Origin of the sequence: Collinsella sp. WCA1-178-WT-3 (M1), from assembly GCF_009696325.1 — a bacterium.
In the GTDB taxonomy this organism is placed as follows: domain Bacteria; phylum Actinomycetota; class Coriobacteriia; order Coriobacteriales; family Coriobacteriaceae; genus Collinsella.
Map to the genome: position 1 here is coordinate 115343 of NZ_VUME01000003.1, position 115343 is coordinate 230685.

Annotated in this window: 90 protein-coding genes, 2 tRNA genes and 1 CRISPR repeat array (1 of these 93 cut by a window edge); of the genes, 19 read left to right on the forward strand and 73 right to left on the reverse strand. The window is 60.0% G+C overall.

The genetic code is table 11. From position 1 onward, the window contains the following. From FYJ40_RS03105 to FYJ40_RS03120, 4 genes are all read left to right on the forward strand, one after another. Nucleotides 1–43 carry the end of a YjcQ family protein gene (locus tag FYJ40_RS03105; protein ID WP_195838541.1) on the forward strand. The gene continues 299 nt to the left of window position 1, outside the view, so the window shows 43 of its 342 coding nt (coding positions 300–342); its start codon lies off the left edge, out of view; the stop codon is at nt 41–43. 80 nt (nt 44–123) lie between these two features. Further along, the gene (locus FYJ40_RS03110) at nt 124–345 is read left to right on the forward strand and encodes a hypothetical protein (protein WP_154515866.1); all 222 of its coding nucleotides are present in this window, start codon (nt 124–126) and stop codon (nt 343–345) included. Next, nucleotides 345–818 (forward strand): HK97-gp10 family putative phage morphogenesis protein, encoded by a 474-nt coding sequence (locus FYJ40_RS03115; protein WP_154515869.1) that lies wholly within the window; start codon nt 345–347, stop codon nt 816–818. Before FYJ40_RS03110 ends, FYJ40_RS03115 begins: the two co-directional genes overlap by 1 nt. Nucleotides 819–926: 108 nt before the next feature. Beyond that, complete coding sequence (locus FYJ40_RS03120) at nt 927–1082, forward strand: hypothetical protein (RefSeq protein ID WP_154515872.1); 156 nt, start codon at nt 927–929, stop codon at nt 1080–1082. 19 nt (nt 1083–1101) lie between these two features. Further along, nucleotides 1102–6661: direct repeats of the CRISPR family, unit length 36 nt; unit sequence GTTTGATTACCAGTTAGATCGACACTGCTCCAAAAC. A gap of 55 nt (nt 6662–6716) precedes the next feature. Here FYJ40_RS03120 and csn2 read toward each other — a convergent pair. From csn2 to FYJ40_RS03145, 5 genes are all read right to left on the reverse strand, one after another. Then, on the reverse strand, nt 6717–7397 hold the full coding sequence (gene csn2 / locus FYJ40_RS03125) for a type II-A CRISPR-associated protein Csn2 (RefSeq protein ID WP_154515875.1): 681 nt from the start codon (nt 7395–7397) through the stop codon (nt 6717–6719). Beyond that, entirely contained in the window at nt 7394–7702 is a 309-nt protein-coding gene (gene cas2, locus FYJ40_RS03130) for a CRISPR-associated endonuclease Cas2 (RefSeq protein ID WP_154515878.1), read from the reverse strand. Before cas2 ends, csn2 begins: the two co-directional genes overlap by 4 nt. Nucleotides 7703–7725: 23 nt before the next feature. After that, on the reverse strand, nt 7726–8607 hold the full coding sequence (gene cas1, locus FYJ40_RS03135; protein ID WP_370450582.1) for a type II CRISPR-associated endonuclease Cas1: 882 nt from the start codon (nt 8605–8607) through the stop codon (nt 7726–7728). Next, nucleotides 8594–12799 carry a type II CRISPR RNA-guided endonuclease Cas9 gene (gene cas9 / locus FYJ40_RS03140; RefSeq protein WP_154515881.1) on the reverse strand — a complete coding sequence of 1402 codons (4206 nt, stop codon included), beginning with the start codon at nt 12797–12799 and terminating at the stop codon, nt 8594–8596. Before cas9 ends, cas1 begins: the two co-directional genes overlap by 14 nt. 361 nt (nt 12800–13160) lie before the next feature. Beyond that, nucleotides 13161–14498: a hypothetical protein gene (locus FYJ40_RS03145; protein WP_154515884.1), complete on the reverse strand. Its 1338-nt coding sequence runs from the start codon at nt 14496–14498 to the stop codon at nt 13161–13163. A gap of 218 nt (nt 14499–14716) precedes the next feature. Between FYJ40_RS03145 and FYJ40_RS03150 the strand changes: the two genes are divergently transcribed. Further along, the gene (locus tag FYJ40_RS03150) at nt 14717–15898 is read left to right on the forward strand and encodes a cation diffusion facilitator family transporter (protein ID WP_154515887.1); all 1182 of its coding nucleotides are present in this window, start codon (nt 14717–14719) and stop codon (nt 15896–15898) included. Between the two features lie 18 nt (nt 15899–15916). On the opposite strand, the gene FYJ40_RS03155 is transcribed toward FYJ40_RS03150, so the two are convergent. After that, complete coding sequence (locus FYJ40_RS03155; RefSeq protein ID WP_154515890.1) at nt 15917–16873, reverse strand: hypothetical protein; 957 nt, start codon at nt 16871–16873, stop codon at nt 15917–15919. Between the two features lie 138 nt (nt 16874–17011). On the opposite strand from FYJ40_RS03155, the gene FYJ40_RS03160 reads away from it, so the two are divergent. Further along, complete coding sequence (locus tag FYJ40_RS03160; protein ID WP_035137347.1) at nt 17012–17248, forward strand: hypothetical protein; 237 nt, start codon at nt 17012–17014, stop codon at nt 17246–17248. Nucleotides 17249–17742: 494 nt separating this feature from the next. Here the strand turns inward: FYJ40_RS03160 and FYJ40_RS03165 are convergent, their stop codons facing one another. From FYJ40_RS03165 to FYJ40_RS03215, 11 genes are all read right to left on the reverse strand, one after another. After that, nucleotides 17743–19410 (reverse strand): formate--tetrahydrofolate ligase, encoded by a 1668-nt coding sequence (locus FYJ40_RS03165; RefSeq protein ID WP_154515893.1) that lies wholly within the window; start codon nt 19408–19410, stop codon nt 17743–17745. Nucleotides 19411–19556: 146 nt separating this feature from the next. Beyond that, entirely contained in the window at nt 19557–20624 is a 1068-nt protein-coding gene (gene ruvB / locus FYJ40_RS03170) for a Holliday junction branch migration DNA helicase RuvB (RefSeq protein ID WP_152073622.1), read from the reverse strand. Further along, on the reverse strand, nt 20624–21244 hold the full coding sequence (gene ruvA, locus FYJ40_RS03175) for a Holliday junction branch migration protein RuvA (RefSeq protein ID WP_154515896.1): 621 nt from the start codon (nt 21242–21244) through the stop codon (nt 20624–20626). Before ruvA ends, ruvB begins: the two co-directional genes overlap by 1 nt. Further along, a complete protein-coding gene (gene ruvC, locus FYJ40_RS03180; protein WP_035137351.1) occupies nt 21244–21765 on the reverse strand; it encodes a crossover junction endodeoxyribonuclease RuvC in 522 nt (173 codons plus the stop codon). The genes ruvA and ruvC overlap by 1 nt, the downstream gene beginning before the upstream one ends. 137 nt (nt 21766–21902) lie before the next feature. Then, nucleotides 21903–23888, reverse strand: a complete 1986-nt coding sequence (locus tag FYJ40_RS03185) for a hypothetical protein (RefSeq protein WP_195838543.1) — start codon at nt 23886–23888, stop codon at nt 21903–21905. Nucleotides 23889–24005: 117 nt separating this feature from the next. Then, nucleotides 24006–24368: a desulfoferrodoxin family protein gene (locus FYJ40_RS03190; RefSeq protein ID WP_154515902.1), complete on the reverse strand. Its 363-nt coding sequence runs from the start codon at nt 24366–24368 to the stop codon at nt 24006–24008. 165 nt (nt 24369–24533) lie between these two features. Further along, complete coding sequence (locus tag FYJ40_RS03195) at nt 24534–28007, reverse strand: DEAD/DEAH box helicase (protein WP_154515905.1); 3474 nt, start codon at nt 28005–28007, stop codon at nt 24534–24536. Between the two features lie 161 nt (nt 28008–28168). Continuing rightward, nucleotides 28169–31972 carry a DNA polymerase III subunit alpha gene (gene dnaE, locus FYJ40_RS03200; protein ID WP_154515908.1) on the reverse strand — a complete coding sequence of 1268 codons (3804 nt, stop codon included), beginning with the start codon at nt 31970–31972 and terminating at the stop codon, nt 28169–28171. Nucleotides 31973–32235: 263 nt separating this feature from the next. Beyond that, nucleotides 32236–35862 (reverse strand): UvrD-helicase domain-containing protein, encoded by a 3627-nt coding sequence (locus tag FYJ40_RS03205; protein ID WP_154515911.1) that lies wholly within the window; start codon nt 35860–35862, stop codon nt 32236–32238. 3 nt (nt 35863–35865) lie between these two features. Beyond that, nucleotides 35866–38964 carry a PD-(D/E)XK nuclease family protein gene (locus tag FYJ40_RS03210; protein WP_154515914.1) on the reverse strand — a complete coding sequence of 1033 codons (3099 nt, stop codon included), beginning with the start codon at nt 38962–38964 and terminating at the stop codon, nt 35866–35868. Between the two features lie 274 nt (nt 38965–39238). After that, nucleotides 39239–39538 (reverse strand): YerC/YecD family TrpR-related protein, encoded by a 300-nt coding sequence (locus FYJ40_RS03215; RefSeq protein WP_154515917.1) that lies wholly within the window; start codon nt 39536–39538, stop codon nt 39239–39241. Between the two features lie 326 nt (nt 39539–39864). Here FYJ40_RS03215 and FYJ40_RS03220 point away from each other — a divergent pair, with 326 nt between their 5' ends. Continuing rightward, the gene (locus FYJ40_RS03220; protein ID WP_154515920.1) at nt 39865–40230 is read left to right on the forward strand and encodes a phage holin family protein; all 366 of its coding nucleotides are present in this window, start codon (nt 39865–39867) and stop codon (nt 40228–40230) included. Between the two features lie 137 nt (nt 40231–40367). On the opposite strand, the gene FYJ40_RS03225 is transcribed toward FYJ40_RS03220, so the two are convergent. Further along, complete coding sequence (locus tag FYJ40_RS03225; protein ID WP_154515923.1) at nt 40368–40796, reverse strand: Rrf2 family transcriptional regulator; 429 nt, start codon at nt 40794–40796, stop codon at nt 40368–40370. A gap of 252 nt (nt 40797–41048) precedes the next feature. On the opposite strand from FYJ40_RS03225, the gene cysK reads away from it, so the two are divergent. Beyond that, nucleotides 41049–41987 carry a cysteine synthase A gene (cysK, locus tag FYJ40_RS03230; protein WP_154515926.1) on the forward strand — a complete coding sequence of 313 codons (939 nt, stop codon included), beginning with the start codon at nt 41049–41051 and terminating at the stop codon, nt 41985–41987. Between the two features lie 18 nt (nt 41988–42005). Then, nucleotides 42006–43271: a tRNA 2-thiouridine(34) synthase MnmA gene (gene mnmA, locus FYJ40_RS03235; protein ID WP_255481727.1), complete on the forward strand. Its 1266-nt coding sequence runs from the start codon at nt 42006–42008 to the stop codon at nt 43269–43271. A gap of 8 nt (nt 43272–43279) precedes the next feature. On the opposite strand, the gene FYJ40_RS03240 is transcribed toward mnmA, so the two are convergent. The 4 genes from FYJ40_RS03240 to FYJ40_RS03255 all read right to left on the reverse strand — a co-directional run bounded on the left by FYJ40_RS03240 (nt 43280) and on the right by FYJ40_RS03255 (nt 48185). After that, nucleotides 43280–44653 carry a DNA-binding protein gene (locus FYJ40_RS03240; protein ID WP_154515932.1) on the reverse strand — a complete coding sequence of 458 codons (1374 nt, stop codon included), beginning with the start codon at nt 44651–44653 and terminating at the stop codon, nt 43280–43282. Nucleotides 44654–44790: 137 nt separating this feature from the next. Then, on the reverse strand, nt 44791–45810 hold the full coding sequence (locus tag FYJ40_RS03245) for a M42 family metallopeptidase (protein ID WP_154516103.1): 1020 nt from the start codon (nt 45808–45810) through the stop codon (nt 44791–44793). 262 nt (nt 45811–46072) lie between these two features. Then, nucleotides 46073–47239 (reverse strand): lactaldehyde reductase, encoded by a 1167-nt coding sequence (fucO, locus tag FYJ40_RS03250; protein WP_154515935.1) that lies wholly within the window; start codon nt 47237–47239, stop codon nt 46073–46075. Between the two features lie 229 nt (nt 47240–47468). Continuing rightward, on the reverse strand, nt 47469–48185 hold the full coding sequence (locus tag FYJ40_RS03255) for a YoaK family protein (protein ID WP_154515938.1): 717 nt from the start codon (nt 48183–48185) through the stop codon (nt 47469–47471). A gap of 250 nt (nt 48186–48435) precedes the next feature. Here FYJ40_RS03255 and FYJ40_RS03260 point away from each other — a divergent pair, with 250 nt between their 5' ends. Continuing rightward, nucleotides 48436–50580, forward strand: a complete 2145-nt coding sequence (locus FYJ40_RS03260; RefSeq protein ID WP_370450583.1) for a YgiQ family radical SAM protein — start codon at nt 48436–48438, stop codon at nt 50578–50580. Here FYJ40_RS03260 and FYJ40_RS03265 read toward each other — a convergent pair. From FYJ40_RS03265 to FYJ40_RS03275, 3 genes are all read right to left on the reverse strand, one after another. Beyond that, nucleotides 50577–51488, reverse strand: a complete 912-nt coding sequence (locus FYJ40_RS03265; protein WP_154515944.1) for a CPBP family intramembrane glutamic endopeptidase — start codon at nt 51486–51488, stop codon at nt 50577–50579. The two genes, FYJ40_RS03260 and FYJ40_RS03265, sit on opposite strands and share 4 nt — an antisense overlap. An 88-nt stretch (nt 51489–51576) precedes the next feature. Beyond that, nucleotides 51577–51780, reverse strand: coding sequence for a hypothetical protein (locus FYJ40_RS03270; RefSeq protein ID WP_117647680.1), 204 nt, complete (start codon nt 51778–51780; stop codon nt 51577–51579). A 989-nt stretch (nt 51781–52769) separates the two neighbouring features. Continuing rightward, nucleotides 52770–54974 carry a DEAD/DEAH box helicase gene (locus tag FYJ40_RS03275; RefSeq protein ID WP_154515947.1) on the reverse strand — a complete coding sequence of 735 codons (2205 nt, stop codon included), beginning with the start codon at nt 54972–54974 and terminating at the stop codon, nt 52770–52772. Between the two features lie 637 nt (nt 54975–55611). Between FYJ40_RS03275 and FYJ40_RS03280 the strand changes: the two genes are divergently transcribed. The 4 genes from FYJ40_RS03280 (at nt 55612) to FYJ40_RS03295 (ending at nt 59264) form a co-directional block, all read left to right on the forward strand. Then, nucleotides 55612–57954 carry a cation-translocating P-type ATPase gene (locus FYJ40_RS03280; RefSeq protein ID WP_154515950.1) on the forward strand — a complete coding sequence of 781 codons (2343 nt, stop codon included), beginning with the start codon at nt 55612–55614 and terminating at the stop codon, nt 57952–57954. A gap of 147 nt (nt 57955–58101) precedes the next feature. Further along, the gene (locus tag FYJ40_RS03285) at nt 58102–58323 is read left to right on the forward strand and encodes a heavy-metal-associated domain-containing protein (protein ID WP_154515953.1); all 222 of its coding nucleotides are present in this window, start codon (nt 58102–58104) and stop codon (nt 58321–58323) included. A gap of 48 nt (nt 58324–58371) precedes the next feature. Beyond that, the gene (locus FYJ40_RS03290; RefSeq protein ID WP_154515956.1) at nt 58372–58644 is read left to right on the forward strand and encodes a metal-sensing transcriptional repressor; all 273 of its coding nucleotides are present in this window, start codon (nt 58372–58374) and stop codon (nt 58642–58644) included. A 146-nt stretch (nt 58645–58790) separates the two neighbouring features. Then, the gene (locus FYJ40_RS03295; RefSeq protein WP_154515959.1) at nt 58791–59264 is read left to right on the forward strand and encodes a hypothetical protein; all 474 of its coding nucleotides are present in this window, start codon (nt 58791–58793) and stop codon (nt 59262–59264) included. A 90-nt stretch (nt 59265–59354) separates the two neighbouring features. Here FYJ40_RS03295 and FYJ40_RS03300 read toward each other — a convergent pair whose 3' ends face one another. The 5 genes from FYJ40_RS03300 to gltB form a co-directional block, all read right to left on the reverse strand. Beyond that, entirely contained in the window at nt 59355–60725 is a 1371-nt protein-coding gene (locus FYJ40_RS03300; protein ID WP_229770642.1) for an amidohydrolase family protein, read from the reverse strand. 572 nt (nt 60726–61297) lie between these two features. Continuing rightward, the gene (locus tag FYJ40_RS03305; RefSeq protein WP_154515965.1) at nt 61298–62374 is read right to left on the reverse strand and encodes a hypothetical protein; all 1077 of its coding nucleotides are present in this window, start codon (nt 62372–62374) and stop codon (nt 61298–61300) included. Nucleotides 62375–62732: 358 nt separating this feature from the next. After that, nucleotides 62733–63440, reverse strand: a complete 708-nt coding sequence (locus FYJ40_RS03310) for a hypothetical protein (protein WP_154515968.1) — start codon at nt 63438–63440, stop codon at nt 62733–62735. Between the two features lie 424 nt (nt 63441–63864). Then, entirely contained in the window at nt 63865–65346 is a 1482-nt protein-coding gene (locus FYJ40_RS03315; protein WP_154515971.1) for a glutamate synthase subunit beta, read from the reverse strand. Nucleotides 65347–65351: 5 nt separating this feature from the next. Next, nucleotides 65352–70040 (reverse strand): glutamate synthase large subunit, encoded by a 4689-nt coding sequence (gltB, locus tag FYJ40_RS03320; protein WP_154515974.1) that lies wholly within the window; start codon nt 70038–70040, stop codon nt 65352–65354. A gap of 523 nt (nt 70041–70563) precedes the next feature. Here gltB and FYJ40_RS03325 point away from each other — a divergent pair. After that, nucleotides 70564–71820 carry an Nramp family divalent metal transporter gene (locus FYJ40_RS03325; RefSeq protein WP_154515977.1) on the forward strand — a complete coding sequence of 419 codons (1257 nt, stop codon included), beginning with the start codon at nt 70564–70566 and terminating at the stop codon, nt 71818–71820. A gap of 469 nt (nt 71821–72289) precedes the next feature. On the opposite strand, the gene FYJ40_RS03330 is transcribed toward FYJ40_RS03325, so the two are convergent. The 20 genes from FYJ40_RS03330 to rpmE form a co-directional block, all read right to left on the reverse strand. Next, the gene (locus FYJ40_RS03330) at nt 72290–72433 is read right to left on the reverse strand and encodes a rubredoxin-like domain-containing protein (protein WP_035137395.1); all 144 of its coding nucleotides are present in this window, start codon (nt 72431–72433) and stop codon (nt 72290–72292) included. An 89-nt stretch (nt 72434–72522) separates the two neighbouring features. Beyond that, on the reverse strand, nt 72523–73026 hold the full coding sequence (locus FYJ40_RS03335; RefSeq protein WP_117743517.1) for a flavin reductase family protein: 504 nt from the start codon (nt 73024–73026) through the stop codon (nt 72523–72525). A gap of 232 nt (nt 73027–73258) precedes the next feature. Beyond that, on the reverse strand, nt 73259–73729 hold the full coding sequence (gene smpB, locus FYJ40_RS03340; protein WP_154515980.1) for an SsrA-binding protein SmpB: 471 nt from the start codon (nt 73727–73729) through the stop codon (nt 73259–73261). After that, nucleotides 73719–74636 carry a hypothetical protein gene (locus tag FYJ40_RS03345; RefSeq protein WP_154515983.1) on the reverse strand — a complete coding sequence of 306 codons (918 nt, stop codon included), beginning with the start codon at nt 74634–74636 and terminating at the stop codon, nt 73719–73721. Before FYJ40_RS03345 ends, smpB begins: the two co-directional genes overlap by 11 nt. Nucleotides 74637–74731: 95 nt before the next feature. Then, nucleotides 74732–74808 (reverse strand) — tRNA-Glu (locus FYJ40_RS03350). Nucleotides 74809–74825: 17 nt separating this feature from the next. Then, nucleotides 74826–74899 (reverse strand) — tRNA-Gln (locus FYJ40_RS03355). A 734-nt stretch (nt 74900–75633) separates the two neighbouring features. Further along, entirely contained in the window at nt 75634–76101 is a 468-nt protein-coding gene (locus FYJ40_RS03360) for an arsenate reductase family protein (protein ID WP_370450588.1), read from the reverse strand. Between the two features lie 14 nt (nt 76102–76115). Then, nucleotides 76116–76682, reverse strand: a complete 567-nt coding sequence (locus FYJ40_RS03365) for a VanZ family protein (RefSeq protein ID WP_195838545.1) — start codon at nt 76680–76682, stop codon at nt 76116–76118. Between the two features lie 120 nt (nt 76683–76802). Then, complete coding sequence (locus tag FYJ40_RS03370) at nt 76803–77408, reverse strand: recombinase family protein (protein WP_370450589.1); 606 nt, start codon at nt 77406–77408, stop codon at nt 76803–76805. Between the two features lie 174 nt (nt 77409–77582). After that, nucleotides 77583–79718, reverse strand: a complete 2136-nt coding sequence (locus FYJ40_RS03375; RefSeq protein ID WP_154515994.1) for a ribonuclease R family protein — start codon at nt 79716–79718, stop codon at nt 77583–77585. Nucleotides 79719–79985: 267 nt separating this feature from the next. Beyond that, nucleotides 79986–80906 (reverse strand): permease-like cell division protein FtsX, encoded by a 921-nt coding sequence (gene ftsX, locus FYJ40_RS03380; protein WP_154515997.1) that lies wholly within the window; start codon nt 80904–80906, stop codon nt 79986–79988. Continuing rightward, on the reverse strand, nt 80893–82110 hold the full coding sequence (gene ftsE / locus FYJ40_RS03385) for a cell division ATP-binding protein FtsE (protein ID WP_370450584.1): 1218 nt from the start codon (nt 82108–82110) through the stop codon (nt 80893–80895). Before ftsE ends, ftsX begins: the two co-directional genes overlap by 14 nt. Nucleotides 82111–82443: 333 nt before the next feature. Next, nucleotides 82444–83385, reverse strand: a complete 942-nt coding sequence (locus FYJ40_RS03390; protein ID WP_154516000.1) for a transketolase family protein — start codon at nt 83383–83385, stop codon at nt 82444–82446. A 1-nt stretch (nt 83386) separates the two neighbouring features. Next, nucleotides 83387–84217, reverse strand: a complete 831-nt coding sequence (locus FYJ40_RS03395) for a transketolase (protein WP_154516003.1) — start codon at nt 84215–84217, stop codon at nt 83387–83389. A 207-nt stretch (nt 84218–84424) separates the two neighbouring features. Continuing rightward, complete coding sequence (locus FYJ40_RS03400) at nt 84425–85315, reverse strand: YitT family protein (protein WP_154516006.1); 891 nt, start codon at nt 85313–85315, stop codon at nt 84425–84427. Between the two features lie 162 nt (nt 85316–85477). Beyond that, the gene (prfB, locus tag FYJ40_RS03405) at nt 85478–86626 is read right to left on the reverse strand and encodes a peptide chain release factor 2 (protein WP_154516009.1); all 1149 of its coding nucleotides are present in this window, start codon (nt 86624–86626) and stop codon (nt 85478–85480) included. Continuing rightward, nucleotides 86626–89433 carry a preprotein translocase subunit SecA gene (gene secA, locus FYJ40_RS03410; protein ID WP_154516012.1) on the reverse strand — a complete coding sequence of 936 codons (2808 nt, stop codon included), beginning with the start codon at nt 89431–89433 and terminating at the stop codon, nt 86626–86628. The genes prfB and secA overlap by 1 nt, the downstream gene beginning before the upstream one ends. Before the next feature lie 188 nt (nt 89434–89621). Beyond that, nucleotides 89622–89894: a hypothetical protein gene (locus FYJ40_RS03415; protein WP_154516015.1), complete on the reverse strand. Its 273-nt coding sequence runs from the start codon at nt 89892–89894 to the stop codon at nt 89622–89624. Beyond that, on the reverse strand, nt 89881–90984 hold the full coding sequence (locus FYJ40_RS03420; protein WP_370450585.1) for a hypothetical protein: 1104 nt from the start codon (nt 90982–90984) through the stop codon (nt 89881–89883). The genes FYJ40_RS03415 and FYJ40_RS03420 overlap by 14 nt, the downstream gene beginning before the upstream one ends. Nucleotides 90985–91174: 190 nt before the next feature. After that, nucleotides 91175–91600: a 50S ribosomal protein L31 gene (gene rpmE / locus FYJ40_RS03425; RefSeq protein WP_154516018.1), complete on the reverse strand. Its 426-nt coding sequence runs from the start codon at nt 91598–91600 to the stop codon at nt 91175–91177. A gap of 349 nt (nt 91601–91949) precedes the next feature. Between rpmE and FYJ40_RS03430 the strand changes: the two genes are divergently transcribed. The 3 genes from FYJ40_RS03430 to FYJ40_RS03440 all read left to right on the forward strand — a co-directional run bounded on the left by FYJ40_RS03430 (nt 91950) and on the right by FYJ40_RS03440 (nt 94660). Further along, complete coding sequence (locus FYJ40_RS03430; RefSeq protein ID WP_006235289.1) at nt 91950–92237, forward strand: ACT domain-containing protein; 288 nt, start codon at nt 91950–91952, stop codon at nt 92235–92237. Nucleotides 92238–92311: 74 nt separating this feature from the next. Then, the gene (locus tag FYJ40_RS03435) at nt 92312–93730 is read left to right on the forward strand and encodes a citrate synthase (protein WP_154516021.1); all 1419 of its coding nucleotides are present in this window, start codon (nt 92312–92314) and stop codon (nt 93728–93730) included. Between the two features lie 87 nt (nt 93731–93817). Beyond that, a complete protein-coding gene (locus tag FYJ40_RS03440) occupies nt 93818–94660 on the forward strand; it encodes a Cof-type HAD-IIB family hydrolase (protein ID WP_154516024.1) in 843 nt (280 codons plus the stop codon). 118 nt (nt 94661–94778) lie between these two features. Here the strand turns inward: FYJ40_RS03440 and FYJ40_RS03445 are convergent, their stop codons facing one another. The 4 genes from FYJ40_RS03445 to FYJ40_RS03460 all read right to left on the reverse strand — a co-directional run bounded on the left by FYJ40_RS03445 (nt 94779) and on the right by FYJ40_RS03460 (nt 101139). Continuing rightward, nucleotides 94779–95573 (reverse strand): Cof-type HAD-IIB family hydrolase, encoded by a 795-nt coding sequence (locus FYJ40_RS03445; protein WP_154516028.1) that lies wholly within the window; start codon nt 95571–95573, stop codon nt 94779–94781. A 205-nt stretch (nt 95574–95778) separates the two neighbouring features. Then, nucleotides 95779–97599: an adenine deaminase gene (locus FYJ40_RS03450; protein WP_154516031.1), complete on the reverse strand. Its 1821-nt coding sequence runs from the start codon at nt 97597–97599 to the stop codon at nt 95779–95781. A 273-nt stretch (nt 97600–97872) separates the two neighbouring features. Further along, nucleotides 97873–99084, reverse strand: coding sequence for a tyrosine--tRNA ligase (tyrS, locus tag FYJ40_RS03455; RefSeq protein WP_154516034.1), 1212 nt, complete (start codon nt 99082–99084; stop codon nt 97873–97875). A gap of 96 nt (nt 99085–99180) precedes the next feature. Beyond that, entirely contained in the window at nt 99181–101139 is a 1959-nt protein-coding gene (locus tag FYJ40_RS03460) for a U32 family peptidase (RefSeq protein ID WP_154516037.1), read from the reverse strand. A gap of 160 nt (nt 101140–101299) precedes the next feature. Between FYJ40_RS03460 and FYJ40_RS03465 the strand changes: the two genes are divergently transcribed. Then, entirely contained in the window at nt 101300–103498 is a 2199-nt protein-coding gene (locus FYJ40_RS03465) for a transglycosylase domain-containing protein (RefSeq protein WP_154516040.1), read from the forward strand. A gap of 172 nt (nt 103499–103670) precedes the next feature. Here the strand turns inward: FYJ40_RS03465 and FYJ40_RS03470 are convergent, their stop codons facing one another. From FYJ40_RS03470 to rpsH, 19 genes are all read right to left on the reverse strand, one after another. Beyond that, nucleotides 103671–104108 carry an arginine repressor gene (locus tag FYJ40_RS03470; RefSeq protein WP_154516043.1) on the reverse strand — a complete coding sequence of 146 codons (438 nt, stop codon included), beginning with the start codon at nt 104106–104108 and terminating at the stop codon, nt 103671–103673. 132 nt (nt 104109–104240) lie between these two features. Beyond that, complete coding sequence (locus FYJ40_RS03475) at nt 104241–105401, reverse strand: glycosyltransferase (RefSeq protein ID WP_154516046.1); 1161 nt, start codon at nt 105399–105401, stop codon at nt 104241–104243. Nucleotides 105402–105436: 35 nt separating this feature from the next. Then, nucleotides 105437–106261 carry a tRNA pseudouridine(38-40) synthase TruA gene (truA, locus tag FYJ40_RS03480; RefSeq protein ID WP_154516049.1) on the reverse strand — a complete coding sequence of 275 codons (825 nt, stop codon included), beginning with the start codon at nt 106259–106261 and terminating at the stop codon, nt 105437–105439. Nucleotides 106262–106353: 92 nt separating this feature from the next. Continuing rightward, nucleotides 106354–106821, reverse strand: coding sequence for a 50S ribosomal protein L17 (gene rplQ, locus FYJ40_RS03485; RefSeq protein WP_154516052.1), 468 nt, complete (start codon nt 106819–106821; stop codon nt 106354–106356). Nucleotides 106822–106851: 30 nt separating this feature from the next. Next, entirely contained in the window at nt 106852–107793 is a 942-nt protein-coding gene (locus tag FYJ40_RS03490; protein WP_154516055.1) for a DNA-directed RNA polymerase subunit alpha, read from the reverse strand. Between the two features lie 32 nt (nt 107794–107825). Continuing rightward, nucleotides 107826–108422, reverse strand: a complete 597-nt coding sequence (gene rpsD / locus FYJ40_RS03495) for a 30S ribosomal protein S4 (protein WP_006235275.1) — start codon at nt 108420–108422, stop codon at nt 107826–107828. A 19-nt stretch (nt 108423–108441) separates the two neighbouring features. After that, nucleotides 108442–108846 carry a 30S ribosomal protein S11 gene (gene rpsK, locus FYJ40_RS03500; protein WP_006235274.1) on the reverse strand — a complete coding sequence of 135 codons (405 nt, stop codon included), beginning with the start codon at nt 108844–108846 and terminating at the stop codon, nt 108442–108444. Between the two features lie 14 nt (nt 108847–108860). Then, on the reverse strand, nt 108861–109235 hold the full coding sequence (rpsM, locus tag FYJ40_RS03505) for a 30S ribosomal protein S13 (protein WP_154516058.1): 375 nt from the start codon (nt 109233–109235) through the stop codon (nt 108861–108863). Nucleotides 109236–109249: 14 nt separating this feature from the next. Next, the gene (gene rpmJ, locus FYJ40_RS03510) at nt 109250–109363 is read right to left on the reverse strand and encodes a 50S ribosomal protein L36 (RefSeq protein ID WP_006363204.1); all 114 of its coding nucleotides are present in this window, start codon (nt 109361–109363) and stop codon (nt 109250–109252) included. Between the two features lie 150 nt (nt 109364–109513). After that, a complete protein-coding gene (gene infA / locus FYJ40_RS03515) occupies nt 109514–109732 on the reverse strand; it encodes a translation initiation factor IF-1 (protein WP_035137443.1) in 219 nt (72 codons plus the stop codon). Nucleotides 109733–109964: 232 nt separating this feature from the next. Next, nucleotides 109965–110753, reverse strand: a complete 789-nt coding sequence (gene map / locus FYJ40_RS03520) for a type I methionyl aminopeptidase (RefSeq protein ID WP_154516061.1) — start codon at nt 110751–110753, stop codon at nt 109965–109967. After that, nucleotides 110750–111376: an adenylate kinase gene (locus tag FYJ40_RS03525; RefSeq protein WP_154516064.1), complete on the reverse strand. Its 627-nt coding sequence runs from the start codon at nt 111374–111376 to the stop codon at nt 110750–110752. The genes map and FYJ40_RS03525 overlap by 4 nt, the downstream gene beginning before the upstream one ends. A gap of 18 nt (nt 111377–111394) precedes the next feature. Continuing rightward, on the reverse strand, nt 111395–112681 hold the full coding sequence (gene secY / locus FYJ40_RS03530) for a preprotein translocase subunit SecY (RefSeq protein ID WP_370450586.1): 1287 nt from the start codon (nt 112679–112681) through the stop codon (nt 111395–111397). Continuing rightward, entirely contained in the window at nt 112675–113124 is a 450-nt protein-coding gene (rplO, locus tag FYJ40_RS03535) for a 50S ribosomal protein L15 (protein WP_006235267.1), read from the reverse strand. Before rplO ends, secY begins: the two co-directional genes overlap by 7 nt. A 3-nt stretch (nt 113125–113127) precedes the next feature. Further along, nucleotides 113128–113310 carry a 50S ribosomal protein L30 gene (gene rpmD, locus FYJ40_RS03540; RefSeq protein ID WP_154516067.1) on the reverse strand — a complete coding sequence of 61 codons (183 nt, stop codon included), beginning with the start codon at nt 113308–113310 and terminating at the stop codon, nt 113128–113130. Nucleotides 113311–113312: 2 nt separating this feature from the next. Continuing rightward, nucleotides 113313–113837, reverse strand: coding sequence for a 30S ribosomal protein S5 (gene rpsE / locus FYJ40_RS03545; protein WP_154516070.1), 525 nt, complete (start codon nt 113835–113837; stop codon nt 113313–113315). Nucleotides 113838–113851: 14 nt separating this feature from the next. Next, the gene (rplR, locus tag FYJ40_RS03550; RefSeq protein WP_118270231.1) at nt 113852–114220 is read right to left on the reverse strand and encodes a 50S ribosomal protein L18; all 369 of its coding nucleotides are present in this window, start codon (nt 114218–114220) and stop codon (nt 113852–113854) included. 75 nt (nt 114221–114295) lie between these two features. Further along, nucleotides 114296–114832: a 50S ribosomal protein L6 gene (rplF, locus tag FYJ40_RS03555; RefSeq protein ID WP_370450587.1), complete on the reverse strand. Its 537-nt coding sequence runs from the start codon at nt 114830–114832 to the stop codon at nt 114296–114298. A 33-nt stretch (nt 114833–114865) separates the two neighbouring features. Further along, nucleotides 114866–115264 (reverse strand): 30S ribosomal protein S8, encoded by a 399-nt coding sequence (gene rpsH / locus FYJ40_RS03560; protein WP_006235262.1) that lies wholly within the window; start codon nt 115262–115264, stop codon nt 114866–114868. Nucleotides 115265–115343 lie beyond the last annotated feature (79 nt).

Consider the following 115343-nt stretch of genomic DNA (forward strand, 5'->3'; position numbering starts at 1 on the left):
GAAGTTCCTCAAGGATGCAAAGGACATAGCCCCGTTCATCTGACTGTGAGGCCCCGCCACGGCGGGGCTTTTTCATGCCGCGTGACCGCGGCGTGACCATCCTCCCGAACGAGGGAGGACCCCATGAACCCCATAACCGAATGCAAGAGATGCTCCGACTGCGCCATCAGGCTCGGCTTCGGCTTCACCCAGCCCGACGTGCTGATATGCACCGTGCGAGGCGACGAGGTGGGACCGGGCGACGGCTGCACCATGGGCAGCCACGGCGAGCCCGTGCAGGCCGTCGAGGCGTGCGAGGCCGACGTGTCCGGCCGCGTCGGCTACGGGTGCGAGGTGCTTGACTGATGGCCGCACCGCGAAAGGTCGGCAATGAGAAGTGGAGCGCCAAGAACGACACGTGGACCGACCGAAACGGCGCCGTAACGGAGGGCATGGGCGCCAAGGGCTTCACGCGCGGCAGCGCCAAGGGCCTGACCGCCTCCGACATCTCCGGGCTCGTCGAGGTGCGCGAGGACAACCTCGAGGCCATCGCGGAGGCCATCGACCAGGCGCTCGCCACGGCCCTCGAGGAGATAGGCCTCGTCGCCGAGGGCTACGCCAAGCGCTCCTGCCCGGTCGACACCGGCCGCCTGCGCAACAGCATCACGCACGTCACGCTGCCGGACGAGAAGGCCGTGTACATCGGCACGAACGTCGAGTACGCGCCATATGTCGAACTGGGAACGAGGCACCAGAAGCCGCAGCCCTACCTCAAGCCGGCGGCAAAGGACCACGCATCGACATACCGCGCCATCATGCAGAAGCATCTCGGGGGCTAGGGCCGCGTTACGCGCGCCTGACGATGTCGCCGCGGCGACGGACTGCCGCACGGGGAGGCCGCGACGAAATGCTGGCGCCCCCGGTTCATCCGAGGAAAAGGAGAAAGCGTGGCACTGACGCGAAAGATGCTCAAGGCAATGGGCATCGAGGACGAGAAGATCGACCAGATCATCGAGGAGCATGCCGAGAGTGCGAACGCGCTCACGACGCAGAGTGACGAGTTCAAGGAGGCTGCGGGCAAGGCGGACGACCACAAGAAGTAGTTGGACGCATTCAAGGCCAAGTTTGATTACCAGTTAGATCGACACTGCTCCAAAACACCTTTCTCTTCTCGGGTTCCCTTATCGAGTTTGATTACCAGTTAGATCGACACTGCTCCAAAACTCAGTTGACGGGGCATGCCCGCTCGAAGCGGTTTGATTACCAGTTAGATCGACACTGCTCCAAAACGAAGCCGCTGACTGGAGATTCCCCCAGGCAGTTTGATTACCAGTTAGATCGACACTGCTCCAAAACCACTGATACCCCCACGTTTTTATTGCACAGTTTGATTACCAGTTAGATCGACACTGCTCCAAAACAACCGCATCGAAGTTTGCTCCGAGCTTAGGTTTGATTACCAGTTAGATCGACACTGCTCCAAAACCCCTGCTTGCCAGTGGCGCGGGCGTGGGCGTTTGATTACCAGTTAGATCGACACTGCTCCAAAACGCGTGTGCGGCCCTGTAATGGCCCTATAAGGTTTGATTACCAGTTAGATCGACACTGCTCCAAAACGCGCGTATAAGGCGTGGTTTTAGCTTGACCGTTTGATTACCAGTTAGATCGACACTGCTCCAAAACGGTCGATGAATTGCTTGAGCCAATGCCTCGGTTTGATTACCAGTTAGATCGACACTGCTCCAAAACAAACATCAGAATACGGGGAACACCTTCCCGTTTGATTACCAGTTAGATCGGCACTGCTCCAAAACTATCATTGATACAGATACAAAAACTGTTGTGTTTGATTACCAGTTAGATCGACACTGCTCCAAAACAGCTCGATAACGTCGGTAAGTATGTTCTCGGTTTGATTACCAGTTAGATCGACACTGCTCCAAAACGGAGGCCCTTCAGCGTCTCCGCGAGGCCCTGTTTGATTACCAGTTAGATCGACACTGCTCCAAAACACCTTTCTCTTCTCGGGTTCCCTTATCGAGTTTGATTACCAGTTAGATCGACACTGCTCCAAAACTGGTGAGCTGTGTGGGCTTCAACTAAACACGTTTGATTACCAGTTAGATCGACACTGCTCCAAAACGGCAATACTCGAAGAACTCGTCCCATTCCGTTTGATTATCAGTTAGATCGACACTGCTCCAAAACCAAGTAATACGTCCATACCGGGAACCCGGTGTTTGATTACCAGTTAGATCGACACTGCTCCAAAACACCTACCCTTATTACGTTTTGTAATAAGGGGTTTGATTACCAGTTAGATCGACACTGCTCCAAAACCGCTCGCGGTGAGCTTCGAGCGGCGGCGGTGTTTGATTACCAGTTAGATCGACACTGCTCCAAAACTACTTAGCAGCGCAGGTATCCTCATCATCGGTTTGATTACCAGTTAGATCGACACTGCTCCAAAACAGGACAGGGAGACGGCGCTTGCCGTGAGCAGTTTGATTACCAGTTAGATCGACACTGCTCCAAAACTCACTCGGATAATAATCTTGCATTAGTTCAGTTTGATTACCAGTTAGATCGACACTGCTCCAAAACTGCATACGGAAGCGGACCCCAGGTGACTTTGTTTGATTACCAGTTAGATCGACACTGCTCCAAAACTTGTAAATTGCGCTAGTAGCATTTGTGCGCGTTTGATTACCAGTTAGATCGACACTGCTCCAAAACATTCATTCGTCAACTTTGGCCTGTCGGCATGTTTGATTACCAGTTAGATCGACACTGCTCCAAAACCCGTTTGTGCAAATAACGATAGTGAACTTGTTTGATTACCAGTTAGATCGACACTGCTCCAAAACCGTAGGCCATGTAGTATCCGTAGGCAAAGGTTTGATTACCAGTTAGATCGACACTGCTCCAAAACGCGCAACAGCAAAAAGGCGGCAATTTAAAATGTTTGATTACCAGTTAGATCGACACTGCTCCAAAACCGTGAAACATTGTAGTCGATATGCGGTTAGTTTGATTACCAGTTAGATCGACACTGCTCCAAAACGCACTTGTGGACGAGCTGGGATACAAGCTCGTTTGATTACCAGTTAGATCGACACTGCTCCAAAACCGGTGCCGATAAAGTTATCGTGCATCTCGTGTTTGATTACCAGTTAGATCGACACTGCTCCAAAACGTGTGGATACTTACTAGGGTAAGGTGCTTAGTTTGATTACCAGTTAGATCGACACTGCTCCAAAACACCTACCCTTATTACGTTTTGTAATAAGGGGTTTGATTACCAGTTAGATCGACACTGCTCCAAAACAATCCACATCTCGACTTCCTCGTCATCACCGTTTGATTACCAGTTAGATCGACACTGCTCCAAAACTGGTATGCCCTCCTATAGCGTACCGTTGGCGTTTGATTACCAGTTAGATCGACACTGCTCCAAAACGACTTGGGGGGCTTGGTTTGGATGGACGGGTTTGATTACCAGTTAGATCGACACTGCTCCAAAACGACGTTCAATGGCTTTCTCTGGTAAAGCACGTTTGATTACCAGTTAGATCGACACTGCTCCAAAACTGATTTGGTTTGCGATGCTGGACGACAACTGTTTGATTACCAGTTAGATCGACACTGCTCCAAAACATGAACTGAAGGGGAGAGGGTTCAATTGCGTTTGATTACCAGTTAGATCGACACTGCTCCAAAACTAAAGTTCGTGACAATGACCTTAGTCAAGGGTTTGATTACCAGTTAGATCGACACTGCTCCAAAACCGTTCGATTCAACCAAAACAAGAAGGCGGTAGTTTGATTACCAGTTAGATCGACACTGCTCCAAAACGGTTTGTCACGCTCATTATTGTTTTCTCCTGTTTGATTACCAGTTAGATCGACACTGCTCCAAAACAGAACCTGCCGCGCATGTCGTTGCGGGCGTGTTTGATTACCAGTTAGATCGACACTGCTCCAAAACTTCCCTGAGGACGAGGACGAGGACGAAGAGTTTGATTACCAGTTAGATCGACACTGCTCCAAAACATAAGTTTGCAGCCGATACGTTCACTATCGTTTGATTACCAGTTAGATCGACACTGCTCCAAAACCGTTTGCGAATGGCTACAGTCTAACCGTTCGTTTGATTACCAGTTAGATCGACACTGCTCCAAAACCGTGGCCCGTGCCCGGCGTTTTGTGTAGCAGTTTGATTACCAGTTAGATCGACACTGCTCCAAAACGAATCTCTTCAACATCAGAATAGTCAGCAGTTTGATTACCAGTTAGATCGACACTGCTCCAAAACACCCTCGCGGGTATAGTTGTAGGCATATGCGTTTGATTACCAGTTAGATCGACACTGCTCCAAAACGAAAACCTGAAAAACCCTGTCGCGCCGCGTTTGATTACCAGTTAGATCGACACTGCTCCAAAACATACATATGACCATCTGATTGATATTGCAGTTTGATTACCAGTTAGATCGACACTGCTCCAAAACTTAGTACCACAGGCAATAGAGTTGTAGTAAGTTTGATTACCAGTTAGATCGACACTGCTCCAAAACCGTAGACAACCGACAATCTTTCCGTACACAGTTTGATTACCAGTTAGATCGACACTGCTCCAAAACAAGTTGTTAACGTTTAGTATTTTATTACACTGTTTGATTACCAGTTAGATCGACACTGCTCCAAAACAGACAACTGTCTCAGTTGTTTGGATACGAGGTTTGATTACCAGTTAGATCGACACTGCTCCAAAACAGACAACTGTCTCAGTTGTTTGGATACGAGGTTTGATTACCAGTTAGATCGACACTGCTCCAAAACCAAACAATGTACCAGAGGTTGATTTTCACGGTTTGATTACCAGTTAGATCGACACTGCTCCAAAACGGCCACCGTGTCGGTATAGCGGTTGCACGCGTTTGATTACCAGTTAGATCGACACTGCTCCAAAACAGCACTGCATCCTGCGCTTGGGACAGCTCGTTTGATTACCAGTTAGATCGACACTGCTCCAAAACGGGCGTGCCTGGTACACGGCGCACTCCTTGGTTTGATTACCAGTTAGATCGACACTGCTCCAAAACTGGCGTGCTTGTCGGATTCACTGAAACCGCGTTTGATTACCAGTTAGATCGACACTGCTCCAAAACACGCTCACGGCCGTTAGGGATGGTTCTATCGTTTGATTACCAGTTAGATCGACACTGCTCCAAAACTCCTTGCGAATGTTCTCCATTGCCTTGCGGGTTTGATTACCAGTTAGATCGACACTGCTCCAAAACTCTGCCTTGGCTATATAGTAAAACAGTTGGTTTGATTACCAGTTAGATCGACACTGCTCCAAAACCCCCTCCTGTCTGTCTAGAACCTCATATAGGTTTGATTACCAGTTAGATCGACACTGCTCCAAAACCAAGCGCCTTATGGGTCAGGTAGTGGAGTGCGTTTGATTACCAGTTAGATCGACACTGCTCCAAAACTTTCCATGTTGAAGAACAGCCCGCAAGATAGTTTGATTACCAGTTAGATCGACACTGCTCCAAAACGAGCTGCTTGTTCAGCTGCCGAATCTCCGCGTTTGATTACCAGTTAGATCGACACTGCTCCAAAACAGTAAAGTAAAGCCCAAGAGAAGGGATATAGTTTGATTACCAGTTAGATCGACACTGCTCCAAAACATGCGAACGAGACGAACGAGAGACTCGTTGTTTGATTACCAGTTAGATCGACACTGCTCCAAAACCATAGAGCTGTTCTAGATAGACAGAAGAGGGTTTGATTACCAGTTAGATCGACACTGCTCCAAAACGGAATCGTCCTCAAGCTCCACTCCCATTACGTTTGATTACCAGTTAGATCGACACTGCTCCAAAACACGAGCGGGAGCATTGGCCGCGTCGTCAGGGTTTGATTACCAGTTAGATCGACACTGCTCCAAAACACTTAGTCTGCGGCGTGCAGCAGTAGTGCGTTTGATTACCAGTTAGATCGACACTGCTCCAAAACCCGAGGAATACGTAAAGGAGAACAAGAAAGTTTGATTACCAGTTAGATCGACACTGCTCCAAAACCGCTGCCGTGTTGGTCACATAAGAGCGATTGTTTGATTACCAGTTAGATCGACACTGCTCCAAAACAGCTTCGGATTTAATCGTATACGGAAGCTGGTTTGATTACCAGTTAGATCGACACTGCTCCAAAACTCTCAATGACGGTTTTCACGGCATTAAAAAGTTTGATTACCAGTTAGATCGACACTGCTCCAAAACTACAGCATAACTACAAGCTTGTGACAAAAGGTTTGATTACCAGTTAGATCGACACTGCTCCAAAACGTGGTCGCCGGCCCTGTCGGCGTCGTTGAGTTTGATTACCAGTTAGATCGACACTGCTCCAAAACTAACACCTATCGCGGCGCTAGCAGAGGCGCGTTTGATTACCAGTTAGATCGACACTGCTCCAAAACCAGTAGCCATGCTTCCTCCATTAGCCACGGTTTGATTACCAGTTAGATCGACACTGCTCCAAAACCAAATAGTAGCAAACAACCGTAAAACAAAGGTTTGATTACCAGTTAGATCGACACTGCTCCAAAACATCTCTTCCATGCTTCACCTCCTAGAGCCGGTTTGATTACCAGTTAGATCGACACTGCTCCAAAACCATTGGAGCAAATTCCCTACTGCGACGGGACGTTCAATCTAACCGGTCGGTTCTTTCAATGCTCTAAAAACTGCAGGTCAACCGTTAGTTTATGTTCATGTCCGTAAGACATGGTATCTTTTTTATTCTCCAGGAGCAACAGACTCAACTTAAGGAAAAACACGTGGTCATAGAGCGTTTGCAGCTCATTTTCCGTCAAAAAAGTTTTGAGATTTACAAATACGATTGTCTTTCTACAGCCAGCGTCAAGAGCAAATGAAAGGAAATTCAGCAGATTATCAAGGAACGATTTATCTTCTTGAGGCGCTGCGCCAAATCCTAAAAACTTGAGGTAGCGCTTCAAATCCCATTCTAACCCAAACCCCAAATCGGCATTAAAGCCAAGGTTCAATCCGCCTAAACGCAGCTTTATTGCACGCTCGGCCTCTTCCACCTGCATACGCAGATCTTCGTCTTCTAGAAACTCGCGCTCAACCTTCTTGGTGATTGCGGTCATAAACGCACGGTCATCCCATGGAAGATTCAGTGCATCAGGTACCACCATCAGAGCGTTGCCGGGCTTAATCTCCTCATCGTCTTTCCAAAGGGAATAAGGCTCCATTGCCTGTCGTCCCAATCCGTTTTGCAAAGAAGCTACAATCCGCGCGAACAGAGCCGAGTTCTCGACTTGCAAAACCGATGTCTCCCCTGCTGTTAGCTCCAACGAGTTCTCAAGTCCCGCAAATACGAGCCTCATAAAACCAGAAGCTCCTCCATCGTGTCTATCTCCTCATGAGCCTCGCGGTTACCCGTAATGTACTCCATGGTCGAAAACTGAGATTCGGTCACGCGCAAAACCTGTACAAGGCCAGCTGGCGGGCGATGCTTCCTGAGTCTTTGCACTGCGCTTCCCGCCGCCCCATCATTAACAACAAGCTTTGCATACACGGATTCCTGGAGCATAAGATAGCCATCTTTAAGAAGAAACTTGCGGAACACCCGGTAGTCTTTTCTCTGCGCAGGAGTATCGACGGGCAAATCAAAGAAGACAACAAGCCTCATATATCTGATCCTTTCCCCGGCACTCATACGACCTCAAACGACTCGATCTCATCTACCGACAGCTTCCGGTCAAGAGCCTTGAGGCAGTCGGCAATATACAGAGAAATTACGGAGCCCACGCGATATGTGCCGCCTCGATATGCAATTCCCTGATTGAGCATGTCGACCAAAAGCAGCTTTGTCTCCTTAGAGAACTCGCCGTCAAAGTTATCGAACACAATGCGGTCGACAAGAGGCCTAAACGGCTCCATAAAATCGCAGCTCAAGTTGAACTGGTTAAACTCATTTCTGTGACAAATCCCCACTTGCGTAAGGTATCCGCGCGCCGCAATCTCGCGATTGACACTCGACAGCAAAATCGCATACCCGTAATTGAGAGCAGCGTTCAAGGGTATGTCATCATCCCTCGAGAAGGACGAACCAAACAGAGAGCTGAAATACAGCCGGGCTGCATGTCCTTCGCGATTCGTCGTATCACCCGAGCGCACCTCGGCAACAATGCTCTTGAGCGTCTCGCCCTGTTCCTCACGCGCACGGGCGTGGAGCACATCAGACTGATGCTTGATTTTGTCGCGCACGATTCGTTGCCATACGCGCTTTTTGATCGGCTCGCCCCACTCAAGCTGCTCCGCAATACGCTTGCTGGTGTTATGTGCTCCGTATAGTGGTAAATATTGCCCAATAGGGTCGCACTTCTCGTCAGAAACGACAAACGCAACCTTTGCCTTGGCAAGCTCCGAGAGCAGATAAGCGCTTATGAACACCTGGTTGGTCTGGAGGACGACCGACGAAATCTCCGAAAGGTGGACCTTCGCCGTGTCGTCCTCGCGACGGACAACCATGTAGCCGCCCTTGTATTGCAGTTTGCAAGGGCTGGAAATGACGATATTCCTAAAGCCCGACACGGGTCCTTCTCTCGAACATGCCCGTTACAGACTGGTCAACGATAAAGAATGGAATTGCTGGGTCGTTGATTAGTTTTGATATGTCCGTCACCATAGCGCCCGCCTTTGCAGGCCCGCCAATTCCAGAGAGGTCTACAACTCGATCCGTACCGTTTTCGATACGAATTAGGCCAAACGTAAGCTCACGCTGCTGCGATTCATCGAGCACCGACACGGAAGACAGCCGAGAGAGCTTAAGCTGCCTGGACAACTTTCCACAAGTTGCATCAGCAGCGTAACCAATCTTGTTCACCAACCCCTCAAGCAAAGGAAGAATGCTTGGCTTTTCATCCGTTTTCGACATATTTAACAGTAGCATCTCATCCTGCGAAAACGCCAGTTGAGAACCCGATCTGACCTCCTTTGCGCCAGTAATAATCAAACGGTCTCCATCCACCTCAATCAGCTGTTTCTTGTAGATCTTCGACCTCGTGATACCGACGTACTCTAGGCCCTCCTTCTCCGCAAGTCCCCTCGCATACTCGCCAAGCGCTGCCGAGTCGCCCTCGATGCGCGCCGCAAGCCACACGGGAACCTGAGAGAACCGGAACACCGGCTTACCTTTCTTTTTGGCCTCATAGATAAAGAAATACGCAAACTGCTGGCTCGAAAAACCACCGTATTGCTTAGCATCGAGCCCCTGCTTGGTCGACAGCTCAAGCTTTGCGCCCATCTTGGGATCACGCGGTGAGTAAATCGTTGCCTTCCAGAACGCGCCCGTATCCTCCTGCGGCATCCTCGAGATGTAGCACTGGCGGTAGTTGAGCGCACGGCGAATGCCCTCGACCTCTGCCGCTGCGTTCCAGCCGTCCGGAAGATACTTTCCCCTATAACGTTTGACTTCGTCGTCCTCGGTCCAGGCATCGTCAAAGACCTCACCCGTCTCGGGGTCAAAACCCGCAGTCATAAAACTATTGACGACAAATCCGGCAGATCCAGGCATGCGATGGGTTTTCTTAAACAGCTCGGACTGCTCGCGCACGTATTTCTTAATCACATGCGAGTAGCCAATGGGGTTCTCATACATTCCGGGGTGGCGCATCTGAATAAACAGCCCCAAGCGGCATGCCAGATAGGCATCATGAGCATGATGGAAATCGTTGGCTTCGCGGCATTTGACCAAGCCGGCCGCCTCACGGAGGTTGTGTGACACGCTCGCCTTAACGGGAACGATCTTAGTTCCCTCGTCGGCATAACGCGCCTCAAGCAACGCCTGCGCCATCTTAACCATCTGGCTCGTCTCCACGAGCTGACGCGCGACAAAGCCCTTCATAGCGTTCTCGTTTATGGAAGAACGCAGCAGGTTGCGATACTTTTTATCGCCAATGAGCTTCGCTTGGTGCAGCTGCTTCCACGTTTCGCCCATCTTCCAGCGAATGCTCTTATCAATCAAAAGCTGGTCGGTCTTGTGCTGATTTTCCTCGCGATACACCAGCGCCTTGTTTTCGAGACTGTCGTCCTTAATGTAGGCACGCGGAATGATATGGTCGACCTCATACTCGCCCGAGCCCGCCATAAGTTTATTGAGATCGATAGCGCGGCCGGAATACAGGCATTTTCCGTTTTGCATCAGATAGAGGGTCAAGCGCTCGTCAAGGTCCACATTAGCTGCCTTGAGCTCCTTGAAATCGTCCATAACAGCCAGGTCGCCGCCCTCGGCCTTAAACGCCTTGAGCGCGTCCTCGATGACGTCCCAGCGCTTCGTGGTCCGCTTGCCCTTCTTCTTTTCGTCCTCGTCGCGAGTCACCTCAACAAAAACGTTAGCCGGCGCGTGCCCCGCAATCTTTGCGATTTCGTCAACAATGCGAATCGCCTGATTCAAGCTGCGACGAATCGCCGGGGATCCGGGAAGCTCATTTACGCCTAGAGACTTCTCGTGTTCGGCATAGTATTTTCGATTGTGTTCATCCACTTTTTCCTGGAAGCCCAGTGTGTTGTCGTGGAGAATCTCCATCATCACCATAGTCTCGCCCAGGCGACGCTCAGAGCTGGGGTTTCCCTCTCGCAGCACGTCCATGATGCTCATAGAGCGACCGGCTTGCGTATCAATCCTAATGCCCGTCAGGAACTTCTCCGACAGACGCCCCCAACCAGTCAGGCGCTTTTTGCAGATCTTTTTAATCTGCTCGGCATCGAGCATTCCGTTGCCACTGGGGCCAAACTCATCCTGCAGTTTTTCCTTAAGGATCGAGCGGTCCTCGAACAACGTGTTCCAAAGAATGATCTTTTCGATAACCGGATACTCGGCGCGGCTCAACTCGTCCACGCCAAAGATATCCTTGGCAAAGAAGATGTACGAGCCCATCTTTGATTCAAGGCCGCTCTCACCCTGGCCACCGCGGACAACCGGATTTGTCGCGTCGCCCTCTTTTACCAGCCAGTCGGCAATCATCTTGTAGGTAACGCGACGTTTTTTATGGAAAAGCTCATGGACAATGCCTTCGCGCTGCGCGGCATCCAGGCGCTGCCAATCGTCACCATCTTCGGACCAGCGAACACCATTGAGTTCATTCAGAACGCAGAACTCCTCATAGAGCAGAGACTGCTTGGGAAGTACCTTCTCGCCAGCAAGATACGTGCAATCACCAGTCATGCGCATGATAAAGTTCTCGGCGCTCTTGTTCTTATCGATTACGGTATCCCAGTTCCAAGGCGTAATCGTCGCATCTTCCATGCCGGGCTTACGCTCGGACCATTGGAATCGATGGTTGCCGTGTTTGTCCTGGGCAGCATTTTTAGGCGTCAGCGGTCCCACATAGTACGGGATACGGAACGTGACCAGGCTCTCGATCTTCGCTGCATCGTCCTTGAGGAACGGATAGAAGCGGCCCTGGTTTTTGAGAATGGCCTGCAGCTCCTCAAGATGCAGCTGATAGTAGATGGCACCGTTATCACTCGTCTTAAGGCGACGCAAAAAGCGCTGTTTGTCGAATGCGTCCATCATGGCAATATAGCGCTCATCCGTCTCCGCACCCGTTCCCGCAAAGAGCTTCTTTACGGATTTAGCGAAGTCATCATAGGACAGTTTATGCAGGTCATATGCGGTGTAACCCTGTGCCTTAGAGACATCGTAGTCGCGCGAGGGATCATCGCTGTTCGAATCGTGATAGGTTGCGCCGCGGAAGAAAGACTCATATGAGCCGGGAGCATATTCGTGGACCAAAGTCTTGAGTCGATCAAGATCATTCGCGTAACAATTATATTTTTCGATCATGTTGACCGAGATTGTCTGGCCCTCAGCATAGGACAAAAGCCCCTGCAGCACGTAAGCAGAGTAAACACCGCAAACGGACTCAAGAAGCTCGACGCAGTCATCGGGACATGCGGCCTGCAGCGCTTCTAGCTTCTCGTCATCCGAAAGCGCGAGCTTAGTTGCCTCGCACTCAAACTCGCCAAACACATCTTTGAACTCGCATTGGAGACCGACGACAGCGCTCGACAAACCCTTCGCCAGCTTTTTGTTCGCAGCCGCATCCGCAGTATCCATTTTAACAAGCGCCTGAATGTCTTTCGCCTTTTGCGAACGAGAAGATCGCTCATCAGCCAAGATCTTCGCTACAGAGAGTTCATCAAGCTTCGCGAACTCATATTCTCTCGATTCACACCATGCCTTCAGAGCGCCATTGAGATTCTTAAGGGCATCGGATGTCTTTGCCGTCTTTGCCGTCAGCTTCTCCCCCTGGCGCAAGAAGTTACCGCGATGCTTAACGATGTTATGGATTGCGAGATACACCAATCGAAGATCGGCCTGCTCATCGGTGTCCATAAGGTAAGTGCGCAGATGATAGATGGTCGGGAAGCGATCGTAGTAATCGGCCTTCGTGAAGTCCTTGGTAAAGATCGGATCGCCCTCAATGGTCCGCGACTGGTTAAGTCGCATGAAAAAGCCCGGATCGGCCTCGCTCATCGCAGGCTCGAACAGCTTTTGCAGCAAGTCGAGGCGCCAGCGGCGGCGCACGTAACGGCGACGCTGTCCACGATGAACGCGCGCCTCGGACGCCGGCTGCGCGCTATCGAACAAACGACTGCCCCACGTCGGCTGTTTCTTAAAATGCAGAAGCTTGCCCTGGGCATCGGTCACCGCCCAACCAACGGAACCGGTTCCCATGTCGAGGCCGATATTGTAGTCGCCAGAGTAGTTTCTTAAATTCATGTCGACCAGCCCTTCCGCGCTGTGTTACAGTTGCCTTGTCGATTACCAGTTACATCGACACTGCGAGTCAAAATACGGCTTTGCCAAAAATGCCTTCCTTGGAAGGCGTCCCGTAGGGGACAATTTGACTTGCCAGAGGGGTTCCATTCGGGACCCCTCTTTTTTGATGCTACTACCGCGAACGGACATTTTTTAATAGCTATCGGCAAACGTAATGTTGCTCAACGTTCGCGCTATGAGCGTGAGTGTTTAATGGAGTGCCTGCGGGTCCTGTCGCCGCACAAAAACGGAGCGGCCCGCACCCCTGCGAGCCGCCCCGTGCCCCTGGCTATCGCGTCATAAGACTAACCGGCACCGCTCCCTACTTCCCAAATAGCGCACCCAGCAGGCCGCGACGTTTGGGCTTTTCCTCTCGGTAGGAGCCCTCGGCCACCGCTGCCACCTGACGCGGTTGCCCGCCGCCTCCATGGCGCACGATCTGGTACAGAAACGGCGATTTAACGTATTTGACCTCGATGGGCGTGGCGTGCACGGTGCTTTCGCTCGACAGCATCACGTTGGGATTGAGCGGTGCCACCACATGCGTCTCGCGCTTATCGCTAAACACTACCGCGGCCGCGCGGCCCGTTTGGCCGTTTACGGCAATGCGCACCTGCTCGCCATCGCGGCTGTCCGACGAGGGACGGTCGACAAAGTAGACCGGCACCATCACCAGGCCGTCCTTATGCTTGCGGGCCTTGCGCGCCCACGTGCGGATACTCTTTTTATTGAGCCCCAGCACCGCCTCGGCATCGTTGCCGGCAACGTCGAGCGCCAGCTTATCAATGACCACCTGGTCCTTGGTAGATGCATCGACGGAAACAACGCGAAAGTCACCTTCCTGCATGGCAGGATCGAACGGCCCCACCTTGGCAAAGTCCCACGGCTCCAAAATGCCCATAAGACGAACGTCCAGGTAGTTTGCCCGCGGATATGCCCAGTCGAGCACCTCGTAGTACACCAAGGTCTCCTTACTCAGCCCCTTGCCCGGGAAGGACGCCATCATGCGCAAATCCGCGAGCGCCATGGGAAAGTAGAAGAGCATCATGTCGTTTTGGATCGCATCTTCCACGTCGTGACCGGCAAAGGCTTCCGCATACTGGCGCACCAGCTGCAGCGCGTTGGCACGTGCCTGCTGCGGCGAGATTTCGCAAGGAATACCCTGCTCAGGTACATACTCCGCACCAACGCCCATGGTCAGGCGCTTGCTAAAGGTACCGGGCTTGAGTAGGTCTGCAACGCCGATCTTATTGCCGCAGGACGGGCACTCAAACACGCGCTGCGTGGACTCGCCTTCGAAGGATGCGCCACAGAAGGGGCACGGGATGCTCACATGCGTAGCCTCTTGGAACTCCTGCGCCGTGCCGCGGTCCTCCCACAGTAGATGCTCCAGAACCGACTGGTTGCGCCAGTGCGCATGAAAGAAATACCAGTCGGGGTCCACCGGGCGCTCGAGCTGCGACACATGGGTGAGCTTAAGCAGCCCATCGACAACCGTCAGCGGCGCATGGCGAATGCCCAGGGCGCTCCTGGGCTCCCCCGCATCGGCCTGCCACGGAACGACCGTGCCGCAATAGGCGCACTCAAAGCTGCGTTTAACCTGGTGTGAGTACATGGGGCCGCCGCAGTTTTGGCATTTGATGGCAAACATCTCGTCCATGGATACGTCCTCCTTTACGCAGGGGCTGTCGACATTAAGTATGTCGGGCAGGCAGGCACAAGCCCATACCCATGTGGCCCAAAATGGAGCACCCGGTCGGACAAGAAGCCCCGATCGTTAGCTCCAGCAGACCATTGCTGCATTTTCTGAGCATCGGCGCACGGCGTGCCCATGCGAGCTACACTATCCCCTTAAACGAGGATGCGAGGAGGTCCGCCATGCTATTTGTAAATCGGCTGGTACATACACTTGTTCCTGGCAGCGAGGGCGAGCCGGTCGATGCATCTTGTCGCACCAACGCGGGCTTTGCCGCAAGCCTCATCTGCATTGGCCTCAACATTACCCTGTGCCTGGCCAAGGGCATCGCGGGTCTGCTCGCCGGCTCTGTCTCGCTCATCGCCGATGCCTTTAACAACCTCTCCGACGCCTCGAGCAACATTGTGAGCTTGCTCGGGTTCCGCCTTGCCAGCCGCCCGGCAGACGAAGGCCACCCCTATGGCCACGGCCGTTACGAATATCTCGCCGGCTTGTTTGTCGCCGTCCTCGTTTGTGCCGTCGGCATCAACCTGGTGCTCGAGTCCATTACCAAGATCATCAAGCCCTCCCCCACCGCCTACACGCTGGTCTCCCTAGCCGCCCTCGTCTTGTCCATGCTCGTCAAATTATGGATGGCCGCATTCAACCGCGCGCTGGGCGACCGCATCGACTCGGAGACGCTCATCGCCACGGCGCAGGACTCCAAAAACGACGTCATCGCCTCGGGCTCGGTCTTGGCGGCGGCGCTTATTTCGCAGACGACCGGCTTTGACCTCGATGGCTGGGCAGGCCTGGGTGTGGGCATCTTCATCTGCATCAGCGGCATGGGCCTGGTGCGCGACGCCATCAGCCCGCTGTTGGGACAAGCGCCCGACCCCAAGCTCGTCCAGGAAATCCGCGACAGGATCATGTCGTACCCCCAGGTCTTGGGCACACACGACCTCATGGTGCACGACTACGGCCCCGGCCGTCAGTTTGCCAGCGCACACGTGGAAATGCCCGGCGAGGGCGATGCCTTTGAGCACCACGAGATCCTGGACACCATCGAACACGATATTAAACGCCAGATGGGCATCGACATCACGCTGCACTGCGACCCCATCGCCACCACCGGCGACGACCTGCGCAGCTGGGTCAAGCGTGGCGTCATGCAGATCGATCCCGCGCTCTCCATCCATGACCTGCACGAGCACGATGGCTTTGTGTCATTTGACCTGGTGCGTCCCGACGGCTTTCGCATCTCCGACGACGAGCTGTTGGAGCGCGTAACGCATATCGTGCACGAGCGCAGGCCCGATGCATCATGCGTTGTCACGTTTGACTCGGGTTTTAGCTCGCCCGACCGTCCGGCCGAGCAGTTGTAGCCCCGCTCCGCTCGACCGCTAGTTTCCCTGCGCGCCCGAAATGCCATTTTGCAGGGCATCCCAGGCGTTCGTTGCCATATCACCCAGGTTCTGTGCAGTATCACCGAGGTTCTGGGCTGTGTCGCCCAGCTCTTGGGCCTTATCCCCAAGCTCCTGCGCCTTGTTGCTCAGGTCCTCCAGCGTGTTGGAGCTCGAGCTGTCCGTGGTGCCCTGGTCGCCGGACGCGTTGCTCGACGAGCTGTCCTTGCGCGTGAGCTGAATCTCAAGGTTGCCGTCACCGTTGTAGTAGGCAGATGTGACGACCCAGTTGGCATCGACGACGGGCGTCGAGCCGTCGTCGGTCAGAATCACGGCATTCGAAAGATCGGCCCCGCGCGACTTGAGGAGCTTCTTGGCGTTTGACCAGTACTGACCCGGGATATCGCTCAGGTCGACGGTGCCGGACTGGGCAGTCTCGGTCTGCTCGGCCATGGTATCAGTCGTGGCGCCCCGCTTGTTGAGCATGCCCGACACGATGGCAAACACAACCGACAAGGCAAAGAAGATCGCCAGCACGATAAGAATCTTCTTGATCACGCTCGACGAACGCGAAGGCTTCTTCTCCTCGTCCTCGCCATACTGGGGGATGGACTTGGGATACTCACGATACGGCTCGCGCGCGTATCGGTCGTGCGACTCGTAGCGCGGCTGTGCCGTGCGCGGCATATATGTCGTCTGCTGGGGCTGCGGAATGGGATTTTGCAGCAGGTCATCATAAGGGTCTACCGCCGCGTTGCCGTAGGGGTTCTGCGATGAGACACCATGCGGGTCCTGCGCCGCGTTTCCGTAATTCACAACGCGCGTGGGACCGGCCGACACCTGCGTCGTATCGGGGGCAGCGTAGCCGGGATTCGGCACGACGCGGGTCTCATCGGCGCCATTGCCCGTCCGCGGGGAGCCGTAGCCACCCATCACAGTCGTCTTGTCCTGGTCCATGCAACGTTTCCTTTCCGTCGCCCGTAAGCATCAAGTTATCCATGCATTCTACCCGCGCAAAAGCCTATGATGGACAAAGCCCGCCGGTATCTACAAGACATGCGCGGCCGACGGTCACAAGCGAATCGAGGATATGTCATGGCAAAAAGCAAGCTCATCAAGGACACGACGCGTGCCGAGCGTGAGGAGATCATTAAACTGGCGCTCGCTGGCTGCGGCAACGGCAGCTGCGACAACTGCGGCAGCTGCAGCTTGGGAGCAGGCGATCCGTACGGTACCTACCAGCCCTACATTGACGGCGAGATGGAAATCGCCGACATCAACATGATGGTCGCCGAGCGCAACGCCAAACTCTTCGGCCTCCAGCGCGGCTAACGACCTCTTCTTGGGCTGTGAACCATAAAATGCGCCCATCTACTACGTTTAACCCAAGGGTACCAACCATAGCCATATTTGTGTTAACAAAACCGCAGGTAAACGTCTTGCCAGATTGTTAAAAAACGCTCCATGGTCGGTCCAACCCTGGCAAACGTAGTAGATGGGCGCTTTTCGTGGCATGGCTGGCCCAGATAGCTTGTTTCGGAGCCAATTTGCATCAAAAAGTCCCCGGCGGCGCTGTGTTTTGCGCCACCGGGGACTGTTCAGTTCACTCCCTGTTGCTTTGCCCTACTCGTTGGGCACATGCGTGGCGCAAGGATACTCAGGCGTCACATCCTGGCCGTTGGAATAGCTCGAATTTTGTAGTACGCCGACCTCGTCACCTGTTCCGAACGATACGGAGGAATGTAGCTATCGGTATAGGTACGCACAAAGCCCCGCCGGGCCTTGGTAGGCGCGGCGGGGCGGGCTAGCGGCTATGAGCAGCAGGCTTAGAACAGGCCGGTGATGTTGCCGTCGTTGTCGACGTCGATGTTCTCGGCCGCGGGAACCTTGGGCAGGCCCGGCATGGTCAGAACGCTGCCGGTCAGCGCGACCACAAAGTGGGCACCGGCGGAAACCTTGAGCTCGCGCACGGTGATGCGGAAGTTCTCGGGCGCGCCCAGAGCCTTGGCGTTATCGCTAAAGCTGTACTGGGTCTTGGCGACACACACCGGCAGGTTGCCAAAGCCGTTCTCGCGCAGCTCGGCGAGCTGGCGCTTGGCAGCCGGCGTAAAGTCGACGCCATCGGCGCGGTAGACCTTGGTGGCAACGGCCTCCAGGGCGTCGGCCACATCGGCACCGTCCTCGTAGGCAAACTTGAGCTCGCTCGGCTGCTCAATCAGGCGCATGACCTCATCAGCCAGGTCGAGCGCGCCCTCGCCGCCCTTGGCCCAAACCTCGGACAGCTTAACGTTGACGCCGAGCTTCTGGCACTCGGACTCGATGAGCGCAAGTTCGGCCTCGGTGTCCGTCGGGAAGCGGTTGATGGCGACCACGCAGGGAAGACCATAGACGTTCTGGATGTTGTCGACGTGGCGCAGCAGGTTGGGCATGCCGGCCTTAAGGGCCTCGAGGTTCTCCTCGTTGAGGTCGGCCTTGGCAACACCGCCGTTGTACTTAAGCGCGCGGGCAGTGGCGACGACCACGACAGCGCTGGGACGAACGCCCGTCATGCGGCACTTGATGTCCAGAAACTTCTCGGCACCAAGGTCGGCGCCAAAGCCGGCCTCGGTAATCGCGACGTCACCAAAACGCATGGCCATGCGGGTGGCCATGATGGAGTTGCAGCCGTGGGCGATATTGGCGAAGGGACCGCCGTGGACAAACGCGGGCGTGCCCTCGAGCGTCTGCACCAGGTTGGGCTTGAGCGCATCCTTAAGCAGCGCGGCCATGGCGCCCTGGGCCTTAAGGTCGCGGGCGCGGACGGGCTCGCCGGCATAGCTGTAGCCGACAACGATCTCGCCCAAGCGCTCCTTAAGATCGTTGATGCTCGTGGACAGGCACAGGATTGCCATGACCTCGGAGGCAACGGTGATATCGAAGCCGTCCTCGCGCGGCACGCCCTGAGCCTTGCCGCCAATGCCGTCGATAACATGGCGCAGTTGACGGTCGTTCATGTCGACGACGCGCTTCCAGGTGATGCGCTTAACATCGATGCCGAGCTGGTTGCCCTGCTGAATATGGTTGTCGAGCATGGCTGCCAGCAGGTTGTTGGCGGCACCGATAGCGTGGAAGTCACCGGTAAAGTGCAGGTTGATGTCCTCCATGGGGATGACCTGGGCCCAGCCGCCGCCGGCGGCACCGCCCTTGACGCCAAAGACGGGGCCGAGCGAAGGCTCGCGCAGGGCAACGGCGCTCTTGACGCCGCGACGACGCAGACCGTCGGCCAGACCGATGGTCGTGGTGGTCTTGCCCTCGCCTGCAGGCGTGGGATTGATAGCGGTCACGAGGACAAGCTTGGCCTGGTGATCGGTCGGCTCGTTGAGCAGTGAATAGTCGACCTTTGCCTTGTCGAAGCCGTACGGAATCAGGTGCTTAACGTCGACGCCGGCGTTCTTGGCCACCTCGGTAATAGGCAGCGGCGTGACGGAACGTGCGATTTCGATGTCAGTAGGCATGGGCGGTCCTTTCGTTACCGGATGAGAAAAAGACCAATTCAGCATAGCACGGGCGCGCAATAGTAAAACGCCCATAACCGATGAACGGCGATATGTTTATCCAATGCCCAGCGATAGCCTACAGATGCGCTAAAACAAGCCCATTCCTACAGGGTCGGCTCGATACCCAAATGCTCGAATGTGCGCAGGGTTGCCTGACGGCCCTGCGGCGTACGAATCATCAACCCGCACTGCAGCAAATAGGGCTCGTAGACATCTTCGAGCGTACCCGGATCCTCGCCCACCGCGCTGGCAAGGGTCGTCAGGCCCACGGCACGGCCGGAGAACGTCTTGGCGAGCGTCTCCAAGATGCGAATGTCCATCCAGTCCAGACCAAGCTCATCAATCTCAAAGAACTCGAGCGCCTGACGGCAGATATCAAGCTCAATAGGACCGTTGCCGCGCACCTGGGCGTAATCGCGCACGCGCTTGAGCAAGCGGTTGGCAAGACGTGGCGTGCCACGCGAGCGTGAGCCGATCTCGAGCGCGCTCGGATGGTCTATTGTCACGCCCAAAATGGTTGCCGAGCGCGTCACAATCTGGGCAAGCTCCTCGACCGTGTAGTAGTCCAGGCGATACGAAATACCAAAGCGGTCGCGCAGCGGGCCGGTCAGCATACCCGAGCGGGTCGTTGCCGCCACCAGCGTAAACTTGGGGATATCCAGGCGAATCGAGCGCGCCGCCGGACCTTTGCCAATCACGATATCGAGCGCAAAGTCCTCCATCGCGGGATACAGGACTTCCTCGACCGAACGGTTGAGACGGTGGATCTCGTCGATAAACAGCACGTCACCCGGCTGTAAGTTGGTAAGGATGGCCGCCAGGTCGCCGGTGCGCGCGATGGCCGGGCCACTCGTCGTCTTAATCTGAGCGCCCAGCTCGTTAGCGATAACGGTGGCCAGCGTGGTCTTGCCCAGACCCGGAGGGCCCGAGAAGATCACGTGGTCGAGCGTCTCGCCACGGCTCTGCGCCGCCTCAATCAGCACGCGAAGGCTCTGCTTGATATGCTCCTGACCGCAGTAGTCGTCCAGGCGCTGGGGGCGCAGGGTACGGTCGACATCGAGGTCCTCGGGCGTTAGCTCCGAGCCCACCATGCGCTCGCCATGCGCCATGGATGCCGCCGGCGAGTTGCCGGGCGTCGCCCACAGGTCCTGAGAGTCATCGGCTTCCCACATCACGCATCCATTCCGAGTCGCTTAAGCGCCGCGCCGAGCAGATCCTCGACACGCATATCCTGCCCATCATACCCGCTCAGAGCGACATCGGCCTCCTGCGGGCTAAAGCCCATGGAAAGGAGCGCCGCGCGGGCATCATCGATGGCCGAGGGAGCGGCAGCGGGCACGGGCATCGCAACCTGTCCGGGAATCACGTCGACCGGCACAAAGCCCTTATCCTTGGCAAAGGTACTCTTGAGCTCCAGAATGAGGCGCTGAGCTGTCTTTTTACCCACACCGGGTACCTTGGCCATGCCCTTGTCGTCCTCGGCCATCACCAGCGAATACAGCTGCCCCACGGTATAGGTGGAAAGCACGGCGAGCGCCAAGCGCGGGCCAACGCCCGAGACGGACACGAGCCGGTCGAACATTGTGCGCTCGTCCTTTGAGGAAAATCCGAAAAGTGTCATGGCGTCCTCGCGCACCTGCATGCGCGTGTAGAGGCGGACCTCGCCGCCGGGCGTCGGTAACGTGGCCGCAGTGCTGCCCGAGATGCCGAGCTCAAAGCCAACGCCCGACACATCGACGACGGCAGAGCTCATCGTGGCCTCGACAAGCGTTCCGTGGAGCTGGGAGATCATCAGTATCCGGTTCCTCTCTGTTGATAGAACTCGCCGCCGGTAAGCGCTCGGGTGCGGCTGAGGTTAACGTGACAGATGGCGCAGGCCAGGGCATCGGCGGCATGGTCGGGGTGCGGGTCGTGATCGAGCTGCGTAAGCGTACGCACCATGTAGGCGACCTGTCGCTTATCTGCGGCGCCGGTGCCCACAACAGCCTGCTTGATCTGCATAGGCGTGTATTCGCCAATCTCGAGCGCGCACTCCGAAAGCGCCACAAGCGCAGCACCGCGGGCATGCGCCGTGGGGATGGCCGAACGAACGTTAGCGCCAAAGTAGATGCTCTCGATAGCAGCGGTATCGGGACGATAGCGTTCGACAACGCCCTTGAGGTCGCGGGCGATATGCGACAGGCGCACCGCGAGCGGACTTCCAGCACTGGTCTCGATGCAGCCATAGGCACGACAGCGAACCTCGCCACGTCGCTCCTCGATAATCCCCCACCCCGTATGGGCCAAACCAGGGTCGATACCCAAGATAACCAAGCCAACCTCCCCTCGTCACAAGCGCAGCGCAAGGCAAGGCCCCGCGCACTATTCACGAACGTCTGTTCTAGAATAACACAACGGGGACACGATGCTTAGTTGAAGTATCGGGGTTGGGAGCGAATCCTATTCCATAGTTAGTTTTGAGAGAAGAACGGGAACTGACGGGGATCCACCGGCGGATGTGGCATCGGCGTGCCCTGGGGCCCGCCCTGCGGTCCACCCTGGCCGCCCATCATCCTTTCGATAGCGTCCTGGACCTCGCCCTCGAACTTTTTCATTCCCTCGTGCAAACGACGCTGACCGTCCTCAGAGCGCAGCTCCTCCATCTGCTCGGGCGAAATACCCAACAGCTCACCCAACAGACCCATCATCTCACCGCGCATGCGATCGCCCGTATCGCTATCGGCAAAGCGGCGCACTTCGGCGCGCGCCAGTGAATCAACCGTCATGCGCTCCTTGCCGTTGAGCCCCAAATCGGACCACGCAAGCATGTACGGCCAAGCGCGCTCGGCAAACGAACGGGCCGAAACGATCGGCGCCGTCGGCAACATGCGACGGGCAGCCTCACCCTGTCGAACGAGCATCAGCAGCAGCGAGCAGGCCTCAGGCTTGCCAGCGGCCATCGGGATGTCGTCGAAAGATCGATTGCGGTCCACGTGCGCCTCGAGCGCGCCATCGACCTCACCCGGCTCAAGCCCGCCGAGCAGCTGTGCCGCGCGGTCGAGCATATCGACCGGACCGTCGAGCGTCGAGAGCGCCTGCGCCAGCACTCGCTCCATACAATCTTCCACCGCGTTGAGCGTCACAAGCTCTTGGGGCACCACGGCAGACGTGCGGTTGCGCACGCGCGCCACAAACTCAAGCGTCGACAGGTACACATCGCCAAAGGGCGCAAAGTCGCCCTGGTAGCCGCCGGACAGTGCGGGCGCCGCTAGCGCGTACTCGGTCTTGGAGAGTGGGCTCAACGCCATGGCGCCCAGCTCGAGCGCTGTATCCTCGAGCATCAGGCCCAGCGCACGCGAGCGCAGACGCTCGGCATCGCCCGCCGACACGTCGCGATCGAGCACACGCGCCGCATCCGGTGCATCGCGCTCGACGGTGCGAATGTGCAGGCGCTCGGCAATCGCGCGGACGGCGGCACAGCGGGCAGCCTCGGCCTCTTCCTGAGCCGGCGTAAAGATACGGTTGCGCCCCAGCACAAGGCCAATCACATTACGCGGGCCCAGAGCGTCAACGGCAAGTGCCGCCAGCAGGGACGACGGCAAGTCACCCTCGAGTGCCACCACAGCACGCGACGCGCCGCGAGCGCGGGCATTGTCGCGCACGGCGAGCACCAGCGCCTGCCACAGCCACTCCTCGGAACGAAACTCGGGCAGTTCGTGATCTTCCAGGGCATCGAGCATCACGCCGCGCTGAATCTCCTGAACCAGCAGGCTCTCCTCAAAACACGGCGCCTGGGCCACCACGCGACCGCAGTCGTCGAGCACAAACGAACCGCCGGTATACACCGACTCGTCGTACGCACCGACCGGCGCCATGCAGGCAAACCACACGCTGCGCTTAGATGCGATCTTGCGGTAGGCACCGCTGCGAACGGCGGCGATGGCGGCAGTCTCGCGGTCGGTCATATCAAACGCGTTGAATTGGAAATACGCAATGAGGTCAACACCGGTCGGCAACATCTCGAGTTCGCGGTCCAAGTCAAAAATCACGGCGATGCGCACGCCGTCCACGTCGAACACCGGCGGCGCCCAGCGCGTGTCGTTGTTCTCGCCACGCTGCAGGGCAATGCTCGATCGCGCCGGCACCACATGACCGTCCTTGAGCATCATGTAGTCGAGCAGCGGCTGGCCCTCAAACGAAACCGCCGCGGGCACGATGCAGATCATATCGAGCTCTTGGATACGCTCGGCAACACCGGTCAGGCCTGTCAGCATGTCGTGCTCAAAGTCGGCAGTACCCACCAGACCGCCGGGCAGAGCACCCATAAAGAGCGGAGCCGGGACGCACAGCACGCGCGCCCCGCGCTCGTGGGCCAGACGAGCCTGGTCCTCGATGCGACCGCAAATGCCCTCAATATCACCCAGGCGCATATCGATCTGTGCAAGCGCGAGCTTCATGGCCCAGCCCTTTCCGTCGTAAACCATCAAAACCGTAGTAAAAGCGCCGGCCGCATAATGCAGCCGGCGCTTGCATGTGCATATGCTAGCTATGATACCCCGAGCGGGGGCGCGCTCCTAGAACGTCGCGGACCACAGCCCATGCAGGTTGCAGTAGGCATAGACGGTACCGGTCTTGGAGCCGCCAGCGAAAAACGTCGCGGGCTTCATGCCGGGCTCAAGGTAATGGACCTCCAGGCGGCCCTCGGCCTCAAGCGCGATCCACTCGATGTAGTGCTCGGGCAGCATGGGGTGCTCCGTCGAGCCCACGCGCGCACGAATGACGTGGCCGTCGCGCTCGATCTCGACAACAGGCACGTGCTTCTCGTGCGCCGCATCCTCGGTGTTTGCCGTCAGCTCCGTGCAGCCGGCAGGGGTCGCAACGTCGTCGCCAAGAGCGGCAACGAGCTTGCCGTCGGAGTCTTTAAAGAATTTCGCCATGATGTTCTCCTTTGCTGATGTGCCAATGTTCTCGTTTGTTCTTATGCCCAAAGAGCGCCGAACCATCCATGGCATTGCAAATGAACACATAACGGATGGGATAAACGGTCGGGCCAGGACGAACCGGCGACCCGGCCCGACCCGGCGGCCCCATCCCGCGTGCAGCTAGCGACCGTCGCCGCCGAGCAGCGCCAGAACGTCCTCGCGCGTGAACAGCGCCGACGAAATGCCATCGCCGCCGAGCACACTGTTGACCAGATCGCGCTTGGACTCCTGCATCTGCATGATGCGTTCCTCGATCGTGTCCTTGGCGATGAGCTTGTACACGGTCACGGTGTGCTGCTGGCCAATGCGGTGGGCGCGGTCGGTCGCCTGGTCCTGCGCCGCCACGTTCCACCACGGGTCGTAGTGGATGACCACGTCGGCAGCCGTCAAATTAAGGCCCACGCCGCCCGCCTTGAGCGAAATCAAGAACACCGGCACCTCGCCCGCTTGGAACTGCGCAACCATCTTGGCGCGGCTCTCTTTAGACGATGCGCCCGTAAGCTTAAGGAAGGCGATATCCTCCTTGGCCAGGCGCTTGCCGATGATATCGAGCATGCCCGTAAACTGGCTGAACAGCAAGATGCGATGACCGCCGTCGAGCGCGCCGTGGACGAGCTCCATACACGTATCGAGCTTGGCGCTTCCCGCCTTGTAGTCCGCGTAATGCAGATGAGGATCACAGCAGATCTGGCGCAGCTTGGTGAGCTCGGCAAGTACCTTGAGCTTATCTTTTTTGAACTCCCCGGCCTCGCGGTGCTGCACTTGCTGGGCAATGCGGTCCTGGTTGGCCAGGTAGAGCTTACGCTGCTCGCCGGTGAGCTGCGCCATCACCGTGTCCTCGATCTTCTCGGGCAGGTCGGCCACCACGTCTTCCTTGACGCGGCGCAGCACAAACGGCGACACGAGCGCCTGCAGGCGAGCGGCGCTGTCACCCTCGGCGTGCTCGACCGGGCTTTCGAAGCGCTTGGCAAACGACTCGCGCGTGCCGAGCAGGCCCGGCATCAAAAAGTCGAAGATGCTCCAGAGCTCGGACAGGCGGTTTTCGATGGGCGTGCCCGTCAAGGCAAAGCGCACGCCGGCAGGCAGACGCTTGGCGGCGCGAGCCACCTGCGTGAGCGGGTTTTTAATGTACTGGGCTTCGTCCAGCACCACGCGGGCAAAGTCCTGCTCGACGTACTCGTCGATATCGCGGCGCATGAGGTCATACGACGTCACGACCACGTTATGCTCGGCCACGCCGGCTATCTGCACGCGACGCTGGGCCTTGGCGCCCACGATGGCGCACACATCGAGCGACGGGGCAAAGCGCTCCAGCTCGGCGGTCCAGTTGTACACGAGCGATGCGGGACATACCACGAGCGTGGGCTTAGCGTCCCCCGCCTCCACGCGCGCCAGGATATGCGCGATCATCTGGAGCGTTTTGCCCAGGCCCATGTCGTCGGCCAAGATGCCACCAAGGCCCAAGTGTTCGAGCGAACCGAGCCACTGGTAGCCGTCGACCTGGTAGCCACGCAGCGTGGCCTTGAGCGCAGCGGGCACCGTAAAGTCCATCTTGCCGAGCGTATCCAGGCGCTCGACGGTGCGACGGAATGCAGCGTCGCGATCGGCTTCGAGCGCGGGCGTGCGCGCAAGCATGCTGTCGACAAAAAGGGTACTCGACGCGGGAAGCGACACGCCGTCGAGCAGGTCGACAGCATCGACCCCCAGATCCTCGGCAAGGCCAAACGCGGCGCGCGCTCCCTCGTCCAGGCGAATGATGTCGCCCGACGTGAGACGAGCAAACGTTTGGTGACGCTTGTAGGAATCGAGGTAGATGGCAAGGTCTGCCGCCGAAAGGCCGCTCGCGCCCAGTTCGACGTCGAGCAGGTTACTCTTGACGGTGGCGCGCACCGAAAGCTTGGGCGCAGGGCGGACAGAGATCTGGCGCAGACGGTCGCTGAGCATGACCTCGCCCAGCTCGGACAGGGCAGACAGGCCCTCAGTGAGCAAGTGGAACAGGCTCTCGTCATCGCGTTCCTCAAACGCCAGGCCACCCTCGTAAAAGTCGAAATACAGAGCCGCCGTATCCATAACGCGAAACTCTGCCACCTCGTCGCGCGGCGGCACGCCCGGGCGCCGCTCTTCGAAGGGGCTGCCCGGAGCGCCCATGCTAAAGAGGTCTGCCGACCAATCGCCGTAGGTAACCGTAATTTTGCAGGTCACGAGCCCATCGTCGACGCCGATCGACATGGCAAAGCTTGGCTCGGGCGCCACGGTATCGAGCGCAGCGGGCGCGGTAAGGTCGGTGTAGTCGCGCAAGATAGGCAGCGCCATGCGGCAAAACTCACCCACCTGGTCGGCGGCGATATGGACCGGTGTGCGGCAGGGCAACAAGTGCGATAGGAACGGCGCGGCATGTTGGGCAAACGCCGTGTCGGTACGGCGCGCGCGGCGCGTATCGACCAGATAGGCGACGTCGCCCGAGACAAAGCAGTACGTATCGGCCGGAAGGCGCAAGTCGTAGCTACCCCCGGCTGCCGGCACAATCTTGGCAGCAATCAGCGGCGGGCGCTTAGCCGGGACTTCGCCCTCCCCTTCCGGCAACGGCTCGACTGTCACCTCGTAGGCGCGGTGCGTCGTCGTCCCCCGCGACCAAGCAGGTTCAAAGGACATGGTCCTGCCACGCAGCAGGTCCAACACGGACACGATGGAATACTCGGATACCGGCAGCTGACGCTCGGCGACAAAACCGCTGCGGGCAAAGTCGTACGATGCCGAGCGCGAGCTCGTAATATCGCCTAGGTAGGCGACCGTCATTGCAACAAAGTCGAGCAGCTTTGCCGACACATCATCGAAAGCCTCGGGCGCATGAAGGAACGTAAGCTTCTTGCCATAGGAGAACGTACCGCCGCGCGCATAGGCATCGGCCATGCCGTCGATATCCTTAACCACGTAGGACACCGAGCCGCAGCGGATGCGGAACTCGAGCGCCCAGCTAAAGCGATCGGCAAACAGCGGATGGTAGTACGGCACCAGCGAGGGCTCCAGCACTGCTTTGGGCGCATCGGGGTCAATGGTGCCAGCGAGCTTGCGGCGCATGGCCACGAGTTTATCCATGCGCGCGTCCGAAAGATCGGAAAGTGCTGCCACAAGGCTCGGGCTCGTGGGCACGGGCGCCGGGAAGGGAAAGTTGGGGTTGACCGCAGATGCGCTGGGCGCGGGGCGTGTGGGCTGCTTGGACTGTGCGGGCGGCACCGTAAACGTGCGGACCGGCGTGCGCAAACCCTCGACGGGCTCGGCGCCGCTGGCATCCAGATACGCCAACGCCGTGGCGATGGCGTGCTTGCACATGCCGGAATAGCGGAAGGCGGCGGGGCAATCGCAGTCGTAGTCGACAACCTCGTGCTCGTCCATATCGAGCGCCACGTGCGTCTTATACAGGTCGCCGCGCGAGCCACGCACCGTACCCTCGATATTCAAGTTTTTGGAGAAGCGCGAGCCGGAGTCCTCAAACGACAGCACGGCGCCGTTGAGCATGAGCGAACGCCCCTTCATAAAGGTACTGCTGAGCGCCGCCTCCTTACGAAGCGCCTGCACAAACGTCCCCTGCGCCATCGCTTCCTCCAATCTCACCCGGGGTAGCTAATTGGGACGGGGCTATTTTAGCTACCCCCATATGTCGGTTGAGATGTGTTCCGACCCCGACTCATTCGCCGTCAGCCAAAGGGTAGCTAAAAAAGCCCCGTCCCAAATTAGCTACCCCGCCAACGGCGTCCTTAGATCACCGTCACTCTGCCTTGGTTACCCACGATGGCCTTGGCCTCGGCCAACAGCGGAATCGAGCGTGCGTTGACCTTAGCAGGTACCTCGGCACGCAGCACGCGCCCGTCCGCCTGCTCGATAAAGATCTCTACGCGGTCGCCGCCCGGGTTGGTGGTGAGCACCGTGGCAAGACGTGCCATGTTGCTCTGGCTAAAGCGACTGTTGGGCACCATGACCTCAAACACCTTGGGCTTGTTGTTCTCCTCGTTGAGCTCAAGCGGCACGATCTCCTGTGCGATGATCTGGTCGCCGCGGTCCGAGCGCTCGAGCTTGCCCTTAATGCGCACAAACGCGTCGGACAGCTGCGCGCCGGTCTCGGGATCGACCTCGCCGTACAGATACCCCTCGGCCTCCTTGAAGGTCTTGGGGAACACCACGACGGTGGCCTCGCCTTCCATGTCCTCGAGCTGCACGATGCCCATGGGGTCGCCGTTTTTGGTCACGCGCTTGGACACGCTCGAGACCATACCGGCCCACCACAGCGCCTTGCCCTCGGGAATTTCCTGGTTGATGGTGCCGCCCGTGGGGTTTTGCACCTCGTAGCCGGTGTCGATCTGCGAGAACGAGAAGTCGCGCGCTTTGCTGAGTGCATACTCAAACGGGCGCAGCGGGTGGTCCGAGACATAGATGCCCAGAACCTCCTTCTCCTGGCTCAGCTTAAGGTGGCGGTCCCACTCCTGGCCATCCGGATCGGGTACGCTCACCTCAAAGCCCGAGCCCTCAACGTCGCCAAACATGTCGAAGAACGACGTCTGGCCGCTCGCGCGATCCTTCTGGCGCTTTGCCGCGGCATCGATGATGTTCTCGGGGTTGTTCTTGTCCACAAAGTGCATCATCTGACGACGCGGATACCCCGTGGAGTCGAAGGCGCCTGCCTTGATGAGCGATTCGATCACGCGACGGTTGGCCTGGCTCGAGTCCACGCGCTCGACAAAATCATGCAGCGTCTTAAACGGACCGCCCGCCTCGCGCTCGGCGATAATCGCCTGCGCCACGCCGGTGCCCACGCCGCGGATACCGGCCAGACCAAAGCGCACACCTTCCCTGGTAGCCGTGAACTCGGTACCGGACTCGTTGACATCTGGCGAAAGCACGGGGATGCCGTCGTGACGGCATGCCGAGACGTAGTGCACGATCTTGTCGGTCTTGCCCGTATAGGACGTCAGGACGGCCGCCATGTACTCGTGCGGATAGTGCGCCTTGAGCCACGCCGTCTGCATAACCAAGATGGCGTAGCCGGCGGAGTGCGACTTGTTAAAGGCGTAGGACGCGAACTCGAGAACATCGTCCCAAATCTTCTGGGCGACCTCGCGCGTGTAGTTGTTCTTGATGGCGCCGTTCATCCAGTGGTCGTAGGTGGTCTCGTCCGAGCCATCCTCCCAGTGGAGCACCGTCGACGTGAGCAGCTTGATCTTCTTCTTAGCCACGGGTTTACGGATACGCGAGTCCGATTCGCCCTTGGAGAAGCCGCACATCTCGACGGAGATGAGCATAACCTGCTCCTGGTAGACCATGGTGCCGTAGGTTTCGCCCAGGATGTCGTCCAGACGGTCGTCGTAGGAGACGGCCGGCTCCTTGCCGTTCATACGGTTGATGTAGGACGAAACCATGCCGGCGCCCAGCGGGCCCGGGCGGTACAGGGCGATCAATGCCACGACGTGCTTGTACTCGGTGGGCTTCATGTTCTTGATCGTGGCCGTCATGCCGGCGGACTCGACCTGGAAGACGCCGGCGGTGTGGCCGGAGCCCATGAGCTTAAAGATCTCGGGATCGTCAAAGGGAATCTCTTCCTCTTTGATGTCGATGCCGAAGTTCTTTTTGATGTTTGCCTTGGCCTTGGAGATAACCGTCAGCGTACGCAGGCCCAAAAAGTCCATCTTGAGCAGGCCCATGTCGGCAACGGTATGGCCCTCGTACTGGGTAATCTCGACGCCGCCCTTGGTGTCGAGCTTGGTGGGCACGTGCTCGTTGACGGGGTCGCGGCAGATCAGAACGGCGCACGCATGCACGCCCTCGCCACGGGTGAGGCCCTCGATCGAGAGCGCCGTGTCGATGATGCGGCGGGCGTCGTCGTCCTTTTTATAGGCCTCGGCAAAGTCGGGGTTAAACAGATCCTCTTTGCCGGGTTGTTTTTCGAGCACCTGCTTGAGCTTGACCTTGGGGTCGCTCGAGACCATCTTGGACAGGCGCTGGCCCATGTAGACCGGGTAGTCCAGGACGCGCGCGGCGTCGTTGATGGCCTGCTTGGCCTTAATGGTCGAGTAGGTGATGACGTGGGTGACCTTCTCGGGACCGTAGAGCTGGCGAACGTGCTCCACGACCTCGAGACGCCGCTCATCGTCGAAGTCCATATCGATATCGGGCATCTCGGTACGCTGCGGGGACAGGAACCTCTCGAACATCAGACCGTTCTCGAGCGGGTCGAACGCGGTAATGTTCATGGCGTAGGCGACGATAGCGCCGGCGGCCGAGCCACGGCCGGGGCCGACGCCGATGCCGTTGTCCTTGGCCCATTGCACGTACTCGGCGACGATCAAAAAGTAGGCGGCAAAGCCCTTGTCGCAAATGACCTTGTATTCGTACTCAAAGCGCTCTTTGATGTTGACGCCACCGATCTCGCGCGTGGCCCAGTCGTCACCGTAGTGCTGGCGCAGGCCTTTCTCGCACTCGCGGCGGAACTGGCTCTCGTGCGTCTCGCCGGGATCGAGCAGCGGGAAGCGCGGCAGGATGATGGAGTCCCAGTCCAGCTCAACGTAGCACTTGTCGGCGATCTCGAGCGTGTTGTCGCAGGCCTCGGGGCAATACGGGAACATCGCCCGCATCTCCTCCTCGGTCTTCATGTAAAACTCCGAGCCGGTCATGCGCATGCGGTTGGGGTCGTCGACCTTGGCGTTCATGCCGATGCACATGATGACGTCCTGCACGGGCGCGTCCTCGCGGCGCAGGTAGTGGAAGTCGTTGGTGGCGATGACCTTGACGCCCACCTGTTTGGCGATATCAATGAGCGTGCGGTCCATCTGCTCGTCGGTCAGGCCGTTATCGGTGGTGATGCCGTGTTCCTGGATCTCGATGTAGAAGTCGCCGGGGTCAAAAGTATCACGGAAGGTCTCGGCCCACTTGATGGCGCCCTCCATGTCGCCCCGGTCGATGTATTTTGGGATGATGCCCGCGATGCAGGCGCTGGTGCAGATCATGCCCTTGGCGTGGCGGCGCAGGTTGTCGAGCGTCACGCGCGGCTTGTAGTAAAAGCCCTGCACGGCGGCCTCGGAGACCGTTTGCATCAGGTTGACGTAGCCCTCCTGGTCCTTGGCCAGAAGGATCATGTGGTAGAGCTCGGGTTTGTGGTCGCGGGCGAGCGTCTCGTCCGGCGTAAAGTAGACCTCGCAGCCAAAGATGGGCTTGATGACCAGAGGCGGCTTGAGCTCGTCGATATTGCCCTTCTCGTCCCACATGGCCATGTCCTTCACATACTGAGCATGCTCGCGCGGGTTTGCCTCGGGATCGGGCTCCACCAGCTCGTCGCGGCGGTCCTTTTCCAAGAAGGCCTTGTCGTGGCTCCAAGTTTTGTACTCGGGCGTGTTGTGGTTGACGGCGTCGCAGGCCAGCGCCAGATCGGGCACGCCATACATGTAGCCGTGGTCGGTAATGGCCACGGCGGGCATGCCCAGCTCTACGGCACGGTTGACCATATCCTGGATACGGGTTGCGCCGTCGAGCATGGAGAAAACAGTGTGGTTGTGCAGATGGACGAATGCCATGTGATGAGCTCCGATGCGGGTTCGTGTTCTGACTGAACGATTTTACCCCACGGCACGGACAGCGCCCGAACCTAGCCAAACCCACACGGGTAGCTAATTTGGGACGGGGCTTTTTTAGCTACCCTTTGACTGACGGCGAACGAGTCGGGGTCGGAATACATCTCAACCGATGTATGGGGGTAGCTAAAAGAGCCCCGTCCCAAATTAGCTACCCCTGAGCTGCAGTGGAATCGAAAAGGATTCCACCGCAAGTTATCTGAGGGCTAGAGGTTGTAGGTGACCACCTGGGGCTCGGCGAGCTCGACTAAGACAGCTGGGGCCGTCTGCTCCACGCGGACGAACTTGACGGTCACCGTCTTAAAGCCCGCCTTATGCAGAACATCCGAATAGACGCGCGCCTGCAGGGCGTGCTTCTCGAGCAGCTGGTCGGGTGTCTCATCCGGCGTGCCACCCGTCTTGTAATCGATGACCAGTGCGCGTGACGGATCGGCCGGGTCGGTCGCCAGCGCATCGATGGCGCCCTCGGCATATGCACCGTAGCGGGCAATGTCCTTGTCCTCGCAGCCCAGCGAGAAGAACGGCACTTCGGCACGGACGCACGGCCAGGCAAGAAGCTCGGCACGGACCGACGACCTGAGCCAGCGATTCAGGGCAACGTCAAAACGCTCGCGCTGCTCCGGCGTCAGGCACCACAGGCGCGTCAGCGCATCGGCACGCTCAGCGGGCAGCGCATCGGCACCCATCTCGATGAGCCACTGGCAGGCGGCATGGAACGCCGAGCCCAGCGCCATGGGGTTGCCGGAGGACTCGACAGCAGCCACGTCTGCATCGGCCATCTCCGAGCCATCCGACTCGGCATCGTCGCCTGCCTCGTCCATGGGAACACGCGCCTCGGCGGCACGGTCTTCCGTCTCGGCATGGAGCGCCGCGGCGATCGACGAATAGCTGTACGAATCACGCGCCGGGAACGGACACGTGCCCATGCGCACGCCCGCCGCCTGGGGATATACGAGTTCAAACGAATCGGGCTTGGGGTCGGCAGGACCGGGCACGGTTGAGTGCGCAGCATTATCGGCGACATCGGTATCGCCACGAACGAGCCTGCCCTCGGCATCCAGCGAAGCGTTGGCCTCAAACGCCTGCTCGCCAAAGGTAAAGTCCGAAAGCGAAATGAGCTCGTAGTCGCCCGGCTGGGAGTTGTCGAATACCAGGCGACCGGCATCGAGCTGCGGCATGTCCAGAGCGTCGGTCGGCAGAATGCGGCGTAGCACGTCGTAGGTCAGATCGGTCTCGACATCGAAGGTCGGCGCACACAGCTTGCCACGGCTCACGCCGGCATCCATCGCCAAGATCACCAGCTCGCGCGCACGGGTCATGGCAACATAGAGCAAACGGGCCCGCTCCTCGAGCGAAAGCTGCAGGTCGTCGTTGCGCAGGCGAGCAAATGCCTCGGCGGGAGAACCCGTCGCACAGACGTCCTCCATGAGCTCCGGCGGTAGCCACAGCGACGTGCCCTTGCCCTTAAACGCATGCTCAAACTGCTTTTTGACGTCATCGCCCTTTACGAACGTACCGTCCGCGAGTTTAACGCCGTCGAAGCGTGCCGGCAGCGCCACGACCCGCGCTCCGCCCTCGACGCGACCCATCTGTGCCGCACCCGAGGACTTACGCACGCCAAAGCACTCGGCGACCGCCACGACCGGATATTCCAGACCCTTGGAGGCATGAACCGTCATGATGCGCACCGCGCCGTCGCCCTCCTTGTTGAGGGCGCCCGGGGCCTCCTTGCCCGCCAGGAAGCGATCGAAGGCAAGCGCAATGGAGCGCGGCGAGTTACCGAACTCGGCCTCCGCCTCGGCCACGGCATCGAGCGCCTTGAGCACGTTGGCGGCGATGGCCTTGCCCTCGGGGCCGCGCTGCGCCAGGCGCACGAACCAGCCGGAAGCATTGACCGCGTCGCGCGCGATGGCGGCGAACGAATCACGCCCCACGCGACGCAGTGCGTAGCGCAGCACCTCGCGGGCACGCGTCACGAGCGGCAAGCCCTGCAAGCCCGGCACATCGGAATCGTTCATGATGCCCGCATCGATGTTGCGGCGTGACGTCTCGCCCGTCTGATCGTCGAGTTTGGTCGCCAGCGCCAGGAACTCCTGGGCGCCGAGTGCAAACATCGGCGAGGCCAGCAGTGGCATAAGACCCTGCGCCGTATCGGCCGGATTGGCGAGGGCACAAACCAGGGCGCGCACCGTCTGCACCTCGGCAGCTTGGGCAAAGACCGAGCCGCCCGCGATGACGCAGTCGAGCCCCTGGTCACGGAAGGCCTGTGCGTAGACGTCTGCGTTGGTCATGCGGCCCAGCAGCAGCACCATGCCGCCCTGGGGCTGGCCGGCATCGGCAAGCGCGCGGAATCGCTCCGCGATCGCGCGGGCCTTGGCCTGTGTGCGCTCCTGCGTACTGCCGCCGGCAACAAAGAGGGCCTGGCGGCGCGAGGCATCCGCCACCAGCGTGTCCTTGCGGCCGTCGCTCGCCTCAAGATCCAAAAAGCCCTGCATCAGGCCGCCGTCATCGCCGTCGAAGACGCGGGCCACATAGCGCAGCACCTCGTCATGGCTGCGGAAGTTGCGCACGAGCTTGACGAGCTCGCCGGCGGGGTCATCGGACGTGGCAACCGTCTCCGACGCCGCCGTCGATCCCACCTTGCGCTCCTGACGACGGAACACCTCGACCTCGGCGCCGCGGAAGCGATAGATCGACTGCTGCGCATCGCCCACGGTGCACAGCGCGCGCTCCCCCGCACCCGTCAGGTAGCGGATTAGATCGACCTGCATCTGATCGGTATCCTGGAACTCGTCGATCATGACCATCTTAAAGCGGCCCTCGTACGCAGCACGAATGGCAGGGTAATCGCGCAGGGCCTCGTAGGCCATGCGCAGCAGGTCGTTATTATCGAGGGCGGACTGGGCAGCCTTCAGTGCGCGATACTCGGCCTCTACAGAGCGGGCCAAGCCCACCAGTGCATCGAGCGCGGGGGCACCGCAGGCAAGCACGATATTGATAAATGCATCGGCGGCCTCGGCCTTGAGCAGCTCGACCTGCTCCTTGGGGAACGCCTTGCTCGCGCGCGGCATGGTGCACGACATCATGAGTCGCGCCGCATCGACCATGGTCTTGCCGCTCGCCTCGAACGCGTCGATGGCGTCGAGCGCCGTCTGCGCCTTCTCGGTCGCCGCCTTGCTTGCGCCCAGCGCCGATCGATAGGCATCGGCGAGCGCCGAGGTATCGGCCTGGCCGCGCGCCACGCACACGTCGTCCATGCCGCCCGGCAACTGACTCGACAGCTCCAGCAGCTCGCGCACTAGGCCCTTGATGGTCGTGCCGGCGCCAAAGGGGCCGCCCTCGCCCGCCATGGGATACCAGGCGTAGAGGGCCTTGAGCGATGCCGCGAGCTCGGGGGCGGCATCGGGTGCCGTCGCGCGACCCAGCACATGCTCAACAGCCTGGTCCATGAGCTCGTCGGTATCGGTGAGCACCGTGAACTCGGGGTCGATGCCCAACTCCAGCGCGTGTGCGCGCAGGATACGCGAGCACATGCCGTGAATGGTCGAGATCCACGCGTCGTCGACGGTCAGCGCTTCCTCATCCATGCCCTCATCGATAAGCGCACGGCGCACGCGGTCGCGGATCTCGGCCGCGGCATCCTTGGTAAAGGTAATGGCGAGCACCTGGTCCAGATGCTCGACGAACGGACCGGATTCGGGCGAGAGCGCGTAGACGATGCGGCGCGTGAGGGTAAAGGTCTTGCCCGAACCGGCACCCGCCGAGACAAACAGCGGACGGTCGAGCGTCTTGACGATCTGCAGCTGTTGCGGCATCAAGGTCGAAAGATCCATGGTCTACACGTCCCTCCTTACAAACGTTCCTTCGTGGTTATACGAGCAGCGGGCATGCGCGGCCTGCGTCGACGCCGGGTCGACAGCAGTGACGTTGCCCGCCTCGAGTTCGCGCAAGCGCTCGGCGATGCCGGCCTCCACGCGATCGAGCAGGGCGTCGAAGTCCATGCTGCCACCCTCGCCGGGGAAACCTTTCTTAAGGCCCGGGATGCGACCGTCGCCACGCTCCTCCTCGAGCAGCTCGGCGCTCGCGGCACCGCGCAACGCCGGCCTAGCGCCCTTGGTCGAAAAATAGAGCGCCGCACGGGTATCCAAATCCAGCGCCCGGCGCATGGCCTGGGCGTAGATGAGCGTTTGGGTATGTGGCGGCAACCAGCGCGGATCGTCGATGGGCGCCGTGCCCGATTCCTCGTCGCGCACCGTAGGGTCGGCGAGCTTAAACTCCTCAACGCCCGTGCGATGCTTGTAGTCAATCACCACAGCGCGATTCTCGGCATCCACATCCACGCGGTCAATGCGCCCGCCGAGCGGCCAGCCGGCATACTCGACCTGGAGCTCGTTGAACGCAAACTCCAGGTAGCGCGGAGCGAAGGGGGCAAGCGCCTCGGACTCGTAGACAAGCACGCCCTCCAGCTGCGGCAAGATCTCGGCCACCTGACGCTCCTCCACCGGCGAGAGCGGCACCAGCGGGCCCTCGTTGCCACGCTTGCCGGCGTGCTCGGCCAAGGTCTCGGCAAAGACCTCGTGCAGCAGCTCCTGCGCGCGCGGCAGGTTTTCGGGCGTCACACGCTCCATGCCCTCTTGGGGCAAGCGGGCATGCAGATGTTCCAGCACGTCGTGGACAAAGTTGCCTTTCTCCATGTTGCCAAAACCCGCGTCGATAGACTGGGGCTTAACGCGATACGAGACGAACCAGCACAGCGGGCAGGTGGAATAGGCCTCGATCTGCGAGGCAGACGTCAGACGCGGTACAAGCGGCGCGTCCTCGCCCTCGCCGTCCCGACGGCGCAAGACCAGATATGGCACGGCCGCCTCGCTCAAATGCTGAGGAGCCTCGCATGCCACGCGCTCGCGCTTGAGGCCCTTGCCGGCTGCAGGGTCAAAATCACCTACGATATCGCCCTCGCCCACGCATGTCACCTGAGCGGCACCGGTGGCCTCGGCATGCGCCCGCAACTCGGTCCACACGGCAGCCGGATAGCACTCGCGCGCCTGGCGATCGTGCGTCACGCGCGCAAGCGCAACCGGGCCACGTGCCGCCTCCATCGCGTGGCCAAAGCGCACGCGCAACAAGGCCGCAGGCTCAAGCGTCACGCCCTCGCGACCAAGGCTCGCAGCCAACGTGGCCAACGGTCCTTCCTCGTGTGAGAGCGGATAGCTGTCCAGATCGACATCGGCAAACAGCACGGCATCGTAGCTGCCGGGGCGCAGAGCCGCCGCATCGGCAAGCGATGCAAAGCGAACCTGGGCACGTGGCGCACGGTCAACCTCGTAGGTCTCGTAATTGTAGGCGGCGCTACGCTTGTCCACCTTGGTGCGAATGCCATCGAGCACGGGCACGGTCGCGGTCTGTGACACGTCGAGCGCGCGGGCGCCATTCATAAGGATGTCGATGGCGTGGTGCAGCAGGGCCGCCTCCGCTTGGCGACGAGCTTGGCCATCCAAGCTGCCCAGCGAGCGATCGGGCAACGCCTCGGCAACGGCAAGCATGGCCTTGAGCGCCGTCACGGGCTTGTCGCGCCACAGTGCCTGGAACACGTCCGAGACCACACACGGTACGTTCTTAAACCAGTTTTCGTCGCTCGCCGCCTTGCGTGCGCCCCTCACCTGGCCTTGCACGCTCTGCAGCAGGCTCTTAACGCCCGCGGTAGTCTTGCTACGCGAGAGACGCATATTCTTATCGAAGATACGGGCATTGGCGGCATCAGCGCCCGAAAGCGGACTGTAGATCCAGTCGGTAAGCTCCGGCGCGGGCCACCACTCGGTCTTTGACGCCACACCCTCATCGGCCGCCTTCATGCGCTCGATCAAGCTGGCAAGCGCCGCAAACTGCCTGCCCGCAATGGATTGGGAAAACGCCGTGAATTCAGTTGTCTCGGCAGCGATATGACGAGCTGCCAGACGAGAGGCAAGCTCACCGAACAGCTGGGGTGCCCGGGCAGAAACAACGAGCACGCGTACGGGGTCGGCGGAGAGGCCGGCGGTATCGTCGGCCCCGAAACCCTGGCGCGCTTTTACCAGATCATCAATTGCGTCCGCATAAGCATGAGCGCGGGCGTGGGGGCCAGCGACCTCAATAAAGGCAGGCTGAGCGGTAGCTCCACAAGCGGCATCAGACGCGACGGCGTCCTCCCCCAACGGCGCGACCTCAAACAGCACACCGCTGGCATCAAATGCCGCGGCAAGTTCCTCGCGCATCGCCGCCTGCTCGCGAGCAAGCAGCACGACGACCTCTCCCCCACTGTTCGCCACAGCAGACAGCAGCTCGAGCAGACCGTGCGTAAACGACGTGACGCCGCGTACACAGACGGCACGGGCGCACGCCGGCAGATTATCGGCCAGGGCGCTGGCCATAATGTCAGCCGCCTCGCAGGGCTCGACCATATCTCGACGGTCCAGACCGCCCGCGTAGGCACGCAAAAGCTCGAACACACGAGCCTCGGCATCGCTTTTTGGCCCAGGCCGGCAATTGTTGCCACGGCATCGCTCGGCAGCTGTCCCCGCCACACCTGGCAGCACATCGCGGGCCATGCGCGCAAGCATGCGCACCGTGCCCTGGCTGCGCGAAAGCGGCTGCAGGTCGACATCATCGAGACGCGTGACCATGTCCGAAAACAGCATCTGGCGCTGCAGGTTGTCGACGAAACCGCGCCCGTCGCCCAAAAGCTCCCAAAGCGAGCGAAGCCACGACGCGGGCGTCTTGTAATCGATGCCCAGCGAAACGCCGGCTTCCGCCGCATCATGACGGCACAGGTCGAGCTCGGCAAACGTTGGCGCCAGCAGCACGGCACGCCCGTGGCGGGCAATAAGGTCGGCAAGCAGCGCCGACTCGGCATCGCTCAAATCCGTGCCGGCATTAGTGGTATAGATTCGAACAGGCATGGCCCTCCACTCAAACTGTTCGCAATAATCAATGCATCCATCCTACCCGCCCAAGCGGACACATTGCCACCGCGGCTTCATCTTTTGGTGCTTTGGAGACAAGTCGCTTTGCACCACATTGGTGCCAAGGGGGCAGACTCGTCCGTCGGTGCAAGGGGGACAGGTTCGCTTGCGCCACATTGGTGCAAGCGAACCTGGCCCCTTAGCACCAATTATTCGGCATATAAAAACCGCCCCCGGAGGAGCGGTTTTTCACAATTCGTTTTGCCGCGGCCTATTCGCCATCCTCCAGCTTAATGAGGATCTTGCGGTAGCCACCGTACTCGCCGTTGAGCGCCTTGGATACACGGCTCACCGTGGTGGACGAAGCGCCGGTACGGACCTGAACCTCGACATAGGGCTCGCCCTCGTCCAGGTAGCGCGCGACCTGCAGACGCTGCGATAGATCGCAAATCTCGCGCGGTGTGCAGATATCGGTCAAAAACGCTTGGATATCTTTCTCGTCGTCCAAAAGGCTAAATGCGTGGACTAGCTGCTTGACATCAGGCTTGTCAAACATGTTCTCGATATTCATCGATCACCGCCAAACCCGCCAAAAGGCATCGAAGTTGATACTGGCACCGGGCATCGTTCGCCCATTCTATGCAATAGGGCAACGCATGTGGCTTTTGCCCGTAGCAGTTTAGCACACCACCAAACTAAAGTGACAAGACTCTCTGTTAGCGGCGCGTTTTTTAGGACGAACGCCGTTTTGAAACCAAATGCGCACGCAAGCTCCACGAATATCTGAGACAATGGGCGCCCAACGCAGAGGCGCACGCCAAGGCAACCATCCGATTCGCCGCGGCAAACGAGCTTACGCGCCACCAACACGTCACGCGCACCGGAAAGGAACCCACCATGCGCTTCTTGCTCAACTGGCTTTTGACCTCAATCGCTATCGCGATCGCCACGTTCCTCGTCCCCGGCATTCAGCCCTTCGGCATGGCCGACGCCTGGGTCTGCTTTGCCTTTGTGGGACTGTTCCTCAACGTCGTCGACTCGCTCGTCAAGCCGCTCCTGACGGTCATCTCGCTGCCGCTCACCATTATCACGCTGGGTATTTTTCAGCTTGTAGTCAACAGCTTTATGCTCGAGCTTGCCAGCTACCTATCGGTAAATCTGCTGGGCGCGGGCATCTCCATTGCCGGCTTTGGGTCGGCCTTTATGGGTAGCATTTTGGTGTCCATCACTCGAAGCATCTTCGACAGCATCGCCAGGAACTAAAGCAACCGGATACGGACCGCCACAACACGCCAAAACGAAGGCCGTCCATCGCAACGATGGACAGCCTTCGCCTTTGTCAAGCCTCAGAGGACAAGAAAATCTACCATTTCTACCCCGTCCCCAAATGGCTGGTGGGGCTAGATGACGTAGTCGTAGCCCCCGTTGGGGGCGACGAGCGCATCGAGCGTCACACCGTCGAGGTAGTCGTTGATGAGCTTGTCCAGGTTCTTCCACACGTCGAGCGTGGGGCACTCATCAGATCGCGAGCAGCCCTTGCAGTCGCCATCCAGGCAGGCGACCGGCGCCAGGCTGCCCTCGGTCAGGCGCAAGATCTCTCCCACCGTGTACTGCTCGGGCGGGCGCGTGAGCACGTAGCCGCCGCCCTTGCCGCGCATGCCCGAAAGCATGTTGGCGCGCACGAGCGTAGCCAAGATGTTCTCGAGATATTTCTCGGAAATCCCCTGTCGCGCCGCGATCTCTTTGAGCGGGATGCGACCGGCCGCCTGGTGCTCGGCCAGGTCGACCATAACGCGCAGGGCGTACCTGCCCTTAGTAGAAACCAACATATATAGTGCTGCCTTTCGGTCTTTTAATCCGTTGAAATTCTAGCCGAAAAATTGGCTTTGAAAATACCCATTCCAGTCAAGGTGGTTAATCAGCTCGTAATAATCTCCTATTTCCTATTGCATTACTAGGCTTTAGTGTCTACTATGCTTGCCAACAGCTAAACAAACAACCTATAAGGTTTATGGGTTTAGCTACTAGGCCACCGTAAAACCACACGGTATCCAGTCATTTGAACACTTTGGAGGTTCACCATGAGCAAGGTTTATACGTCCATCGATCAGCTTATCGGCCACACCCCGCTTTTGGAGCTCACTCACTTTGAGGCCGATGAGGACCTCAAGGCCCGCGTGCTCGTCAAATTGGAATACTTCAACCCCGCCGGGTCCGTCAAAGACCGCGTCGCCAAGAACATGATTGACGAGGCCGAGAAGGCCGGCAAGCTCGTGCGCGGCGGCGACTATACCATCATCGAGCCCACGAGCGGCAACACCGGCGTCGGCATCGCCTCGGTGGCGGCGGCTCGCGGCTACAAGGTGATCATCACCATGCCCGAAACCATGTCCGTCGAGCGCCGCAAGCTTATGCAGGCATACGGCGCACAGCTCGTGCTCACCGACGGCTCCAAGGGCATGAAGGGCGCCATCGCCAGGGCCGAGGAGCTGCAGAAGGAGACCCCCAACAGCATCATCGCCGGACAGTTCGTGAATCCCGCCAACCCCGCCATCCATAAGGCCACGACCGGCCCCGAGATCTGGGACGACACCGACGGCAAGGTCGACATCTTCGTCGCCGGCGTTGGCACCGGCGGCACCGTGACCGGTGTGGGCGAGTTCCTCAAGGAGCAGAACCCCGAGATTCAGGTTGTCGCCGTCGAGCCCGCCACCTCCCCGGTACTCTCCAAGGGCCAGGCCGGTCCGCACAAGATCCAGGGCATCGGTGCCGGCTTTGTGCCCGACGTCCTCGACACCCAGGTCTATGACGAGATAATCCCCGTCGAGAACGACGACGCCTTTGCCACCGGCCGCGCCGTGGGCCACAAGGAGGGCGTGCTCGTGGGCATTTCGTCCGGTGCCGCCGTGTGGGCCGCGCTGCAGCTAGCCAAGCGCCCCGAGAACGAGGGCAAGACCATCGTCGCACTGCTCGCCGATACCGGTGAGCGCTACCTGTCCACGGCACTGTTCCAGGACTAGAGCCTTTTTTCCCATAGGTTGAGCTCAGGGACGAACCTGCCTCCTCTCTCTCCCGGCGGTCTGAGCCCATCCCGTCAGGGTGTCCCACGAGACGCCCGAACTTGCTACAATGTCTGCGGCGCGGAACCAGCCTCCCGCGCCGCTTTTCTTTTTTGGCCACATGCCACCAAGGAGAACCTCCCCATGCACAACAAGCGCGTGCTCGTCGCCATGAGCGGCGGCGTCGATTCCAGCGTGACTGCCTATCTGCTCAAGTGCCAAGGCTACGAATGCGTCGGAGCCACTATGCGCCTCACCTGCCCTGCGCCCGATCCCGTCACGGGCATGAGCAAGGTCGACCGTGACATCGCCGATGCAAAGGCCGTCGCCGATCGCCTGGGGATACCTCACCATGTGCTCGACCTGCAGCAGGCCTTCGACCGCAACGTTATCGAGCGCTTCGTGACTGCCTATCAGGAGGGGCTGACGCCCAACCCGTGCATCATCTGCAACCGCCATATTAAGTTTGGCGCGCTGCTCGACGCGGCACTCGATATGGGCTGCGACTACATTGCCACGGGTCACTACGCCAAAACGAGCCAAGCGCCCGATGGCACCTGGCAGCTGCACCGCGGCGAAGACTCCAAGAAGGACCAGAGTTACTTTTTGTATTCGCTCACGCAAGAGCGCCTGGCACGCACAATCTTTCCGCTGGCAGGGTTGGACAAAGAGCGCGACGTGCGCCGCATTGCCGCCGAGCAGGGCTTCATCAACGCCAAGAAGGCCGAGAGCGAGGATATCTGTTTTATCGCGGACGGCGACTACGCGGGCTATATCGAGCGCCGCTGCGGGCATGCCGCCGAGCCAGGCGATATTGTATGGCGCGACGGCAGCGTGGTCGGACGCCACAACGGCGCGCTGCGCTATACCGTCGGCCAGCGCAAGGGCCTGGGCGTCGCGATGGCGCGCCCCGTGTATGTAACGGGCGTCGATGCCGCCAACAACATTGTGCATCTGGGCGAGGCTGAGGACCTGACGGCGACAGCACTCACGGCCAATGACTGGATCTGGAGCGCCCCTGCCGACCGCATGGAGGCAGAGCTCACGTCCGGCGACATTCGCGTGGGCACCAAGTACCGTTACCGTCAAAAGGACCAGGCAGCGACCCTTACACGTGGCGCCGACGGACAGATGCTTCTGACCTTTGACGAGCCGCAGCGCGCCGTCGCCCCCGGCCAGGCCGTCGTTATCTATCGCGGCGACGTCGTCCTGGGCGGCGGCACCGTAACCGCCGCCATCAGGTAGCCGCAGGATTATCGCCGCACGTGTCGAAGCACTTCAACAGCAGCATTCACCTCGATAACGCGACGCTCGAGGCCGCGGCAAATGGACTCGAGCCGGCCCTCCGCTGTGGCCCATTCGCTCTGCGAAAGAATCTCGATCGCCTCATCAACAAATCCGTTGAGCCGCGATGAATCGAACCAATCGAGTGAGTCCGCAAGCGCCAGCTGGACGGAAGGGTCGGGCCCAAACGGCTTAGCAGAAAACCCAAACTCCCCAGCTGCGAGCACGGCAGTTGGTACGTTGTACCATAGGCAGTTGCCGCTATCGAACAGCGGAGCAGGCCTTATCTCCAGGGTGTCGACATTGCGGATGATGCCGAAGTTTCGCCAATGGCGATCGCTGTTGGCCAAAAGGGCATCGCAGACAATCATCTGCGACATAGACCTTCTCACGGCAGCCTCGTCTGCTCCATGCTTACCAAGGAAGCGGCAGTACCGGTCGTATGTCGAGTTTCCCCGCTGGCTACCAAGTGCGCCCTTAACGTAAACAGCCGGAACGTATTCCTCGCGGCCGTCAAGAAAGTCGTCGCACAGACACACAGGGCCATCGAACATCCGCCCAACCGTATAAGGAACAAACTCGCCCTCCGACAACAAGCGACGATGTAGAGCCGTTGCAACCGCCTCGTTAAAGGGACGCTGGTCGTCCATGCCGCACCCCTTGACCAGAACGCGAACAGCATTGCGAATCATCCACGATTTAGGGAGCTCGCCCTCGGACGTGTTATCCGGATTTTTAAGACCGATGCCCTCCAGCCAACCCGAACGTCCCTCGGGCGCCGATCGCTCAAAATCATTCTCGAAGTAATTGAGGTTTCGCCATTTGAGCCCGTCGCATTCTGCCGGCCGCAGCCAATAGCAATCCGAAAGCGAGAGGCCCAGGCACTGAACCGGGACCTCGATGCCACTGGCAATTCCCAGTTCACGATAGCGCGAGACGAGTCCGGGGCGGACGTCAGGCACCGACCGATGGCTCCACCACACGTTGAGCTCCCGTTTATTCACCGTAGGAGAAGAGCTCGAGCACGTGCCAAACGGCATTCGTTGTGCATCGAGGACCTCCGCGATTTCGAAGGGATATTCGCGCGACGGATCAAATGAGACATGCGCGACCTCATGGTCGGCCGACATCAGCGTAAACTTGCGCCCCACATCGGCCGCAGGACGGCGTCCACGTTTGCGGACCTTTTGATAAGCGACCGCGGAATTGTACTCGACCATCTTCCGTCCGCCCACAATATCGCACGCGAGCGTTCCCGATGCGGCAAGTTGAGATATGCGGGCTTTCGTAACGCCCAGCAGACGGGCAGCATCACCCATAGACAAGTACTCAGACGTATCCATACACCGCATCACCTCGTTAAGCAATTTACACGTTTAGTTAATAGATTACATATATCATAATACTAAACGACCCAAAGCGAAAAAAGCCCGAGAAATCGGGCTTTAGCGATTGGTCAGCCGAGTCGCAAGCTGCTCCCCTAGCGCTGAACGTAGGCGCGAACCAGCTCGTAGGTGTTGCGCACGCCGTCCATGTGGCTGCGCTCGTAGTTGTGGCTCGCGTACACGCCGGGGCCGATCAGGCCGTGACGGATGTCGTAGCCGGCAGAAAGCGTGGCCTCAACGTCTGAGCCGTAATGCGGGTACACGTCGATGGCGTAATCGAGCTCCAGCTCGCGCGCGATATTGGACAGCGTGGTCACCAGATCGTAGTTGTAGGGGCCGCCCGAATCCTTGGCGCAAATCGAAACCATGCGCTCGGTACAGCCTAGGTCGTCGCCCACGCAACCCATGTCCACGCTGATCATCTCGCGCGTGTCGGCCGGCACGAAAGCGCCACCGTGGCCGACCTCCTCGTACACCGTAAAGAGCAGCGACACCTTGCGCGAAAGCGACACCTCGCCAGCGGCGACGGCACGCGCCAAGCCCAGCAAAATGGAGGCCGACAGCTTGTCGTCCAAGAAGCGGCTCTTAATATAGCCGCTCTCCGTCACCGTGGTGCGCGGATCCATAGCGATGATGTCGCCCGTCTGAATGCCCAGATCAAGCACGTCATCCTTGCTGTCGACATTCTCATCGAGCAGGATTTCCATGTTCTTCTCGATGGTCTTGACCGGCTCGTCGGCCACGTGCGCCGAAGGCTCGGTATTGAGGACCACACCCGTGTACACATTGCCATCGCGCGTGTAGACGGTGCAGTTCTCGCCATCGGCCGTAGACCACTGATGCCCGCCGAGCGTCGTGGGACGCAGGCGACCATTGTCCTTAATGGAGCGCACCATGGCGCCCAGGGTATCGACATGGCTCGCCAACACAAGCGGCTCGCCCTCGCCGCCAAGCTCAACCAGCACGTTGCCCTTATTGGAACGCTCGGGGCCAAAGCCCATATCGCGCAACGTTTCCATTAGATAATCAGTCGCCGCACGGGTATAGCCCGTAGGCGAAGCAATCGAGGTAAGCGCCTTCAACTGGTCAGTAATATAGGAGAGCATAGAATCCATCTTGGACACCAAAGTCACCCTTTCATATCGAATTAAACCCACGGCAACAATACCACCGCGAACCATCTTTTTACCTAGCGAGACAACCCATCGGGCTTCTCAGAGCAGCGCCCACCACGATAACGCCGGCGGGCCCCGCCCGTTGGCCCCAGAATCTTTCCGCAGGACAGAAGGAGGCCCCGCCGCACGTAGTGTGCAGCGGGGCCTCCGACATGTCCGAGGACGATTGTGGGGGTAACGGGCAGGGGCCCGCCGAACCATGTTAGGCAGCCGGGCAGATCTTCTTGAAGAGCTCGATGACGTCGTCGAGCGTCGCCTCACGCGGGTTGCCCGGGAAGCAAGCATCGGCCATGGCGTCCTTGGCCAGGACCTCGATCTCGTCAGCCTTCATGGCCTCGCAGACGTGCGGGATGTTCACGTCAGCGGAGAGCTGCTTAACGGCGGCGATAGCGGCGTCGGCAGCCTCATCGGTGCTCATGCCCGTGGTGTCAACGCCCATGGCGACGGCGACCTTGGCCAGGCGCTCGGCGCAAACCGGCTTGTTGAACTCCATGGCAATCGGCAGCAGCATGGCGCAAGCGACGCCGTGCGGGGTGTCGTAGTGAGCGGACAGGGTGTGAGCCATGGCGTGATCGATGCCCAGGCCAACGTTAGAGAAGCCCATGCCGGCGACATACTGACCAAGAGCCATGCCCTCGCGGCCGGAGCCGGGCTGGCCGGACTTGGCCTCGGCAACGGAGTCGCGCAGGTTCTCGCTGATCAGCTTGATGGCCTCAAAGTGGAACATGTCGGAGAGCTCCCAAGCGCCCTTGGTGGTGTAGCCCTCGATGGCGTGGGTCAGAGCGTCCATGCCGGTGGAAGCGGTCAGGCCGGCGGGCATGGAAGCCATCATGTCGGGGTCGACGACGGCGACCTCGGGGGCGTCGTTGGTGTCGACGCACACGAACTTGCGGACCTTCTCGGGGTCGGTGATGACGTAGTTGATGGTCACCTCAGCAGCGGTACCGGCGGTCGTCGGCACGGCGATGGTGAACACGGCGTGGTTCTTAGTGGGAGCAACGCCCTCGAGGCTGCGGACATCGGCGAACTCGGGGTTGTTGATGATGATGCCGATGGCCTTGGCAGTGTCCATAGAGGAGCCGCCACCGACGGTCACGATAGCATCAGCCTCGGCGGCCTTGAAGGCCTCGACGCCGTCCTTGACGTTCTGGATAGTGGGGTTGGGCTTGATCTCAGAGTAGAGGCTCCAAGCGATGCCGGCGGCGTCGAGCTCGTCGGTCACCTTAGCGGTAACGCCAAACTTGACCAGATCGGGGTCGGAGCAGACGAAAATCTTCTTGTAGCCGCGACGCTGGAGCTCGCCGGGGATCTCCTTGATGGCGCCGGAACCATGATAAGAAATGGTGTTGAGAACGAAACGATTAGCCATTGATATCCTCCCATCGTGTGCGGGGCACCCATTACGCCCCACGCTATGGCTCCCATCCTAACGCTTTTGAAGCGAAAAACGCGTGAGAACATCAGATTATTTAAAGCGTTTCAACAACTGGTATCGTCACCGCCTGACCACTAAACAAAAAAGGGGCGGCCGAGATGACCGCCCCCTCCCCATTATTGATCAGTGTGGCAAGGGGTCAGCCCCTTGCCACATCATGCCGCTATTTTTGGCAGGCCTCTTTCCAATCTTCGCAGGCGCGCTTCCAGCGAAAACGCAGGTCGCGCTCGCGGTCGATAAACATGATGGCAAACGCCACGAACAGCAGCACGCTCGCCACCGCAATAGCGTGCAGCCCCATGCGCTCAATACACCAGTTTCCCAGCACAGCGCCAAACACAAAGGTAAAGATCACGCCAAAGTACAGCAGGCCGTTTTCCAAAAAGCCGCGCTTGTGGGTGATGATGTAGTCGTCCACGTTTTGCAGCGCGTTGCGCAGGTTACCGATGCACATGGTCGTGGCAATGCCGTGACCGTGGATCTTGCGGAAGCTCTCGACCTGCATACCGCAGGCAAACGAGATGAGGCAGTTGGCGAGCAAGTTGTAGCCGCCACCGGGGATAAAGCTCACGCCCAGCAAGATGACGGCTTCAAAGAACACCGTCACCTGGCGCCAGTGAATCACGCTGCCAAACCGTTCGTGTACCAGGTCGGCAAGCATAATGCCCACGGCAAACGACACCACAGGGAAGAAATAGCGCCCCGCGAGCGCCCAATTGCCCTCCGAGATACTCACGCCCACCAGCAAGATGTTGCCCGTCTGCGCGTTGGCGAAAACATGGTCGCGCCCAATGTACGAATAAACGTCCATAAAGCCACCGGCGAGCGCCAAGATGATGCCCAACTCAATAGACTCCGATATCTGTTTGGCACGCTGCATCGTCGTGCGCCCTCCTTGTTGACGACTCTCTCGTGCGTTGGCGGAAACATAGCCGCCGTTCATACTGTAACCCATTGACAACATGGCGCGCCCGCGAGACGGCTTCCCCAACGCGCAGATACACCGTCTGGAAACAAACGGCGGGCGCGGCATCGACACCCGACACCTCGTGTACTCCACCAGTCTTTTTAGCCCCGTCCCAAAAAGACTGGTTACAATTACGTGCAGCATACAAACACCGGGAGGAATCGTGGCAAAAAAGCCCCAGGACGCTCAGCACAACCAGCACGGCAAGCATGCCCAACGCGGCCAGCAGCAAAAGCGTGGAAGCAAAGCCCAGGGCTCGCGCCCCGCGCATGTCCCGGCAGCGCCTGTCCGCCCCTGGCGCCCGGGCCGCGATAAGTTCCTCCCCGTCAGCCGCGCCGACATGGATGCGCGCGGCTGGGACCAGTGCGACTTTGTCTACATCTGCGGCGACGCCTACGTGGACCATCCCAGCTTTGGCATGGCCATCATCAGCCGCGTCCTCGACGCGCACGGCTACAAGGTGGGCATCATCTGCCAACCCGACTGGACCGACCCCGCCAGCATCACCGTGCTCGGCGAGCCGCGCCTGGGCTTTCTCGTCAGCGCCGGCAACATGGACTCCATGGTCAACCACTATTCGGTGACCAAGCACCGCCGCCACACCGACGCCTATACCCCCGGTGGCGAGGAGGGGCACCGCCCCAACCGTGCCGTCACGGTCTACGGCAACCTCATCCGCCAGACATTCAAAGACGCCCCCATCATCATCGGCGGCATCGAGGCAAGCCTGCGTCGCTTGGCCCACTACGACTACTGGCAGGACAAGCTCAAGCGCTCGGTACTGCTCGACTCGGGCGCCGACATCCTCATCTACGGCATGGGCGAGCACGCGATTGTCGAGATCGCCGACGCGCTCGACGCGGGACTGCCCGTCGATCAGATTACCTATATCAACGGCACCGTCTACCGCACGGGTTCGCTCGACGAGGTCTACGACTACGACCTGCTGCCCAGTTGGGACGACCTTACCGCCGACAAGCTCAACTACGCGCGCAGCTTTAACGTGCAGCAGCAGAATATGGACCCCATCACCGGACATCGCCTGGTAGAACCCTACCCCAACAGCGTCTATGTGGTGCAGAACCCGCCGTCGGCGACGCTCACCACCGACGAGATGGACGAGGTGGCCGAGCTCCCCTACGCACGCGATTGGCATCCCGATTACGACGCAGCGGGCGGCGTGCCGGCCTTTGCCGAGATCAAGTTTTCCATTAGCTCCAACCGCGGCTGTTTTGGCGAGTGCTCGTTTTGTGCGCTCACCTTCCACCAGGGCCGCGTGCTGCAGATGCGCAGCCACGACTCGATCATGCGCGAGGCCGAGCTGCTCACGCGCGATCCCGAGTTTAAGGGCTATATCAACGATGTGGGCGGGCCGACGGCCAACTTTAGCCGTCCCGCCTGCGACAAGCAGCTCAAGCACGGCGTATGCAAGAACAAGCGATGCCTGTGGCCGAGCGTGTGCAAGAACATGGTGGTCGACGAGAGCGGCTACACCCAGCTGCTGCGCGACCTGCGCCAGCTGCCGGGCGTCAAGAAGGTCTTTGTCCGCAGCGGCATCCGCTTCGACTACACCATGGCCGATGCCTCGGACGAGTTTTTGCGCGAGCTGCTGGAGCACCACGTCTCGGGCCAGCTACGCGTAGCACCCGAGCACGTAAGCGACGCGGTGCTGTCCGTGATGGGCAAACCGAGCCGAGCCGTCTACGACGCATTCTGCCGTAAATTTGAACGCTTGAACCGCGAGTACGGACTCAAGCAGTACGTGGTGCCGTATCTGATCTCGAGCCACCCCGGATCGACGATGAAGGAAGCCGTGGACCTTGCCGAGGCCGTGCGAGACATGGGCTACATGCCCGAGCAGGTGCAGGACTTCTACCCCACGCCGTCCACCATGTCGACGTGCATGTACTACACCGGCGTGGACCCGCGCACCATGGAGCCGATCTATGTGGCGCGCGACCCGCACGAGAAGGCCATGCAACGCGCGCTCATCCAGTATCGCAAGCCCGAGAACTACAAGCTCGTGCGCGAGGCGCTAGAGAAAGCCGGGCGTCGCGATTTGATCGGCTACACCAAGCATTGCCTGATCCGCCCCGTGCCGCCACGCCCGGGCGAGGCATCTGCCGGCGGCGGACATGGCACCGGTAAGAAGAGCGGCAAGGGCCACGGTGGCGCTGGCGGCGCTGGAGCCAGGGGGCCCAAGGGCGGCAAGGACCACGGCGGCATGTCGCGCGCGCAGAACACCGCCGGGCGCAACCGTGCGGCTCAGGGGCGTCAGGGTGCCAACGGAGGCGGTCGCCGCAACTAAGGCAGCAGTGCGCTCGCTGCGTCCATCCCACACGCGTGGCGCAGCGAGCGCATTGCCTCAACGTGGATGACGCCGGCGATAGCGACCGTAATTGCCACGTCGAGCGGCGTGTTCACAAACCACAGCAGGCCCATGAGATACGACCCGGCATTAAAAGCAAAGTGCAGCAGGATCGTGTAGCGGAGCTTTCCGGTCGTCACGAGCACCCAACCAAAGATGAGGCCGGCGGCACCCGCGTAGCAACCCTGCACCCAATTCATGTGCATAAAACCAAAGATTGCCGCCTGCAGCACAATCGCCGCGGCGACACCCCACGTGCTTAGGGCCGCCCAGGGCACTATGGCGCCGTCTTGCGCACTCGCACGACGCCGGCGCTTCCAGAGCGGACGGCACTGGGGATTAAACGCACGCAGCGAAAACTCAAAGATAACACCGCGCACCAGGAGCTCTTCGCAAAACGGCGCGCCGAGCACCGTGGTCAGGACGGCAAGAGGACTGGTATCGCCCATGCCCGTTTCCTCGACAAGCTCGCTGTAGTCGGCCGCGGCATCGGGCAACAGCGACAGCACGGCGTCGGTCACGTAGCTAACGACCACCTGCAGGGCAAGACCGATCACGATAACGCAGGCGATGCGTTTCCACGCCCCACGCGCTCCCCCGCCGAGCGGATGCTCGCTTTGCGAACGCGCCATAAACGAGCGCGGCCACAGACAACGCCACCACAGCAGCGCCATCAAAAACGACGCCGTCTGAGCGGCGGCCTGAAGCAATTGAATGTCGAGGTCATCGATCGAAAAACCCATGAACACCGATGCGACGCCAAGGGCGGAGAACAAAACGACGCTCAGGGCTATATCGGCAGCGACAACGCCAAAACAGGCGAGCGCCCACGCTATCGCATTGAGCATGCCAGCCTCCTCAAAACCCGGTACTTGGGGACGTTCCTTAACTGCCGGCAGACAAGTAACGTCCCCAAGTACCGGCAGTTTGGGACAGTCATTGTTGATGAGAATCGGGTGCAGTGCCAAAGGCCCCGCTGGGCGAGATGTCGAACGGGAAGGTGCCGCAGCGATTGAACGCGGCGATAAACATGCGGATGGCGTTGGACGGCGTGGTGCCCACGAGCTGGGTTGCCGCCGCGAAGGCCGCCTTTTCCTCGGGCAAGACCTTCGCGACAACCGGGGTCATGTGTTCTGCCATGGCGCTTCCTCTTTGAAACAACGGTAGTGCGGATAGATGCGGGCCACGCGGCTGGGCGACGGGCTGTGAAGGCAACCCGATTGGCCCGCATCTGGAGTTTGTTTCTGCGGCGTTGGTATTACTTGGTATTCCTAAGTTATACCCGGCAGATAGAATACCACACCCGGTCCCATGGGGACGGAGAAAAGACGGATTATTTTGTTGCTGGGTTAGTATTTAGAGCGTGATGATGTCCGAGATATCGAGGGCCTAAGCGTCGGCGTATGGCGCGCCCAGGCTGGGTATCCGGCGCATGGCGCCCTATTGTCTTGCATAATTTTGCTTATGCCATGCATAAAAAGACGGGGGCACCCCTTCTCGTCCCAACGTACCCCCGCTTGGACCGTGCAAAAACCGGAGTTTTCAGCATCGCGGCCCCCGCAGGCGGTGCCGCGAATCGTGGACGCCGCGCGATTGGCGTCGTTTTGGGGCACGGCGCGACGCGAAACGCGCGTTATCGCCGCGCCGGACGCCGTCAGCCAACCCAAATCGCCTGCCGAAGGATCCCGCTGGCTCAAAAAGACGATTCCGGCGCGTATGCAGCCACCCCGGCTTGCTGAAAACTCCCGAAAATGCACGGCGCGCCCCGGGGGACCCGTGCGCGCCACGAAAAACACGCCCGCATCCAAAAGAATGCGAGCGCGAACGCCGGATGGCGGCAAGGGCGCCAGGCAGCGGGCGAAATCCCCGGCGTGTCCGCCCGGGCATCGCGGCCGCGGCGCGTCAGCAGAAAACCTCATGCCCTGCGTTGATGTCGGCCCCCCGCATTGTCGGCCCCCCGCATACGCGAATCTCCAACTAGGTCGATAGCCCGTATCTCTTGCCACGACCGTCTCCGCGCGTTTCCACGAAGAAGACTGGCCCCACCTAATACTGAGCCCGCTAAAAGGGCCCCGAGCATAGTCTGCTCGAGGCCCAAACTCGTGTCGCCTTACCGCGCGACGCGTATGTTACTTGCGCTTGCCGCCGCCGTCACCGGGGCGACGGGAGCTGCCGCCGCGCTTGCCGCCACGGCTGTTGCCATAGCTGCCACGGTTATCGCGACCGCCGGCACGGCCGCCACGGGAGCCGGCCTGGTTGCTGCCACGTCCGCCGCGATAGCCGCCGCGACGATCTTCGCGGGTATCGTCGTAGTTGCGCCAGTCATCGCGACGATCTCGACTGGCACGCGGGTCGCGACGATCGCGCGACTCGCCAGAACGGCCGGCGCCACTGCGGCCGCCATTGCCGCGAGCATCCTCGCGACGCTCACCGCCGCGGCCGCCGCGCTCTTCAAAGCGCTTGCCGCCACGGGACTCGCCGCCGCGGCCGCCGCGCTCGTCATCGCGACCGGAACGACGACGGTCGCCCGCGCCGCGCTTGCCGCCGCGCGAGCCACGGCCCTCGTCCTCGCGCTCAACACGGCGTCGACCGCCGCGATCCTCGTCCTCGCGGCGACGGCGATGTGCCTCGCCCTGGAACTGCTTGGCACGGCGCTCGGCACGGTTGCCGCGCGGGGCCGGCTCGACGGCACCAGCACCGGCACGCTCCTCGGCAGCCACCTCGCGGGCCACGCTCTCCACGGCCTCGTCCACGCGAGCCTGAACGCCCTCGCGCACGCGGGTCTTGCCGCCGCGCTTGGGACGGCTCGGGCGCTCGCTGTCGCCGCGACGCTCATCGCGACCGCGGTTGGAACGACCGGCCACATCGCCGTAATCGTCGCCGTTGCGCTTGCCGTCGCGACGCGCCTGCTCAAGCTTCTTCTTGCTCTTGGACTTACCGCGCTTGGTCTTCTTCTTCACCTTAAAGGCCGCAGGGTCGCGCTCGGGATCAACCGCGGGCGGATTGGGGCCCACGTGCAAGTCGCCGGCCTCGTAGATGTCGGCAGTCTTGTCCATGAGCTTCTCGATCTCGTAGAACTCATCCACGTCCTGCTCGGTCACAAACGTGATGGCCCAGCCCAGCTCGCCGGCGCGGCCCGTACGGCCAATACGGTGGATGTAGTCGGTCGGCTCGGCCGGCACGTCAAAGTTCACGACGTAGCGCACGTCGCTGATGTCGATGCCGCGGGCGAGCACGTCGGTTGCCACCAGCACGTCGACGGTACCGTCGCGGAAGGCCGAAAGTGCGCGCTCGCGCTGGGCCTGGCTGCGGTTGCCATGAATCGCGGCAGCCTTGATGCCCTTGCGCTCCAGACGACGGCAGCAGCTGTCGGCACGGTGCTTGGTGCGCATAAAGACGATGGTGCGCTCCGGGCCTTCCTTTTTGAGGAACTCGGGCAGCAGGTTGTTCTTGGCCTCGATGGACACCGGGAACACAAACTGGTCGACGGTGTCGGCGGTCGACGTGGCGGGCGCGATCTCCACGCGGGCCGGGTCGCTCACTAGGTCGGTGATCTCGCCCACGGCCTCCTCGTCGAGGGTCGCCGAGAACAGCAGCGTCTGGCGCTCGGCTGGCGTCTCGCGCACAATACGGCGAACGGCGGGCAAAAAGCCCATGTCGAGCATGCGGTCGGCTTCGTCGAGCACCAGCACCTTTACCTCGTCCAGGTGGCAAGCGCCCTGCTCGATCAGATCGACCAGACGGCCCGGCGTTGCGACCAGGATGTCGCAGCCGTACTTGAGGGCAGCGGTCTGCGGCTTGTAGCTCACGCCGCCCACAACGGTCACGGCAACATGGCCGGTGACGTCGGCGATCTTGCTCGCGACCTCGTCGATTTGCTGGGCGAGCTCGCGCGTAGGGGTGATGACGAGCATCACGGGGCCGCGGCCGTTGCCCTCGGGCTTTTTAGCACCGCGACGACGGTTACGGCCGCCGCGCTCGCGCACAGGTTTGGGAGGAGCGATGTGCTCCAGGTTGTTCATGGTCGGCAGCAAAAAGGCGGCCGTCTTGCCGGTACCGGTCTGAGCGGCGGCAAGCAGGTCGCGGCCCTCGAGCACCACGGGGATCGAGCCGGCCTGCACGGGCGTCGGCGCCGCGTAACCCAGGTTCTCGATGGCACGAAGTATCTCGTCCGAAAGACCCAGCTCGTCAAAGGCGGGCAGGTTCTCGGTAGCGGACTCGACGGTCTCGGCGGCGCTGGCCTCGTCGGCCGCATCGAAGGCAGCCTGGGCCATGGCCTCGCGGGTCTCGTCCAGGATCTCGGCGTCGGTGACGTCGGATACAGAATTACGCATATGTTGTTGTTCCTTATCTGCACGCGCAAGGGGCACGGCATGCGGCCGCGCGGGCGTGCTTGGTAGTGCGCTAGTACATACAAAAAGGGTGCGCACAGAGAGGACGTTGCTCAGCACGCTGGCGATCGCTTTGGCAGCCATATCACGCGCCGTCCAGACGCAGCAGCTCTAAGCGATGGAGCAGATTCGCCGCCGGTTAGTATACCCGTACTCCGTATGCCCCCACGTAAACCACAGATGACGGGGCGAGAGGAGCGGGTCTGGGCCAATTGTCTCAATCTGTAACAGTTACGAGGCAAAACCAGGTCTACACGTTACGAATCGAGACAAACCAAAACCTCGCAAAACAACATCTCGATCTGTAACAGATAGAGGTCATTTTCCCTGCCAGATGTTACAGATCGAGATGTTAAGCAACCGCCGAATTGTTTGTCTCAATCTGTAACAGCAACTCGGCAAAAACGGAACTAGATGTTACAGATTGAGACGAAGGGCGAGGATGGTGCGCTAACTTGGCAGTCGACCCCCGTATCGGAATGTCATACATTTCAACTTTTGCCATACACCCCCAGGGGGTATGGGTGTATAGTATCGAGAGGTTAACAATTCCAACACCGAACCACAGAAAGGAGAGGCCATGGCTCAAGATAAGTTCGACGTAGGCGGCATGACATGCGCCGCCTGCCAGGCGCACGTGGACCGTGCCGTGAGCAAGCTCGACGGCGTCCAAAGCGTCGCGGTCAACCTACTCGCCGGTTCCATGATGGTCGACTACGACCCCGCGCAGGTCTCCCCCGACGATATCTGCACCGCCGTCGACCGCGCGGGCTACTCGGCCTCACCCGTCAGCACGGGCACCGGTGCCGCCGGCTCAAACGGCAGCGCGCAAGCCAGGTCCGGCGCCGCCCATATGGAGTCGCCCACCAAAAAGCTGGAGGCCGCCGCCTCTGCCATGCGCACCCGCCTCATCGTCTCGATTGTCTTCCTCATCCCACTGTTCTACATAGGCATGGGACACATGCTCGGCTGGCCGCTGCCCGGCATTTTCACCGACCATATCCACAGCATGACGCTCGCCCTCACCGAGCTCGTCCTGCTCATCCCCATCGTCTACGTCAACGACGCATACTTTACCAACGGGTTTAAATCGCTCGCGCACGGCGCACCCACCATGGATGCCCTCATCGCCGTGGGCGCCACCGCTTCCATTGCCTGGTCGCTCTACGCCATGTTCATCATGGCCGACCAGCTGGCCACGGGGCAGGTGCACGAGGCCATGATGACAGGCATGGACAATCTGTATTTTGAGAGCGCGGGCACGATTCTGTCGCTCGTCACCGTGGGCAAATACCTCGAGACGCGCAGCAAGTCCAAGACCGGCGGCGCCATCGAGGCGCTCATCGACCTGGCGCCTAAAACCGCGACCGTCGTTGCCGACGACGGTACCGAAACCACCGTCGACGTCGACAGCATCCTTCCCGGCCAGGTCCTGCGCCTGCGCCCCGGCGAGTCAATCCCCGTCGACGGCGTGGTGCTCGAGGGTAGCTCGGCCGTGGACGAGAGTGCGCTCACCGGCGAGTCAATCCCCGTGGAAAAGACCGCCGGCGACACCGTCAACGCCGCCACCGTCAACCGCGCCGGCTCGTTTACCTTCCGCGCCACGCGGGTTGGTGCCGAGACATCACTCGCCAAGATCATCCAGCTCGTCGAGGACGCCAACGCCACCAAGGCGCCCATCGCCCGCATGGCCGACAAGGTCGCCGGCGTGTTCGTGCCCGTGGTGTTCGTGATCTCGGCCGTGACCTTTGCGGTGTGGATGGCACTGACCGGCAGCATAAACGAGGCGCTCACCTCCGCCGTGGCCGTGCTGGTGATCAGTTGTCCCTGCGCGCTCGGCCTAGCCACGCCCGTCGCCATTATGGTAGGCACCGGCAAGGGCGCCGAGATGGGCATTCTGTTTAAGAGCGCCGAGGCGCTGGAGAACCTGCGCAGCGTGGGTACCGTAGTGCTCGATAAGACGGGTACGGTCACCCGCGGCAAACCTGCCGTGACCGATATCGTGGTAGCAACGCGCGCAGACGGCTCGCCCGCCATGAGTGAAAAGGCGTTACTGAAGCTCGCTGCCGCGCTGGAGCGCTCGAGCGAGCATCCGCTGGCCGAGGCGATTATGACCGAGTGCGAGGCGCGCGGAATCGTGGCGCGCATGGTCGAGGACTTTGCCGCCGTGCCTGGACGAGGCGTTACGGCGCGCGAGGGACAAAACGCCATCGCTGCCGGTAACGTTCGCCTGATGAACGAGCTGGGCGCGGAGGTGCCCGCCGGTCTTGCCGAGCAGTTCGCCGCCGAGGGCAAGACACCGTTGTTCTTTGCCAAGAACGGCGAGCTTGTCGGCACCATTGCCGTAGCTGACGAGGTCAAGGAGACGAGCGCTGAGGCCATCGCTGCGATGCGTTCGCTCGGCGTCGACGTGCACATGCTCACCGGCGACAACCGCGTCACTGCCGAAGCAATCGCCCGCTGCGTAGGACTGAGCAGCAAGCAGGTCATTGCCGACGTGCTTCCCGCCGACAAGGAACGCCACGTGCGCGAACTGCAGGATGCGGGCGGCAAGGTCGCCATGGTGGGCGACGGCATCAACGACTCTCCTGCCCTGGCGCGCGCCGACGTGGGCCTTGCTATCGGCACCGGCGCCGACATCGCCAAGGAAGGGGCAGATGTGGTACTCATGCGCAGCGACCTCATGGACGTCGCCCGCGCTATCGAGCTTTCGCGCGCCACGATTCGCAACATCAAGCAAGACCTGTTCTGGGCGCTGTTCTACAACGGCATCGGCATTCCGCTCGCTGCGGGCGTGTTCTTCCCCCTCACCGGCTGGCAGCTCTCGCCGATGTTTGGCGCCGCAGCGATGAGCCTGTCGAGCGTGTGCGTCGTGTCCAATGCTCTGCGCCTGAAATCCTTTAAGCCTAAAGTGGCAAAATAGGCTCACCATTACGTCCATTTAGAACGGGTTTTCCAGGTGCCCGAGATTGACCTGAAAGAGGAACGACGCGTACTTTGGTACGCGAGCGACGGCTTGAAGGTCAAGGTCGGGTGCCTGGGAAAGCCAACATAACAGAGAGGAATACCCATGCGTTACACAATTAAGACTTCCGGCCTTATGTGTGGCCACTGCGACGCTACCGTCGAGACGGCACTGCTCAACGTTGCCGGCGTGACCGACGCCGATGCCGATCACGAGACTCAGACGGTACAGGTGGAGTGCGCCGACACCGTGGCCGCTGAGCAGCTCGCTGCCGCCGTCGAGAGCGCCGGCGAGAAGTTCCACGCCCTGTCCGTGACCGCAGCCTAGCTGCTACCAGAAGCATTCGACCCCATCGACCAGAAACGAGGACCCGCCATGATGGCAGACCACAAATCGGTGAACCGTATGCTCAAGACGGCGCGCGGCCAGATCGACGGCATCCTGCGGATGGTCGAGGAGGACCGCTACTGCGTCGATATTTCCACGCAGCTCATGGCCACACAGGCACTCCTCGCGCGCATTAACGCCGACGTGCTCAAGGCGCATATCGAGGGCTGCGTGACTTCGGCAATCGAATCGGGCGACGAAGACCTCAAAGCCGCGAAGCTCGCCGAGATCGAACGCGTCGTCGACAAGCTCTCTAAGTAATCGGCGCATTGGGGACAGACCACTTTGCACCGTCTTGATGTTCCGAGGACGGGTATGTTTGCACCACATTGGTGCAGATTAACCTGTCCCCCTTGCTCTAAATCGGGTATAAAGGCGTGCGGCATATCGAATGAAAGGCAATTTGCATGAATGACTTTATGAAGGGCCGCAATGGCGCCGACGAGCTCACCATCGTGATGGGTTTTACCGGCATCGTCATCGCGATGATCGGATCGATGGCCCGCGTCCAGTGGCTCAGTTGGATCGCCATCGCCGTCATCGTGATCGGCGTACTGCGCGGCCTGTCCAAAAACATCGACGCACGTCGCAAGGAGAACGAGGCCTTTGTCGCCGGCTCGGCTAAGGTCCCCGGCTTGGGCAAGTTTGTCGCCAGCTTGGGTGGCGGCGCTGCAGCGGCCAGCACCTCACGCGCGGCCGGCACCAGTAAGGAAGACTTTGAGCGTGCCAAGCGCACGGCCAAGAAGATGTGGAAGGGTCGCAAGACCACGGCATACCTCAAGTGCCCCAACTGCGGCCAGATGCTCTCCGTTCCCAAGGGCAAAGGCAAAATCCGCGTCACCTGCCCCAAGTGCCACGCCAAGATGGAGACGCGCTCGTAGCCGCCATACCGCAGGACAAAATAAAAGCCGAGGTCTCGCACTGGGACCTCGGCTTTTTTGAATGCGACAAAGGGCCCGCCCCCGTCACACCTACGCCACGCCGTCGCGGGCAAGCTCCTCGGCAAGCGCCTCGGCTGGCATGGCCATAATCGTGTCGAGCTCGGCGTCCACCTCGGGAATACGCCTCACCTTGAGTTTGCGCACCAGATCGCCACGACACATCACATGCATCGGCTCGCGCAGAGCACACAGGTCATCGAGCGGGTTCTCGCGCGTCACCAGGATATCGGCAGCCTTGCCGCACTCGATCGCACCGGTCTCGCCGCCCAGCCCCAGCAGCTCAGCATTGACCTGCGTAGCCGTATGCAGCGCAAACGCATTGCTCACGCCCACGTACTTGGCAAAATAGGCCACCTCGCGCCACATGTCGTACTGGGTCACGAACGGGCAGCTCGAATCCGTACCCAAACCTACCTTGATACCGGCTTCCAGCGCCGCACGAGCGCTCTCGATAATGCCCGAGCACACGATATCGCCGTTCTTCTTTTGCGTTTCGGTCGAATGAGTCTTTTCCGGATCGAGCAGCACAAACGGCAGTGCGGGGCTGATCGTGCAGGTCACACTCGGCGCACGCCCCTCGAGCTGAGTTCCCGCGGCGCCGCGGTACAGCTCCAGGATCTCGGGCGTCAACGGAGCGCCGTGCTCGATCGTATCGACGCCGGCCTCGAGCGCGGCCTTCACGCCCTCGATGCTCTCGACATGAGCCATAACCGGAAGGCCCATATCGTGCGCTGCCTTGCACGCCGCCGCGGCAACCTCCACCGGCATACGCAGCACGCCCGGCTCGCCCACCTCGGTCGCATCGAACACACCGCCCGTTACGAACAGTTTAATGACGTCGGCACCGCGCGCATACAGGTCGTGCACCTGTTCGGCCGCCTCGGAGGGACTGTTGGCCACCTGCGCGAACAAGCCCGCGCCGTGGCCACCCGGCACCGTAACGCCCGTTCCCGGCGCCACCAGGCGAGGACCCTGATACTTGCCGGCATCGATGGCATCGCGCACGGCCAGATCGGCAAACAGCGGGTCTCCCGCGCCGCGCACCGTGGTCACGCCGCTTGCCAGCTGCTGTTGGGCGCTGCCCTTAAGAATATGGCGCACGATAGCGCGCCCCACGGGATTATCGAGCTTCTTCATCAGCGCGCCCGCATCGCCCGCCGAAACCGGCTTGCCCGAGCCGCACAGATGCACATGCATATTGATGAGGCCCGGCATGAGATACGCCCCGGCCAGGTCGAGGACCTCGGCACCTGCAGGCGCCTGCGCAACAGCGCTCGGCCCCATCCACGTGATGACACCGCGCTCAACGGCCACGGCCATGTCGGGCTGCGGCTCCATATGCTCCGAACCATCCAGGACGGTCGCATTGATAAACAACGTGGAACGATCGGCAGACGCCATATCGAGCTCCTCCCTCACGATTAACTTGAACATTTGTCCATTATCACCTAATGCAGCAAACTAAAGTCGAATATATCGGTTAACGGAGGGACGAGAGAGATGTGAGGGCAAACGGAGACAGCAGGGCAATGCTCCAGCCGTTCCAGCAAAACGTCTTGATTTGTAACAGGTAGACCAGGTTTTAGCAGCCAGATGTTACAGATCGAGATCTTTCGGCACCGCGGCCAACCTTTGTCTCAATCTGTAACAGTTGGGTCGAATTTTGACCGCTAGATGTTACAGATCGAGATCTTTCGGCACCGCGTCCAGCCTTTGTCTCAATCTGTAACAGTTGGGTCGAATTTTGGCCGTTAGATGTTACAGATCGAGATATTCTCCAGCCCTTTCATCAAACATCTAAATCTGTAACATGTAGACAGGTTTTCGGCCTCTAGATGTTACAGATTTAGATCTTTTAGCGGCAGCCAACCTTCTGTCTCGATCTGTAACAGTTACGAGGCCAAACGGCCCCTTGTTGTTACAGATCGAGACAAACTCGTCCGGAACAACCACATCCGCGTTAGTCGTATCCCTCAGCGCCCATACCACTGACGCTTCCATCCCTCAGCCAAATTGGCCCGCTGCGAAATACCCGCCAGCCTCATCTTTTCAGCCAGCTTCCCCGGGTTCTTGAGCTCATCAAACGTGAACCTCAGCACCTTGTGCCCGAGCAATGTCAGATGAGATTCCCGCTGACGCTCTGCTACGAACGGATCGACCGACTCCCGATCCCCACCATCCTGCAGGGTATACTTTCCTCTTCCGTCGAGCTCGCCAATCACGCACGTCCCGTCATCGAGCCTCCAGAAATAATCGACCCGAAACACCTGGCTCGAATCGAGCGGATCGCGAAACTCCACCTGCAACTCTGGCACCGGAAAACCGTATGCAATAAAGAACGCTCGGAACCGAGACTCGCCACCATTTTCGGACAGCCCGTCCGCATGCGACGCAATTACCTGAGCTCTGCGATACCCGCGTCTGCCCTCGCAATCGGCCTGGAGCCGTTCGCAGAGGTCGTCGCGCGATATGCCCTTCGCCCGCAGCGCAGAATCGGCAATCGCCAGACCATATGAAAACGGCGCACGCAGCAGACAATCCTCCACCGTGCGCCAAAACGGCGTCACTCGCACGCCGTCGACGCGCTCAAGCGCACCCGACGCCTGCGGACGCAGCAGCCTATATCCCGTACTCAACGCCACCGAACAACCCGTCTTGACCAAGTAACGCGGCCCGAGCAGATCATTCGGCACCTCCAGACCCCATATCAGCGCGGCGTCATACCCCCAAAACGCCCAATCGGGATGAAACTCCGCAAGCCCCTTGATGGTCCGCCGAGCCCGCTCCGGCGGCGTCAACACATCCCATTCATGCTGAAAACAGAATAGGTGCGATTCGGGCTCCGCAATATCGTCTGTGCCCACATGGCGCCGCAGCCACATGAGCTCGGCATTATCGTGCGTCGTAAGCAGCACGCCTTGTTCAGCCGCCTCCGTGAGCCTGGCAAGCATCCTATTCCGCGCCAAGGTGCTACGTGCTGCATGTTTGTGTTTGAAAACGGTATTAGACACTTTCATCACCACCACGTCAGACAAATGGACCATCGTCACCGTTGCCTCCGCTGACAAATGTCTTGATCTGTAACAGGAATACAGTCTTTGAGCCTCTAGTTGTTACAGATTTAGATTGTTCGGCACCGCGCCCAACCTTTGTCTCAATCTGTAACAGTTAGGTCGAATTTTGGCCTGTAGATGTTACAGGTTGAGACATTTCCCCAGCTAGGTGCCAAACGTCTCAATCTGTAACAGTTAGACGTTCTCCAGACCCCTAAACGTTACAGATTTAGACAACCCAGCAACGCCCAAGCATTCGTCTCGATCTGTAACGGGTGGACCGGTTTTTTGTCCCTAAACGTTACAGATCGAGATATAAAGGCAGAAGGCAAGGCAGGCGGCAGATGCCCATCCCCTACTCCCATTCCTGTTCGTAGATGTTGAGTGACTTTACGTAGCGCCCCTGGGCGCCCATGATGTCGCGAACCAGCCGTAAGAAGAAGCTGATACACGAGGTATCGAAGCCATCTTCTAGGTCCTCAGGATGCACCGCGCCAGGCCCGTCGACCGCCGTATCGCTCAGGCGCGCAATGTCGTAGAGGTAGAGCTGCCCCGCCGTCAGCCAGACATCGTCGACGCACGCGAGGCGCACCGCAATCGCACCATCGCGCCAGTGCTCCTTTTGCACGATATGCGGATCGTAGACGTCAAAGCGACGGTCAGTACGCGTATCGCGCAGCGCGACCATACCGGTCGCGGGATCCTTGTCCAAAATGCCAAAGCGCGAGAAATAGTGCGTGTCGCGTACCTGTTCGAGCCGTCTGAGCGAAGTAGGCGAAAGCGACGCCGGCGGCTCGTCAACATACAGCTCAAGCAGCGTCTTGCCATGGTAATAGGGACGCTCGAACAGCAGCCAATCGGTAAATGCCATGTTATAGGCCATGATTTCATTTTGCGAGGGCTCCTCGCAATAGCTGAGCCATGGATCGACTATCACTTCGAACTGTGTACGCGCCGCCTCCAAAAACTGAAACTTGCGCAGCATCCAAAACTGGGCCATGCCGGCAATATCGTCACCGACGGCCTCGGCCAGACGTCCCCGGTCCAAAACATGATCAGCCATGGCATCCTCCTCAAACTGATAAACCTCAATTTGAGCTTACGAGGAGGGCGGGTGGTCGCCGCCATCACGGGCGAAATGGGCATCGGGATGCAAACCAGATGCTGACCAAGCACTTGACGGGATACTTGCAGATTATACAAATTGCCACAAAATCGCGGGTAGAACTAGACGAATCACCCGCGCCGCTGTCCGCAAACAACTAAAGCCGCCACATAAACAGCAGAGCGCAACGAGCGCAAACGCCAACGGGTAGGCAGCCAAACGTCGGCAAACGAGCAAAACGCTCGCAAACCCGCAAGGAGCGTCCCCGGATGCCGGCATATAAGGAACGTCCCCAGCTGCCGGCACTTGGGGACGTTCCTTATATGCCGGCCGTTGGGGACAGCCCTTGCCGATTCGATTGTTGAGTAACTCCGTGATTGTCTTACAGCCCCAGCGCCTCGGCGACCTCGACTGCGCAGGCGAGGGCATCGGCCATGGCACTCACCACGAGCGAGCTGCCGTTGCGGGCATCGCCGGCCACATACACCGGCGCGGCATCCGCGGCAACGCTATCCACGCGAGCCGCAAGATGCGAGTCCTCGGAGGCCATCACGGGCAACGGACGACCCGCCGTGGCAATAGGCACGCCAACAGCGTCAAACACGCCGTGCTCCGGACCCGTAAAGCCACAGGCGATCAGCACCAGCTGGGCCGGCACCTCGTGCTCGGAGCCCGCAATGCGCTCGGGCTTGCCGGCCGACCAGTCCAGATCGACCACGCGCAGGCCCGCGGCAGCGCCCTTCTTGTCCAGCAATACCTCGAGCGTATCCACGCCCCAGGCACGCATCTCGCCGCCCATGGCAGCGATAGCCTCCCGCTGACCGTAGTCGGTCTTCTTAACGTTGGGCCACTGTGGCCAGGGGTTGCTCGCCGCACGCTTATCGGGCGCGGCCGGCAAGAACTCAAACTGACGCACACTGCGTGCACCCTGGCGCACCGCGGTACCCACGCAGTCGTTGCCGGTATCGCCGCCGCCAATGACCACAACGTCCAGGCCGCGCGCGTTCACCGCGGGCTCGTCGCCGTCGAGCACCGACACGGTCGAAGCCGTCAGGTAGTCCACGGCATACACCACGCCCGGGGCATCCACATTCGTAGCCAAAAGACCGCGAGGCGTACGAGCACCGGCAGCCACCACAACGGCGTCAAAACCATTGAGCTTGGCCGCCACCGCAGGGTTCGTAACGTCAGTACCCAGCTCAAAGACAATGCCCAGCTCGCGCATGAGCGCCACGCGGCGCTCGACCACGGACTTCTCGAGCTTCATGTTGGGAATGCCGTACATGAGCAGACCGCCTGGGCGGTCGTCGCGCTCAAACACCGTCACGCGGGCACCGCGACGCGCAAGTTCCCATGCAGCCACCAGGCCAGCCGGGCCGGAACCAACCACGGCGACCGAGGGCGCGTCCTCCCCTGCCGGCTCAAAGCGACGCGGGCCGCCGTTTGCCCATTCGTGGTCGCTGATCGCGCGCTCGTTATCGTGAATCGTTGTGGGCTGGCCGTCGACCGAACCCAGGTTGCACGCAGCCTCGCACAGTGCCGGGCACACGCGGCTCGTAAACTCGGGCATGGGCGAGGTGAGCGACAGGCGCTCGGCCGCCTCGTCCCAGCGACCGCGATACACCAGCTCGTTCCACTCGGGAATCAGGTTGTGCAGCGGACAACCACTCGGACGCGCCTTGCCAAAGCTCGCACCCATCTGACAAAACGCCACGCCGCACATCATGCAGCGGCTCGCCTGGGCGCGGCGCGCATCGTCGTCGAGCTCCACATACAGCGGATCGAAATCGCGGCTGCGCTCCTCCACGGGGCGCAGCTCGTGGGTCACGCGATCGATATCAAGAAAAGCACCGGGCTTACCCATGGCACTTACGCCTCCTTCTTGGTCGAAGCAGCAGAGCTGACAGCCACGGGCGCAGCACCGCCCGCGACATCAAAGCGAGCGACATCCGCGTTGCTCGCGCGGCCGGTCACGATGTCAAACGCCAACTCCTCGGCCTGCGCATGCGTCTTGCCCACGGCCTCGGCCGCAGCGATAATCGCCAGCACGCGCTCGTACTCGGTCGGAATGACCTTCACAAAGTGCTTGCTCATCGTCTCGAAGCTGTAGAGCAGCTTAATGCCGCGCGGGCTCTGCGTCGCGTCCACGTGCTCCTGGATGAGCGCGCGAATCTGCGCCAGCTCGCCAACCGTCGGGGCCTTGAGTTCCACGCTCTCGTGGTTCACACGGGCCTCGAGCGTGCCGTACTGGTCAAAGACATAGGCCACGCCACCTGTCATACCGGCGGCGAAGTTCTGCCCGACCTCGCCCAAGATGAGCGCCAGGCCGCCCGTCATGTACTCGCAGCCATGGTTGCCGCAGCCCTCGACCACCACGGTGGCACCGGAGTTGCGCACGGCAAAACGCTGTCCGGCAAGACCGTTAATAAAGCCGCGGCCGCTCGTGGCACCAAAGAACGCCACGTTGCCCACGATGATGTTCTCGTCGAACTTGTAGGTCGCATGCGGGTTGGGGCGCACCGACACCTCGCCGCCCGAAAGGCCCTTGCCAAAGTAGTCGTTGGCGTCGCCGCACACGTTGAGCGTAATGCCGCGCGGCAGAAAGGCGCCAAAGCTCTGACCGGCCGAACCATCGCAATCGATGGTGATGGAGCCGGCGGGCAGGCCCTCGGGATGCGCCTTGGTCACCGCATTGCCCAGGATGGTGCCCACGCAACGGTTGACGTTGGCGATATCGGCGCGGAACCGAATCGGGCGCAGGTGCGCACGGGCATCGGCCGTATAGGGAACGAACAACGTGGAGTCGAGCGTCTTGTCGAGCTCGCTGTCCGCAGCCATCTGCGGCAGGAAGTGGCGACCGTCGGCGCCCGGGATATGGGCACCGAACTCGCAGGTTGCGCTCGCCAGCACGGGCGACAGATCAAGCAGGTTGGCCTTGCGGTTGCCCGGTACCTCGATCTGGCGCAGGCACTCGGGATGGCCGACCATCTCGTCGACGGTGCGGAAGCCCAGGCTCGCCATGACCTCACGCAGCTGCTCGGCAACAAAGAGCATAAAGTGCTCAACGTGCTCGGGCTTTCCGCGGAAGCCGCGACGCAGGCGACAGTTTTGCGTGGCGATGCCGGCCGGGCAGGTATCCTGCTGGCAGTCGCGCTGCATGAGGCAGCCCATGGAGATGAGCGGCATGGTCGCAAAGCCAAACTCCTCGGCGCCCAGCAGGCAGGCGACGGCAACATCGGTGCCGTCCATGAGCTTGCCGTCGGCCTCGAGCACAACGCGGGAGCGCAGGCCATTTTGCAGCAACGTCTGCTGAGCCTCGGCAAGGCCGAGCTCCAACGGCAGGCCGGCGTGCCAAATGGAATCGCGCGCCGCGGCACCCGAGCCGCCATTGTGGCCGCTGATCAAGATCTTGTCGGCGGCACCCTTGGCCACACCGGTGGCGATGGTGCCGACGCCGGCCTCGCTGACCAGCTTGACCGACACGCGCGCACCGGGGTTGGCGTTCTTAAGATCAAAGATCAGCTCTGCCAGGTCCTCGATGGAGTAGATGTCGTGGTGCGGCGGAGGCGAGATCAGGCCGATGCCGGGCGTGGACTGACGGACCTCGGCGATCCAGGGGTAGACCTTCTTGCCGGGCAGGTGGCCACCCTCGCCGGGCTTGGCGCCCTGGGCCATCTTGATCTGAATCTCGAAGGCGCTGCACAGGTAGCGGCTCGTTACGCCAAAGCGCGCACTTGCCACCTGCTTGATAGCGGAGTTCTTGGAGTCACCGTTAGCCAGCGGGGTCTCGCGACGCGGATCCTCGCCGCCCTCGCCCGAGTTAGAGCGTCCATGCAGGCGGTTCATGGCGATGGCCATGCACTCGTGCGCCTCTTTGCTGATAGAACCGTACGACATGGCACCGGTGTTAAAGCGGCGGACGATGTTGCGCGCGGGCTCCACCTCGTCGAGCGAAACCGGCGTGCGGCCGTTGGCATTAAAGTCGAGCAAGTCACGCAGGCGCACGGCACGGCCGGTGCGGTGCAGGCGGGCGCTGTACTCCTTAAAGGTGTCGTAGCTGTCCTCACGACAGGCGGTCTGCAGCAAGTAGACAGTCTGCGGATCGATGAGGTGATCCTCGCCGCCGAGCGGGCGCCACTTGGTCAGACCCAGCGTGGGCAGCTGATCGGGAGCCGGGCTCTTAAGGATAGCGAGCGCGGCGTCGTAGCGCTCGTTTTGCTCGCGCTCAACGTCCTCGACACCCATACCACCCACACGGCTCACCGTGCCGGCGAAGTACGCGTTGACGAACTCCGGCGTAAAGCCCACGGCCTCGAAGATCTGCGCCGAATGGTAGCTCTGCACCGTGGAGATGCCCATCTTGGACATGATGGAAACGATGCCGGCGGTCGCAGCCTTATTGTAGTTGGCGATGCCCTGCTCGGCTGTCACGTCCAGATCGCCATGCGCCGCCAAGTCGCGAATGCACGCATGCGCGTTGTACGGATAGATGCCGCTCGCGGAGTAGCCCACCAGCGCCGCAAAGTCGTGCGGAGACACGGCGTCGCCACACTCCACCACGATGTCGGCAAAGGTACGCACGCCGGCGCGGATCAGGTGGTTGTGCACGCAGCCCACGGCGAGCAGTGACGGCACGGGTACCTCGTCCGCTCCGGCGCGATCGCTCAACACCACGATGTTCACGCCGTCGCGGACCGCAGCCTCAACGTCCTCTGCAAGCTGCTTGAGCGCAGCCTGCAGCGCGCCCTCGCCGGCATCGCGGCGGTAAACGGCACGGAAACGGCGGGTCTTAAAGCCAACACGGTCAATCGCGCAAATGCGGTCGAACTCCTCCTCGCTCAGCAGCGGGCGCTCCAGACGCACCAGTTGGCAGGCCGTACGAGAGTCCTCGAGCAGGTTGCCGTGGTTGCCCAGGTAGAGCGTGGTCGAGGTGACCATATGCTCGCGCAGGGCGTCGATCGGCGGGTTCGTGACCTGGGCGAACAGTTGATAGAAGTAGTCAAAGAACGAGCGTGTCTTCTTGGACAGGCAGGCCAGCGGCGCATCGATACCCATCGAGGCGAGCGGGGCCTTGCCCTGCTGGGCCATGGGGCGCACGACCTCGTCAACATCATCCCAGTGGTAGCCGAGCTTGGCCATACGCACGGCGGCAGGCACCTCGGCATCCTCGGCGGGCGTTGCCGCGGCGGGCTTGTCGAGCGCGTCAACGGTCAGCGTCTCCTCGGCAATCCAATCGCGGTAGGGCTTTTCCTTGGCATAGCGGGCGCGCAGCTCGTCATTGTAGATCACACGGCCGCGGGCAAAATCGACCTCGAGCATCTGGCCCGGTCCCAAACAACCGCTTGTCAGGATATTCTCGGGGCGCACCTCGATGGTGCCCACCTCGCTTGCCAGCATAAAGCGGCCGTCGCGCGTCACGTAGTAGCGAGCCGGGCGCAGGCCGTTGCGGTCGAGGGCGGCACCCAGCGTACGGCCGTCGGTAAAGGCGATGGCCGCCGGGCCGTCCCAGGGCTCCATGAGCATGGACTGGTAGGCATCGTAGGCACGACGCTCCTCGCTCAGGTTGTCGTTGTGGTCCCACGGCTCGGGCAGCAACATGGACGCGGCACGCGTGAGCGGACGGCCGTTCATGACCAAAAACTCGAGCACATTATCCAGAATCGCGGAGTCGGAACCCTCGCGGTTGATGATGGGCATCACACGCTCAAGATCATGCTGCAGCACGGGACTGTACAGGTTAGGTTCGCGGGCGCGAATCCAGTTGACGTTGCCCTTGAGGGTGTTGATCTCGCCGTTGTGGATAATAAAGCGGTTGGGATGTGCGCGCTCCCAGCTAGGCGTGGTGTTGGTGGAGTAGCGCGAGTGGACGAGCGCCACGGCCGTCTTGACGGCGGCGTCGTTGAGATCGATAAAGAAGCGGCGCATCTGCGTGGCAACCAGCATGCCCTTGTACACGATGGTGCGCGAGCTCATGGAGCACACATAGAAGATCTTGTCGCGCAGGGCAAACTCGGCGTCGGCCTTCTTTTCGATGGTGCGGCGGCACACGTACAGGCGACGCTCAAAGGCATCGCCGGCGAGCGTGTCGTCCGGACGGCCCAGGAAGGCCTGCAGGATGGTGGGCATGCAGGCGCGGGCCGTCTCGCCCAGATCGTGAGGGTCGACCGGCACCTCGCGCCAAAAGAGCAGCGGCACGCCGGCCTCGGCACAGCCTTCCTCAAACACGCGGCGGGCATCCTCTACACCCTTGTCGTCCTGCGGGAAGAACAGCATGGCCACGCCATAGTCGCCCTCTGCCGGCAGAATCTGGCCGCACTTTTGAGCCTCTTTGCGGAAAAAGTGATGCGGAACCTGGAACAGGATGCCGGCGCCGTCGCCGGTATTCTTCTCGAGTCCCGTGCCACCGCGGTGCTCCAGGTTGACCAGAATGGACAGCGCATCGTCCAGAATCTGGTGGTGGCGCTCACCGTTGATATCGGCAAGCGCGCCGATGCCACATGCATCGTGGTCGAATTCGGGGCGATAAAGGCCCTGCTGCTGAGCGGAATCTGCCTGCATCGCGATCCTCCCCTAGATATATAGACAGTCAGTTGAATAGGCATACTAGAAGCATCGCCGGCCCATTGTGTTTCCCGCCCGTTTCGAAACAATTGCGTAACGCACACCCTACGAGTGGACACCGCCGACCTCAAGGGCAACAACAAGGGCCCCAGGTTCGGCCTGTAAGCTCACCGCTTCAAACATCTCAATCTGTAACAGAAAGACCCAATTTCGACGACTAACTGTTACAGATTGAGATGTTCTCGAGAGACGGTTCCGAATGTCTCAATCTGTAACACGAGGGGCCGGTTTTGGCGGTCAGCTGTTACGGATCGAGATTTTCCATAGGACCATTTCTTCCTGTCTCGATCTGTAACACCTAGGCCCAATTTCCATCCCTAGTTGTTACAGATCAAGACATTTCGGCAACCCCCTTTTACCACCCTATTCAAATACAACAATTTTGTTAGTCATGGTCAGATTTCGAGCCTAAAACGGGTATCCTTTGCGGCGTCAAACAAACGGCACGCAGGAGTGCACCATGATCGACCATCTCAAACATCACTTTGGCTCCCCGCGCACCGGCGGCCACGGCGGACTCGACATCGCACGGCATATCGGCCCCGGGCTGCTCGTGACCGTCGGCTTTATCGACCCGGGCAATTGGGCCTCCAATATGGCCGCCGGCTCGCAGTTTGGCTACGCGCTGCTGTGGATCGTCACGCTGTCCACGATCATGCTCATCCTGCTGCAACACAACGCGGCTCACCTGGGCATCGCCACGGGCATGTGCCTTGCCGAGGCCACGACGCGCCACCTGCCCCGCCTCGTCGGGCGTGCGATACTCGGCAGTGCGTATCTAGCCACGGTCGCCACCGCCATGGCCGAAGTCCTGGGCGGTGCGATCGCACTTCAAATGCTCTTTGGCCTGCCCGTACGTGCCGGCTGCATCATCGTGGCGGCGGCATCGATTGCCATGCTCATGACGAGCTCCTACAAACGCGCCGAACGCTGGATCATCGCCTTCGTGGGCGTGGTGGGACTTTCGTTTTTAGCCGAGCTTCTGCTGGTCAAGGTCGACTGGCCGCAAGCCGCCACAAGCTGGATCACACCCAGTATGCCCACCGGCTCAGTCGCGATTATCGTAAGTGTCCTAGGCGCGGTCGTTATGCCCCACAACCTCTTCCTGCACTCCGAGGTCATCCAATCCATGCACTTCGAAGGCCAAGGCGAGCAGGTTATCGAAGAACGCCTGCACTACGAGCTCTTCGACACGCTCTTTTCGATGGGTGTGGGCTGGGCAATCAACTCGGCCATGGTCATCCTGGCCGCAACGACCTTCTTTGCGCACGGCATTGTCGTAGACGACCTCGCCGTCGCAGCGGCCACGCTCTCCCCCATTCTGGGCCCGGCAAGCTCGACCATCTTTGCGGTGGCACTGCTGTTTGCGGGCATATCGAGTAGCGTGACGGCGGGCATGGCGGCGGGCACCATCACCGCGGGCATATTCGACGAGGAATACGACATCCACGACCGACATTCCTCGATCGGAGTGGCGGCCTGTTTCGTCGGCGCAGTGGCGGCGTGCCTGATCGTCCCGAATCCTTTTGAGGGTCTCATTTGGAGTCAGGCACTGTTGTCGCTTCAGCTGCCGATTACGGTCTTTGTGCTCATACGACTCACCAGCTCGCCCCGCGTCATGGGCAAATACGCCAACTCGCGCCCGCTCAACGCGTTGCTCGTAGGGATCGGTGTCATCGTGACGATTCTCGACATCGTGCTGCTAACGGGGATGTAATGGGATGGCGTGACTGTCCAGATATAACGTCTCAATCTGTAACACGTGAGGCCGTTTTGAGCCCTTAGATGTTACAGATTGAGATTTTCTGAGAGATAGTTTCAGTTTGTCTCGATCTGTAACAAGTGGACCCAATTTCCGCGCCCAGATGTTACAGATCGAGATATTTCTTCAGCCCCAACCTTTTGTCTCGATCTGTAACAAGTAGAGGGGGTTTACGTGCCTAAATGTTATAGATTGAGATTTTGAGAATGATGGTTTTGGTTTGTCTCGTTCTGTAACAGGAAGACCCGTTTTGAGCCGTTAGATGTTGCAGGTTAAGACAAAAGGTCGGCCGGACTCACAACAGACAGGATCGGCCAATAGCAGCCGTGATCCCTTGGGGACGGAGGAAAAGGGCCCCGGCCGGGATATCCGACCGGGGCCCTTGGACAGAGCTATATGTTGCTGCAAGTCGTGTGTCTACGAGCTACTCCTCGACGAGCTCAAACTGATCGGGACCGACGCCACACACCGGGCACACGTAATCCTCGGGCAGCTCGGGCGTGTCGACCTCTACCTCGTAACCGCAAACGGTGCACACGAACTTGTACGTCTTCTTTTCCTCGGCCATGATGTTCTCCTCTCGAACGTGGCTGCTGGTGTACTTTGCTTATTAGTATACATTCTTAATAATATAATGCAAGCGGTTTTACCGCATTTCTACCCTTGGTACGAAGACGCCTTGGGCGGCGTCTTGCCCTTCAGGACCTTATGGTAGTAATCGTAGGTGAGCGGCGTCTCGTCGCTCAGGCGCTCGGCATCCTCGACCTCGCCGATAAACAGTAGATGCGTGCCCACATCCACTGTGTCGATCAAACGGCAGCTAAACAAGGCCGCCGCATGCTCGGGAACATAGGGCATGCCCAGTGCGGTCTCGCGCGTCTCGTACTTGGCAAATTTGTCATAGTTGCTGCTGGTACGGAATCCAAAGTTACCAATGTAGGGCATATCGGCCGTCTGATCGATCACGGTCAGCGCAAAGGCCTTGGCAGACGAGATAACACTAGACGTGACATTTTCCTTGTTCACGGCAACCGAAATGCGCGGCGGCGTGGACGTCACCTGCACCGCGGTGTTGATAATGCAGCCGGCGCGCGATCCATCTGCCGCGGCACTCACCACATACAGCCCGCACGGCATCGTAAAGAACGCAGTTTTATCCAAAACGATCACTCCCCTAACTCGGAATTGAGCCTTCCAGATGTATGTACCCACAATGAAACATATGTGTCAGAACGGTAAGAAAAATGAGCCACACGCAGTTGCGGTGAAAAAGTCCCTGTTTAAGCCTGGATACCCAACAAACAGGAACTATTCCACCGCAACTTGCGAGGAGCAGACCGGGAGTACGACAACAGTGATGGATGAACATCCCCGCCCGCCCGGATATCAACCCTTAGCGATTACGCTCCTTAAGCGCGCGATCGATTTCGCGCTGAACGTCACGTTTGGCCATGTCCTCGCGTTTGTCGTAGAGCTTTTTGCCACGGCCCAGGCCCAACAGCAGCTTAACGCGACCATCGGTATTAAAGTAGAGCTCGAGCGGCACCAGTGCATAGCCGCGGTTGCGTAGTTTGCCGTCAAGATAATCAATCTCCTTGCGATGCAGCAGCAGACGGCGCCGGCGATCGGGATCACGGTTCCACACGCCACCGTGACTATAGGGATGGATGTGCAAACCCACCAGCCAGCACTCGCCGCCGCGAATCAGTGCAAAGGTGTCGGTGATCTGGCACGCGCGCTCGCGAATCGACTTGACCTCGGTACCGCTCAACTCAATGCCGCATTCGAATGTCTCGTCGATAAAGTACTCGTGATGCGCCGAACGATTCTTGGAGATGAGCTTGCGCTCGCGCTTACTGGGCATCGCCGGCCTCCTCGGCGTCATCGGCTTTCCCGCTCGCGGCCTCGCGTTTGGCCTTGCGCTCGGCGTTGAGCTCGGCATCGCTTTCGCGCACCAGCTTAATGATCGCCGCGCATGCCTCCTCGCCCACCAGGTCGCGGGCACGGACCGTCAGGCGTGTAGCCTCCTGCTTGTCGCCGTCGCTCGCAGCGTCGGTCGCACACATAATCAGACAAATGGCAATCTCGGCCGAAGGCGAGGTCGGTACGCCCTGCAACGCCAGCTCGCCCATCACATGCTCATCACTCTCGTCGGCGGCATCCGGATAGGTGGCATGGATCTTGCTGAGCAAGCGCGTCGTATGTGAATCGCCAGGGGCCAAGCGCAGCGCCAGACGTGCGCAACCCACGGCCGCCGAGACGTTCTCGGTCTCGGGCTCCAAAAAGTACTGGCCCAAGTTGGCGTAGGCGCGGGCGGCGCACCTGCCGTCACTCGCACGCTCCAGCACCGAAAACGAAAGCGAAGCCCACTCCTGCTTGTCCTCGAGCGCACGGAACAGCTCGGCCAGATCCAGTCGGTAGTTGCAGTTCATGGGGTCCCAGCGCACGGCCTGCATCAAGGCATTGCGGGCGCTCACATAATCCTGCTGACGGATGTAGGCAAACGCCATGTCGGAGTACAGGCGGTCAAACGGCACCTCGACCTGCACCAGCTCGCGTGGATCCTTTTCCACGCGGCGGTAGGCCAGGCGCTCAAACTTGCTATCGAAGCTAAAGTACTGGCGGTTCTCCTCCGTTTTGCACTCGGCATCGATATACTCCTCGGCGAGCTCCACCAAACGCTCCAGCAGCGGCGTCGCCGTGGCCAGGTCTCCCTGCGCCAGGTAATTCTCGGCATACGTAATGTCTTGTAGGCTGATGGGCAGGTCCATGGCAACTCCTCGGTCCAGGTGAAACGCGGCTCATTCCACACATGCGGTGTATACACAAAACCCGGGTCTCTTGCGAGGCCCGGGCATTCAATTTGTGGTAGCCCGTACCAGATTCGAACTGGTGATCTCCGCCTTGAGAGGGCGGCGTCCTAAACCGCTAGACGAACGGGCCATATGTAGCAAATGCAATGGCTGGGATGGAGGGAGTCGAACCCCCATTGACGGAACCAGAATCCGCTGTCCTGCCATTAGACGACATCCCAATGATTGCATCGCTGCGCTCGGCTGTGCCTTTGCGCAAGAAAGAAATATACGGGAAGCATCGCGATGACGCAAGTCTTAATTTTGACTTTTTTAAAATTCGGTCAAATTGGCCTAATTTCGTCCAACCCGTGAAGGACCTGTGATGCCGACCGCTGTACACGAAGGGCAAAACGCCGCGAGCGGTAGTCCTCAACCGTTGGCAGATACTAACGCGAAAACGATAGCACCAGGCAACACAATCGAAGTATCTTTTGATCATGCGGACGTCATGGCATGCGGCGCTCCCCGACCTCAAGCACATCCAGGCAAGTCTCGTCGAGCTGTCCGGCATGCCGACCGTCATATCCGAGACGAACCTGGAGCGGCGGCAGCGCGAGCGCCTGCAGCGGTAACGAATTCCGTTTATCTGCCCCGGCATTCAGGCATACCTGCCCTTTATGGACGAAGAGTACTGGAGCGACACGCCCGACAAGCACGTAAAGATCTACGACCCACACGAATGGGCGCAGCTGAAGGACTGACTGGGGCAGGCCCGCCCTGGAGTAGGCCCGCCGGCAGAAATCGCATCCCAGATTTCAAGCTCAAACTGGTCCCCACTTTCCCGTCGAGCCCTCAACCGGAAACCGTGTCCCAGAATCAGCGCTCGAAACGGGATGTCATTTCCGATAGAGCCCTCAACCGGAAAGCATATCCCAGAATCAGCACTCAAAATGGGACGCACTTTCCGAAGCCGCTACAGCAACGCCTCGGTCCAAGCCGCTTCCCTAAAGCCGGGGATCGCAAAGTCGTCGCCCACCAGCAGCGGGCGCTTAACCAGCATGCCGTCAGTCGCCAGCAGCTCGCAGCATTCCTGGTCCGTCATACCCGCATCCAGGCGCGCTTTCAGACCAAGCTCTCGATATTTCATGCCCGACGAGTTAAAGAAGCGTCGCACCGGCAGCCCCGAGCGAGCAATCCAGGTCGCAAGTTCCTCAGCCGAAGGATTGTCTGTAACAATATCGCGATCGACGTACTCAACCCCATGCTCGTCCAACCAGGCCTTGGCCTTTTTACACGTCGAGCATTTGGGGTATTCAACAAACAGCACTGCCATGGGGATTCCCTTCTTAGAAAAGACAAGTGTCTGGCAAACAGCGCATCGATGGCCATCTGCGACCGATGCCGATATTGTAACCAGCGCCGACGTACAGGCGGTCGCGATTTTTCATCTTGAGGTTAGCGCCTCGCATGGGCGCCAATGGGACAGGTCGCGCGCTGAACCAGCGCGGCGGCCAACAGTACCAACAGCATGGCGACAACGTAACCCGCGGCATCGAAGCCCAGGTCGATCATGTCGAAATGACGACCAGGAACAAAGATCTTGTGCACTTGGTCACCGACAGAGCAGACGGCGCAAAAGAGCAGAGCGAGTACGTACCGGAATCGCGCGCATGGCAGGCACTCGCCCAGGCATGCCACTGTCGCCGAAGCAAACAGTCCTACAAAGAAGAACTCAACGGTATGTGCGACGCGACGAATGTTGGCACCCATCCACAGACGAACGGGCGCAAGCGGGTCGGGATGAACAGTGGCAGTCGTTGAATCCGTGCCCTCGACGGCATCCCCCGCCTGGAACTCCTGCGTGGCGTCGGGCCGCACGTCCGCGGCCCGTCCTTCCACCGCATGCGCGGTGGACTCGCTGAGCGACGACGTCTGCTCCACGTTTTGCTCCGTCAGCATCCAAATACTTGCCAGCGTCACGACCAGCAGGACAATCGAAATCCATCCGACTATGTGCTTCACACGCGCCAAGGGCTAACCTCCGTCATTTTTTGAGCAGCAGCGAGTGTACCCCCAAATGCAGTTGTCGCCGTAGCGAAATCCAAAATGTTCGAATCGGGGCGCCAAAGGACCGTGGCGCCCCTACTCCATCTCGCGCATCCAGCGATCGAACGTCCCCACGCACACGCCTAGCCGCTTTGCCGCCTGACTCCGCGTGATATCACCCGCCTCGTAGGCATCGCGTACCAGCTCGAATTGCGGGGGACAGGGCTTGCGGGGCCGGCCAAAGCGCACGCCGCGCGCTCGCGCCGCCGCAATGCCCTCGGCTTGGCGCCGGTGGATGTTCTCGCGCTCCACCTGCGCCACATAGCTCAGCAGCTGCAAAACAATATCGGCAATCAACGGACTCGTCACGTCCGACCCACCACAGTCTCTGGCGCGCGTGTCGAGCAATGGCATGTCCAGCACCACGATGGCGGCGCCGAGCTCTTTGGTTATGCACCGCCATTCCTCGAGGATCTCGCTGTAGTTACGGCCCAGCCGATCAATGGAAAGTACCACCAGCACATCGCCGGAATCCAACGCGCACAGCAGCTCGCGATACCGCGGTCGATCGAAGTCCTTGCCACTCGCATGGTCGGCAAAGATATTCGCCGGTTCCACGCCATAGGCGCCCAGCGCATCCAGCTGCCGATTCAGATTTTGATCACGCGAGCTCACCCGCGCATACCCGTACACCGTTGTTATCTCATCCCCGCTCTCTCGTAAACCTCCCAAAAAGGGACAGGTTTATTTTGGTAGGTTTTATCTCCCCTATAGCAGGCGGAAGACGCAAGCGCGCGAGCGGCAAGGCGATTGAACCGCCACAAAAAAGGCAGCCCCAAAAGACCGCCCCGTTCTCTATCAATCACCAAATTCCGGCTAATGAATAAGCCTGAAATCCAAGTGCCCGCGGGTCGTGTTGACGCGCGAGACCTCGATGATCACGCGTTGCCCCAACTCAAAACGGCGCCCCGTGTCGGCACCCGTCAACGTGAGCGCGTCCTCGTCAAACTCGAACCACTCGCTTCCCAAACTCTTAATCGAGACCAAGCCCTCGGCCTGTGTCAGGTCGAGGCGCACAAAGAGGCCCATGCTGCTGACCCACGAAATGGTTCCGGCATAGCGCTCGCCCAGACGATCCTCGTAATACTGGGCGATCTTGATCTTTTGCGTCGCATGGCTGGCGGCGTCGGCCGCACGCTCGGCATCGCTGCATGCACGGCAAATCTGCGGCAAGATGCGCGGCAGCGACTCGCCACCCCTGCCGATCAGCCGCGGCGTGCGCGCCAAGGCATCCTTGCCGCCCAGCTGCTCATACGCCAGCTGCAATTTGAGCACACGATGGACAACAAGGTCCGGATAGCGTCGGATAGGGCTCGTAAAGTGGCAGTAGCACGGCGCGGCGAGCGCAAAGTGGCCCTCGTTGCGCGGCTTGTACAGCGCGCGCTGCATGCTGCGCAATAGCAACGTGTTGACAAGCGGGGCATTTGCCGTGCCAGCGGCAGCGTCAACCGCCGCCTGCAGCTCATCGGGACTTCCCAGGGCAATGCCGGCCGCGCGGCGATCGTCGATGATACCCAGCTGCGCCAGCGCCACGGCGGCCCCGTGCAAGCTGTCGGGGCTGGGATCATCATGCACGCGATAGCATGCCTCAATATCGCGGTCTGCCAGCCACTCGGCAACGCACTCGTTGGCAAGCAGCATAGCTTCCTCGATGAGCGACGTGGCACACGAGCGCTCGCGGGCCACGATCTGCACGGGAACGCCGTCCTCGCCCAGCAAAGCGCGAATCTCCGCCGTGTCAAAGTCGACCGAGCCGCGCGCACGGCGAATGCGACGGCGTCGCTCGGCAAGCTCGTTGGCAGCGACTAGGAAATCGCTCAGATCCACGTCGTAGTCGCGGGCAGTCTCTTCGCAAGTCAAACCGCGCTCAAGCGCCTCCTCGCGCGACGCCTCGGCTGCAGCAACATCCTCGGCGGCACCTTTCAACACGGAGTACTCCACCGCACCGGCACGCACCAGCAGTGCCTCGGCACCGTCATAGTCCATGCGCACGCGCGAGCGAATCACGCTGGGATACGGATCGTAGTGGCGGACGTGCCCCTGCGCATCGAGCTCGATGTCGACGGTAAACGCCAGGCGATCCTCGTCGGGGCGCAAGGAACACAGGTCATTCGACAGGCGCTCGGGCAACATGGGGAGCACGCGATCGGCAAGGTACACCGACGTCGTGCGATGGCGAGCCTCTAGGTCGATGTGTCCGTCCCAGGCCACATAATGCGATACATCGGCGATATGGACACCCAGCTTGTAGCCGCCCTGCGTCGTGCGCTCCAACGAGATGGCGTCGTCAAAGTCGCGCGCGTCGACCGGATCGATCGTGATGATAAAACGGTCGCGCAGATCGCGGCGAAGTGGGTCCTTAAGAGCTGTCGCCACGTCGAGCGATAGCTCCTCGGCCTCGGCAAGGGCGGTCTCGGGATAACTATCGGTATAGCCGTAACGAGCCATGACATATTGAACGCCCAAGTCGGGTGCATCGTCGCCGCCAATACGGCGCTCAAGAGTCACGGTGCCCGATTCCAAGCGTGTCGGATAGCTCAAAATGCGTGCAACGACTGCATCGCCCGGATGCACGCCCAAACGCTCCGCCGAAGTATCCTCGGGCAAAATAAAGAAATCGGCCTTGAGACGCGAATCAAGCGGCTCGATCACACCGAGCGGGCCTGCCGTCTGATACGTGCCCACCACGCTTATGGCCGCGCGCTCGACAACGCCCTCGATCACGGCACGGCGATCGCCGCGCGGTCCGGTCTTAATGCTCACGGCCACGATGTCGCCGTCCATAATCTCGCGCTTGCCGCGACCCATAACCTTATAGTCGCCATTATCGGTGACAACATAGGCGCTGTGCTCATGGAGCTGCACGCGGCCCGTCAGGCTGGGACGCCGCTCGCTACGCACCGGCGCGCGCTTGTTGCGAGCGCTACGCTTATGTTTGTTATTGCGCCCCATGGCGCCTCCTTACTATCTGTTGCGGGGCCCGCAGGAGCAACCGCATCATGTCAAAACACCGTGCAGGCCTAAACCGCACGCATCAAAGAGTCTACCCAATCAACAACAGGGCACGCACCTCACGTCATGATCCCTATGTGACGGAGAAAATCGAATTATCGAGACAAGCCGAACTGCCGGTGAGCCCTTTTCCTCCGTCGCACGGGATCAAAAAACGGGCCGCCCCAGAGCGGGACGGCCCGTTAGCAAAACTAATTCCAGCTGTGTCTACACGCGCAGGTAGCGACGCATGGCAATGGCGGAACCAAAGAGACCGATGATCACGCCAACCAGGATCAGTGCGGCATACGTCACCAGGTAGTATTGCATCGGCAGCGCAAACGACATCCAGCCAATGCTCTCCTGAAGACGCGGAACCAACAGGTTGCGAAGCAGCTCCAAAACACCGATGGAAAGCAGCGAGCCCAAAACGGCCTGCAGCACGCCCTCGGTGATAAACGGACCGCGAATAAAGCCATTGCTGGCGCCCACCAGGCGCATGATAGCAATCTCGCGGCGGCGAGCCGTAATCGACAGGCGAATCGTGTTGTTGATAAAGATGAACGCGATAAACGTCAGCAAACCAACAAGCACAACGGCAGCGATGCGGATGTAGTTCGTCACCTGGAACAGGCGGCTCACTTCCTCCTGACCGTACAGAACGCTCGCGTCAACGTCACCGTCATCCGCGATCTTCTGGAAATCGGAGTTCTTCTTGAGCTTCTTGGCCGTGCTCTCGACCTGGGACGGATCGTCCATCTCGATCGCGAACGAAGCAGGCAGCGGATTCTGGCCATCAAGTGCGCTCAGAGTGGCGTCGGCGTTACCCGACATCTTGCTCGTGTACTCGGCCAGCGCGTCGTCCTTGTCCTTATAGGTCACGGACTTAACGTTGTTCCACGTCTTGAGCTCACTCTCGAAAGCCTGGACGTCGGCCTGGTCGGCGTCATCGCTAATAAACGCGTTGATAACAACCTGGTCCTCAACGGTGCCGATCACGGAGTTCAGCATCGCGGAACCCATGATGAACAGGCCGATGATAAACAGCGAAAGGAAAATCGTGATGACGGCGCCGAGCGAGGTGGTCCAGTTACGGAAGAAGTGGCTCATTGCCTCTTTGAGCGAATAGCCCACGTTAGTTGGTGCCATAGTTGCCGTAACCTCCCCTCTCCTGGTCGCGGATTACGTGGCCGCCCTCGAGGGCGATCACGCGACGATGCATACTATCGACCATCTCGCGATCGTGGGTAGCCACGATCACGGTCGTGCCGGTGCGGTTAATGCGCTCGAGCAGCTTCATGATGCCGAGCGAAATTGCCGGGTCGAGGTTGCCCGTTGGCTCGTCGCAAATCAGCAGCGGCGGACGGTTGACCATGGCGCGGGCGACGGCCACGCGCTGTTGCTCGCCGCCGGAAAGCTGATCGGGCAGCGAGTCCATCTGATCGGCCAAACCGACCAGACGCAGTACCTCGGGCACCTGGCTGCGAATGACGCCCTTGGGCTTGCCTATGCACTGCAGGGCAAACGCCACGTTTTCATAGGCGGTCTTTTGCGGCAGAAGCTTAAAGTCCTGGAACACGGCGCCAATCTGGCGGCGCAGGAAGGGAACCTTGCGGTTCTTGATTTTCATGAGATCCTGACCGGCGACCAAAATGCGACCGCTCGTAGGCCTGACATCACGGTTGAGCGTGGAAAGCAGCGTGGTCTTACCCGATCCGGAATGACCGACCAAGAAGACGAACTCACCCGGATAGATCTCGATGTTGATGTCGTCGAGTGCGGGCTTGTTGGGCTGTGCCGGGTAGATCTTGGTGACATGCTCCATCAGAATGACGGGCTCGACACCGGCCTGCTTGGCCATCTTCTTGCGACTTGCCTGCGGATCGATAGGCGCGAACACCGACGTAAAATCGGGGTTGTTGAGCGCATTGTCAAGACTTGCGACCTCGGCAGCCTGATCATTCTCGACCATGGGCGCAGCGGGCTGCGTAGGATCGGGAATGCCGGCAAAGAGGCCGGACTGCGCCGGTTGCGGCGCGGGCGTAGCAGGAACCATGGGATCGGGAATGCCCGCCATGGTCGGCTGAGGCTCGGCTGACGTCTGAGGCTGGTTCACGCGAGCAGTCACCTTTTGGACGGGCTCAAAGCCCGCAGCGGCAGAAAGCTCGACATCGCTGGTGGGATTGTAGGCAAAGGGATCGGATGCCGGCCGTGCCTGATCTGCCGGCTGTGCGGGGGCCTGGGCAATATGCTGGCCCTCTGAATCCGGAGTGGCGAAACGTGTGCCCGGGACACCTTGCCGTGTCTTGGGGGCCTCATCGCCCGCACCGGAGGTACGGAAGTGGTTACCCACTGGTGCTCCTTATCATCGTGCGTTTAAACTACATGAGCGCTTTGTATTTTAGCAGCATTAGCTTCGCTGCACATAAGAAGCATGGCAGGGTTTTGGTCTCACCGGCCGCGCACAGGGCTACCTCCCAAATCGTCCTCGGACATGTCGGAGTCCCCGCTGCGCGCTTCGCGCTGCGGGGACTCCTCCGTCCTGCGGAATGATTTGGGAGGAAGCCCTTGCTTGGTGCGGGCCCGATTTGTTTGTTGCCCACAAAAAACAGGGGCGCCCTCTTTGGGGGCGCCCCTGTTCTGGCTTGCATACGGTTGCTAAAGCGATACTTTGCCTCGTCTTGCCCTAGGCCAAGAACTCCTTGGTGGTTGCCACGATGTTGGCGGCATCCAGACCGTACTTGTGCAGGAGCTCGGCGCCCGGGCCGGACTCGCCAAAGGTGTCGTTGACGCCAATCTTCTTGAGCGGCGTCGGGCACTGAGCGCAGAGCACGTCGGCAACGGCGCTGCCCAGGCCACCGATCACGGAGTGCTCCTCGACGGTCACGACGTGGCCGGTCTTGGCGGCGCTCTTGACGATCAGATCGGCGTCGATGGGCTTAATGGTGTGCATGTTGATGACCTCGGCGTCGATGCCCTCGGCAGCGAGCTGCTCGGCAGCCTCGAGAGCCTCGCCAACCATCAGGCCGCAGGCGATGATGGTCACATCGGCGCCCTCACGCATGACGATGCCGCGGCCCAGCTCGAACTTGTAGGTCTCGGGGTCGTTGATGACCGGCGAGGCCAAACGGGCAAAGCGCATGTACACGGGGCCGTCGCACTCGTAGGCGGCGCGGACCACGGCGCGGGCCTCCACGTCGTCGGCCGGGACAATAACGGTCATGCCAGGGATAACACGCATAAGGGCGATATCCTCGCAGCACTGGTGCGTGGCACCGTCCTCGCCCACCGAAATACCGGCGTGCGTGGCGCCGATCTTGACGTTGAGGTGCGGATAGCCGATGGAGTTACGGACCTGCTCAAAAGCGCGGCCGGCGGCAAACATGGCAAAGGTGCTCGCAAAGGCAGTACGACCGGTGGTCGCGATACCGGCGGCGACACCCATCAGGTTGCTCTCGGCAATGCCCACATCAAAGAAGCGGTCGGGGCAGGCGGCCTTAAACTTACCGGTCTGCGTGGCGGCAGCCAGGTCGGCGTCGAGGACCACAAAGTCGTCGTGCTCGGCAGCGAGCTCAACGAGGGCCTCGCCGTAGCTTACACGCGTGGCGATTTTCTTGACGTCTGCCATCCTAGAGCTCCTCTCCGGCGGCCGTGAGCTCTGCCATGGCCTGCTCAAACTGTTCGTCGTTGGGGGCCTTACCGTGCCAACCAACCTGGTTTTCCATAAAGGAAACGCCCTTGCCCTTCATGGTCTCGGCGATAATGGCGGTAGGCTGACCCTTGGTGGCGCGAGCCTCGGCAAAGGCGGCGCGAATCTGACCGAAGTCGTTGCCGTCGGCGAGCTCCACCACGTGGAACTTAAAGGCGCGGAACTTGTCGGCGAGCGGCATGGGATCGTTGACCTCCTCGACGGGACCGTCAATCTGCAGACCGTTGTGGTCAACGATCACGCAGAGGTTGTCGAGCTGCTGATTGCCGGCAAACATGGCGGCCTCCCAGACCTGGCCCTCCTCGCTCTCGCCGTCGCCCAGCAGGGCGTACGTACGGTAAGTATCGCCCCAGTGCTTGGCGGCGACGGCCATGCCCACGGCGGCGGAGATGCCCTGGCCCAGCGAGCCGGTGGACATGTCGACGCCCGGGGTGTCGTTCATGTTGGGGTGGCCCTGCAGGTGGCTGCCGATATGGCGCAGCGTCTCGAGGTCCTCCTTGGGGAAGAATCCGCGCTCGGCGAGCACGGCGTACAGACCCGGAGCGCAATGGCCCTTGGAGAGCACAAAGCGGTCGCGGTCGGCCTTGCGAGGATCGGCCGGGTCGACATTCATTTCCTCAAAGTACAGATAAGTCATGATGTCGGCAGAGCCGAGCGAACCGCCCGGATGGCCGGACTTGGCAGCGTGCACGCCGGTGACGATGCCCTTCCTTACCTCGTTGGCAACCTTTTTGAGCTCTTCGTCGCTCATTGTGCCTTCCTTTCATCCTCTTTAGACAAGATGCGCACGGCGCAGAAGGTAATCCCAACCCTGCCACAATGCACGTGCGCCATTCATTATGCTGGAAACCGAAGGCTTTACCAGAGTTTTTATCATTATTTGAATAATTTAGCAGGCAGACCCGCTGATGAATCGGTTTATCAATGTGAACGTCTTTTGGATGGAGAGCAGTCTACCCTACGTGTTAATGTCCTTGAACCCCTCGCCGAAGGCTTCCGTAACGTCGGCGACCGTCACGATAGCTTGAGGATCGCGCTCACGCACGATGGTCTTAAGTGTATTGAGCTCGCGGCGGCTAACGATCACCATAATCACCGGCTTCTCTGCGCCCGAATACATGCCGGTCGCCTTAAATTTAGTGCAGCCGCGACCCAGGCCATACATGATATCGGCCGCGATATCGGGGAAATTGTCCGAGATGATGAGCACCATACGGCGCTTGTTGCCGCCATCGACCACAGCGTCGATCACATAGCCGCTAATTACCATCGAAAGCCCTGCATACAGCGCGTTCTCTAGAGAGAAGACGGGGGCCGATGCCGCGCATACGGCGACATCGATCGCCATGACGGTCGAACCCACCGGCAGCGAGGTATTACGCGAGATAATCTGGCCGATGGTGTCGGAGCCGCCGGTGTTGGCGCCGGCGCGTAACACCATGCCGTAACCAATGCCCGTGATAATGCCGCCCCACATAGCGGGAAGCATCAGGTCTGCATCTGCCAGAGGCGCTACAAACGGGGCAAACAGGTCGGTAAAGAAGCCCAATAGCACAAAGCCTGTCGCCGTCTGTACCACATAAAACATGCCGCCCTCGCGCATTACGACCAGCAACAGCAAGGCGTTCATCACGATGGTTTGGATACCGACGGGCAGCGACACGCCTCGCGCGGCACCGACCGCCTGGATAATAGTCGCAAGGCCCGTAACGCCACCGGCGGCAAGACCGTTGGGAATCAAAAACAGGTCGGTCGCGATGGCCGCCAAAGCGCACCCAAGCATAATCTGGGGCAGATCGTGGAAGAAGTTCATTGAAAGAATGCGCTTAATATCCAGACGATATGCCATGCTACCTCCCTCAAAAAAGCGCACCCCATTGGGTGCGCATTGAACTTCTTACCGTATTCGATTCTACCGATTCGCCGAGGAAAAACCACCCCGCGGCGGGTTTGCTCTGGATATAAAACCGCCTGTCCAGAGTTTAGTGTCGGTCCGTGACTCACCCGGGGCTTAAGCGGACGGAGACTCCGCATCAGCATTGCCGGTAGCCCAGCGATGGTAGCCGATCACAAACGGATCCAAGTCGCCATCGTCGAGAACGGCGTCGACGTTGCTGGTCTCCACGCCCGAGCGCAGGTCCTTGACCATCTGATACGGATAGAGCACGTAGCTGCGGATCTGGTTGCCAAAGCCAATCGTGGTCTTGGGACCGCGGATCTCGTCGAGCGCCTCGGCGCGCTTCTCGAGCTCAATCTCGTACAGGCGGGCCTTGAGAATCTGCATACACGCGGCCTTGTTCTGAATCTGGCTGCGCTCATTTTGGCAGGTCACTACAATGCCGCTGGGAAAATGCGTCACGCGCACGGCGGAGTCGGTGGTGTTGACGCCCTGGCCGCCCGGGCCGCTTGCGTGGTACACGTCGACGCGGATATCGTCGGGGTTGATCTCGATATCGATATCGTCGGGCAGCACCGGAATGACCTCGACGCCGGCAAACGTAGTCTGTCGACGCTTCTTGTCATCGGTGGGGCTAATGCGCACCAAACGGTGAACGCCGGCCTCGGCACGAAGCATACCGAAGGCATCCTTGCCCTCAACGGTAAAGGTCGCGCGATCAATGCCAATGACCTCGGCAGCGGGGCAATCGTTGATGGTGACCTTCCAGCCGCGGCGCTGGCAGTACTTCATGTACATCTTAAAGAGCATGAAGGTCCAGTCCTGCGCCTCCAAGCCGCCCTGTCCGGGCTTGATGGTCACAATCGCGTCACCGTGATCGAACTCGCCGGTAAACCAGCTCGAAAGTTCGAGCTCATCGATGGCGCGCGCCAGACGATCAGCCGTGGCGGCAGCCTCCTCACGCAGTGCAGCGGCATCGGGGTCATCGCCCATTTCCTCGGCAAGTTCCAGCGCCGCGCGGGCATCGGAGAGCTCGCCGCGCGCGGTATCCACGGCGGCGATATCCTCCTTGGCGCGCGCAATCTCTTCCATCGTGGCGCGAGCGGCATCGGCGTCGTCCCAAAAGCCGGGAGCGACGCTCTTGGCCTCAAGCTCGGTCACGTGGGTGCGCTTCTCGTCCAAATGGAGATACGACTCAACCTCGCCGAGCCGGTCCGCAAACGCGTCCAGCTCGGCGGGCGTTACCTCTAAAGCCTCGGCCATTAACGATTCCTGCCGTGGCAGTACTTGAACTTCTTGCCGCTGCCGCAAGGGCACGGTTCGTTGCGGCCCACGTTGACATACGGGTCGTCGCTCTCGGACTTGCGGTAGGTGGTCACCTTAGCGCCGTTGTTGACAGCTGCCGGTCCGCCCTGGACGGCCGTGCGAGCCTGTGCCCGTGCCTCCTTGCGCAGGACCGAGTTGCCGTTGTCGCCATCGACGTCGGCGGGGCCGGAGAAGCGCGCACCCTCGAGCGCGGGGTCCTCCTTACGCTCCACAGCCTGCGGGGCGGCCTTGATCTCGATGCGCAGGACGGTGCGAAGGTAATCCTCGTACATGGTGTCAACGAGCATCTGGAAGGCGCCATAGGCCTCGGTCTTGTACTCGACCAGCGGGTCGCGCTGACCAAAGCCGCGCAGTCCGATACCGGTCTTGAGGTAGTCCATCTCCTGCAGGTAGTTCATCCAGCGGGTATCGATGACGCGCAGCATGACCTGAGTATTGAGCTCGCGCATGAGGTCCTCGCCTAAGCGCTCGGCCTTCATGTTGTAGCACTTCTCGACGTAGGCCAGGACATCGGCAGCAAGGGCCTCGTAATCCTCGTCGGGGAACTTGGGCGTATCGATATGGCCGGTCAGCTCCACGACCCACTTGCGCAGGCCATCGAGGTCGCGCTCGCCGTCGTGGCTGTCCTTAGTGCAAAACTCCTGCACGCAGCGGTACACGGTGTCGTGCATGACCTCGGTGATGTGGTCGGTCAGGTCCTTACCGTCCAGAATCTTGTTGCGCTCGGCGTAGATAACCTGGCGCTGTTTGTTCATCACGTCGTCGTACTCAAGAACGCTCTTGCGCATGGAGAAGTTGATGCTCTCGACCTTGTGCTGGGCGCTCTCGACGGCCTTGGAGATGATCTTGTGCTGGATGGGCATGTCGTCGCCCATTTCTGCCGTGACCATCATCTTGGAGACGCGGTCCATCTTGTCGCCACCGAACAGGCGCATCAGATCGTCCTCGAGCGACAGGTAGAACTGGGTCTCGCCTGGATCGCCCTGACGACCGGAGCGGCCGCGCAGCTGGTTGTCGATACGACGGGACTCATGGCGCTCGGTACCGATGACGGTCAGGCCGCCGGCGGCAAGCACGCGCTCGCGCTCGGCCTTGCAGGTCTCCTTGGCCTCGGCGTTAAACTGCTCGAGCTGCTCGGGCGTCACGTCCTCCATGGTCAGGCCCTCGTACTCAAGGCGCTCGCGCACCAGCTCGTCGGGGTTGCCGCCCAGCAGGATGTCGGTACCACGACCGGCCATGTTAGTAGCGATGGTCACGGCGCCGTAGCGTCCGGCCTGGGCAACGATATGAGCCTCGCGCTCGTGGTGCTTTGCGTTGAGGACCTCGTGCGCGATGCCGCGCTTGGTAAGGGCGGCCGACAGCTTCTCGGAGCTTTCGATGGAGACGGTGCCCACCAGGACCGGCTGGCCCTTGGCGTGACGCTGCTCGACATCATTGGCAACGGCGTTGTACTTGGCCTGGATGGTGCGGTAGACCAGGTCCTCGTGATCGACACGCTGCACGGGCTTGTTGGAGGGAATGACCTCGACGGGCAGCTTGTAGATCTCGCGGAACTCGGCGTCCTCGGTAAGTGCCGTACCGGTCATGCCGGAAAGCTTGTCATACAGACGGAAGTAGTTCTGCAGGGTGATGGTGGCAAGGGTCTGGTTTTCCTCGCGCACGAGCACGCCCTCTTTGGCCTCGATGGCCTGATGCAAGCCCTCGGAGTAGCGACGGCCCTCCATGATGCGGCCGGTGAACTCATCGACAATCTTGACCTCGCCGTTGGTAACGACGTACTGCTTGTCGCGGTGGAACATGTATTGGGCCTTCAACGCCTGCTGCAGGTGGTTGACCAGCTGGCCCGAAAGGTCGGCGTAGATGTCCTCGATACCCAGGCGGCGCTCGATCTTCTTGAGGCCGCGCTCGGTGGCGGCAATGGTGTGCTTGGCCTCGTCCATGACGTAGTCGCCCGTGGGCTCCACGTCCTCGGTGGCGGTGAGCATATCGTGCGACACGTCCTCGCCGCGCTCCAGCCCGCGCACGGCGCGCGCGAAGTCCTTGTAGGTGCTGGCCGACTTGGTGCCGGCGCCCGAGATGATAAGCGGGGTCCTGGCCTCGTCGATCAGGATGGAGTCGACCTCGTCGACGATAGCGTAGCTGTGGCCGCGCTGGACGCGCTGCTCGGGGCGGGTGACCATGTTGTCGCGCAGGTAGTCAAAGCCAAACTCGGAGTTGGTGCCGTAGGTGACATCGGCCTGGTAGGCCGGGCGCTTAAGCTCGAGCGGCATGTTGTTCTGCAGCAGGCCGACGGTCATGCCCAAATACTTGTAGATGCGGCCCATCCACTCGGAGTCGCGCTTTGCCAGGTAGTCGTTGACGGTAACGACATGCACGCCCTTGCCGGCGATGGCGTTAAGATAGCCGGCCAGGGTGGAGACGAGCGTCTTGCCTTCGCCGGTCTTCATCTCGGCGATATGACCCTCGTGCAGCGCCATGGCGCCGATGAGCTGTACGTCAAAGTGACGCATACCCGTGATGCGCTTTGAAGCCTCGCGCACGGTGGCAAAGGCCTCGGGGAGCATGTCGTCAAGCGACTCGCCGTTAGCGTAACGCTCGCGGAACTTGTCGGTCTGGCCGCGAAGCTCCTCCTCGGTCATCTTCTCAAACTGAGGCTCAAGCCCGTTGATCTGGTCAACGATCTTGTAGTAGCGCTTAAGGTCCTTATCGGATCCAAAGGACAGCAGCTTTGACATGAATCCCATGTGGTTTTCCTTTTTTGGCCATCGCCCGTAGCGCACTGCACTGGGCGAGTTAAACACAGATATTTGTACTTTAGCCAAACGGGACGCACGCTATACGCTCGACCTCATCCCCCACGTAATAACTACGACCGACCTGCCAAAAAGGGACGTTTAACTACGACCGACCTGCCAAAAAGGGACGTTTTATTTTAGTGGCTACGGCCCAGATAGGCGCCGATAACTTTGCGCTGCTCGGCGCTCGCCCGATAGTAGACGCGAAGCTCGCCTTCGGCATCCAAATCAAAGCGCGTCTCGTCAATCAGGCCATTCTTGTGCGCGGTCATGAGCGCCTCCTGCATGCGCGGCCTTGCAAAGGCGGCAAACGATGCGTACTCGGCCGCGAGATCGGCCATCACATCGTCGACGCAAGCCTCGTCATGGTAAACAAAATAATCGAGCATGGCATAGTTAAGCGGAAGCATCCCGATCACCGTCCTTTTTAACCATGTCGAGGGGATTCACGGCGATCAGGCAAATGCCGACGAGGTTGACGACGGCCGCCACCCATGCGACGGACGGAAGCGCGTAGCCGTCAAAGCCCAAGACCAGGCCGACGATAATCCACGTAAACAGCGGCGCTGTAAAGGTATAGGTGCCGTTGATGGCCATGCCCAGCGCCGTGCCGCACATGGAGTTGGCGCGATACCAGCTCATAAACGAAAAGTAGGCGGCAAAACCGGAACAGGCGAAAAACACGACGGAGGATTTGTCGGTGAGCGCTTGGGCGACAAAGACGTAACTCTGACCAAGGGGCTCTCCGCATGCCATGGTTAGGGCCGGCAGTACCAAGCACAGGTTGCCGACGCCCGAGACAAGCTGACGGATGTTGATGGCGATCTGAGGATCGATCATGCAGGTGGCGCGGCCGCCCACGCATCCCTCGACGCCCCAGCACAGGGCGGCTAACAGCGCCAGGCCCAAGCCAAGCGTCATGCCGGAAGATGCCTGCCCGCTCAGGCCGGCGCTACCGATCATAGCGCCGGCGACCACGCAGACAACGATGCCGGTGACGACACGGGGGCTAAGCGGCTGTCGGTAGAGCACGCGGGCGAGCACCGCACCGATCGCGGGGTTGAGCGCGGCGATGGGCACAGCAAGCGTGCCTGCCTGCGAAAGCGCGATAACGTAGGCAGCAGAAGCGATGGGCCCGCCAATGAAGGCGGCGGCGATAACGATGACACCGGGCTTTGAGGCGATGCAGCGGCCTAGGTCGGCGAGTTTGCCCTGACCGGCAGTGAAAAACGTGGCCCAGACGGCACTCAGCACGTCGTTGACGCCCGAGGCGATTGTGGGCAAGATGAATACCGCCAAAAGGCCGGAGGGAGCAAATGCATCGAACCAACCGGCCCAAACGCCAAAGAGCTGACCGGCGGTAACAAAGGCCGTGTACAGCGCATACATGCAGCTCGAAAGCGCCGCGACAGCGATACCCTTCCTAAAATAGGCAGCATCGAGCGCACGCTTCTTTGCCACCGCGAGCTCGCGATTGCCCAAGGACGTCGATGTGTCCACGTAGCCTCCTATCGGTTACCTGCCAAAAAGGGACAGGTTTATTTTGGCAGGTTTTATCTGGGCAAACGAAAAATCCCCACCGTTCGGTACAAAGAGGACGTGCTACTTTGCGTCGATAAGAAAAGGGCCGTGCACCAATTGGATGCACGGCCCTTTTGCCATGAATGCGAGCGATTCCTCGGCGAGCTATTTACTCAGCAGCCTCGGTGGTCTCGGCCTCGGCAGCGGCCTCCTCGACGGGAGCCTCTGCGGGAGCCTCGGCGGCCTGCTTGGCAGCCTCCTCGGCAAACTTAGCGGCACGCTTGGCCTTCTCGGCAGCCTTAGCCTCAGCGGCGGCCTTGCGAGCGGCCTCGGCCTCAGCAGCCTTGGCGGCCTTGGCAGCCTTGGCCTCCTCGGCCTTCTTGAGCTGGGCGGCAGCGGCGCCACCGAACTTGTCGGCGAAGCGCTGGACGCGTCCACCGGTGTCGACGAACTTCTGCTGGCCGGTGTAGAACGGGTGGCACTCGTTGCAAAGCTCGACCCTCATCTCGGACACGGTAGCGTGCGTCTTGAAGGTGTTGCCGCAGGAGCACGTCACCGTGCACTCGACATACTGGGGATGGATACCCTGCTTCATGGTAGGACTCCTTATTGGTCAGGCGCTGGTTACCGATCAGCGCATAAGGCGTCTTGGTTTCCGACCAAGACAACAAACTCGGGTATGGTACCACGGCGTCGAGCGTCCCACAAAAGGTTCACGGTCTTTACGCCGGAGTACACAGGCGAATCTGCCCGATCGCGGCGCCAACAGAGCCGCCCGAGCTGTCAAGGGTGCCAAAAATACACCCTACGAGACAAGCGCTCCATGTTGCAGACGTGTAACGCCGCAGCAAAGGTGCCCCTTTTTGCACGGGACAGGTACAATGATGAACACTGTACCGTAGCGGAGCGCCGCCGTGCGCCGCTAACACGCGAAAGGGTTTCCCATGGCCGAGATCTCGTCCTCCCGTATCGTCATCACCGTCCTTGGCAAGAACCGCCCCGGCATTGTCGCCGGCGTCACCCGCGTCCTGGGCGAAGCCAATGTCGACATCCGCGACATTACGCAGTCCATTATCGAGGACATCTTCACCATGACCATGCTGGCCGACACCGCCGAGTCCAAGCTCGACTTCGCCGAGCTGCAGAAGGCCCTGGCCGAGGCCGGCGAGCTTTCGGGCGTCAACGTGTCCATCCAGCGCGAGGACGTCTTTAACTTTATGTACCGCCTGTAGCGAACAGGCTGCGTGACGACGGCCCAACGTGCGCCCAGGCGCAACGTCGCCACATGGCCTGGAGAGGAGCGCACATGGCCTACGACGCCAAGAAAATCTATTACCGCTTCGACGACCACCTGAGCCGCCTGGTCTTGGACTACGAAGCAAGCCGCCAGATTTCGCCCGAAAGCGAAAATCTATACTACGGCCTGCCGACCGACCCTTATGACGAGGAGCTGTATGTCGAGCACGATGTCAAGCGCGGCCTGCGCAATGCAGATGGCTCGGGCGTGGTTGCAGGCCTCACTCGCATCTCGGATGTGCATGGTTACAACAAGGTCGACGGAAAGGTTGTGCCCGATCAGGGTAAGCTCACGCTTCGTGGCTACAGCATCGAAGATCTGGTCAACAATGCCCAGGCCGAGAACCGCTACGGCTACGAAGAAGTCGCCTACCTGCTCATCACGGGCTCTCTGCCCACCAAGGAAGAGCTTGACGGTTTTTGCGATCGCCTGGGTGCTTTTAGGCACCTGAGCGACGAATACGTCCGCGTGTTCCCCATGACCACGGTATCCTCGAGCGTCATGAACGTGCTTCAGCGCGCCGTGTTGCTGCTCTATGCCTTCGATGCCGAGCCCGATGTAATCACACCCGAGCACGAGATCGACGTTGCCATTTCCATGCTGGCACGTCTGCCCCGCATCGCCGCCTTTGCGCACATGGCATCGATCGCAAAGTGCCACGGTTCGGAGATGCACGTGCCACACCCCACGCCCGGTCTCTCCACCGCCGAGACCATCCTGCAGGTGTTGCGCGGCGGCATGGCGTTCACCCGCGACGAGGCCATGCTGCTCGACGTGATGCTCATGCTCCACGCCGAGCACGGCGGCGGCAACAACTCCACCTTCGCCTGCCGCGTGCTGTCGTCTTCGGCCACCGACCCGTATTCCGCCTACGCCGCGGCTATCGGCTCGCTCAAGGGCCCGCGTCACGGCGGCGCCAACGCCAAGGTCGTATCCATGCACGAGGACATTCGCGCGCATGTTTCCAACTGGGAAGACGATGACGAGGTTGCTGCATATCTGAGCAAGATTCTCGACAAGCAGGCCTTTGACGGCACGGGGCTCATCTACGGCATGGGGCACGCCGTCTACACGCTCAGCGACCCGCGCGCCGAGGTCTGCCGCCACTACGCACGTTCGCTCGCCGCCAAGAAAGGTCTGGGCGAGGAATTCGCGTTGATCGAGCGCATCGAGCGCCTGGCGCCCCAGGTCATGCGCGACCACGGCATGACCAAGCCTATCTGCGCCAATATTGACCTGTACACGGGCTTTATCTACAAGATGCTCGGCGTACCCGAGACGCTCTTTACGCCGATGTTCGCCGTGGCCCGCATGGCAGGCTGGTCGGCACACCGCATGGAAGAGCTCTTCTGCGCACACCGTATTATTCGCCCGGCATACCGTCCGGTGATCGAGCCGCTGGAGTACAAGCCGCTCGCCGACCGTTAGGACGCGCACCGTTATAGAACACGAGCGTGGCCAGGGTATCACCGCCCTCGGCCACGCTTTTTATGCCAGCAGAAAGGGCTGTATCGAATGATTGTTTTTTCCGATATGGATGGAACACTGTTGACGAGTGACAAGCAGATGAGCGACGCCACCTGGGCGATGCTCGACGAGCTCGCACGTCGCGGCATTGAGTTTGTACCGTGCACGGGGCGTCCGCTGTCGGGCGTCTTTGAGGCCATCCTCGCCCATCCTGCCGTGCACTACGCGGTCTGCGCCAATGGCGCTAGCGTCTGGCAGCTCGACGAGGATGTGCCCACCGATGCCTCACGCGCCACGCGCATATTGAGCCGACCGCTCGACCGCGCCATCGCCCACCGCGTCCATAGCATTGCCGCCGGCCACGATGTGACCTTCGATATCTTCGCGGACGGGCAGTGCTTCCTCCCCCGCTCGCTCTACACGCGCCTGGACGAATTCTGCGGCGGAGATCCTCACATCGCGGCTTCGCTCAAGCGCACGCGAACGCCGATCGACATGGATATCGACAGCAAAATCGACGAGGTCGAGGTGCTCGAACGCATCGCCATGTACTGGCACGACTCAGCCGACCGCGATGCTATCGTGGCGGCGCTCGACACACTCGAAGGCATTGAGGTCACGCGTTCGTACGCCATGAATATCGAGGTCATGGGCGGGGGCGCCACCAAGGGAACGGCATTGGCTTGGCTATGTGGGCATCTGGGCGAGCCTCTCGCCGACGCCTGGGCGTTCGGCGACAACATCAACGACATCCCCATGCTGCAGGCAGCGGGCCACGGTACGGCGATGATCAATGCCGAGCCCGAGGACCGCGAAGCCGCCGGCGCCATCACCGAATACGACAATGACCACGACGGCGTCGCCCGCGCCATCATGGCCGCCCTCGCCTAGCAGCAGCAACCCGGCAGGGTAGCTAATTTGGGACGGGGCTTTTTTAGCTACCCTGGTCACAGTAGTCGTTGGGGGCACTCTTCGCGGGGCGCTGCAAGGACTGTCCCCATCTGCCGAATTAGGCGAGACTCTCCAGCACGCGACGGAGCTCCTGCTGGACGGCGTGGTCGCGGTTGCGCCCCACCACGCGATCGGCAACGGCCTTAAGCGCGGGGCGCGCGTTTTCCATCGCGCAGCCCGTGCCGACAAAGCGAATGATCTCGTAGTCGTTCATCGAGTCGCCAAACGCCATGACCTCGTCGCGTTCGACGCCATAGTGCTCCATGAGCTGTGCGATGCCCGAGGCCTTCGACACACCGGGCTGCATGGCATCGATCCACGCGTTGCCCGAAGGCGCAAAGGTAAAGAACTGGCCGAGCTCGCGCTGCAGTACGTAAGCGCTGTCCATAACGGCACCATCATCGCAAAAGATACTCGCCTTGATGATATTTACGCTGGGATCGGGCAGCTCCCAAATGCGCTCGGCATTGGGAAGGTCCTTATCGACCTCGCGTACGAACTTGCACTCGTCATCGAGCAAAAAGGACTTGGTTCGGTCAAAGAGTGCAAGATGCAAATTGGGAAACGTCGCGACGGCCTGGGCGAGCTTTCGAATCGCCAGGTGCGAATACACCTCGCGGTCTACCATTTTGCCGTCGGCGTAGACCTGGGCACCGTTAGCTGCGACAAAGTCCATCTTGTCGCGAACGGGTGCAAAGAACTCGCACAGGCGATCGTAGCGGCGGCCTGACGATGCGGCAAAATGCACGCCATGCTCGCGTAGCGCCAAAATCACTTCGTAGGTCTCGGGAGGCACCTGGCCGTTTTCGTCAAGCAACGTGCCGTCCATATCGGATGCAATCAGCTTAAACATAGAAAAGCTCCCTTCGGGCTTGCTGGAATCGAACGTGTATCCGATTCCAACGTACCCAAAGGGAGCTCAAATAAGACCCCGCAGTCATAAACGTTACATAGACCTGGCAAATAGCTCACGCGCACCAGAGAGCCCACGGTCGCGGCGTCAGGCGACACGCCAAAGAGTGTCCCCAGCGACTAGTCGTTTAAGAACGTCCCGATGATTAGTCGGCGTAGGTGAAGGTGGTGACGTCGAACATGCCCTCGGGGCGGATGCGGAGCGTCGGGATGACCGGCAGGGGCAGGAAGATGATGCCCATGATGGGGTCGAGCGGCGGCTCAATACCCATGGCGCGCGCCTTGACCATAAAGTCGTCGTGCTGCGCTGCGACATCCTCGGCCGTGCCCTCGCTCATCAGGCCACCGAGCGCTAGCGGAATGCGCGCCACGACCTCGCCGTTGCGCACCAGCACGTGACCGCCCTGGCCCACGGCCTCAACAGCAGCCATCATATCGGCGGCGTTGTCGCCCACCACGCACACGTTGTGCGAGTCGTGGCCGATCGTGGAGGCAATGGCACCACCGGTGATGGTGAAACCGCGCACCCAGCCGCGACCGATATGCTTGCCGACCAGGCCCAGGCCAGCGGGGCCGTCGCCGTCGACGCCCTCGGCTTGCAGCGACACGCCGCGGCCATGGCGCTCAATCAGCATAATGCGGCGCAGGCCCTCGGCGCTCTCGGGGCGAGCCATACCCGTGATGGCCTTACCCGGCACCACGTCAATCACAGCCTCGCCCGGCTTAAAGGCATAGTCGAAAACGTCGAGCGAAAGCTTCGGCAGCTTAACAGAGGCGCGCAGCTCGTCGGCAAGGGCTGCAACCTCAGCCATCTCGGGTGCGATCTCGCCCACAAAGGTGCCATCCTGCGCCACCAGAGCACCGGCGGCATATACGCGATGCGGGGCCGTGGCAAACGTCAGATCGTTGAGCACCAGCAGGTCGGCACGCTTGCCCGGAGCGATGGCGCCGCGGAGCTCATGCGGGTCGCGGCAACCGTGGTCCAGGCCAAAGGCCTCGGCCGTGGAAAGGGACGCCATGGAGATGGCGACCACCGGGTCGATGCCGGCCTCGATGGCCACGCGGCATGCGTTGTCGATCATGCCGGTCGAAAGCGCGTCGGAGGGAGCGCGGTCGTCGGTCGCAAAGCAGCAGCGGCGGGCACGGGCGGGGTTTTCCAGCAGCATAGGCGACAGGTTGGCAAGATCATGGCTGCAGGTGCCCTCGCGCAGCATGACATACATGCCGCGGGATAGCTTGTCGAGCGCTTCCTCGGGAATCGTCGACTCGTGGTCGGCGATAATACCCGCCGCGGCATAGGCGTTGAGATCCTTGCCGGCAACAAGCGGAGCATGACCGTCGACCTGCTTGGACGGCGTCTGGTTGGCAGCATCGATGCGAGCGCAGGTCTCGGGGTCGGCCATAAAGACACCCGGCAGGTTCATCATTTCGCCCAGACCAAAGACGTCGCCCGGATGCTCGGCAAAAAACGCCTGCATATCGGCAGCGGTGATGACGGCACCGGCCTGCTCGTCGGGCAGTGCGGGCACGCACGAAGGCATCATGTACTTGATGGAGATGGGTGCGCGACAACCGTCCTCAATCATAAAGCGCAGGCCGTCTAGGCCGGAAACGTTAGCGATCTCGTGGCTGTCGGCAATAGCGGTGGTGGTGCCACGCGTCGCCGCCATGCGCGCATACTCGGCAGGGCGGATGTTCGAAGACTCGATATGCAAGTGTCCGTCAATAAAACCGGGTGCGAGATAGCGACCCTGGCAGTCGATGACCTCAGCTGCCTCGTACGTGCCAGCAGCTTCATCTCGACCATCGTAGAGAACACCGACGATCACGCCGTCCTTGACGGCGACGCTACCGGGCGCCACGCGCTGACCGTACACATCAACGATCTGTGCGTTGGTAAACAGCATGTCGACGGGCACGCGGCCCTCGGCGGCATCGATCACAGACCTCATGACCTCAACGGACATACATACTCCTTTAACCGTAGAAAAAAGCTGCGGAGCGGACAGACCTTCACCGCAGCAAGCCAATAGCCATTGTATGCCCAAACGATGGGCCAGCAATACGCCCCTCTGCTTAACGGCACACACCGCTTGGCGCAATGGGGACAGGCTGCTTTGCACCACTGACAAGGAGTGTCCCAAAGTGCCGGCACAAAAGGATCATCCCTAAGTGCCAAAAAGGCCGCAGTCGGAAATCCCGGCTGCGGCCTTGTTGCACTTGTGAGGTCAACTTGCTCGTTAGACCAACTTGAAGCCCTTGCGCTTGCCCACGGAGAGGGTGTCGCCCAGCTTGAGGGCACTGGGGTCGATGTTGTAGCTCTTGGGAGCCACGGCCTTGCCGTTGATCTTGACACCGCCGCCATCGATGTCGCGACGAGCCTGGCCGGCGCTGGCCGAAAGACCCAGGTCCTTGAGCAGGCCGGCAAGGTAAATCTGGCCCTCGTCGTTTACGGTCAGCTCAATATGCTTCTCGGGGAAGTCGGCGAGCTGGCCCTCCTTGAACACACGGTCGAACTCGGCCTGAGCCTCGTCGCCGGCACCGGCGCCGTGGTAGGTGTCGCACAGGTCGCGGCCCAGAGCGCGCTTGAGCTCATAGGGATCGGCAGAGCCATCGGCCAGGGCAGCGTCGATCTTGTCGACCTCGGCCGGGGTGAGCGAGCTCGCCAGGCGGTAGTACTTGCCGATCATCTCGTCGGGGATGGACATGGTCTTGCCGAACATATCCTTAGGCGCGTCGGTCAGACCGATGTAGTTGCCATAGGACTTGGACATCTTACGGACGCCATCGGTGCCCTCGAGCAGCGGCATGGTGAGCGCGATCTGCGGCTCCATGCCCATCTTCTCCATGAGCTCACGGCCGGCGAGCAGGTTGAAAAGCTGGTCGGTGCCGCCCATCTCCACGTCAGCCTTGATCATGACCGAATCGTATGCTTGCATCACGGGATACAGGAACTCGTGCAGGGCGATCGGCGTCTGGGACTGATAGCGCTTGGTAAAGTCATCGCGCTCAAGAATGCGGGCGACGGTGAACTTGGAGCACACCTGCAGCAGACCGGCCAGGTCCATCGACAAGATCCAATCGCCGTTGTGCACGATGGTGGTCTTCTCGGGGTCCAAGATCTTCATGGCCTGGCTCACGTAAGTCTCGGCGTTGGCCTCGATCTGCTCCTGAGAAAGCTGCGGGCGGGTGGAGTTCTTGCCCGAGGGGTCGCCGATCAGTGCGGTACCGTTGCCGATGATCAGGGTGACGTTGTGGCCCAGGTCCTGGAACTGGCGCATCTTGCGCAGGGGCACGGCGTGGCCCAGGTGCAGGTCGGGGCTGGTGGGATCGACGCCGAGCTTGATGTTGAGGGGCTCACCCTTCTCAAGCTTCTTGCGAAGGTCGGCCTCGGGGACGATCTTTGCGGCGCCCGAGGTGATGATACGCATTTGCTCGTCAACAGACAGCATTGGGTATCCTCCTTTTGCTATAGCACCCTCGCCGAAAACGGCGGTGCTGGAAGTCCATAAACTCTCATATGATAACAAACTGACGCGACGCAGCACCTACGACAGGAAAATCCTCGTCCTGCCGCATGCGTCGATGGCAACTGGCAGACGTGTACCGTCACGCTCAACCAGATAGCGCGTCTGCCGGCGACGCAAGCAGTCGCGGCAACAGGCCTGTCCCGTCGCATCGGCGGCGCAGACGCCCTCGGCGGTCAGCAGGCAGTGCTCGCACACCATGAGCTCGGGACGATCGGTATCGACGGGGCCCAGGACGCCAGGACAGGCGGCAAGCTCGGCAACGCGTTTCGCATCGTGAGCGACAAGTTCGGCAGGCAAAAACACGCGCTGCGCCCCAAGCCCTCGCAACCAGGCGAGCGTTGCCCGGTTCGCACAGAACACCGGCGCTGCCACGTCAAAGGCGACGCGCAGTTCGCGAGCTATCGCCACTTGTCCCAGATTACGACAGACGATGCGGCCGGCACGCTGCATGAGAGACCGAGTCCGCTCGATATCGCCCACACGGCAGACCTCGTCGAGCACAACAGTCGCATCGGACAGGTCGAGCTCTTCGTTCGGGTCCTGGTCCATCAGCTGCCAGGCAAAGACCAAGCGAGCGGCGACAGACTCTGCAGGTTCTTCCGGCTGCGTTCCGCTATCCATCAGAACGCCCGCAAACGGCAGCGTCTCGACAGCGCGTTTCGCAAGCACGACCGCATCGGCCTCGGCCCGCATGCGCTCCACTGCCGCCGCCGTTTGCTCAAGCACGCCAGCGCTGCGAATCAGATACACTTCGCAGCCTGCGTCGACCTTGCGCTTGCAATGGACAACGATGCGCTCCCCCGCCGCGGCATCCACCGGGCAGGGAACTTGCGGCCAGCGTTTAGGTACATCGGGCCGAGCGTCGGCGCCCGGGTAAAACCTAATCTCGAGCGTATCGCCCGCCGCCACGGCGGCATCGAGCTCGACGGTCACTTCCTCGTGTCCCACGGCAACCAAACGGCCCACACGCACGCCCTGGTTGATCGCGCGTTCAAAACTCATAAGCTCCGCGCCCGAGCGGCCTCGCAGATACGCGTCGGTAAACCCGCGGTTAAACGACCTTCCCAGCTCACGTTCGAGCGCCTGCACGGCATCGGGATCCCACGCGCCATCACGCAGCATATCGAGCGCCCGGCGCCACGCCCGCACCACGTTGTAGACGTAATCGGGGTTCTTCATACGCCCCTCGATCTTGAGCGACGCCACCCCGGCAGCAACAAGCTCGGGTAAATGAGCAATGCCCAGATAGTCACGCGGGCAGAGCAGACGATCGCCTTCGACGGCAACGACGCTCTCCCCAACCTCACCCACCAAATCGTATGCCAGGCGGCACGGCTGCGTGCAGTCGCCACGCATCGCCGACCGTCCGCGCCGCAGGGCCGAAAACTCGCACGCGCCCGAATAGCCAATGCATATGGCGCCATGGCAGAACACCTCGATGGGCACACCGGTAGCGCAGAGCGTCGCAATCTCTGCCACGGTCAGCTCGCGCGCCGTCGTCACGCGCTCGACCCCCAGCTCGTCAGCCGCCAAACGCACGGCCCCCTTGCTATGGACGCCCGCTTGGGTGGACAGATGAATCTCGACCCCCGGAATTGCCGCATGCAGCGCGCGGGCTAGGCCCGCATCTGCCACGATCAGTGCATCGGCGCCCAGCGCATGCGCATGTGCCCCCAGTGCCACGGCTTCGGACAGCTCGTCGTCGAACACGAATACGTTGAGCGTCACGTACACGCGCACACCATGGGCGTGCGCCACGGCACACCCGCGCGCAAATTCGTCGTCACTAAACCCGTGCGCACTCACGCGGGCGTTAAATCCGCTCAACCCGGCATAAATGGCATCGGCACCTGCCGCGATCGCGGCGAGCATCTGATTGAGCCCGCCAGCCGGAGCCAACAGCTCGGGCAGTGCCAGCCCCGATGTTGGCGTCCCATTCCCGCATTGTCTGCTAGGCTCAGTCGCCCAAATCGCCATCGGCAAACTCCTTACCAAGGTATGCAATCGCTCTGTTAATTGCCGTCAACCAGCATACACGAGGCTTCGCGCGGCTCGATTGGTTTATCGTGTAATAACTTATGTCCATCCTGCCCGACGCACACCCGCCGCCTGGCACGACATACTTGGAGGTCAACATATGGGTCCTCGCCAACGACAGGGACACGGTCGCTCTAAGACGCACGTCCTGCCCGTCATCCTGCTTTCGCTTTTGGGCTTTTTGCTCATCGCGGGCGTAGCATTTGGCATCGGCATGATCGGCAACGTCAACCGCTGGCTGTCCGACCTGCCCGACTACACCGACGCCAACGCCTACCTGGTCAGCGAGCCTACCGAGATTGTTGACTGCAACGGCAACAAGATCGCCAGCTTCTATACCCAAAACCGCAAGTCCATCACCAAGGACCAGGTCTCCCCGTACGTCCTGCAGGGCACGATCGACGTCGAGGACGAGCGTTTCTACGAGCACGGCGGCATCGACCTCTTGGGCATCGCGCGTGCCTCGGTGGCAACCCTTGCCGGCGGCCACGAAGGAGCCTCGACCATCACCCAGCAGCTGGTGCGCAACACCATCCTGCAGGAGGAGCAGTTCGACTCGACCATCGAGCGTAAGGTGCGCGAGGCCTATATCGCCATCAAGATGGAGGACATGTACTCCAAAGACGAGATCCTCATGATGTACCTCAACACCATTTACTATGGCCACGGCGCCTATGGCATCGAGGCCGCCGCCGAGACCTATCTCTCCAAGAGTGCTTCCGACCTCACCCTGAGCGAGGCCGCGCTGCTCATCGGTCTGCCCAACTCGCCTTCACAGTACGACCCCACGGTTAATCCCGACCTGGCGCTGTCCCGCCGCAACAAGGTTCTGGACAACATGCTGCGCCTGGGCCACATCACGCAGGAAGAGCACGATGCCGCGCAGGCTGAGCCCATCACCCTCAACGTGACCGAGATCTCGGGCAGCGGCGTCGACGTATACTCACAGCCCTACTTTGTCTCCTATGTCAAGCAGCTGCTCGAGCAGGAGTTCTCCACCGACGTGCTCTTTAAGGGTGGTCTGACTGTTAAGACCACCATCGACCCCACCATGCAGCAGGTGGCCGAGGAGGCTGTGCGCGCCCAGCTCGACACGCTTTCGCTCGATGGCCTGGACATGGGCATGGTTGTCGTTGACCCCAGCACCGGCTACATCAAGTGCATGGTGGGCGGCTACGACTACAACGCCGACGAGAATCACGTGAACCACGCTACGGCAAAGCGCCCCGTGGGCTCCACGTTTAAGGCCTTTACGCTGGCAACTGCCATCCAAAACGGCATGAACCCCAACGTCAGTCTCAACTGCAACTCGCCACTCAAGGCCAAGGGCACCACGACCGAGGTGCAAAACTATGGCAACCAGAGCTATGGCAACATCACGCTTAAGCAGGCAACGGCATACTCATCCAACACCGGCTACATTCAGGTGGCCGAAGCCATCGGCAATGACAAGATCATGTCGCTCGTCAAAAAGCTCGGCATCGATCCCGCCAAGGACAATATCGAGGACGTTCCCGTCATGACGCTCGGCACCGGGTCCATCTCACCGCTCGAGATGGCATCGGCCTACGCCGCTTTTGCCAACGGCGGCTATTATCGCCAGCCAATCGCCATCACCGAGATCGACTCGCGTACCGGCTCGGTTCTGTACCAGCACACCGACAATCCCACGCGGGTGCTCACCGAAGGCGAGGCTGCCGCGGTTACCGACGTTCTATCCGGCGTCATGCAGGGCAGCGGCACGGGTGCCGCCGGCGCGCTGAGCGTCAACCAGCCCTATGCCGGCAAGACGGGCACCACTGACAACACCACCAACCTGTGGTTCTGCGGCTACACGCCGCAACTGGCATGCGCCCTGTGGACCGGTTATTCCGCAGGCGAAATTCCCATCCAAAAGTACGGTTCGGACCTGCTGGGCGACAGCACCAACCTGCCCGTCTTTAAGAAGTTCATGAACACCGTTCTTGCGGGCGCCGAGCGCGAGGAGTTCCCGACCGGAACGGCTCCCACGTACAAGAACAATAACGTCTGGAAGTTCTACGGCACAAACAACAAGAAGAAGGAAGAGGACGAGGATAAGGACGAAGACGAGGAAGAAAAGGAGGAGACCACCGGCGGGAGCGGCAACGAGGGCGGTAACACCGGCGGCGAAGGCGATGGCGGCGGTACCACCCCTACTCCCAGCCCCGACCCCAGCCCCAGCCCCAGCCCCGACCCCAGCCCCAGCCCCAGCCCCGACCCTGGCCCGACCCCCGATCCCAGCCCTAGCCCGACCCCCGATCCCTCCACAGGTCAGTAGATAGCAAAGCGCCCGAGCAGCTCAAATGCTCGGGCGCTTTTTGCTGGGACATACATGGCATATCGCGCGCAATCGAGATGCCGCGATAGCACCGCCACAAAAAGGGCGGCGGCTCAAAACCGACGCCCCTGTATTTCTACCGTCTTAACTGGCGTTGTTTACGCGCGTAAAGCTATTTACGCGCGGCACTGAGCTTGTTAATCAGCGCTTCGAGGCGTTCGCCATCCTCGGCAGTCTGAGCGATAACCAAAATCGTGTCATTGCCGGCAAGCGATCCGAGCACATCGGGCAGCTCGGCCGCATCGACAGCCGCGGCAATGCCCGAGGCGGTGCCGGGCTGAGCCTTAATCATAACCAGGTTGTCGGTGCGCAACACACCGGTAACCAGCTCGGAGACCATGCGCTGCAGGTGCAGGTCCTCAGCCAGAACATAGATGCCCTCGGGCAGTTTGCGCAGCCCCATATCGGCGATGTCACGCGAAACCGTCGCCTGCGTGCAATCAAAGCCCATGGCGCGGAGTTCGTCCACCAGCACGCGCTGCGTACGCACGTCTTTATTGCGCACGATATCTCTGATGGCATCCTGGCGCCCGTTGCGTTTTTTAGCCATATAAAACCTCACTCCATAGATGGCGAAGACAATCTATCAGTGATTGAATAGTTTAGCGCTATTTGAGGCTATTTGTGAATAAGAACGCATTTCGAAACAATTCTATGCAAATTATTTTCGAATATGACGCAGCTAGGCTATCCTTGCGCCCGTTCTGTTCAAAAAAGCAGCCAGATGCGCATACATAACGCAGCGCATAGGCTTAACGTTGGCAATCGGCCCAAACAAAAGCCCAAGGCCTCGGCGCTCTCCCTTAAGGGCCACCGCCATCTGGCGGGTCCGCACGTCATTGAGCATATCACGCAATCGTGCCGTGCGCTCAATTGAAGACACCCCATGGGGGCTCAGGCACAAATTCTCGATACAAGCAACCAAGCGGCCATAGTAAAACCGTTGGCAGGCCAGCTTTAGATGGTTATCGTCATCTATTGCGTCAAATGGCACGCAAAGCTCTTCAAGCGCCTTGGCGTCATCGGAAAGTCGCGAGAACATGGTGGGGTCGAATGAATCCGCAACCGATGGCGCGGCCGTATGGAAACAAGCTTCGGCGCACCCAAATACGCGTTCCGCATGCGAAAGGGCAGGCGCCAAAAAGGCGATCGCACGATACGACTCGGCATGCTGCAGACACAACTCAAACAGGGCGCGTTCATACATCACGCCGGAATTATGACAAACCAGACCGCTCTCGACCAGCTTGGCCAGGCCTGAAGCCCGGTCTCCATCGTCGGCAAGGGCAATGGATTGCGCGTCCAACATACGAGAATGGCGTTCCCGATGCGTATCGTAGCGATCGAGCGACACCGAGGGAAATACGATATCTGCCGAGGTCTCACAAGCGACATCGAGCATTGCCAAAAACGCGTGCGGCGCAAACCACTCGTCGGCGCTCATTGCGATAATGTGGGCCCCGCGCGAAGCGGCAAAACCCTCGCGAAGGCAAGCTCCGCTCGACGGATCGTCAACGTCTATCAAATCGATGTGAATATCTCTGCCCGCGGCAACATCGAGCGAATGACGAACGCCCGGCGCAGCGTTGCGACATGCAACGACAATCTGCATATCGTAGAGGTCTTGGTTTTGGACGCTTTCGAGTGCACGCATCGCGTAGCTGGGCGAACCCTCCACAACAAGGATCACCGAAAGTCGCGGAAGCGAGCCACGTCGAAGCAAGTTATCCATCCTCTCGACAGCAATAATCACCTGCCGTTCATGGTACACCCCGGCAATAAACGCAATGAGTCGCCTGATGCGCTGCACGCCAAGAACAGATGTTGCACACGGCTCGCCCACACGAGCAGCATACTTAGATGGCTCTCGCTTCTCCCCTATTCGAGCGCGATGAGCTCGGTGGGATCATAATCTACGCCCATAAAGGTAAGGCCGCACGCCGGCGCCGTGGGACCCGCAGCAGTACGATCGCAAGCGTCAATCACCTCGCGCATCCACTCGGGATCGCGGCGATGCATGCCGATCTCGACGAGCGTTCCCACGATGGTGCGCACCATCGAATGCAAAAACGCATTGCCCTCGATGGTAAACGTGAGGATATCCTCGCCAAAGGCGACCTCGTGGCCAAACTCGGCACGCATCACGCAACGATGCGTTGGCTTGCCCACGGCGGAAGCGACCTTACAAAAGCTCTTAAAGTCCTGTTCGCCCAAAAGCGCTGGGCAGGCGGCTGCCATCGCATCCACGTCCAAAGGATAACGATGCCACCATACCGCACCACGCGATAGCACCGGACGCGCATCGCGATCGGCAATGCGGTAGGTATAGGTCCGAGAACGTGCGTCAAAACGCGCAGAAAAGCCCTTACGGGCCTTGTAGACCTCATTAACGGCGATATCTTTGGGCAGCAGCGCATCCATAGCTCGCAGCCACCTGCGGCGCGTTAAAGCGAGCTCAGCGTCCGTAACGGGCACGCTGATGTATTGGGCCACCGCATGCACCCCTGCATCGGTGCGCCCGGCACACGTCAAATCGACTGAGCGGCGCAAGAGCGTCTCTATGGCAAGACGCAGCTCTCCGGCAACCGTCGTCTGCCCCGGTTGCTCGGCAAATCCGCTATAGGACGAGCCGTCATAGGCAACACGAAACACCAACGTGGCATCGAGCTCTGGAGTCAAATTGAAATCAGACGGCGCGGTCATGGGCGCTCCCAACAAACAAACAACGGTATCGCGACAAAAAAAGAGGGGTACGCGAACGTACCCCTCGAATATAGCCTATGCAGACGAATTGTCTACTCAGCGGTCTCCTCGGCAGCGGTCTCCTCGACAGCCTCGACCTTCTTGGGAGCAGCGGCCTTCTTGGGGGCCGGAGCAGCCTTCTTGGCCTTGGGCGTGCAAGGCTCGGTGACGAGCTCCATGATAACGATGGGAGCGTTGTCGCCCTTACGGTTACCGAGCTTCATGATGCGGGTGTAACCGCCGTTGCGATCCTGCCACATGCCCTGAGCAGCCTTGTCGAAGATCTCGGCAACGAGCTGCTTATCGCCGAGCTTGGCGATAGCCAGACGACGAGAGTGCAGGTCGCCCTTCTTGGCCCAGGTGATGATCGGCTCGACAACCGAACGCAGCGCCTTAGCGCGGGTCTCGGTGGTCTTGATGCGGTCGTTCTCGAAGAGGGCCTTGGCCAGGCTCTTCTTCATGGCCTTGGTGTGGCTCGCATCGGTGCCGAGCTTCAGGCCCTTCTTAACGTTGTGACGCATGGTCTAGTTTCTCCTCAAATATGCGAAGCATTAAGCCTTCAGGCTCAGGCCCATGGACTCAAGCTTGTCCTTCACTTCCTCGATCGACTTAACACCGAAGTTGCGGATGTTCAGAAGATCGTTCTCCGAGAACTCAACGAGCTGACGGACCGAGTGAATGCTGGCACGCTTAAGGCAGTTGTAGGAACGGACAGAAAGGTCCAGATCCTCGATCTGCTTGTCCAGCTCGGCGTTGTCGTTGGTGACCTCGGGAGCGAAGATCGAAACCTCCTCCTCGACCTCGGGGGTCTCGGCAAGGTTCATAAAGGCAGCCATATGCTGGTTGATGATATTGGCAGCCTGGACCACGGCGTCGCGCGGGGCGATGGAGCCGTTGGTCTCGATCTCGAGGACAAGGCGGTCGTAGTCGGTGTGCTGACCGACACGGCAAGCCTCAACGAGCTTGGCGCAACGGGATACCGGCGAGTACAGCGAGTCGACGTGGATCACACCGATGGGATCGTTGTCGCGCTTGTTGGCCTCGCCAGAGACATAGCCGCGGCCATAGCCGATGCGCATGCTCATGGTGAGATGGCCACCCTCGGTGAGCGTAGCGATGTGCTGCTCGGGGTTGACCAACTCAAACTCGGACGGAATAAAGAAGTCCGCACCGGTGACCTCGCAGGGGCCGTCAACCGAGATGGTGGCGGTCGCCTCGTCGGTCGTGCCGAGAGCCCTGAAGACAAGACCCTTGACATTCAGGACGATGTCAGTGACATCCTCGACCATGTTAGGGATGGTCATGAACTCGTGCTGCGCACCATCGATCTGAATAGCCTCGACGGCGGCACCCTCGAGCGAGGACAGAAGAACGCGACGCAGGGAGTTGCCCAGCGTATCACCGTAACCGCGCTCGAGCGGCTCGACGGAGACACGAGCAGACGTCTCGTTGATCTCTTCGACCTGAACCTGAGGCCTAATGAATTCTGACATGTATTACCTCCAGCCTCAGCAGCCCGGATGGACTACTTAGAGTAGAGCTCGACGATGAGCTGCTCGTTGATATCACCGCTGATCTGCTCACGCGTCGGCAGAGCGAGCACGTTACCAGACAGCTTCTCGATATCGACCTCAAGCCAGCCAGGGACCTCAAAGCGCTCGGAGGAAATCAGAGCCTCCTTGATGGGGAGGAGGTCACGGAACTTCTCGCCGACAGCGACGACGTCGCCGGCCTTGACGCGGTAGGACGGGATGTCCACGCGCTTGCCGTTCACGGTGAAGTGACCGTGGCGGACGGACTGACGAGCCTCTTTACGGGTGCGAGCGAAGCCAAGACGGAAAACAACGTTGTCGAGGCGAGACTCAAGGATGATCATGAGGTTCTCACCGGTGACGCCGTTCATCTTACGGGCCTTGTTGAAGTAGCCGTGGAACTGCTTCTCCAGAACGCCATAGATGAACTTGACCTTCTGCTTCTCGCGCAGCTGCATGCCGTACTCAGATTCCTTGCGACGGCGCTTGGGCTGACGGATAGATTCCTTCTTGCTGCTGTAACCGAGCTCAGCGGGATCGATCCCGAGCTGACGGCAGCGCTTAAGAACAGGAGTCCTGTCGATTGCCATATTGATACGATCCTTTCAGTTACACGCGGCGACGCTTCTTGGGGCGGCAGCCGTTGTGCGGGATGGGGGTCTTGTCCTGAATGCTCGAGACCTCGAGGCCAGCAGCCTGGAGGGAGCGGATGGCGGTCTCACGACCGGAGCCGGGGCCCTTGACGAAGACGGAAACCTTCTTCATACCGTGCTCCATGGCCTGCTTGGCAGCAGCCTCGGCAGCCATCTGGGCAGCGAACGGCGTGGACTTACGGGAGCCCTTGAAGCCCACCTGGCCAGCCGACTTCCAGGAAATGACGTTGCCCTGGGGATCGGTGATCGAAACGATCGTGTTATTGAACGTAGAACGGATGTGAGCCTGGCCCACGGAAATGTTCTTACGGTCCGCGCGCTTCAGACGGGCAGCGCGAACGTTCTTCTTAGCAGTAGCCATCTATCTAGCGCTCCTTATTTCTTCTTCTTAGCACCGATCTGACGCTTCGGGCCCTTGCGGGTGCGAGCGTTAGTGTGGGTGCGCTGGCCGCGGACCGGGAGGCCCTTGCGGTGACGAAGGCCGCGGTTGCAGCCGATGTCCATAAGGCGCTTGACGTTCTGGTTGCGCTCACGGCGGAGGTCGCCCTCAACCATGATCTGGTTCTTGTCGATATACTCGCGGATGGCGTTAACCTCATCCTCGGTGAGGTCCTTAACGCGCGTATCCACGTTAACGTTGCACTCGACGCAAATCTTCGTCGCAGTGGTGCGGCCGATGCCGTAAATGTAGGTCAGACCGATCTCAACGCGCTTCTCACGCGGGAGGTCGACACCATTAATACGGGCCAACGTAGTCTCCTCTCTTAACCCTGACGCTGCTTATGACGGGGGTTCTCGCAAATGACGAGGACCTTGCCATGGCGCCTAATGATTTTGCACTTATCGCACATCTTCTTGACCGAAGGACGTACCTTCATCGTTCTTCCTTTCGGTAGCGCTCAAACTACTTCCCTACTATCTACTCGCCCAGCCGCAGGCGTTTAAAACTATGGCTGGTCTTCACACACAATCCGACCGTAGGTTGAGCTAAGCCTGCAGTCGGAAATAGAGTGCGTGTATGCGTGCCGCTATTTGTAGCGATAGGTGATGCGGCCGCGGGTCAGGTCGTACGGGGAAAGCTCCACGACAACCCTGTCACCGGGGAGAATACGGATGTAATTCATTCGAATCTTGCCAGAAATGTTGCACAGAACCGAATGACCGTTCTCGAGCTCGACCTTAAACATGGCGTTAGGCAACGGTTCCTTTACCGTACCCTCGAGCTCAATTGCGTCTTCCTTCTTCACAAGCAATCATCTTTCTCTAGAAAACGACAGCGATTGAGTATTCTACAACACGTATGCACGCATCGTAATAACTTCGTAATGGCTCCACAACTACGTGGAACTTGTTACATTTGAAATGTAAAACAAAGCCGTTCCCTGATGCCCAAGATCGCCTTGAAATGAGAAGGCATAGACCTTGGGGTCATGCCTTCGAAATTGAAAGGCGAGGTTGGGCATCAGGGGGCGGCGACTTTTACATTTCTCCGCCTTGGAGCGAACACCAGGATCCTTGCGCATCGGTGGTGAGAATCACCGGACCGTCATTGGTGATGGCGACGGTGTTCTCGTAGTGCGCGGCAGGCAGGTGGTCGTTGGTGGTGACGATCCAACCGTCGGAGCCCGTGCTCACATGGTTGGAACCCATCGTTACCATCGGCTCGATGGCAATGACCATGCCGGCCTGGAGGCGAACGCCCCTCCCCTTCTTTCCATAGTTAGGAACGTTGGGATCCTCGTGCATCACGCGGCCAATGCCATGGCCCACATAGTCACGAAGCACGCCATAACCGTGAGACTCGGCGAGAGACTGGACGGCATGGCCAACATCCCCGATATGGTTACCGGGAACAGCCTGCTCAATGGCAGCCTTAAGGCAATCGCGCGTAACCTCGCACAGGGCCTTGGCCTCGGGCGTAGGGGTGCCGACGAAAAACGTCCATGCGTTATCGCCAACCCAGCCGTCGACAACGGCTCCCGTATCGATGGAGATGATATCGCCATCGCGCAGGATCATATCGGGGTTGGGAATACCGTGGACCACGGCATCGTTGATCGATGCGCAAATGGTCCCCGGGAACCCGCCGTAACCCTTAAAGGCCGGGGTACCGCCATGCATGCGGATAATCTGCTCCGCGAGCTGATCGAGCTCAAAAGTCGAAACGCCGGGGCGCACCATGGCTCCAACGTGGCGGAGCGCCATCTTAGATAGCGCTCCTGCCTTCTTCATCTGCTCGATTTGCGTTGCAGACTTAATCTTAATCATAGACCGAGGGCCTCTTTGACATCCCCGTATACGGTCTCGCGAGCCTGGTCACCGTTGACCGACTTGAGCAGACCCTGGCCACGATAGTAATCGACAAGCGGGCTCGTGGACTTCTCGTAGACGTCGAGACGGTTCTTGATGGTCTCGGGCTTATCGTCGTCGCGCTGATACATCTCGCCGCCGCATTTGGGGCAGGTAACATCGGCAGCAGTGCCGGTGTAACCGCAGGCGCGGCAGGTGCGACGCGAAGACAGACGATCGATGATGACCTCGGGGGCAACGTCGACCAGAAGGGCGCAGTCGATCTCGCGACCCATGGTGGAGAGCTCGGAATCGAGCGTCACAGCCTGGGCGGTGTTGCGCGGGAAGCCGTCGAGGATGAAGCCCTGCTGGGCGTCATCGGCGGCAAGGCGCTCCTTGACAAGGTCGATCACGAGCTGGTCGGGAACGAGCTCGCCAGCGTCCATGTACTTCTTAGCCTGAATACCAAGCTCGGTGCCACCCTTGACGGCAGCACGCAGCAGGTCGCCCGTGGAGATGTGGGCGACGCCAAACTCGGCGACGAGCTCCTGTGCAACGGTGCCCTTACCGGCACCCGGAGCTCCGAGCAATACGAGGTTCATGAGCAATCCTCCTCTAGCCTATTTAAAGAATCCATCGTAATCATACATCTTGATCTGGCCTTCGAGCTTGTCGACCGTGTCGAGCACGACGCCGACCATGATGAGGATGGACGTGCCGCCAAATGCCTGGATCAGCTGATTGCCCGTGAAGGAGAAAATGATCGAAGGCACGATGGCGATGAGCGCCAAAAAGACAGCGCTGGGAAGCGTAATCTTGTTGAGCGCGTTCTTGATGTAGGCCGCGGTAGCCCTACCCGGACGAACGCCCGGAATAAAGCCGCCCTGCTTCTTAAGGTTGTCGGCCGTGTCATCGGGATTGAACACCATGGAGGTGTAGAAGTACGCGAAGAACACGATGAGGACAACGTTAAGCACCCAGTTGAGCCAACCGGTCGAAAGCGCAGAGGCAACTGCCTGAATCCAGCCGATGCCGGGGAAGAACACGGCAACCTGAGCCGGGAAGTACAGCAGCGCCGAAGCGAAGATGATCGGCACGACACCCGCGGTGTTGACCTTGATGGGCAGGTAGGTGGTCTGGCCACCCATCATGCGACGGCCCACGACGCGCTTAGCGTAGGAGACCGGAATGCGGCGCTGGCCGCGCTCAAGGAAAACGATCAGCGGGATAACCAGCAGGATGATGGCGCAGATGATCACCATAGTGATGATGCCACCGCCATTGCCCTCGGTGCTGGAGAAGATCGCCTGCGGCAGACCGGCCATGATGTTCGCAAAGATGATCAGCGACATGCCATTGCCGATACCACGCTGGGTAATGAGCTCACCAATCCACATGATCAGCATGGCGCCCGCGGTGAGCGTGCCGACGATCATGAGGTCGAAGATGATCTCGGGAGCGGCGGCGCCATTAAAGCTGATGCCGAAGCTCTTAAAGAGGAAGAGGTAGCCCACGGAGTTGAGGATTGCCAGAGCCAGGGTGAGGTAACGCGAATACTGTGTAATCTTGGTCTGACCGACCTCGCCCTCGCGGGCAAGCTCATGCAGGGAAGGCACAACGGCCTGGAGCATCTGGAGGATGATCGAGCTGGTGATGTAAGGCATGATGCCCAGCGAAAACACCGACACATAGCTCAACGCGCCGCCAGAGAAAAGATTCAGGAGGGCCATAGCACCTGCGGCGACCGAATTGTTATCGGTCGAGAAAAGGCCCAGCATCCCCTGGAAGGGAATGCCGGGCACAGGAACGTGCGCACCAATGCGGTACACGACGAGCATAGCTATGGTAAAAAGAATCTTTTCGCGCAGTTCTTTGATGCGGAAAGCATTCTTAAGACCATTTAGCACGGCAGCTCGACCTTTCCGCCGGCGGCCTCGATCTTGGCCTGCGCAGAAGCGCTGACCTTGTCGACCTTGACCGTGAACTTCTTGGTAAGCTCACCATTGCCGAGCACCTTGACGGGCTCGAACTCGCTCTTGGTGATGCGAGCGGCCTTAAGAGCGGCACCGTCGATCACAGCGCCATCCTCGAACTTACGCTCGAGACGCTCAACGTTAACAGCGGTGTACTCGATACGACGGGGGTTGCGGAAGCCCGGAAGCTTGGGCAGGCGCATAGCCAGCGGAGTCTGGCCACCCTCGAAGCCGGCACCCTTGGTGCCGCCAGAGCGAGAGCCCTGGCCCTTCTGGCCGCGGCCAGAAGTGGTGCCGTGACCCGAAGAATTGCCACGGCCAACGCGCTTGCGGTTCTTGGTGGAACCGGGCGCGGGAGTAAGATCGTGAAGCTGCATTTGCTACTCCTCTACAATCTCGACAAGGTGCTTGACCTTGAAGATCATGCCGCGGACGGACTCGTTGTCAGTAATCTCGCGAACCTCGCGGATCCTGTGGAGACCGAGGGCACGGACAGTACGGACCTGGTCCTGCTTGCAACCGTTGGTGCTGCGGACCTGCTTGATCTTGATGGTGTCAGCCATGCTTAGTTCTCCTTACCGACGAACATCTCGGAGACCGTCAGGCCACGGCGAGCCGCGACGTCCTCAGGGCTGGAGAGCTCCTTGAGGCCCTCGACGGCAGCCTTGATGATGTTGAGGCCGTTGTCGGTACCGAGGGACTTGGACAGGACGTTCTTGATGCCAGCAAGCTCAAAGAGGGGACGCACAGCGCCGCCGGCGATAACGCCGGTACCCTCGACAGCGGGCTTGATGATGATGCGGCCGGCACCAAAGTGGCCGATAACCTCGTGCGGAATGGTGCCCTCTTCGGTCACCGGCACGTGGAACATGTTCTTCTTGGCATCGAGAGACGCCTTGGAGATGGCCATGGGCACCTCAGCGGACTTGCCCATGCCAACGCCGACGTTGCCCTTGCCATCGCCAACGACGACGAGAGCGACGAGGCTCATGCGACGACCGCCCTTGACGGTCTTCGACACGCGGTTGATGTAAACGACGCGCTCCTCGAACTCGGAGGCCTCGCGCTGCTGCTTCTGATTACGAGCCATGTGCTACATACCTCCTAGAACTCGAGACCGGCGGCACGAGCACCGTCGGCGAGGGCCTTGACGCGGCCATGGTAGATACGGCCACCGCGATCGAAGGCGACCTTGGTGATGCCGGCCTCGATGGCACGCTTGCCAACGAGCTGACCGACCTTCTCCGCAGCCTCCTTGTTCGAGGTGTGGGTGCCCTTGAACTCGGCCTCGAGGGTCGAGGCAGAGACGAGCGTCAGGCTGGAGCCCTTGCTGTCGTCGATGATCTGGGCATAGATGTTGGCGTTAGTACGGGTCACGCGAAGACGCGGACGCTCGGCGGTACCCGAGATCTTGCCGCGAACACGACGCTGACGACGCTTGAGGCCTTCCAGCTTCGCCTTATGCTTGTTCATACGTAAACTCCTAAAAAGGTTGATCTTGCCAGCACCTAACGGGGTGCTGGTCTTATGCGAGTGAGTCGGTTACGACTACTTGGCGGCCTTACCCAGCTTGCGGCGGATGTGCTCGCCAACGTAGTGGATACCCTTGCCCTTGTAAGGCTCGGGAGGACGATGGCCGCGGATCTCAGCGGCGATCTGACCGACCTGCTGCTTGTTGATACCCTTGACGTTCACGTGGGTGTTGTCGGGAACCTCGAAGGTGATACCCTCGGGAGCCTCGACGATCACGGGGTGCGAGAAGCCCAGGGAGAACTCGAGGTTCTTGCCCTTCTGCTGCACGCGGTAACCGACGCCGGCGAGCTCGAGCTTCTTCTCGAAGCCCTCGGAAACGCCAACAACCATGTTGTGGATGAGGGCGCGGGTGAGGCCGTGGCGGGCACGGGTCTCACGCTCGTCGTCGGGACGGGAAACGGTGAGGACGTTGTCCTCGATATTGATAGCGAGCTTCTCATAGACATCGAGCTCGAGCTGGCCCTTGGGGCCCTTGACGACAACGTTGTTGCCGTTGACTGCCACTTCGACTCCGGCGGGAATCTGGACAGGCTTATTACCGATACGAGACACGGTGATCTCCTTTCCTTCTACCTACCGAGCGAATTACCAGACGTAAGCGATGATCTCGCCGCCGACGTTGTGCTTGCGAGCATCGCGGTCGGTCATGACGCCATGGCTGGTGGAAATAATGGCGGTACCAAGGCCACCGCGGACGCGGGGCATGTCGGCAACGCCGGTGTACTTACGCAGGCCCGGCTTGGAAATGCGGCGGATGCCGTTGATGACCTTAGCCTTCTTGGGACCATACTTAAGCGTGATGTGCAGAGTCTTCTGGGGAACGGTGTCCTCGACATCGTAGCCCTCGATGTAGCCCTCCTCGTGCAGAACACGAGCGATCTCGACGAGCTTCTTGCTGCTCGGCATGGAGACCGTGGCCTTGTTCACAGAGTTAGCGTTACGAATGCGCGTAAGCATATCTGCGATCGGGTCTGTAAGGTTCATACAGATTCTCCTTCGTTCTTGATGAACACGTGCTCTTGGTTCTTCGCCGCCCTTAACGGCAAAGCCTAACTAGCACGTT

Coding starts and splice junctions, on each gene's coding strand:
- FYJ40_RS03110 (WP_154515866.1), top strand. CDS start 124: ATGAACCCCATAACCGAATGCAAGAGATGCTCCGACTGCGCCATCAGG.
- FYJ40_RS03115 (WP_154515869.1), top strand. CDS start 345: ATGGCCGCACCGCGAAAGGTCGGCAATGAGAAGTGGAGCGCCAAGAAC.
- csn2 (WP_154515875.1), bottom strand. CDS start 7,397: ATGAGGCTCGTATTTGCGGGACTTGAGAACTCGTTGGAGCTAACAGCA.
- cas2 (WP_154515878.1), bottom strand. CDS start 7,702: ATGAGGCTTGTTGTCTTCTTTGATTTGCCCGTCGATACTCCTGCGCAG.
- cas9 (WP_154515881.1), bottom strand. CDS start 12,799: ATGAATTTAAGAAACTACTCTGGCGACTACAATATCGGCCTCGACATG.
- FYJ40_RS03145 (WP_154515884.1), bottom strand. CDS start 14,498: ATGGACGAGATGTTTGCCATCAAATGCCAAAACTGCGGCGGCCCCATG.
- FYJ40_RS03150 (WP_154515887.1), top strand. CDS start 14,717: ATGCTATTTGTAAATCGGCTGGTACATACACTTGTTCCTGGCAGCGAG.
- FYJ40_RS03155 (WP_154515890.1), bottom strand. CDS start 16,873: ATGGACCAGGACAAGACGACTGTGATGGGTGGCTACGGCTCCCCGCGG.
- FYJ40_RS03160 (WP_035137347.1), top strand. CDS start 17,012: ATGGCAAAAAGCAAGCTCATCAAGGACACGACGCGTGCCGAGCGTGAG.
- FYJ40_RS03165 (WP_154515893.1), bottom strand. CDS start 19,410: ATGCCTACTGACATCGAAATCGCACGTTCCGTCACGCCGCTGCCTATT.
- ruvB (WP_152073622.1), bottom strand. CDS start 20,624: ATGTGGGAAGCCGATGACTCTCAGGACCTGTGGGCGACGCCCGGCAAC.
- ruvA (WP_154515896.1), bottom strand. CDS start 21,244: ATGATCTCCCAGCTCCACGGAACGCTTGTCGAGGCCACGATGAGCTCT.
- FYJ40_RS03185 (WP_195838543.1), bottom strand. CDS start 23,888: ATGAAGCTCGCGCTTGCACAGATCGATATGCGCCTGGGTGATATTGAG.
- FYJ40_RS03190 (WP_154515902.1), bottom strand. CDS start 24,368: ATGGCGAAATTCTTTAAAGACTCCGACGGCAAGCTCGTTGCCGCTCTT.
- FYJ40_RS03195 (WP_154515905.1), bottom strand. CDS start 28,007: ATGGCGCAGGGGACGTTTGTGCAGGCGCTTCGTAAGGAGGCGGCGCTC.
- dnaE (WP_154515908.1), bottom strand. CDS start 31,972: ATGGCATTCGTCCATCTGCACAACCACACTGTTTTCTCCATGCTCGAC.
- FYJ40_RS03205 (WP_154515911.1), bottom strand. CDS start 35,862: ATGGATCTTTCGACCTTGATGCCGCAACAGCTGCAGATCGTCAAGACG.
- FYJ40_RS03210 (WP_154515914.1), bottom strand. CDS start 38,964: ATGCCTGTTCGAATCTATACCACTAATGCCGGCACGGATTTGAGCGAT.
- FYJ40_RS03215 (WP_154515917.1), bottom strand. CDS start 39,538: ATGAATATCGAGAACATGTTTGACAAGCCTGATGTCAAGCAGCTAGTC.
- FYJ40_RS03220 (WP_154515920.1), top strand. CDS start 39,865: ATGCGCTTCTTGCTCAACTGGCTTTTGACCTCAATCGCTATCGCGATC.
- FYJ40_RS03225 (WP_154515923.1), bottom strand. CDS start 40,796: ATGTTGGTTTCTACTAAGGGCAGGTACGCCCTGCGCGTTATGGTCGAC.
- cysK (WP_154515926.1), top strand. CDS start 41,049: ATGAGCAAGGTTTATACGTCCATCGATCAGCTTATCGGCCACACCCCG.
- FYJ40_RS03240 (WP_154515932.1), bottom strand. CDS start 44,653: ATGGATACGTCTGAGTACTTGTCTATGGGTGATGCTGCCCGTCTGCTG.
- FYJ40_RS03245 (WP_154516103.1), bottom strand. CDS start 45,810: ATGGATTCTATGCTCTCCTATATTACTGACCAGTTGAAGGCGCTTACC.
- fucO (WP_154515935.1), bottom strand. CDS start 47,239: ATGGCTAATCGTTTCGTTCTCAACACCATTTCTTATCATGGTTCCGGC.
- FYJ40_RS03255 (WP_154515938.1), bottom strand. CDS start 48,185: ATGCAGCGTGCCAAACAGATATCGGAGTCTATTGAGTTGGGCATCATC.
- FYJ40_RS03265 (WP_154515944.1), bottom strand. CDS start 51,488: ATGCTCAATGCGATAGCGTGGGCGCTCGCCTGTTTTGGCGTTGTCGCT.
- FYJ40_RS03270 (WP_117647680.1), bottom strand. CDS start 51,780: ATGGCAGAACACATGACCCCGGTTGTCGCGAAGGTCTTGCCCGAGGAA.
- FYJ40_RS03275 (WP_154515947.1), bottom strand. CDS start 54,974: ATGCGTAATTCTGTATCCGACGTCACCGACGCCGAGATCCTGGACGAG.
- FYJ40_RS03280 (WP_154515950.1), top strand. CDS start 55,612: ATGGCTCAAGATAAGTTCGACGTAGGCGGCATGACATGCGCCGCCTGC.
- FYJ40_RS03285 (WP_154515953.1), top strand. CDS start 58,102: ATGCGTTACACAATTAAGACTTCCGGCCTTATGTGTGGCCACTGCGAC.
- FYJ40_RS03290 (WP_154515956.1), top strand. CDS start 58,372: ATGATGGCAGACCACAAATCGGTGAACCGTATGCTCAAGACGGCGCGC.
- FYJ40_RS03295 (WP_154515959.1), top strand. CDS start 58,791: ATGAATGACTTTATGAAGGGCCGCAATGGCGCCGACGAGCTCACCATC.
- FYJ40_RS03300 (WP_229770642.1), bottom strand. CDS start 60,725: ATGGCGTCTGCCGATCGTTCCACGTTGTTTATCAATGCGACCGTCCTG.
- FYJ40_RS03310 (WP_154515968.1), bottom strand. CDS start 63,440: ATGGCTGATCATGTTTTGGACCGGGGACGTCTGGCCGAGGCCGTCGGT.
- FYJ40_RS03315 (WP_154515971.1), bottom strand. CDS start 65,346: ATGGGTAAGCCCGGTGCTTTTCTTGATATCGATCGCGTGACCCACGAG.
- gltB (WP_154515974.1), bottom strand. CDS start 70,040: ATGCAGGCAGATTCCGCTCAGCAGCAGGGCCTTTATCGCCCCGAATTC.
- FYJ40_RS03325 (WP_154515977.1), top strand. CDS start 70,564: ATGATCGACCATCTCAAACATCACTTTGGCTCCCCGCGCACCGGCGGC.
- FYJ40_RS03330 (WP_035137395.1), bottom strand. CDS start 72,433: ATGGCCGAGGAAAAGAAGACGTACAAGTTCGTGTGCACCGTTTGCGGT.
- smpB (WP_154515980.1), bottom strand. CDS start 73,729: ATGCCCAGTAAGCGCGAGCGCAAGCTCATCTCCAAGAATCGTTCGGCG.
- FYJ40_RS03345 (WP_154515983.1), bottom strand. CDS start 74,636: ATGGACCTGCCCATCAGCCTACAAGACATTACGTATGCCGAGAATTAC.
- FYJ40_RS03375 (WP_154515994.1), bottom strand. CDS start 79,718: ATGGGGCGCAATAACAAACATAAGCGTAGCGCTCGCAACAAGCGCGCG.
- ftsX (WP_154515997.1), bottom strand. CDS start 80,906: ATGGCACCAACTAACGTGGGCTATTCGCTCAAAGAGGCAATGAGCCAC.
- FYJ40_RS03390 (WP_154516000.1), bottom strand. CDS start 83,385: ATGGCAGACGTCAAGAAAATCGCCACGCGTGTAAGCTACGGCGAGGCC.
- FYJ40_RS03395 (WP_154516003.1), bottom strand. CDS start 84,217: ATGAGCGACGAAGAGCTCAAAAAGGTTGCCAACGAGGTAAGGAAGGGC.
- FYJ40_RS03400 (WP_154516006.1), bottom strand. CDS start 85,315: ATGGCATATCGTCTGGATATTAAGCGCATTCTTTCAATGAACTTCTTC.
- prfB (WP_154516009.1), bottom strand. CDS start 86,626: ATGGCCGAGGCTTTAGAGGTAACGCCCGCCGAGCTGGACGCGTTTGCG.
- secA (WP_154516012.1), bottom strand. CDS start 89,433: ATGGGATTCATGTCAAAGCTGCTGTCCTTTGGATCCGATAAGGACCTT.
- FYJ40_RS03415 (WP_154516015.1), bottom strand. CDS start 89,894: ATGCTTCCGCTTAACTATGCCATGCTCGATTATTTTGTTTACCATGAC.
- rpmE (WP_154516018.1), bottom strand. CDS start 91,600: ATGAAGCAGGGTATCCATCCCCAGTATGTCGAGTGCACGGTGACGTGC.
- FYJ40_RS03430 (WP_006235289.1), top strand. CDS start 91,950: ATGGCCGAGATCTCGTCCTCCCGTATCGTCATCACCGTCCTTGGCAAG.
- FYJ40_RS03435 (WP_154516021.1), top strand. CDS start 92,312: ATGGCCTACGACGCCAAGAAAATCTATTACCGCTTCGACGACCACCTG.
- FYJ40_RS03440 (WP_154516024.1), top strand. CDS start 93,818: ATGATTGTTTTTTCCGATATGGATGGAACACTGTTGACGAGTGACAAG.
- FYJ40_RS03445 (WP_154516028.1), bottom strand. CDS start 95,573: ATGTTTAAGCTGATTGCATCCGATATGGACGGCACGTTGCTTGACGAA.
- FYJ40_RS03450 (WP_154516031.1), bottom strand. CDS start 97,599: ATGTCCGTTGAGGTCATGAGGTCTGTGATCGATGCCGCCGAGGGCCGC.
- tyrS (WP_154516034.1), bottom strand. CDS start 99,084: ATGCTGTCTGTTGACGAGCAAATGCGTATCATCACCTCGGGCGCCGCA.
- FYJ40_RS03460 (WP_154516037.1), bottom strand. CDS start 101,139: ATGGCGATTTGGGCGACTGAGCCTAGCAGACAATGCGGGAATGGGACG.
- FYJ40_RS03465 (WP_154516040.1), top strand. CDS start 101,300: ATGGGTCCTCGCCAACGACAGGGACACGGTCGCTCTAAGACGCACGTC.
- FYJ40_RS03470 (WP_154516043.1), bottom strand. CDS start 104,108: ATGGCTAAAAAACGCAACGGGCGCCAGGATGCCATCAGAGATATCGTG.
- truA (WP_154516049.1), bottom strand. CDS start 106,261: ATGACCGCGCCGTCTGATTTCAATTTGACTCCAGAGCTCGATGCCACG.
- rplQ (WP_154516052.1), bottom strand. CDS start 106,821: ATGCGTCACAACGTTAAGAAGGGCCTGAAGCTCGGCACCGATGCGAGC.
- FYJ40_RS03490 (WP_154516055.1), bottom strand. CDS start 107,793: ATGTCAGAATTCATTAGGCCTCAGGTTCAGGTCGAAGAGATCAACGAG.
- rpsD (WP_006235275.1), bottom strand. CDS start 108,422: ATGGCAATCGACAGGACTCCTGTTCTTAAGCGCTGCCGTCAGCTCGGG.
- rpsK (WP_006235274.1), bottom strand. CDS start 108,846: ATGGCTACTGCTAAGAAGAACGTTCGCGCTGCCCGTCTGAAGCGCGCG.
- rpmJ (WP_006363204.1), bottom strand. CDS start 109,363: ATGAAGGTACGTCCTTCGGTCAAGAAGATGTGCGATAAGTGCAAAATC.
- map (WP_154516061.1), bottom strand. CDS start 110,753: ATGATTAAGATTAAGTCTGCAACGCAAATCGAGCAGATGAAGAAGGCA.
- FYJ40_RS03525 (WP_154516064.1), bottom strand. CDS start 111,376: ATGAACCTCGTATTGCTCGGAGCTCCGGGTGCCGGTAAGGGCACCGTT.
- rplO (WP_006235267.1), bottom strand. CDS start 113,124: ATGCAGCTTCACGATCTTACTCCCGCGCCCGGTTCCACCAAGAACCGC.
- rpmD (WP_154516067.1), bottom strand. CDS start 113,310: ATGGCTGACACCATCAAGATCAAGCAGGTCCGCAGCACCAACGGTTGC.
- rpsE (WP_154516070.1), bottom strand. CDS start 113,837: ATGGCTCGTAATCAGAAGCAGCAGCGCGAGGCCTCCGAGTTCGAGGAG.
- rplR (WP_118270231.1), bottom strand. CDS start 114,220: ATGAACAAGCATAAGGCGAAGCTGGAAGGCCTCAAGCGTCGTCAGCGT.
- rpsH (WP_006235262.1), bottom strand. CDS start 115,264: ATGAACCTTACAGACCCGATCGCAGATATGCTTACGCGCATTCGTAAC.